This window comes from Sporosarcina sp. BI001-red, from assembly GCF_003384035.1.
GTDB lineage: Bacteria > Bacillota > Bacilli > Bacillales_A > Planococcaceae > Sporosarcina.
Window position 1 is genome coordinate 57,345 of the sequence record NZ_QQAK01000009.1, and the last position, 115,343, is coordinate 172,687.

Annotated in this window: 119 protein-coding genes, 1 pseudogene and 1 other annotated feature (2 of these 121 cut by a window edge); of the genes and pseudogenes, 97 read left to right on the forward strand and 23 right to left on the reverse strand. The window is 42.8% G+C overall.

All coding sequences use genetic code 11. The features are described 5' to 3' along the window. Together DVB69_RS02040 and DVB69_RS02045 are read left to right on the forward strand one after the other, a co-directional pair. On the forward strand, positions 1 to 1,353 hold the 3' portion of the coding sequence (locus DVB69_RS02040; RefSeq protein ID WP_116016070.1) for a vWA domain-containing protein. The gene continues 393 nt to the left of window position 1, outside the view; 1,353 of the gene's 1,746 nt are visible here — the last part of the coding sequence; its start codon lies off the left edge, out of view; it ends in the stop codon at positions 1,351 to 1,353. Next, a complete protein-coding gene (locus tag DVB69_RS02045) occupies positions 1,337 to 3,922 on the forward strand; it encodes a VWA domain-containing protein (RefSeq protein ID WP_233505299.1) in 2,586 nt (861 codons plus the stop codon). Before DVB69_RS02040 ends, DVB69_RS02045 begins: the two co-directional genes overlap by 17 nt. A gap of 53 nt (positions 3,923 to 3,975) precedes the next feature. Here the strand turns inward: DVB69_RS02045 and DVB69_RS02050 are convergent, their stop codons facing one another. From DVB69_RS02050 to DVB69_RS02075, 6 genes are all read right to left on the reverse strand, one after another. Then, positions 3,976 to 5,172, reverse strand: coding sequence for an MFS transporter (locus DVB69_RS02050; RefSeq protein ID WP_370452906.1), 1,197 nt, complete (start codon positions 5,170 to 5,172; stop codon positions 3,976 to 3,978). A gap of 571 nt (positions 5,173 to 5,743) precedes the next feature. After that, positions 5,744 to 6,817, reverse strand: coding sequence for an ABC transporter substrate-binding protein (locus tag DVB69_RS02055; protein WP_116016072.1), 1,074 nt, complete (start codon positions 6,815 to 6,817; stop codon positions 5,744 to 5,746). Next, entirely contained in the window at positions 6,814 to 7,614 is an 801-nt protein-coding gene (locus tag DVB69_RS02060; RefSeq protein ID WP_116016074.1) for an ABC transporter permease, read from the reverse strand. Before DVB69_RS02060 ends, DVB69_RS02055 begins: the two co-directional genes overlap by 4 nt. Beyond that, positions 7,598 to 8,425, reverse strand: coding sequence for an ABC transporter permease (locus tag DVB69_RS02065; protein WP_199562789.1), 828 nt, complete (start codon positions 8,423 to 8,425; stop codon positions 7,598 to 7,600). Before DVB69_RS02065 ends, DVB69_RS02060 begins: the two co-directional genes overlap by 17 nt. After that, entirely contained in the window at positions 8,415 to 9,518 is a 1,104-nt protein-coding gene (locus DVB69_RS02070; RefSeq protein WP_199562790.1) for an ABC transporter ATP-binding protein, read from the reverse strand. The genes DVB69_RS02065 and DVB69_RS02070 overlap by 11 nt, the downstream gene beginning before the upstream one ends. Before the next feature lie 16 nt (positions 9,519 to 9,534). After that, positions 9,535 to 10,077 carry a helix-turn-helix domain-containing protein gene (locus tag DVB69_RS02075; protein ID WP_116016078.1) on the reverse strand — a complete coding sequence of 181 codons (543 nt, stop codon included), beginning with the start codon at positions 10,075 to 10,077 and terminating at the stop codon, positions 9,535 to 9,537. Between the two features lie 238 nt (positions 10,078 to 10,315). Between DVB69_RS02075 and DVB69_RS02080 the strand changes: the two genes are divergently transcribed. From DVB69_RS02080 to DVB69_RS02095, 4 genes are all read left to right on the forward strand, one after another. Then, positions 10,316 to 10,645: a hypothetical protein gene (locus DVB69_RS02080; protein WP_116016080.1), complete on the forward strand. Its 330-nt coding sequence runs from the start codon at positions 10,316 to 10,318 to the stop codon at positions 10,643 to 10,645. A gap of 148 nt (positions 10,646 to 10,793) precedes the next feature. Next, positions 10,794 to 11,336, forward strand: a complete 543-nt coding sequence (locus tag DVB69_RS02085; RefSeq protein ID WP_116016082.1) for a peroxiredoxin — start codon at positions 10,794 to 10,796, stop codon at positions 11,334 to 11,336. Positions 11,337 to 11,416: 80 nt separating this feature from the next. Continuing rightward, the gene (locus tag DVB69_RS02090; protein ID WP_116016084.1) at positions 11,417 to 11,866 is read left to right on the forward strand and encodes a TlpA disulfide reductase family protein; all 450 of its coding nucleotides are present in this window, start codon (positions 11,417 to 11,419) and stop codon (positions 11,864 to 11,866) included. Between the two features lie 112 nt (positions 11,867 to 11,978). Continuing rightward, entirely contained in the window at positions 11,979 to 12,638 is a 660-nt protein-coding gene (locus tag DVB69_RS02095; protein WP_116016086.1) for a potassium channel family protein, read from the forward strand. 45 nt (positions 12,639 to 12,683) lie between these two features. Here DVB69_RS02095 and rnjA read toward each other — a convergent pair whose 3' ends face one another. From rnjA to def (DVB69_RS02110), 3 genes are all read right to left on the reverse strand, one after another. Beyond that, positions 12,684 to 14,351: a ribonuclease J1 gene (rnjA, locus tag DVB69_RS02100; RefSeq protein WP_116016088.1), complete on the reverse strand. Its 1,668-nt coding sequence runs from the start codon at positions 14,349 to 14,351 to the stop codon at positions 12,684 to 12,686. A gap of 3 nt (positions 14,352 to 14,354) precedes the next feature. Further along, positions 14,355 to 14,564, reverse strand: a complete 210-nt coding sequence (locus tag DVB69_RS02105; RefSeq protein ID WP_116016090.1) for a DNA-dependent RNA polymerase subunit epsilon — start codon at positions 14,562 to 14,564, stop codon at positions 14,355 to 14,357. Between the two features lie 246 nt (positions 14,565 to 14,810). Next, positions 14,811 to 15,368 (reverse strand): peptide deformylase, encoded by a 558-nt coding sequence (gene def, locus DVB69_RS02110; RefSeq protein WP_116016092.1) that lies wholly within the window; start codon positions 15,366 to 15,368, stop codon positions 14,811 to 14,813. 105 nt (positions 15,369 to 15,473) lie between these two features. On the opposite strand from def (DVB69_RS02110), the gene DVB69_RS02115 reads away from it, so the two are divergent. The 6 genes from DVB69_RS02115 (at position 15,474) to DVB69_RS02140 (ending at position 21,615) form a co-directional block, all read left to right on the forward strand. After that, positions 15,474 to 16,112, forward strand: a complete 639-nt coding sequence (locus tag DVB69_RS02115) for a YkyA family protein (RefSeq protein WP_116016094.1) — start codon at positions 15,474 to 15,476, stop codon at positions 16,110 to 16,112. Between the two features lie 213 nt (positions 16,113 to 16,325). Then, positions 16,326 to 17,441 carry a pyruvate dehydrogenase (acetyl-transferring) E1 component subunit alpha gene (gene pdhA / locus DVB69_RS02120; RefSeq protein ID WP_116016096.1) on the forward strand — a complete coding sequence of 372 codons (1,116 nt, stop codon included), beginning with the start codon at positions 16,326 to 16,328 and terminating at the stop codon, positions 17,439 to 17,441. Positions 17,442 to 17,444: 3 nt separating this feature from the next. Next, positions 17,445 to 18,422 (forward strand): alpha-ketoacid dehydrogenase subunit beta, encoded by a 978-nt coding sequence (locus DVB69_RS02125; RefSeq protein ID WP_116016098.1) that lies wholly within the window; start codon positions 17,445 to 17,447, stop codon positions 18,420 to 18,422. A 36-nt stretch (positions 18,423 to 18,458) separates the two neighbouring features. Continuing rightward, complete coding sequence (locus DVB69_RS02130; protein ID WP_116016100.1) at positions 18,459 to 19,847, forward strand: dihydrolipoamide acetyltransferase family protein; 1,389 nt, start codon at positions 18,459 to 18,461, stop codon at positions 19,845 to 19,847. Between the two features lie 4 nt (positions 19,848 to 19,851). Continuing rightward, positions 19,852 to 21,264 carry a dihydrolipoyl dehydrogenase gene (gene lpdA, locus DVB69_RS02135; RefSeq protein ID WP_116016102.1) on the forward strand — a complete coding sequence of 471 codons (1,413 nt, stop codon included), beginning with the start codon at positions 19,852 to 19,854 and terminating at the stop codon, positions 21,262 to 21,264. An 81-nt stretch (positions 21,265 to 21,345) separates the two neighbouring features. Continuing rightward, positions 21,346 to 21,615 (forward strand): UPF0223 family protein, encoded by a 270-nt coding sequence (locus DVB69_RS02140; protein ID WP_116016104.1) that lies wholly within the window; start codon positions 21,346 to 21,348, stop codon positions 21,613 to 21,615. A gap of 110 nt (positions 21,616 to 21,725) precedes the next feature. Here the strand turns inward: DVB69_RS02140 and DVB69_RS02145 are convergent, their stop codons facing one another. Then, positions 21,726 to 22,349, reverse strand: a complete 624-nt coding sequence (locus DVB69_RS02145) for a YktB family protein (protein ID WP_116016106.1) — start codon at positions 22,347 to 22,349, stop codon at positions 21,726 to 21,728. 153 nt (positions 22,350 to 22,502) lie between these two features. Between DVB69_RS02145 and DVB69_RS02150 the strand changes: the two genes are divergently transcribed. Together DVB69_RS02150 and DVB69_RS02155 are read left to right on the forward strand one after the other, a co-directional pair. Continuing rightward, complete coding sequence (locus tag DVB69_RS02150; RefSeq protein ID WP_116016108.1) at positions 22,503 to 22,697, forward strand: hypothetical protein; 195 nt, start codon at positions 22,503 to 22,505, stop codon at positions 22,695 to 22,697. A gap of 135 nt (positions 22,698 to 22,832) precedes the next feature. Then, positions 22,833 to 23,627: an inositol monophosphatase family protein gene (locus DVB69_RS02155; RefSeq protein ID WP_116016110.1), complete on the forward strand. Its 795-nt coding sequence runs from the start codon at positions 22,833 to 22,835 to the stop codon at positions 23,625 to 23,627. A 37-nt stretch (positions 23,628 to 23,664) separates the two neighbouring features. Here DVB69_RS02155 and DVB69_RS02160 read toward each other — a convergent pair whose 3' ends face one another. Further along, a complete protein-coding gene (locus DVB69_RS02160) occupies positions 23,665 to 23,850 on the reverse strand; it encodes a YlaF family protein (protein ID WP_116016112.1) in 186 nt (61 codons plus the stop codon). Positions 23,851 to 23,950: 100 nt separating this feature from the next. Here DVB69_RS02160 and typA point away from each other — a divergent pair, with 100 nt between their 5' ends. Both typA and DVB69_RS02170 read left to right on the forward strand, forming a co-directional pair. Beyond that, a complete protein-coding gene (gene typA / locus DVB69_RS02165; RefSeq protein WP_116016114.1) occupies positions 23,951 to 25,783 on the forward strand; it encodes a translational GTPase TypA in 1,833 nt (610 codons plus the stop codon). Between the two features lie 24 nt (positions 25,784 to 25,807). Next, entirely contained in the window at positions 25,808 to 26,140 is a 333-nt protein-coding gene (locus tag DVB69_RS02170) for a YlaH-like family protein (protein ID WP_233505300.1), read from the forward strand. 16 nt (positions 26,141 to 26,156) lie between these two features. Here the strand turns inward: DVB69_RS02170 and DVB69_RS02175 are convergent, their stop codons facing one another. Together DVB69_RS02175 and DVB69_RS02180 are read right to left on the reverse strand one after the other, a co-directional pair. Next, a complete protein-coding gene (locus DVB69_RS02175; RefSeq protein WP_116016116.1) occupies positions 26,157 to 26,360 on the reverse strand; it encodes a YlaI family protein in 204 nt (67 codons plus the stop codon). Between the two features lie 14 nt (positions 26,361 to 26,374). After that, positions 26,375 to 26,872 carry a peptidyl-prolyl cis-trans isomerase gene (locus DVB69_RS02180; RefSeq protein WP_116016118.1) on the reverse strand — a complete coding sequence of 166 codons (498 nt, stop codon included), beginning with the start codon at positions 26,870 to 26,872 and terminating at the stop codon, positions 26,375 to 26,377. Positions 26,873 to 27,050: 178 nt separating this feature from the next. Here DVB69_RS02180 and DVB69_RS02185 point away from each other — a divergent pair, with 178 nt between their 5' ends. From DVB69_RS02185 to pyc, 3 genes are read left to right on the forward strand one after another with little or no spacing between them, the layout of a single operon-like run. Next, entirely contained in the window at positions 27,051 to 27,332 is a 282-nt protein-coding gene (locus DVB69_RS02185; protein ID WP_039044106.1) for an Fpa/YlaN family protein, read from the forward strand. Positions 27,333 to 27,392: 60 nt separating this feature from the next. Beyond that, positions 27,393 to 28,556 (forward strand): FtsW/RodA/SpoVE family cell cycle protein, encoded by a 1,164-nt coding sequence (locus DVB69_RS02190; protein WP_116016120.1) that lies wholly within the window; start codon positions 27,393 to 27,395, stop codon positions 28,554 to 28,556. 23 nt (positions 28,557 to 28,579) lie between these two features. After that, positions 28,580 to 32,017 (forward strand): pyruvate carboxylase, encoded by a 3,438-nt coding sequence (pyc, locus tag DVB69_RS02195; protein ID WP_116017150.1) that lies wholly within the window; start codon positions 28,580 to 28,582, stop codon positions 32,015 to 32,017. A 506-nt stretch (positions 32,018 to 32,523) separates the two neighbouring features. On the opposite strand, the gene DVB69_RS02200 is transcribed toward pyc, so the two are convergent. Further along, positions 32,524 to 33,435 (reverse strand): COX15/CtaA family protein, encoded by a 912-nt coding sequence (locus DVB69_RS02200; protein ID WP_116016122.1) that lies wholly within the window; start codon positions 33,433 to 33,435, stop codon positions 32,524 to 32,526. Between the two features lie 320 nt (positions 33,436 to 33,755). On the opposite strand from DVB69_RS02200, the gene cyoE reads away from it, so the two are divergent. From cyoE to DVB69_RS02235, 7 genes are all read left to right on the forward strand, one after another. Continuing rightward, positions 33,756 to 34,676 carry a heme o synthase gene (gene cyoE / locus DVB69_RS02205; protein ID WP_116016124.1) on the forward strand — a complete coding sequence of 307 codons (921 nt, stop codon included), beginning with the start codon at positions 33,756 to 33,758 and terminating at the stop codon, positions 34,674 to 34,676. A 97-nt stretch (positions 34,677 to 34,773) separates the two neighbouring features. Then, positions 34,774 to 35,844, forward strand: coding sequence for a cytochrome c oxidase subunit II (gene coxB / locus DVB69_RS02210; RefSeq protein ID WP_116016126.1), 1,071 nt, complete (start codon positions 34,774 to 34,776; stop codon positions 35,842 to 35,844). Between the two features lie 35 nt (positions 35,845 to 35,879). Then, the gene (locus DVB69_RS02215; protein WP_116016128.1) at positions 35,880 to 37,760 is read left to right on the forward strand and encodes a cytochrome c oxidase subunit I; all 1,881 of its coding nucleotides are present in this window, start codon (positions 35,880 to 35,882) and stop codon (positions 37,758 to 37,760) included. Next, positions 37,760 to 38,386, forward strand: a complete 627-nt coding sequence (locus DVB69_RS02220) for a cytochrome c oxidase subunit 3 (RefSeq protein ID WP_116016130.1) — start codon at positions 37,760 to 37,762, stop codon at positions 38,384 to 38,386. The genes DVB69_RS02215 and DVB69_RS02220 overlap by 1 nt, the downstream gene beginning before the upstream one ends. 1 nt (position 38,387) lies before the next feature. Then, complete coding sequence (locus tag DVB69_RS02225) at positions 38,388 to 38,735, forward strand: cytochrome C oxidase subunit IV family protein (protein ID WP_116016132.1); 348 nt, start codon at positions 38,388 to 38,390, stop codon at positions 38,733 to 38,735. 139 nt (positions 38,736 to 38,874) lie between these two features. Then, a complete protein-coding gene (ctaG, locus tag DVB69_RS02230) occupies positions 38,875 to 39,789 on the forward strand; it encodes a cytochrome c oxidase assembly factor CtaG (protein ID WP_116016134.1) in 915 nt (304 codons plus the stop codon). Positions 39,790 to 39,824: 35 nt separating this feature from the next. Beyond that, the gene (locus tag DVB69_RS02235) at positions 39,825 to 40,286 is read left to right on the forward strand and encodes a DUF420 domain-containing protein (RefSeq protein ID WP_116017152.1); all 462 of its coding nucleotides are present in this window, start codon (positions 39,825 to 39,827) and stop codon (positions 40,284 to 40,286) included. 61 nt (positions 40,287 to 40,347) lie between these two features. On the opposite strand, the gene ytvI is transcribed toward DVB69_RS02235, so the two are convergent. Then, complete coding sequence (gene ytvI, locus DVB69_RS02240; RefSeq protein ID WP_116016136.1) at positions 40,348 to 41,406, reverse strand: sporulation integral membrane protein YtvI; 1,059 nt, start codon at positions 41,404 to 41,406, stop codon at positions 40,348 to 40,350. A 97-nt stretch (positions 41,407 to 41,503) separates the two neighbouring features. Next, positions 41,504 to 41,869, reverse strand: coding sequence for a YugN family protein (locus DVB69_RS02245; protein WP_116016138.1), 366 nt, complete (start codon positions 41,867 to 41,869; stop codon positions 41,504 to 41,506). A 204-nt stretch (positions 41,870 to 42,073) separates the two neighbouring features. On the opposite strand from DVB69_RS02245, the gene DVB69_RS02250 reads away from it, so the two are divergent. Further along, entirely contained in the window at positions 42,074 to 43,141 is a 1,068-nt protein-coding gene (locus DVB69_RS02250; protein WP_158541009.1) for a CAP domain-containing protein, read from the forward strand. A gap of 5 nt (positions 43,142 to 43,146) precedes the next feature. Here DVB69_RS02250 and DVB69_RS02255 read toward each other — a convergent pair whose 3' ends face one another. Beyond that, entirely contained in the window at positions 43,147 to 43,914 is a 768-nt protein-coding gene (locus tag DVB69_RS02255) for an amino acid kinase family protein (RefSeq protein WP_370452907.1), read from the reverse strand. A gap of 85 nt (positions 43,915 to 43,999) precedes the next feature. Between DVB69_RS02255 and DVB69_RS02260 the strand changes: the two genes are divergently transcribed. Together DVB69_RS02260 and DVB69_RS02265 are read left to right on the forward strand one after the other, a co-directional pair. Next, positions 44,000 to 45,430: a Mur ligase family protein gene (locus tag DVB69_RS02260; protein WP_158541010.1), complete on the forward strand. Its 1,431-nt coding sequence runs from the start codon at positions 44,000 to 44,002 to the stop codon at positions 45,428 to 45,430. Between the two features lie 61 nt (positions 45,431 to 45,491). Next, positions 45,492 to 45,935: a YlbF/YmcA family competence regulator gene (locus tag DVB69_RS02265; RefSeq protein ID WP_116016146.1), complete on the forward strand. Its 444-nt coding sequence runs from the start codon at positions 45,492 to 45,494 to the stop codon at positions 45,933 to 45,935. Between the two features lie 46 nt (positions 45,936 to 45,981). On the opposite strand, the gene DVB69_RS02270 is transcribed toward DVB69_RS02265, so the two are convergent. Next, positions 45,982 to 46,761 (reverse strand): PI-PLC domain-containing protein, encoded by a 780-nt coding sequence (locus DVB69_RS02270; protein ID WP_116016148.1) that lies wholly within the window; start codon positions 46,759 to 46,761, stop codon positions 45,982 to 45,984. A 128-nt stretch (positions 46,762 to 46,889) separates the two neighbouring features. On the opposite strand from DVB69_RS02270, the gene DVB69_RS02275 reads away from it, so the two are divergent. Then, positions 46,890 to 47,162 carry a YlbG family protein gene (locus DVB69_RS02275; protein ID WP_116016150.1) on the forward strand — a complete coding sequence of 91 codons (273 nt, stop codon included), beginning with the start codon at positions 46,890 to 46,892 and terminating at the stop codon, positions 47,160 to 47,162. A gap of 2 nt (positions 47,163 to 47,164) precedes the next feature. Here DVB69_RS02275 and DVB69_RS02280 read toward each other — a convergent pair whose 3' ends face one another. Continuing rightward, positions 47,165 to 47,560, reverse strand: a complete 396-nt coding sequence (locus DVB69_RS02280) for a DUF7147 family protein (protein ID WP_116016152.1) — start codon at positions 47,558 to 47,560, stop codon at positions 47,165 to 47,167. A 100-nt stretch (positions 47,561 to 47,660) separates the two neighbouring features. Between DVB69_RS02280 and rsmD the strand changes: the two genes are divergently transcribed. Further along, entirely contained in the window at positions 47,661 to 48,209 is a 549-nt protein-coding gene (gene rsmD, locus DVB69_RS02285) for a 16S rRNA (guanine(966)-N(2))-methyltransferase RsmD (RefSeq protein ID WP_116016154.1), read from the forward strand. A 9-nt stretch (positions 48,210 to 48,218) separates the two neighbouring features. Continuing rightward, positions 48,219 to 48,698, forward strand: a complete 480-nt coding sequence (gene coaD / locus DVB69_RS02290) for a pantetheine-phosphate adenylyltransferase (RefSeq protein WP_116016156.1) — start codon at positions 48,219 to 48,221, stop codon at positions 48,696 to 48,698. Between the two features lie 113 nt (positions 48,699 to 48,811). On the opposite strand, the gene DVB69_RS02295 is transcribed toward coaD, so the two are convergent. Further along, positions 48,812 to 49,702, reverse strand: coding sequence for a hypothetical protein (locus tag DVB69_RS02295; RefSeq protein ID WP_116016158.1), 891 nt, complete (start codon positions 49,700 to 49,702; stop codon positions 48,812 to 48,814). A 180-nt stretch (positions 49,703 to 49,882) separates the two neighbouring features. Between DVB69_RS02295 and DVB69_RS02300 the strand changes: the two genes are divergently transcribed. Beyond that, on the forward strand, positions 49,883 to 50,911 hold the full coding sequence (locus DVB69_RS02300) for a SepM family pheromone-processing serine protease (protein WP_370452921.1): 1,029 nt from the start codon (positions 49,883 to 49,885) through the stop codon (positions 50,909 to 50,911). Position 50,912: 1 nt separating this feature from the next. Here the strand turns inward: DVB69_RS02300 and DVB69_RS02305 are convergent, their stop codons facing one another. Then, positions 50,913 to 52,127, reverse strand: coding sequence for a nucleotidyltransferase (locus DVB69_RS02305; protein WP_116016162.1), 1,215 nt, complete (start codon positions 52,125 to 52,127; stop codon positions 50,913 to 50,915). A gap of 131 nt (positions 52,128 to 52,258) precedes the next feature. On the opposite strand from DVB69_RS02305, the gene DVB69_RS02310 reads away from it, so the two are divergent. From DVB69_RS02310 to pyrE, 43 genes are all read left to right on the forward strand, one after another. Beyond that, on the forward strand, positions 52,259 to 52,792 hold the full coding sequence (locus DVB69_RS02310) for a YceD family protein (RefSeq protein WP_116016164.1): 534 nt from the start codon (positions 52,259 to 52,261) through the stop codon (positions 52,790 to 52,792). 24 nt (positions 52,793 to 52,816) lie between these two features. Further along, entirely contained in the window at positions 52,817 to 52,990 is a 174-nt protein-coding gene (gene rpmF / locus DVB69_RS02315; protein ID WP_025785164.1) for a 50S ribosomal protein L32, read from the forward strand. Between the two features lie 110 nt (positions 52,991 to 53,100). Continuing rightward, a complete protein-coding gene (locus tag DVB69_RS02320) occupies positions 53,101 to 53,856 on the forward strand; it encodes an enoyl-CoA hydratase/isomerase family protein (RefSeq protein ID WP_116016166.1) in 756 nt (251 codons plus the stop codon). Between the two features lie 134 nt (positions 53,857 to 53,990). Next, on the forward strand, positions 53,991 to 54,206 hold the full coding sequence (locus tag DVB69_RS02325; protein ID WP_025785162.1) for a biotin/lipoyl-binding carrier protein: 216 nt from the start codon (positions 53,991 to 53,993) through the stop codon (positions 54,204 to 54,206). 25 nt (positions 54,207 to 54,231) lie between these two features. Beyond that, a complete protein-coding gene (locus DVB69_RS02330; RefSeq protein WP_116016168.1) occupies positions 54,232 to 55,785 on the forward strand; it encodes an acyl-CoA carboxylase subunit beta in 1,554 nt (517 codons plus the stop codon). A 57-nt stretch (positions 55,786 to 55,842) separates the two neighbouring features. Next, the gene (locus tag DVB69_RS02335) at positions 55,843 to 56,733 is read left to right on the forward strand and encodes a 2-dehydropantoate 2-reductase (RefSeq protein ID WP_116016170.1); all 891 of its coding nucleotides are present in this window, start codon (positions 55,843 to 55,845) and stop codon (positions 56,731 to 56,733) included. Continuing rightward, positions 56,730 to 57,122 (forward strand): DUF3397 family protein, encoded by a 393-nt coding sequence (locus tag DVB69_RS02340; protein WP_116016172.1) that lies wholly within the window; start codon positions 56,730 to 56,732, stop codon positions 57,120 to 57,122. Before DVB69_RS02335 ends, DVB69_RS02340 begins: the two co-directional genes overlap by 4 nt. Positions 57,123 to 57,208: 86 nt before the next feature. Continuing rightward, positions 57,209 to 58,816 carry a bacillithiol biosynthesis cysteine-adding enzyme BshC gene (gene bshC, locus DVB69_RS02345; protein ID WP_116016174.1) on the forward strand — a complete coding sequence of 536 codons (1,608 nt, stop codon included), beginning with the start codon at positions 57,209 to 57,211 and terminating at the stop codon, positions 58,814 to 58,816. Positions 58,817 to 58,998: 182 nt separating this feature from the next. Further along, the gene (gene mraZ, locus DVB69_RS02350; protein WP_116016176.1) at positions 58,999 to 59,430 is read left to right on the forward strand and encodes a division/cell wall cluster transcriptional repressor MraZ; all 432 of its coding nucleotides are present in this window, start codon (positions 58,999 to 59,001) and stop codon (positions 59,428 to 59,430) included. A gap of 49 nt (positions 59,431 to 59,479) precedes the next feature. Continuing rightward, positions 59,480 to 60,412, forward strand: coding sequence for a 16S rRNA (cytosine(1402)-N(4))-methyltransferase RsmH (gene rsmH / locus DVB69_RS02355; protein WP_116016178.1), 933 nt, complete (start codon positions 59,480 to 59,482; stop codon positions 60,410 to 60,412). Between the two features lie 17 nt (positions 60,413 to 60,429). Next, on the forward strand, positions 60,430 to 60,798 hold the full coding sequence (ftsL, locus tag DVB69_RS02360) for a cell division protein FtsL (RefSeq protein ID WP_116016180.1): 369 nt from the start codon (positions 60,430 to 60,432) through the stop codon (positions 60,796 to 60,798). A gap of 38 nt (positions 60,799 to 60,836) precedes the next feature. Then, the gene (locus DVB69_RS02365) at positions 60,837 to 62,999 is read left to right on the forward strand and encodes a penicillin-binding protein (RefSeq protein WP_116016182.1); all 2,163 of its coding nucleotides are present in this window, start codon (positions 60,837 to 60,839) and stop codon (positions 62,997 to 62,999) included. 76 nt (positions 63,000 to 63,075) lie between these two features. Then, positions 63,076 to 64,971 carry a stage V sporulation protein D gene (locus tag DVB69_RS02370; RefSeq protein ID WP_370452922.1) on the forward strand — a complete coding sequence of 632 codons (1,896 nt, stop codon included), beginning with the start codon at positions 63,076 to 63,078 and terminating at the stop codon, positions 64,969 to 64,971. Positions 64,972 to 65,028: 57 nt separating this feature from the next. Beyond that, positions 65,029 to 66,000 carry a phospho-N-acetylmuramoyl-pentapeptide-transferase gene (gene mraY / locus DVB69_RS02375; protein WP_116016186.1) on the forward strand — a complete coding sequence of 324 codons (972 nt, stop codon included), beginning with the start codon at positions 65,029 to 65,031 and terminating at the stop codon, positions 65,998 to 66,000. 1 nt (position 66,001) lies between these two features. Continuing rightward, positions 66,002 to 67,357 carry a UDP-N-acetylmuramoyl-L-alanine--D-glutamate ligase gene (murD, locus tag DVB69_RS02380; RefSeq protein WP_116016188.1) on the forward strand — a complete coding sequence of 452 codons (1,356 nt, stop codon included), beginning with the start codon at positions 66,002 to 66,004 and terminating at the stop codon, positions 67,355 to 67,357. Between the two features lie 78 nt (positions 67,358 to 67,435). Continuing rightward, a complete protein-coding gene (gene ftsW, locus DVB69_RS02385; RefSeq protein WP_233505303.1) occupies positions 67,436 to 68,488 on the forward strand; it encodes a putative lipid II flippase FtsW in 1,053 nt (350 codons plus the stop codon). A 20-nt stretch (positions 68,489 to 68,508) separates the two neighbouring features. Next, entirely contained in the window at positions 68,509 to 69,324 is an 816-nt protein-coding gene (locus tag DVB69_RS02390; protein WP_116016192.1) for a cell division protein FtsQ/DivIB, read from the forward strand. Further along, entirely contained in the window at positions 69,284 to 70,030 is a 747-nt protein-coding gene (locus tag DVB69_RS02395) for a DUF881 domain-containing protein (protein WP_233505304.1), read from the forward strand. The genes DVB69_RS02390 and DVB69_RS02395 overlap by 41 nt, the downstream gene beginning before the upstream one ends. Positions 70,031 to 70,059: 29 nt before the next feature. Then, entirely contained in the window at positions 70,060 to 70,773 is a 714-nt protein-coding gene (locus DVB69_RS02400; RefSeq protein ID WP_116016196.1) for a DUF881 domain-containing protein, read from the forward strand. A 3-nt stretch (positions 70,774 to 70,776) separates the two neighbouring features. Next, on the forward strand, positions 70,777 to 71,148 hold the full coding sequence (locus tag DVB69_RS02405) for a small basic family protein (RefSeq protein WP_116016198.1): 372 nt from the start codon (positions 70,777 to 70,779) through the stop codon (positions 71,146 to 71,148). 91 nt (positions 71,149 to 71,239) lie between these two features. Continuing rightward, positions 71,240 to 72,517, forward strand: a complete 1,278-nt coding sequence (gene ftsA, locus DVB69_RS02410; protein WP_116016200.1) for a cell division protein FtsA — start codon at positions 71,240 to 71,242, stop codon at positions 72,515 to 72,517. Positions 72,518 to 72,561: 44 nt separating this feature from the next. After that, positions 72,562 to 73,740, forward strand: coding sequence for a cell division protein FtsZ (gene ftsZ, locus DVB69_RS02415; protein WP_116016202.1), 1,179 nt, complete (start codon positions 72,562 to 72,564; stop codon positions 73,738 to 73,740). A 151-nt stretch (positions 73,741 to 73,891) separates the two neighbouring features. Beyond that, positions 73,892 to 74,752: a sigma-E processing peptidase SpoIIGA gene (locus DVB69_RS02420; protein ID WP_116016204.1), complete on the forward strand. Its 861-nt coding sequence runs from the start codon at positions 73,892 to 73,894 to the stop codon at positions 74,750 to 74,752. Beyond that, positions 74,742 to 75,452, forward strand: a complete 711-nt coding sequence (sigE, locus tag DVB69_RS02425) for an RNA polymerase sporulation sigma factor SigE (RefSeq protein WP_025785135.1) — start codon at positions 74,742 to 74,744, stop codon at positions 75,450 to 75,452. Before DVB69_RS02420 ends, sigE begins: the two co-directional genes overlap by 11 nt. A 93-nt stretch (positions 75,453 to 75,545) precedes the next feature. Further along, positions 75,546 to 76,331: an RNA polymerase sporulation sigma factor SigG gene (gene sigG, locus DVB69_RS02430; RefSeq protein ID WP_116016206.1), complete on the forward strand. Its 786-nt coding sequence runs from the start codon at positions 75,546 to 75,548 to the stop codon at positions 76,329 to 76,331. A gap of 78 nt (positions 76,332 to 76,409) precedes the next feature. Next, on the forward strand, positions 76,410 to 76,655 hold the full coding sequence (locus tag DVB69_RS02435) for a PRC-barrel domain-containing protein (protein WP_116016208.1): 246 nt from the start codon (positions 76,410 to 76,412) through the stop codon (positions 76,653 to 76,655). 68 nt (positions 76,656 to 76,723) lie between these two features. Continuing rightward, positions 76,724 to 77,416 (forward strand): YggS family pyridoxal phosphate-dependent enzyme, encoded by a 693-nt coding sequence (locus DVB69_RS02440; RefSeq protein WP_116016210.1) that lies wholly within the window; start codon positions 76,724 to 76,726, stop codon positions 77,414 to 77,416. Continuing rightward, positions 77,413 to 77,889 (forward strand): cell division protein SepF, encoded by a 477-nt coding sequence (locus DVB69_RS02445; RefSeq protein WP_116016212.1) that lies wholly within the window; start codon positions 77,413 to 77,415, stop codon positions 77,887 to 77,889. The genes DVB69_RS02440 and DVB69_RS02445 overlap by 4 nt, the downstream gene beginning before the upstream one ends. 19 nt (positions 77,890 to 77,908) lie before the next feature. Further along, entirely contained in the window at positions 77,909 to 78,193 is a 285-nt protein-coding gene (locus DVB69_RS02450; protein ID WP_116016214.1) for a YggT family protein, read from the forward strand. Between the two features lie 74 nt (positions 78,194 to 78,267). Continuing rightward, on the forward strand, positions 78,268 to 79,044 hold the full coding sequence (locus tag DVB69_RS02455; protein WP_116016216.1) for a YlmH family RNA-binding protein: 777 nt from the start codon (positions 78,268 to 78,270) through the stop codon (positions 79,042 to 79,044). A gap of 88 nt (positions 79,045 to 79,132) precedes the next feature. Beyond that, positions 79,133 to 79,639, forward strand: coding sequence for a DivIVA domain-containing protein (locus tag DVB69_RS02460; protein ID WP_116016218.1), 507 nt, complete (start codon positions 79,133 to 79,135; stop codon positions 79,637 to 79,639). A gap of 52 nt (positions 79,640 to 79,691) precedes the next feature. Beyond that, positions 79,692 to 79,906: a binding site (T-box leader), on the forward strand. Positions 79,907 to 79,955: 49 nt separating this feature from the next. Then, the gene (locus DVB69_RS02465) at positions 79,956 to 80,198 is read left to right on the forward strand and encodes a hypothetical protein (RefSeq protein WP_147300751.1); all 243 of its coding nucleotides are present in this window, start codon (positions 79,956 to 79,958) and stop codon (positions 80,196 to 80,198) included. Then, positions 80,188 to 82,944, forward strand: coding sequence for an isoleucine--tRNA ligase (gene ileS, locus DVB69_RS02470; protein ID WP_116016222.1), 2,757 nt, complete (start codon positions 80,188 to 80,190; stop codon positions 82,942 to 82,944). Before DVB69_RS02465 ends, ileS begins: the two co-directional genes overlap by 11 nt. A gap of 133 nt (positions 82,945 to 83,077) precedes the next feature. Further along, positions 83,078 to 83,557, forward strand: coding sequence for a signal peptidase II (gene lspA / locus DVB69_RS02475; protein WP_116016224.1), 480 nt, complete (start codon positions 83,078 to 83,080; stop codon positions 83,555 to 83,557). Continuing rightward, positions 83,557 to 84,471: an RluA family pseudouridine synthase gene (locus tag DVB69_RS02480; RefSeq protein ID WP_116016226.1), complete on the forward strand. Its 915-nt coding sequence runs from the start codon at positions 83,557 to 83,559 to the stop codon at positions 84,469 to 84,471. Before lspA ends, DVB69_RS02480 begins: the two co-directional genes overlap by 1 nt. A 256-nt stretch (positions 84,472 to 84,727) precedes the next feature. After that, a complete protein-coding gene (pyrR, locus tag DVB69_RS02485) occupies positions 84,728 to 85,270 on the forward strand; it encodes a bifunctional pyr operon transcriptional regulator/uracil phosphoribosyltransferase PyrR (RefSeq protein ID WP_116016228.1) in 543 nt (180 codons plus the stop codon). Positions 85,271 to 85,296: 26 nt separating this feature from the next. Continuing rightward, positions 85,297 to 86,610, forward strand: a complete 1,314-nt coding sequence (locus tag DVB69_RS02490) for a solute carrier family 23 protein (protein ID WP_116016230.1) — start codon at positions 85,297 to 85,299, stop codon at positions 86,608 to 86,610. A gap of 149 nt (positions 86,611 to 86,759) precedes the next feature. Continuing rightward, entirely contained in the window at positions 86,760 to 87,671 is a 912-nt protein-coding gene (locus DVB69_RS02495; protein WP_116016232.1) for an aspartate carbamoyltransferase catalytic subunit, read from the forward strand. Continuing rightward, on the forward strand, positions 87,637 to 88,911 hold the full coding sequence (locus DVB69_RS02500) for a dihydroorotase (RefSeq protein WP_116016234.1): 1,275 nt from the start codon (positions 87,637 to 87,639) through the stop codon (positions 88,909 to 88,911). The genes DVB69_RS02495 and DVB69_RS02500 overlap by 35 nt, the downstream gene beginning before the upstream one ends. Positions 88,912 to 88,950: 39 nt before the next feature. Continuing rightward, positions 88,951 to 89,727: a dihydroorotate dehydrogenase electron transfer subunit gene (locus DVB69_RS02505; protein WP_116016236.1), complete on the forward strand. Its 777-nt coding sequence runs from the start codon at positions 88,951 to 88,953 to the stop codon at positions 89,725 to 89,727. Next, positions 89,724 to 90,638 (forward strand): dihydroorotate dehydrogenase, encoded by a 915-nt coding sequence (locus tag DVB69_RS02510; protein WP_116016238.1) that lies wholly within the window; start codon positions 89,724 to 89,726, stop codon positions 90,636 to 90,638. The genes DVB69_RS02505 and DVB69_RS02510 overlap by 4 nt, the downstream gene beginning before the upstream one ends. Continuing rightward, positions 90,635 to 91,348, forward strand: coding sequence for an orotidine-5'-phosphate decarboxylase (gene pyrF, locus DVB69_RS02515; protein WP_116016240.1), 714 nt, complete (start codon positions 90,635 to 90,637; stop codon positions 91,346 to 91,348). Before DVB69_RS02510 ends, pyrF begins: the two co-directional genes overlap by 4 nt. Then, complete coding sequence (gene pyrE / locus DVB69_RS02520) at positions 91,345 to 91,977, forward strand: orotate phosphoribosyltransferase (protein ID WP_116016242.1); 633 nt, start codon at positions 91,345 to 91,347, stop codon at positions 91,975 to 91,977. Before pyrF ends, pyrE begins: the two co-directional genes overlap by 4 nt. A 342-nt stretch (positions 91,978 to 92,319) precedes the next feature. Here the strand turns inward: pyrE and DVB69_RS02525 are convergent, their stop codons facing one another. Further along, complete coding sequence (locus tag DVB69_RS02525; RefSeq protein WP_116016244.1) at positions 92,320 to 94,011, reverse strand: Rqc2 family fibronectin-binding protein; 1,692 nt, start codon at positions 94,009 to 94,011, stop codon at positions 92,320 to 92,322. A 136-nt stretch (positions 94,012 to 94,147) separates the two neighbouring features. Here DVB69_RS02525 and gmk point away from each other — a divergent pair, with 136 nt between their 5' ends. The 13 genes from gmk to spoVM all read left to right on the forward strand — a co-directional run bounded on the left by gmk (position 94,148) and on the right by spoVM (position 106,684). Next, positions 94,148 to 94,765, forward strand: a complete 618-nt coding sequence (gmk, locus tag DVB69_RS02530) for a guanylate kinase (protein ID WP_116016246.1) — start codon at positions 94,148 to 94,150, stop codon at positions 94,763 to 94,765. 4 nt (positions 94,766 to 94,769) lie between these two features. Then, positions 94,770 to 94,994 (forward strand): DNA-directed RNA polymerase subunit omega, encoded by a 225-nt coding sequence (gene rpoZ, locus DVB69_RS02535; protein ID WP_025785112.1) that lies wholly within the window; start codon positions 94,770 to 94,772, stop codon positions 94,992 to 94,994. Between the two features lie 88 nt (positions 94,995 to 95,082). After that, positions 95,083 to 96,291 (forward strand): bifunctional phosphopantothenoylcysteine decarboxylase/phosphopantothenate--cysteine ligase CoaBC, encoded by a 1,209-nt coding sequence (gene coaBC, locus DVB69_RS02540; protein WP_116017154.1) that lies wholly within the window; start codon positions 95,083 to 95,085, stop codon positions 96,289 to 96,291. After that, positions 96,288 to 98,699 (forward strand): primosomal protein N', encoded by a 2,412-nt coding sequence (priA, locus tag DVB69_RS02545; RefSeq protein WP_116016248.1) that lies wholly within the window; start codon positions 96,288 to 96,290, stop codon positions 98,697 to 98,699. Before coaBC ends, priA begins: the two co-directional genes overlap by 4 nt. 26 nt (positions 98,700 to 98,725) lie before the next feature. Continuing rightward, positions 98,726 to 99,247, forward strand: a complete 522-nt coding sequence (gene def, locus DVB69_RS02550; RefSeq protein ID WP_116016250.1) for a peptide deformylase — start codon at positions 98,726 to 98,728, stop codon at positions 99,245 to 99,247. After that, entirely contained in the window at positions 99,240 to 100,181 is a 942-nt protein-coding gene (gene fmt / locus DVB69_RS02555) for a methionyl-tRNA formyltransferase (RefSeq protein ID WP_116016252.1), read from the forward strand. The genes def (DVB69_RS02550) and fmt overlap by 8 nt, the downstream gene beginning before the upstream one ends. Then, positions 100,178 to 101,536 (forward strand): 16S rRNA (cytosine(967)-C(5))-methyltransferase RsmB, encoded by a 1,359-nt coding sequence (rsmB, locus tag DVB69_RS02560; protein WP_116016254.1) that lies wholly within the window; start codon positions 100,178 to 100,180, stop codon positions 101,534 to 101,536. The genes fmt and rsmB overlap by 4 nt, the downstream gene beginning before the upstream one ends. A gap of 28 nt (positions 101,537 to 101,564) precedes the next feature. Next, a complete protein-coding gene (locus tag DVB69_RS02565; RefSeq protein WP_116016256.1) occupies positions 101,565 to 102,323 on the forward strand; it encodes a Stp1/IreP family PP2C-type Ser/Thr phosphatase in 759 nt (252 codons plus the stop codon). Then, positions 102,320 to 104,299, forward strand: coding sequence for a Stk1 family PASTA domain-containing Ser/Thr kinase (pknB, locus tag DVB69_RS02570; RefSeq protein WP_116016258.1), 1,980 nt, complete (start codon positions 102,320 to 102,322; stop codon positions 104,297 to 104,299). Before DVB69_RS02565 ends, pknB begins: the two co-directional genes overlap by 4 nt. Positions 104,300 to 104,312: 13 nt before the next feature. After that, positions 104,313 to 105,194, forward strand: coding sequence for a ribosome small subunit-dependent GTPase A (rsgA, locus tag DVB69_RS02575; RefSeq protein WP_116016260.1), 882 nt, complete (start codon positions 104,313 to 104,315; stop codon positions 105,192 to 105,194). A gap of 5 nt (positions 105,195 to 105,199) precedes the next feature. Beyond that, a complete protein-coding gene (gene rpe, locus DVB69_RS02580) occupies positions 105,200 to 105,868 on the forward strand; it encodes a ribulose-phosphate 3-epimerase (RefSeq protein ID WP_116016262.1) in 669 nt (222 codons plus the stop codon). Next, complete coding sequence (locus DVB69_RS02585) at positions 105,865 to 106,518, forward strand: thiamine diphosphokinase (RefSeq protein ID WP_116016264.1); 654 nt, start codon at positions 105,865 to 105,867, stop codon at positions 106,516 to 106,518. The genes rpe and DVB69_RS02585 overlap by 4 nt, the downstream gene beginning before the upstream one ends. Before the next feature lie 13 nt (positions 106,519 to 106,531). Beyond that, positions 106,532 to 106,684, forward strand: a complete 153-nt coding sequence (gene spoVM / locus DVB69_RS02590; protein WP_116016266.1) for a stage V sporulation protein SpoVM — start codon at positions 106,532 to 106,534, stop codon at positions 106,682 to 106,684. Positions 106,685 to 106,718: 34 nt separating this feature from the next. Here the strand turns inward: spoVM and rpmB are convergent, their stop codons facing one another. Further along, complete coding sequence (gene rpmB / locus DVB69_RS02595; RefSeq protein ID WP_039041889.1) at positions 106,719 to 106,907, reverse strand: 50S ribosomal protein L28; 189 nt, start codon at positions 106,905 to 106,907, stop codon at positions 106,719 to 106,721. A gap of 214 nt (positions 106,908 to 107,121) precedes the next feature. On the opposite strand from rpmB, the gene DVB69_RS02600 reads away from it, so the two are divergent. The 8 genes and pseudogenes from DVB69_RS02600 to fabD form a co-directional block, all read left to right on the forward strand. Continuing rightward, complete coding sequence (locus tag DVB69_RS02600) at positions 107,122 to 107,484, forward strand: Asp23/Gls24 family envelope stress response protein (RefSeq protein ID WP_116016268.1); 363 nt, start codon at positions 107,122 to 107,124, stop codon at positions 107,482 to 107,484. Positions 107,485 to 107,501: 17 nt separating this feature from the next. Beyond that, positions 107,502 to 109,160 (forward strand): DAK2 domain-containing protein, encoded by a 1,659-nt coding sequence (locus tag DVB69_RS02605; protein ID WP_116016270.1) that lies wholly within the window; start codon positions 107,502 to 107,504, stop codon positions 109,158 to 109,160. A gap of 135 nt (positions 109,161 to 109,295) precedes the next feature. Continuing rightward, entirely contained in the window at positions 109,296 to 109,958 is a 663-nt protein-coding gene (gene sdaAB / locus DVB69_RS02610) for an L-serine ammonia-lyase, iron-sulfur-dependent subunit beta (protein ID WP_116016272.1), read from the forward strand. Positions 109,959 to 109,971: 13 nt separating this feature from the next. After that, entirely contained in the window at positions 109,972 to 110,880 is a 909-nt protein-coding gene (gene sdaAA / locus DVB69_RS02615) for an L-serine ammonia-lyase, iron-sulfur-dependent, subunit alpha (protein WP_233505305.1), read from the forward strand. Beyond that, positions 110,861 to 112,909 (forward strand): ATP-dependent DNA helicase RecG, encoded by a 2,049-nt coding sequence (gene recG / locus DVB69_RS02620; protein WP_233505306.1) that lies wholly within the window; start codon positions 110,861 to 110,863, stop codon positions 112,907 to 112,909. The genes sdaAA and recG overlap by 20 nt, the downstream gene beginning before the upstream one ends. A 144-nt stretch (positions 112,910 to 113,053) precedes the next feature. Further along, positions 113,054 to 113,639: pseudogene (fapR, locus tag DVB69_RS02625) on the forward strand (transcription factor FapR); the annotation flags it as partial. Beyond that, entirely contained in the window at positions 113,629 to 114,621 is a 993-nt protein-coding gene (gene plsX / locus DVB69_RS02630) for a phosphate acyltransferase PlsX (RefSeq protein ID WP_116016278.1), read from the forward strand. The pseudogene fapR and the gene plsX, both read left to right, overlap by 11 nt. Next, positions 114,618 to 115,343, forward strand: the 5' portion of a protein-coding gene (gene fabD / locus DVB69_RS02635; protein ID WP_116016280.1) for an ACP S-malonyltransferase. It continues 216 nt past the right edge of the window; 726 of the gene's 942 nt are visible here — the first part of the coding sequence; the start codon lies at positions 114,618 to 114,620; the stop codon falls past the right edge of the window. Before plsX ends, fabD begins: the two co-directional genes overlap by 4 nt.

Below are 115,343 nucleotides of genomic sequence, written 5' to 3' on the forward strand. Positions count from 1 at the left end.
GTGATTACAGGGAAGGAACCCGAATTTGCTATACAAAACAGCGATTCACCTGCTGCTACAAAAGTGATAGAAGGGCTAACCGTTCGGTATGAACAAAGTCATTTGGATACGTCTATTGAGCTTGTGAAGTCGATGTATGGTGAGCAGGGAGCAGAAGTTCACATCTTTACGGATGCATTGGAGCGGACAGCTTTGGCCTATGAAGTCACTAACATGAGTTGGCATGTACATACGAATGGGCAAAAAATAAACAACCATTCCATTGTTCGATTCGGAGCAAATCGACGTGAAGAAGGGGTAACAGCGATTGTGAAATTGCAACATGATACAGAGAAAGCACAGTCAGGAAAAATTCTATTAAAAGAGTCTGCCACTGGGGAAGTACTTGCTGAAGAATCTTTTAATGGTGAACCGGGCAGTGAAGAATTGATTTCTTTTAAAAAGATTGAGACCGAAGCTACTGCGCTTCAAGCTGAACTGATTAGTTCTGACGACTATGGCGCTGATAACACTAGTTATGCGCTGCTTGCGACTGAACGTGCGCAAGTAGTAGTGGATGGTAAACTTCACGAATTATTAAGAAAAGCTGCGCAGGCTATAGAAGAGGTCACGATCGATAGTGGAGAAGACTTCGATGAAGATACTATTTTAAGAATAACGGGCTCTGAAAGTTTTCTAGATAAAGGGAAACGGCCGATTTTCTTAGTCGGACGGGATACGGTCAAGCCGATTGAAGCCAAAGGAGAAGTTACCGTAATAAATGATTCTTTGTTTTCAATTGCAGCTCCAAAGGATATGTATGTAGAAGAAGTGTATCCTCCATTTAAAGACTATGAAGTGCTCGCGAGAATCGGGAAAGATCCTCTTATCCAACGCTCCCCTCGTGGAGATATTATCTTTCTTGCAGACTTGGAAGCGACAGACTGGCCATTGCAACCTACTTTTCCACTATTCGTGTGGAGTGTCGTAAAATCGTTGTCAGACGACGCTGAAACACTTGGAGTATTCACGTCGCTTCAACGGAAGTCTGTCGTAATGACGGAAGCTGCAGATATATATGAGTTATCAGGCTCTTATTTGTACACTACAGAGTCAGCAAATACATTACAGGCTCCAGCAATACCTGGCATTTATAAAGCAACAGATGGAATAACGGATAAATTATTTGCTGTTCATCTCGATTCCTCTGAAAGAAATGTAGGGACAGGAGATTCGTATTCAACCGGAAATCTTGCAGCAACAGGTGTGAAGAAGGAGCAATCAATTCCAATCATCTGGCCATTTCTTCTGCCACTCTTACTAATAGTGCTCATAGAATGGGAGGTGCAGCGACGACGTGGATATCCGTATTGATCATCCTTTTTGGTTACTCGTTTTAGTCCCTATTGTGGTCTACATGATTTTTACATGGCGGACAGTTCAAAGGAAAACCACTAGGAGTGCACTTCTTTTTACACTTCGAAGTGCTTCCATTCTATTTCTGGTTGCAGCACTAGTGTCGCCATTTCTTGTGCTCTACAATGAAGAGGAACAGATTTTGTTCCTTGCCGATCGTTCAGCTTCAACTTCAAGTACATCGGAAGAAATAGATGCATTCATTGAACAAAGTCTACGTTCCAAAAAAGTTGACCAGACGGTAGGACTCTATTCGTTTGCAGGTGATTTTAGGACGGACGCATCCTTAACTAAAGAGCAAGTGCGTATACCTGAGGTTGAATCATTGGGAGAAGTCGGTGATACAGATATCGAAAAGGCCCTTAGCCTAGCGAATGCGATTGGTTCTCAAGAATCTGCAAAGAGAATTGTTTTGCTAACTGACGGATTGCAAACTCGTGGGGATGCGTTAAGCTACTTAGAGAAATCCACGGATAGCCGTGTACAAATTGACGTTGCACAGTTGAACCATCAAACGTTTCCGGATGCCGCTTTGACGAAGTTGGATGTGCCACGAACTGCGTACGCAGGGCAACAGCAGCTCATGACAATTGAAGTGAATGCATCAGATCGTACAACCGGGACCCTACACTTGTATCAAGACGATCGACCGCTTGGTGAAGAGAGCATTGAACTGATTCCAGGTGAAAATCAATTCACTTACCCATTACCAGCAGTGGATGCAGGTTTAGTGAAGTATGAGGCGAAGCTAGTCGTTGAAAATGATCATTTTTTAGAGAATAATCGGATGTTTGCTGCTGTGACTGTACAGGGTCAACCCTCCGTATTAGTTGTCGAAACGGATGATCATCCATCGGTCATCCCTGGTTTGTTGGATCAGAACACATTGAACGTGGTAACACTTCAAGCGAAAGATTTGCCTTCAACACTATCAGGATATTTACCGTATCAAGCAATCATCTTCGATAACGTGCCCGGCACTGTAGTTGGTGAAGAAAAAATGGCTTTGATTGAACAGACGGTGAAAAACTTCGGAACGGGTTTCATGATGACTGGAGGAACCGACAGTTTCGGGCTTGGTGGTTATTTTAAAACGCCGATAGAAACTCTATTACCCGTAGAGATGGAAGTGAAAGGAAAAGAAGAACTTCCTTCCCTTGGACTCGTTATCACTATGGACCGGTCAGGGAGTATGAGCGGCTCGAAACTAGCGCTCGCGCGCGAAGCTGCAGCGCGGTCGGTCGATTTACTGCGGGAAAAAGACACGTTCGGCTTCACTGCGTTTGACGATAGCATCTGGGAAGTTGTGCCTGTGGGTCCTCTTGACGATAAAAAAGACGTGACTGAGAAAATTCTATCAGTCCCTGCTGCTGGAGGGACAAATATTTTCCCTTCGGTGGCAAAAGCTTATGAGGATCTGGCAGATCTGTCTCTCCAACGGAAACACGTCATTCTCTTAACGGATGGACAATCTCCGATGCCTGCCGGATATCTTGAAATTATTGAAGAAGCTAAAAGTAACAATACGACGTTATCCACAGTAGGAATCGGTTCAGATGCCGATCAATCTTTATTAGAAGCGATGGCGGTAGCCGGAGGAGGACGTTATTACGGGGTTTCTGATGAGTCTACGGTTCCTGCGATCTTGTCTCGTGAAACCATAACGATGACGCGGACATATATCGAAGACGATCCATTTTATATGAAACTCGGAAATATCGCAGAGTGGAATGAGTTATTTGCTAAAGGTATCCCACAGATGAATGCCTACATTGCTACGACTGCTAAACAAACAGCTGACGTTGCTGCGATTAGCCCTAAAGAAGATCCAATCCTTGCTGAATGGAAATATGGTCTAGGTCGTACTGTTGCATTCACATCGGATTCATCCGGTAAATGGTCTGGGGAACTGGCTGCGTGGGAAAAGTATCCGGAATTTTGGAATACGGCAATGACAAGAATATTGCCTTCTTACAGTTCTGCCCCTTACGTACTGACACAAAGTGCTGGTGGGAAATTCACCATTACAGATACGAGCGGGGAAGCAGCATTTCTTGAAGTGTCAGCAGTGACAGAGTCAGGCGAGGAAATAGATGTCATGGAAGACCAAACGTCCCCTGGTAAAACGAATATTTCACTCGAAGCCGCACCGGGACTTGTATACATCAGTGTAACAGATGACCAAAATCGCCTGTTCGAAACAGGAGTCACGATTCCTTACGGGGAAGAATATAGACCGAAAGAGCCGAACGAAGACTTGTTAGCAGCGATCGCTAAAGAAACTGGTGGACGTGTATTGAATAATCCTAAGGAAGCATTCCGTTCACTCCCATATCGGGGAGAAGAGCGCAGATCGATTACGACTTGGCTGCTGTTAGGATCTTTACTTCTGTTTTTTGCAGATATCACATTGCGCCGTTTTAGTAGATTTGCACCAGTAGTAAGAAAGAAACTCACTGTTAATGGACTAGAAACAGGGGGGCAGACGAGTGTCACTGAACTCCTCAAACAAAAGCGGAAACGATAGATGTATTATAAAATCCCAAAGCGCAGTGTTTGCGACTTTGGGATTTTTGAAGTTCATGAACGTGTAGTAGATAAAATAACTGAATTTCTCTTTGCCCAAGTAGCAGCTAATAAGAAACAGGAGAGAAGTATAGCGGTGCCGAGAAAGTACGGTGCTGTCATTTTCCAATCGAAAACGAATCCTGCTAGGGCAGGTCCTACCATGTTGCCTAAGCTCATGTAGGCATTCATCATTCCAGCTGCATAGCCTTGTTCGTTACCAGCAAGTTTTGAAACTAACGTATTTACTGCGGGTCTTAATAAGGCGGTAGCGGTTGAGAAAATCGTTGCAACTAGCAAAATCGACCAGAACATATTCACAAATGTAATACTGAGCATGGCAGCCGCTGCAATCACTAAGTTAATGAGGATAACACGCATTTCACCGAAGCGCTTAAACAAACGATTGATGACAAACGTTTGGATGATGACTCCAACGAATCCGCCCACTGTTATAATGACCGCAATCATGAGGGGGGTGTAATTATACTTAATCCCTACATATAGAGAAATGGTCGATTGGAAGTTTGCTAGGCCAAACGAGAAGACAAACATAACCAGTAAGACGACGAAGTAGGAAGTCTTCGTTGAGCGGGCAATTTGTTGAAACAAATTTTCGGTGCGTCGTGGCCCATTTTCAGCCGCAGCGCTCGGTGTAGGATTTGGTAAAATATAAACCGACATGACTGCAGCGAACAATGCAGCGCCTGCAGCAAAGTAGAAGGGGAACTGTAGTCCGAACTTAGATAGAAAACCACCGATTCCAGGTCCTATCATGAATCCGAGAGACATAGAAGCACCAAGTAAACCCATACCGCGACCACGTTCTTCAAATGTTGTAATGTCCGCAACAAAAGCCATCATCGGTGGAATTAAGAATGCGGAGCCGATACCAGAGAAGAATCGAGCTACAAAGAGCATCCAAAGTTCTGTAGAAAGACCAAAGGCAAGTTGGGAAACACCATAGAGAATGAGTCCGAAAATGATGATATTCTTTCGTCCGTGCTTATCTGAAAGAGAACCGGAAACCGGAGAAAATATAAATTGGGCAAACGAGAACACGGCAATAAGCGAGCCGAGTGCAGCACCAGCCACGCCAAAGGTTCCTAAGTAATCAGGCATGATTGGAATGATGAGTCCAATTCCCGACATGGTAATGAACATATTGAACATTAAGATATAAATTGCAAATGATGTAGATTTAGCGCCCACGCATGTTCCTCCTTTTAATCAGTCGTATCCTCGCCTTAGTCTATCACACAGCTCGTCTCCACTGTGTTCGAACACCTCAGACAATTCTAGCAGTATAGACTTCCCAATTTGTTTACTAGGAATGGAGGTTTAACATTCGGGATTGTCCACGGTTGTTGAAAGTGCTCGTAAACCTCAAAAAGTGATCATAACCTCAAGAAAGCGCTCATAAATCTCGAAAAGTGATCATAACCACAAGAAAGCGCTCATAAATCTCGAAAAGTGATCATAACCACAAGAAAGTGATCATAAATCCCGAAAAGTGATCATAACCTCAGGAAAGCGCTCATAAACCTCAAAAAGTGATCATAACCTCAAGAAAGCGCTCATAAACCTCAAAAAGTGATCATAACCTCAAGAAAGCGCTCATAAATCTCAAAAAGTGATCATAAAACCATAAAACTACTTACTCCACCTTACCCAAACGCCCGCGTTACATAACTATCGTCCACTCAATCGCCACCTCGCGACCAATCAATCCCTTCCATAAAAAAACAGAAGCGACAATCCGCTTCTGCTGCAACATATCCAATTATTTCATATTCATCTTGAATTCCAAAAACAACTCATTGTACTTACCGAGCATTTCCAACCCAAGATTTTTGTACACTTCTAAGTGATCGCGAGCCGCTTCATCCGGATAATACCTCTCGTCCGTGACCACCTCGGGATCTAAGAGATCCAACGCTTTTTTATTAGGCGTTGAATAGCCAACGTAATCCGCATTTTGAGCAGCAACTTCGGGACGTAACATGAAGTTGATAAATTCATAAGCCCCATCAATGTTTTTCACCGTCTTTGGAATAACGATGTTATCGAACCATAAGTTTGACCCTTCCTTAGGAACTACATAAGTGATGTCTTCATTCTCAGACATCATATCCGCTGCTTGCCCGGACCAGATGAGTGACACGGCTGCTTCGTTATTCATCATCATTTGTGTCACTTCATCCCCGATGACAGCTTTAATATTCGGGCTCAACCTTTTCAGCTTATCTGTCGCTTCACGAAGTTCGTCAATGTTCGTTGAGTTGAGTGAATAGCCAAGTGAATTCAAACTCATACCCATTACTTCGCGCGCACTATCTACAAGGACAGCTTCTTGTTTGAGTGAAGGATCCCATAAATCATCCCAACTCTCAAAAGTTTGACCATTTAACAAAGTTGGATTATAAGCGATTCCTAGTGTTCCCCAAAAATAGGGGATGGAATACGTATTGTCAGGGTCAAAGGGAAGATCCATAAAGTAGGGATCGATATTTTTGATGTTAGGAATCTTGTCGTAATCAAGCGGAACGAGCAAATCTTTTTCTTGCATCATCTCCACCATATACTCGGAAGGGACCGTAATGTCATAAGAAGTCCCGCCTTGCTCGATTTTCCCCATCATTCCCTCGTTAGAATCGAAGGTTTCATAGATGACATTGATACCTGTTTCTTTTTCAAACTGTTTGATGAGATCAGGGTCAATATATTCGCCCCAGTTGTAAACGGTCAGCGTATTTCCTCCGGCTTGTGCTCCGCTTTTAGCAAGTTGTGCATTAATGATCATCAAAATAGCTGCTGTTGCTGCAATTAGAAATGCTCCCCGAATTAACGATTTCATCGTTTCACCCCCGAAGCAGGTGTTTTAGTTCGATTCGTGATGAAATAATAGCCTAAAATCAGAGCAGCTGTAATCACAAAGATGAGACCAGATAATGCATTGATCGTTAACGTAACTCCCGTTCTTGCCATCGAGTAGATTTCAACAGAAAGTGTGGAGAAGCCATTTCCAGTCACGAAGAACGTCACCGCAAAGTCATCCAAGGAATACGTAAGAGCCAAGAAAAATCCTGCGAAAATCCCAGGTTTAATGAATGGCAAAATGACACGAGACATGATTTCCTTACGAGTTGCTCCAAGGTCGAGTGCAGCATCGATCAGTGTCGGACTCATCTCCTGCAATTTCGGCAGCACCATAATGACGACAATCGGAATACTGAACGCAATATGAGAAAGAAGGACAGAAGCAAATCCTAGTTTAACGCCGACTAGTGTAAATAAAATAAGGAAAGAAGCACCGATAATGACGTCAGGACTTACCATGAGAATACTATTCATGGAAAGCATTGCGTTTCGCATCGCTTTGTTCTTCATATAATGAATCGTGATTGCTCCCATCACACCGATTGCCGTAGAAATTAGCGCAGAGAGTAAGGCGACGACAACTGTATTGAGCACGATGATAATAAGACGCTTATCTTCAAACACTGCAGCGTAATGCTCCCATGTGAAGGACTCGAAATGGGACATCGTGCCACCAGAGTTGAACGAATAGAAAATTAAGTAAAAAATCGGTGCATATAAAACAAGAAAGACAGCTGTCAAAAAGATTTTTGGGAGTTTACCGTTTCTTTCCACTTCCAGCCATCCCCCTTTCGTTCGCAGTCGTTAGAAGCAAAATGACTACCATGAATAGAATTAAGAACACGGCAATCGTTGAGCCCATTCCCCAATTTTGAGTAACGAGGAATTGCTGCTCAATGGCTGTACCGAGCGTAATGACTTTGTTTCCTGCAATGAGTCGAGTGATCATGAACAATGAAAGTGCTGGGATGAATACGACTTGAACGCCTGACTTTACACCGTTTAGTGTAAGTGGCCAGATGACACGTCTGAAAGTCGTCCAAGCATTCGCACCTAGATCCCTAGAGGCGTCAATCAGTGCAGGATTTAATTTATCCAACGCATTGAAAATCGGTAAAATCATGAATGGAATGAAGATATAAACAGATACAAACACGAAACTGAAGTCTGTGAACAAAATCTGCTGTTTGCCGATACCTACTGCTTCAAGTAAAGCATTAACCGGTCCATATAAGCCCATTAATCCGATGAACGCATAGGTCTTCAGCAAGAGATTAATCCATGAAGGGATAATAATCAGCAGCAGCCACAACTGCTTATGCTTCAGTTTAGTTAAAAAATAAGCTGTAGGGTATGAGATTAACAATGAGAAAAACGTAATGAGAAAGGCATACCAAAATGAGCTCACTGTCAGTTTTAAATAGACAGACGTGAAAAAGTTTTTATAATTTTCAAACGTGAAATTACCGCTTAAATCGAAAAATGAATAGTACACGATTAGTCCGATTGGGGCAATGACGAAAAGAAGTATCCAAAGAGAGTAAGGTACCATGGACAAACGTAAGCTAGCGCGATTAGTCTTCATCCGCCACACCATACGCTTCAAGTCGCGCATCATAATCTTCTTCAGATTCGTTAAGACGCATGACATGAATGTTTTCCGGGATAAAGTCTAGACCAATTTGCATACCAACTTCCGCTTTTTTAGTTGAATGGACGAGCCATTCGTTGCCATCTTGGTCGTAAGTTGAAATTTCATAGTGAACGCCTCGGAAAAGGGAGGTGTCTACAGTAACCGTAAGTTTCCCAGCATCTACAGGCGTGATTTCAATATCTTCCGGTCGAAGGACGATGTCCACTTTCTCATTAGGTTGGAGTCCAGCATCGGCACATTCAAATCGTTTCCCGTTGAATTCAACTAGGTAGTCTTCAATCATGACACCAGAGACGATATTCGATTCACCGATGAAGTCAGCGACAAACCGGTTGATAGGCTCATCGTAAATATCGATGGGTGTCCCAGACTGCTGGATTTGTCCGGAGTTCATGACGAAAATTTCGTCTGACATTGCGAGTGCTTCTTCCTGATCGTGAGTAACAAAGATGAAAGTCTTTCCTAGACGTTGCTGTAGCTCACGCAGTTCATACTGCATCGCTGAACGCAATTTCAAGTCCAATGCAGAAAGGGGTTCATCTAACAAGATGACTTCCGGATCATTGATGATTGCGCGTGCAATTGCGACCCGTTGACGTTGTCCACCAGACATTTCTGTAATTTCCCGGTTTTCATAACCAGAAAGGTTGACGAACTTAAGTGCTTCTTTCACACGTCGATCCACTTCGGCTTTTTTCACTTTTTTGATGCGTAATCCGAAGGCAACGTTTTCATAGACATTCAAATGAGGGAACAGGGCATAGTCCTGGAAAACTGTGTTCACTTGTCGCTCGTTCGCGGGTGTTTGATTGACAGATTTCCCATTAAAGTAAATGGTCCCTTCAGAAGGCTCTGAAAACCCTGCAATGAGTCGAAGGATCGTTGTTTTCCCGCAGCCGGAAGGACCGAGAAGTGTGTAGAACTTTCCGCGTTCCATTTCAAATGAAACACCATCTAATACAGTTGTGTCTTCGCCGAAGCGTTTGCTGACATTCTCAAAGCGAATGATTGGTTGTGTGGACAATGAGGGTCCCCCTTTTTTATAAATAAGATTCTGTAGCGACAAGTAAGAGCTCACTGTTCCCATCGTGTGCATTTGATATACGGTGCTGGTCTTCTGCAGAATAGTACACTGCGTCCCCCTCACTTGCTGTATAAATGCGAGTCCCTATCTCTATTTCAACGTTCCCCAGAAGAACATAGATAAACGTTTCGGAAAGAGAAGGGGCAAATTGTTTAAGCTCACCTTTACGCGAGAACGTAATATGTACGGGTTCCATTTCATTTTCATTGGATCTAGGAATAAGCCAGCGTATTTTGTAATGCAACTCATCGTTGATATATGTGGTTTGGTGTTCTGGTGAGTAAACGACGGGATCACTCTTCTTGGTTTCGTCAAAAAAGTCTTTTGGAGTTGTACCGAGAACTTCGAGCAAGGAGAAAAGCGTTTCAATAGAAGGAGAATTCAAATCCCGTTCTAATTGAGAAATGTAGCCTTTCGTCAAATCAGTGCGTTCACCGAGCTCTTCTTGAGTGAGTCCGCTTTGTAATCGCAACCGTTTGATTTTGCTGCCGATCTGCATGTGTCTTCCTACTCTCATCAAAGTTTAGTATAGCTGAACTTCAAGTTTACTTTTAGCATCTTTCATTATACAAAAACAACACAGGAAATCAAGGGTGGATTTACACAAACCTAGCAATCATTCCTTAAACAAAACATAATGTTCTTCATGGCGTAGTACACAGCGGGTGATAACGGGCTTTCGTTGTATTATTGCCTGAGGCATAGTAGAATAATACCAAAGAAATGGGGGACTCCGATTGGGCGAGAAAATGCTGTTTTATTTTGACCCGGAAGACCGGCACTGGAATAATTTGATGAAGACTGCACTGAATAACGACATACAAACGGTAACGGATGGTAGTTCCCGTGTGTTTTTATACAATAACGAAACGATTATTGAATGGGCGGACATGGCGGATCACTGTGTGCGTTGTATGGGCTCACTCGTGTACAATGAAGAGTTCGATTCCGTCTACTGTGCCTCTTGTGACGAATGGCGAGAAGTATCATGTGAAGATCCGTCCTGCGACTATTGCGGAGACAGACCCTCAAAGCCTTCGATGTGTTCGGATAGTGAAGAGTCATAATTAATCTTCTTCTCAATTACATGACTTTTTTCGATAATGATTCTTATCTGTGAGTCATTCTAATTGATATTCTGACAAGCATTTGATAAGCTATAGAAGAATTGAGCGGATGAGAATTCCGCCCACAAGATAATTGGAGGGATTTTGAATGGTAGAACGTATGGTTGGTACACAAGCGCCAAGATTCGAAATGGAAGCTGTAATGATGGACAAGTCATTTGGTAAAGTTAGCCTTGAAGAAAACATGAAAAATGATAAGTGGACAGTATTGTTCTTCTATCCAATGGACTTTACATTTGTCTGCCCGACAGAGATTACTGCAATGTCTGATCGTTACGACGAGTTCGAAGACCTTGACGCAGAAATAATCGGTGTTTCTACAGATACGATTCATACACATAAAGCTTGGATCAACACAGACCGTAAAGACAATGGTCTTGGGGATTTGAAATATCCACTTGCTGCTGACACAAACCACGAAGTAGCTCGTAACTATGGTGTTTTGATTGAAGAAGAAGGAATTGCTTTGCGTGGACTTTTCATCGTCAATCCAGAAGGTGAAATGCAATACCAAACAGTATTCCACAACAACATTGGTCGCGATGTAGACGAAACACTTCGTGTACTTCAAGCACTTCAAACTGGTGGTCTTTGCCCAGCGAACTGGCGTCCCGGTCAAGAAACTCTATAATCTCATACAATAAAAATTGATTGAAGTTCCCCGCTAAGATTTTGCAGCGGGGATTTTTATCCAAGAGGAGGAACTAACACATGAAATTACGTGATCAAATGCCAGAACTCGTTGGCGCAACAGCATGGTTGAACGGTGAAGTTACTAAAACTGAACTCGTTGGTGAAAAACCAACACTCATTCACTTTTGGTCAGTGAGCTGTCATATGTGTAAAGAAGCGATGCCAGACGTGAATGCATTCCGGGATAAGTACAAAAACGAATTGAATGTCGTTGCTGTTCACATGCCACGTTCTGAAGATGATGTAGATTTGGAGAACATTAAAGCAGTTGCAGCTGAACACGACATTACACAACCGATTTATGTAGACAGCGAGCTTAAATTGAATGATGCGTTCGAGAATCAGTACGTTCCAGCGTATTACGTATTCGACAAAGATGGTCAGCTTCGTCATTTCCAAGCTGGCGGAAGTGGCATGAAAATGCTTGAAAAGCGTGTAAACCGTGTACTCGATGAAATGAAAAAGTAAGTTTTAAAACCCGACATCCGTTCAACGGACCGTCGGGTTTTCTCGATATTTGAGAGAGTAGCGCTGCTATGGTAAACTTAACGCATTCTTACGTGAATCGGAGAGATGAGAAATGAAAAAGGAATTTGTCGTCATCGGCTTAGGCCGCTTTGGTGGGAGTATCGTGAACGAACTAATTGAATTAGATGCTTCGGTTATGGCGATTGACAAATCTCAAGAGCGAGTGGATGAATATGCTCAAATTGCGACACAAGCAGTTGCAGCGGATACAACCGATGAATCGTCTTTACGATCGCTTGGAATTCGTAATTTTGAGCATGTTGTCGTAGCAATTGGAGAGAATATTCAAGCCAGTATTTTAACAACGCTGATTTTAAAAGAACTTGGCGTGCAAATGATTACTGTGAAAGCTCAAAATGATTATCATGAAAAAGTATTGCGTAAAATCGGTGCAGACCATGTCATTCATCCGGAGCGTGACATGGGACGACGAATTGCGAATCGAATGGTCTCAAACGACATTCTCGATTACTTGGAACTATCCGATGAGTATTCAATTGTGGAAATCCGTGCAAATGAAAAACTGTCTGGTGCAACTCTGATAGACTTGGATATCCGTGCAAAATATGGTGTCAATATTGTCGCGATTAAACGGGAAGATCATATTTTAGTTTCACCTCAAGCGATAGAAGAGATTCGATTGAACGATGTTCTAATTGTTATTGGTTCAGATGTCGATATCCATCGATTCGAGAAAAAAGTATTGCACTAAAAAACAGCCTGACCCGGTTGGTTCCAATCGGGTCAGGCTGTTTTATTATACTTCTAAGATTACTGGTAGAATCATAGGTCTACGTTTTGTTTTGTCATATAGATAAGAGCTGAGAGAATCAATAATTTCACTTTTTAGGACTCCGATATCAGCTGGTCCAGTTGACAATTTTCGGTGCATTTGACGCGTCAGCATATATTGGGCTTCATTGATCATTGCACCGGATTCCCGCATATAGACGAATCCACGTGAAATTAAATCCGGACCTGAAACAACGCGGTTCCGTTTCTTATCAATCGTAGCAACGACAATAACAAGACCGTCTTCGGAAAGATTTTTACGATCACGAAGCACGACATTACCGATATCGCCAATCCCACTACCGTCAATATAGATGTCGCCTGAAGGAACGCGTCCAGCAGGGCGTGCAGTATCCTCAGTCAGTGCAAGGACATCCCCGTTTGACATAATAAAGACATTATCGGGTTCCACGTCACATGCAATGGCGAGTTCTTCATGCATTTTTAACATTCGATATTCACCGTGGATCGGCATGAAGAATTTTGGCTGAATAAGACGCAACATCAGCTTTTGCTCTTCTTGTGAACCGTGACCAGATGTATGGATATTGTTCAGAGCGCCGTGAATGACTTCAGCACCAGCACGGAACAAGGCATTGATAGTTTTGTTTACACTTAACGTATTGCCTGGGATAGGTGAAGACGAGAAGATTACTGTATCACCGGGTTGAATCTGAACTTGGCGGTGTGTGCCGTTAGCGATTCTAGATAATGCAGCCATCGGTTCACCTTGACTGCCTGTACATAAAATCATCACTTCGTTTGCAGGCAAGCGATTAATGCTTTGAGTATCTACGAAGAGATCTTTTGGCGCATCAATGTAGCCAAGTTCACGGCCGATTGTAATCGCATTATCCATGCTACGTCCAAAGATAGCAACTTTCCGTCCATGAATTTGTGCCGCTTCGATCACTTGTTGCAAACGGTGGATATTTGACGCAAACGTTGCGAAAATAACTCGTCCATCCACTTTTCTGAAGATTTCGTTCAGACTATCTCCAACTTTACGTTCTGACATCGTAAAGTTTGGAACTTCAGCGTTGGTACTATCAGAGAGGAGGCAAAGAACACCTTCGCTTCCGATTTTAGCCATTTTCGCGAGATTAGCAGGTTCTCCAACAGGGGTGAAGTCGAATTTAAAGTCACCTGTGTGCACGATGTTGCCTGAAGGAGTTTTTACAACGACACCATACGCATCAGGGATACTATGCGTCGTGCGGAAGAATGATACAGCTGTTTTTCGGAATTTGAAAACATCATCCTCACCAAACTCGATAAGCTTCGTTGAACGAACGAGACCATGTTCTTCAAGTTTGTTGCGTAACAATCCAAGCGCTAATTTACCACCGTAAACAGGCATATTCACCTGTTTCAATAAGTAGGGAATCCCACCGATGTGGTCTTCGTGACCATGCGTGATGAATAGTCCCTTGATTTTATCGGCATTACGCTTCAAATATGTGTAATCAGGAATGACGTAGTCGATTCCAAGTAAATCATCTTCTGGAAATTTGATACCTGCGTCAATTATGATGATTTCATCTTGAAATTGAACAGCATACGTATTCTTACCGATTTCACCTAGTCCGCCTAAGGCGAAAACGGCAGTTTCATTATTCTTAATAGATTTCATGCATTACACCTGCTCAAGCTCGAAGTGTTCAGAAGCCTGCTCGTATTCGAGATGCTCCCCTTCAAGTTGTTGGATGAGTTCGATGTTGTAATGGCGATTTTGTAACTTTTTACGCACTTCACGTTGAGTTTCTGCTTCTACATACATCGTTTGTGTATTTTCGCGGACAGGTACTTGTACCTTGGTTTCTTGGTAATAAACTTTAAAGATCATATTGTGCTCTCCTTTTTAAAAACGTTCGATTTTTGGACTGATACTTTTAATAGTACCACGTCATTCAGGGAAAATAAAGAAAAGCCCACCTTATAAAGGGTGGGCGTATAAACGTTATGCAATTGACTTTTTCCCGAGGATGCCATTCAGCCGTTTCAACAATTTACGTTTCAGGCGCCTATACATGGCGATATCACTCCTTGTTAAAGAAGTATAACGTATTCTGAACTTTCTGTCAAGTTAAAATTACTCTCTTTCAAAAGGAGAAGCATCTGGAATTTCTTTATATGGATCTTTCGGATCGATGTGATCGTAAAACATAATTCCATTTAAGTGATCAAGTTCATGCTGAAATGCAATGGCAGGTAAACCTTTTAATCGTTTTTTGAATTCGTTTCCTTCTGCATCGAATGCTTTTATCGTAATTCGTGCATATCTTGGTACGAACCCTTCTACTTCGCGATCGACAGATAGGCAGCCCTCGCCAGTTGCTAAATACAATTTCTCAACTGAATGACTAACAATTCTTGGGTTGATCGCAATGAGACTAAGATCTTTATCCTCCTCTTGTTCAATGTGCAAAGCGAACATTCGCTTAGGTTCATTCACCTGAGGCGCAGCTAAGCCAATCCCAGCACGCAAGTCGTATTTTTCAGCAATGGCATCATCTTGGCTGTTTATGACATATTCTAGTAAGTCAGATGCGAGCTGTTTGTCTTCAGTAGTTAGAGGGAACGTAACCTCTTCAGAGCGTTTTCGAAGAGTTGGATGGCCTTCGCGTATAATATCATTCATTAAAATCATGATTGGTATCTCCTTTTCGTTTTAGTGCCTATTCTTAGTATAATGGAAGTATGAAACGGGTGAAAGGATTTAATGCTAACCTAGAAAATTGATAGGAGGGATACAGTGCGGAAGTTAGTTTTGATAATCCCGATGTGTTTACTTCTTTTGGTCGGTGGATGCACAGAAGAAAAAGATGAGATGCAAAGGGAGTTAGGCAGTGTGCTAACTGATATCCATGAGTACGAGAACAAAGTTGGGGAATATGAAAACCAACTGGCGAGTCTAGAGAAAAAAGAACAGATCTTGTTTGATAAAACAGTGGATTTCAGTATTGAAGAACGCGAACTCATTGAAAGCGGAGTTTCCCGGCTTGAAAATTACCTTGAAGAGAGACGACAATTAATAGATGAAGAACAAGAAGTTATCGCTGGAGGAGAGGAAACGGCCAAACGACTTACTTCGCTTCCAGATGTAACTAGTGAGGAAGGAACACAGTCAGTATTAACGTTAAAAACTGCCTTGACCAAGAGATATGAACTTCACAATGAAGTCATTGGTTTATACAAAGATTTAATGGACAGCCAAGGTGTTGTATATGAACTTCTGATTGAGGAAAATGTTAAACGGGTAGAATTAGAAGAGGCGACGGCTACGGTCAACGAACAACGAGCTAAACTGGAAGATGCAATCCAAGTGTTTAACCAATCTACATTGGAAGTGAATAGTGCTTTGAAAGAAACTCAACAAGTAGAATCAGAGTGAAAACCTCTATTAGACTCTATTATAATACAGATTACTGGTTGTACTAATACAGCGGAAGCATGTACGTCCAACTTTATTGGGTACGCATACAAACTATATGCTTCATGGATTGACCGTTCCTTTACCTTTGCGTATACTGAGTGTGAAAGAATTATTGTATCAATAGAATGTCGTGGTTTACCTAATACAGTTAAGAGAAGGAGAGTTGCCGAAATGGCTGCAGAAAAGAACAAGCAGTTCGATCCAACAGGCGTTTTGCATGAGATCGAAGAAAAGTTTGAAATGTTCCAGATTCTGAACGAGGACGGTAAAATTGTAAATAAGGAATCTGACCCTAAATTATCTGACGAAGAATTGACAGATCTGATGGAACGTATGGTGTATACACGTATACTCGACCAGCGTTCAATTGCGTTGAATCGCCAAGGTCGTCTTGGTTTTTATGCGCCTACAGCTGGACAAGAGGCATCACAACTTGCATCTCATTTCGCGTTAGAAAAAGATGATTTCATCCTACCGGGATATCGTGATGTTCCTCAACTAATTTTCCATGGTTTGCCACTACATATGGCGTTCCTTTGGTCACGTGGTCATTTCTTAGGAAGCGAAATTCCTGATGGTCTTAACATATTCCCACCACAAATTATCATTGGTGCACAATATGTACAAGCAGCGGGAGTTGCACTCGGTTTCCAAAAACGCGGAACTAAAAACGTAGTAATGACATACACAGGTGATGGCGGTACATCACAAGGAGATTTCTACGAAGGTCTTAACTTTGCAGGTGCATTCCGTTCACCAGCCATTTTTGTTGTTCAAAACAACCAATTTGCAATTTCAACTCCGCGTGAAGTACAAACAGCTGCAAAGACACTCGCACAAAAAGGGATTGCGGCAGGAATTCCAAGTGTTCTTGTAGATGGAATGGATCCGTTGGCAGTATATGTGGCTACAAAAGATGCACGTGAACGCGCTGTGAAAGGTGACGGGCCTACACTAATTGAAACAATGTGTTACCGCTATGGACCTCATACGATGGCTGGAGACGATCCAACACGTTACCGGACATCTGATATTGATAGCGAATGGGAAAAGCGTGACCCAATCGTTCGTTTCCGTACGTATTTAGAAGGAAAAAAACTATGGAACGAAGAGAAAGAGAACGAAGTGATTGAACGTGCAAAACAAGAAATTAAAGATGCAATCAAACAGGCCGATCAGGCACCCAAACAAAAAGTGACTGATTTCCTTAAAAATATGTATGCAGGCGATATGCCTTATAACGTACAAGAACAGTTTGACATCTACACGGAAAAGGAGTCGAAATAACCGATGGCACAATTGACTATGATCCAGGCAATTACCGATGCAATGCGCACGGAATTGAAAAATGATGAAAACGTGCTCGTGTTCGGTGAGGACGTTGGTAAAAACGGCGGCGTTTTCCGAGCAACTGAAGGTCTTCAAAAGGAATTCGGAGAAGAACGGGTATTTGATACTCCACTAGCTGAGTCAGGTATTGGTGGTCTTGCAATCGGTCTTGCATTGACAGGCTATCGTCCTGTTATGGAACTGCAGTTCTTCGGTTTCCTATTCGAAGTTATGGACTCGGTAAGCGGTCAAGCTGCACGTATGTCTTTCCGCAGTGCAGGTAAATTAAATGCTCCAATTACAATCCGTTCTCCATTTGGCGGGGGAGTGGCTACACCAGAAATGCACGCAGACAGTCTGGAAGGACTTGTTGCTGCGCAGCCTGGATTAAAAGTAGTTATCCCATCAACGCCATATGACGCAAAAGGTCTTCTGATCTCTGCAATCAAAGATGAGAACCCTGTCATCTTCTTAGAGCATATGAAACTGTATCGTTCGTTCCGTCAAGAAGTACCTGAAGAAGAATACACAATTCCTTTAGGTAAAGCAGATGTGAAGCGTGAAGGAACTGATTTGTCCATCATCACATACGGTGCAATGGTACAAGAAAGCTTAAAAGCAGCGGAAACACTTGAAAAAGATGGTCACTCTGTTGAAGTTATCGATTTACGTACAATTCAACCATTAGACGTTGAGACAATAATTGCATCTGTTGAGAAGACAAACCGCGCCATCGTTGTACAAGAAGCTCAGCGTCAAGCAGGAATTGCTGCAAATGTCGTTTCTGAAATTATGGAGCGCGCAGTCTTAAGCCTTGAGGCACCAGTACTACGTGTAACTGCTCCGGATACAATTTATCCGTTTGCACAAGGTGAAAACACGTGGCTTCCAAAAGCGGATGACATTGTTGCAACTGCGAAAAAAGTACTTGAATTTTAAAAGCCAGTCAAATGGACTGAGGAGAGGGTGGATCACGTGGCATATCACTTCCGTTTACCAGATATCGGAGAAGGAATTCATGAAGGTGAAATCGTAAAGTGGTTCGTATCTAAAGGCGATACTATTAACGAAGATGATACACTTCTTGAAGTACAAAACGACAAATCTGTCGTGGAAATCCCTTCACCTGTGTCAGGAACAATAGAAGAAATACTTGTAAGTGAAGGAACTGTAGCAATCGTGGGAGATAAATTGATTCGAATTGATTCTCCAGACCACGAAGATGAGGTAGAAGAGGAAACTCCTGTCGAAGAAAAACAGGAAGCAAAATCTGAAACTCAAGTTCAAGCAACTGCCGAAAAAGGACAGTCTATAGATAAAAAAGAAGCACCAAAAGATGCGGCAGGTACTGCAACAGAAGCAACTCCTGAACCTAAAGGAGAAGCGACGAGTAAGGACGTGGATCCGAACCGCCGAATCATCGCGATGCCTTCAGTGCGTAAGTTTGCTCGCGAAGAAGGCGTGGACATTCGCCAGGTTGCAGGTTCAGGTAAAAATGGTCGTGTCATGAAAGAAGACATTGAGTCATTTAAATCTGGCGGTAGCAAAACGACTCAAAACGAAGCTCAAGAAGAGAACGTTTCAGCTGGAGCTCAAGAAGGACAGCAAGCAGAGACAGCACAAACAGAGCAGCCTCAACCTATTGAAGTTCCTGAAGGCGACTTCCCTGAAACACGCGAAAAACTTTCTAACATACGTAAAGTGATTGCGAAGGCGATGGTGAACTCTAAGCGTACTGCTCCGCACGTCACACTTCTTGACGAGGTGGATGTGACGGAATTGGTTGCACACCGTAAGAAGTTCAAGGAAATCGCTGCAGAACAAGATATTAAGTTGACGTACTTGCCTTATGTAGTGAAGGCACTCGTTTCAACATTACGCAACTTCCCTGAATTGAATACATCACTTGACGATGCTACTGAAGAATTGATCCAGAAGCATTATTACAATATCGGGATTGCAGCGGATACGGATCGCGGACTTCTTGTACCAGTGATTAAACATGCAGATCGCAAATCGATGTTTGCAATTTCAAAAGAAATTTCTGATCTCGGTGGAAAAGCTCGAGATGGTAAACTAGCTGCTTCAGAAATGAAGGGCGCGTCTTGCTCGATTACTAACATCGGTTCTGCAGGCGGTCAGTGGTTTACACCAATTATTAATCATCCGGAAGTAGCGATTCTTGGTATTGGTCGCATTTCAGAAAAACCAGTAGTAAAAAATGGTGAAATCGTTGCGGCACCTATGTTAGCATTGTCATTAGTGTTTGATCATCGAGTAATCGATGGAGCGACGGGGCAACAAGCGTTGAATCACCTTAAACACTTGCTAGGAAATCCAGAACTTTTATTAATGGAGGCGTAAACATATGGTAGTAGGAGACTTTCCAATTGAAACAGATACGCTCGTAGTCGGTTCAGGTCCTGGAGGATATGTAGCAGCAATCCGTGCTGCACAACTCGGACAAAAAGTGACGATTGTAGAGAAGAATACGATCGGTGGTGTTTGTCTGAACGTTGGTTGTATCCCTTCGAAAGCGCTCATTTCTGTCGGACATCGTTTTGTAGGTGCCCAAGACGCTGGGGATATGGGAATTACTGCATCAGACGTAAAACTCGATTTCTCTAAAGCAATGGCATTCAAAGAAAGCGTTGTGAAGAAGCTTACTGGCGGTGTTGAAGGACTCCTTAAAGGGAACAAAGTCGATATCGTCAAAGGTGAAGCGTACTTTGTCGATGCCAACACAGCACGTGTGATGGACGACAAATCTGCACAAACGTATAAATTTAAAAATGTAATTTTAGCAACTGGAGCACGTCCTGTTGAGATTCCGAACTTCAAATTCTCTAAACGAGTGATCAATTCTACAGGTGCTCTTGAGTTAAAAGAGCTTCCTAAGAAATTGGTGGTAATCGGTGGAGGATATATCGGTACTGAGCTTGGTTCTGCTTATGCAAACTTAGGTTCTGAAGTTACGATTATCGAAGGTGGAGACGATATCCTCTCAGGCTTCGAAAAGCAAATGACACAACTTGTTAAAAAAGGATTGAAGAAAAAAGGCGTTGAGGTTGTTGTGAAAGCAACAGCTAAAGGTGCCGAAGCAACAGATTCTGGCGTGAAAGTAACGTATGAAGTGAAAGGCGAAGAAAAAACCGTTGAAGCTGATTACGTGCTTGTAACTGTAGGACGCCGTCCAAATACAGATGAGATGGGACTTGAAGAACTCGGCTTGAAGTTTGAAGAGCGTGGACTTCTAAGTGTAGATAAGCAATGTCGTACAAGCATCTCAAATATTTACGCAATCGGGGATATCGTTCCTGGTTTACAGCTTGCACATAAAGCATCTTACGAAGGTAAGATTGCTGCTGAAGCGATTGCTGGTGAAAAATCAGAAGTCGATTACTTGGCGATTCCTGCAGTATGCTTCACAGATCCAGAACTTGCAACTGTCGGTCTAAACGAGAGTCTTGCAAAAGAGGAAGGCTATGAAGTAGCAGTAGGCAAATTCCCATTCGGTGCGAATGGCCGTGCGCTTGCATTAAATGCTCCTGATGGCTTCGTGAAGCTTATTGCGCGCAAAGAAGACGGATTATTACTTGGGGCTCAAATTGCTGGTGAGAACGCTTCTGATATGATCGCTGAAATGGCAGTCGCTATTGAAAGTGGCATGACATTAGAAGATGTCTCTATGACAATTCACGCGCACCCTACATTGGGAGAAATTTCAATGGAAGCAGCAGAAGTAGCTCTTGGTAAACCGATTCATATTCTTTCTAAATAAGAAATGGGAAATCCTATCTGACGTTCGTCGGATAGGTTTTTCCTTTTTCGTATAAACTAATTAGGACGGGAGGGAAAGTAGATGGAGTATAGTTACCCACTACGTGCAGATTGGTCAACAGAAGAAATTATGACCGTAACTGGTTTTTTTACTTGTATTGAAAAGGCGTTTGAGCAAGGAATCGGCCGCGATGAACTGCTGAATGCGTATAATGCGTTCAAGAAGGTTGTCCCTTCAATGGCTGAAGAGAAAACGTTGTTTAAAGAATTTAAAGACGCCAGTAGTTATGAATGCTATAAAGTAGTGAAGCGTGCGAAAGAAGGAGTAAGTGGAGACGTTATTAAGGGGTAAGCAGAAGCGTGAAATATAGTAGTACTTGTTTCTTCTTTCGGCAATCAAAAAAAGATTCCAGTGAATCGCTCAATAGTCGAGCTACTGGAATCTTTTTTTGTTGACCTTTATTATCCAATCACCCGATCATATACAGGTAAAAGTTTTTCGAACGTTTCTTCCGTGTACGATAAAAACTCTTTTTCAGACATTGCTACGGCTTGTTTACGGTCAAGATGACGGCCAACGAGGAATTCGGCTTTCTTTACGTCTCGAAGACGCTCGAGTAGATCGACTAAACCAACATTACCCGTTTCTCGAATCGCATTCACATCTGGCTTCATGTGATCTCCCGAAACAATATAATCTTCAGGAAGTGATGTCAAAATGGTCAAATCTTTTTGCAAACGCTCTGAGATTCCTTTTTTATCGGGATTTTCGTAAATAATAGCAAGAATGATGAATAAATGTGTACCCCAAAGACCAATCTGAAAGTGAGGAAGCGCTTTATACCCTCTTTTCGCAGGAGCGAATGCAACCCAGCTGTCTGACGGTGGATTCACAGATCGTCTTGCGTGCTTTGCAACGTGAGGATAGAATTCACCTTTTCCATGTGCAGATAACAACGGAGCGAATAGATCACCTAACTTCGTGAACTTAGGCTGGATACGTTCTTGTAATGCGGTCATCCGTGCATCCAATCCATCTACTTCGAAAACAGAAAAATCGTTCTCTGTCCAAAATGTTTTTGTCAATTTTCTGACCCCTCTCTTTTTTCTACGTTTATTGGGAAGAACTTTAGGGAATAATTGAAGACAAGAGGACAAAACATCTAGCTGTCCAACTGATTCCCGCATATCTTATGGTAACAGGAAATTGCACATACTTTCAAAAAAGGGGTGTTTTCGATGAAACAAATCGTTCATGTTATTCGTAAAGCAGATGTTGAAAAAGAATTCCTAAAAGTATTGAATCTAGAGTTGGATTATGAATTAGCGACTCTTCATGACGCATTGAATGAAGAAGACTCTAAGCAGATTGCAAAAAGCAAAAAGAGGTTGACTGAAATTCATAATGAGTTGGAGAAGTTGAATGGCTTTTAACGTAGTCACAATACGAAATTATTAGCAAGGCTGTTGGTCATTGTTCTCTTCAGGGAGACCATGCACTGGAGCCTTTTTTGTTTGGCTCCGTATAGCTATGCTATACTTAGTGGAGATGAACTGGAGGGATTTGAGATGAACTGGGGCGTACTTGACCGTTATGCAAAATCATTGATTAAAGAAGCGGGTCAACACATAAAACATTCTTTTTCTACCGAAATTGTAGTTAGCTCGAAGTCATCAGCTAACGATCTTGTCACGAATATTGACCGTGAAATTGAACAATTTTTCATTAAACGCATTCATAGAGACTTTCCCAATCATCGAATTATGGGGGAGGAAGGTTTTGGGGATGACATTCAGTCGCTGGATGGGGTCATTTGGTTTTTAGACCCAATAGACGGAACAATGAATTTTGTCCATCAAAAACGAAATTTCGCTATTTCTTTAGGGATTTATATTGATGGAATCGGGATGCTTGGTTATGTTTACGATGTCATGGCGGATGATTTATACTCGGCTATGAAGGATGAAGGTGCCTATCTAAATGATATTCGACTTCCGAAATTAATGGACACGACAATCGAAGAAGCAATTGTCGGTGTGAATGCAAGCTGGGTCGCGCCGAATCGATATGTAGATCATGATCCCATAATAGACCTGGTCAACAAATGCAGAGGGACACGCTCCTATGGATCTGCAGCGCTCGAACTGATACATGTAGCAACAGGAAGAGTGGATGTGTACATGTCGATGAGATTGTCACCGTGGGATGTGGCGGGTGGGATGATCATTGCAAACGAAGTAGGGGCGATTTCCTCTACAATGAGCGGACAGCAACCAGGAATGCTTCAGTCAGAGACTTTCATGGTCGCAAATGCGAGTGTCCACACGCAACTTCTTGAAGAATTCATTGTATTAAAAAAGTGAAGTATCATTAGATTACCTAACGATCTTCACTCATCTATTAAAGAAGTCCTTGTTCGCGCAACTTCTTTTTTGTTTTAAATCCATTCCCCATGATCAAAACCAGAGAAACGATAGCTGCAATCGCCAACAAAAAACTTTTTACGCCAACCGCAATTCCGATCATAAACATTGATAGAACGGCTCCTAGAGCGTATAAAACGAACACCCATTTGACATTTTTCAAAAAAATACGCCTCCTGATAAAGTAAATCGTTTTTTCTCGAAGTATCTTGTGCTATAATAACACAGTTAATCAACCGAATAAAGACAGATGGAGTGAAATGATGACAAACACACGAAATGATCTTAGAAATATAGCTATTATCGCCCACGTAGACCATGGTAAAACAACACTAGTCGACCAGTTATTGAAGCAATCAGGTATTTTCCGTTCAAATGAGCAAGTTGAAGAGCGCGCAATGGACTCAAACGAAATTGAGCGCGAACGTGGAATTACGATTCTTGCGAAAAATACTGCGATCGAATATGAAAACACGAAAATCAATATCTTGGACACACCAGGACACGCTGACTTCGGTGGAGAAGTTGAACGTATTCTTAAAATGGTTGACGGTGTAGTTCTAGTTGTTGATGCATTTGAAGGATGTATGCCACAAACACGTTTCGTATTGAAAAAAGCACTTGAAATCAACTTGAAGCCAATCGTTGTCGTAAATAAAATTGACCGCGAATTTGCTCGTCCTGAAGAAGTGGTTGATGAAGTTCTTGAATTATTCATCGAATTGGATGCAAATGACGAGCAACTTGAATTCCCAGTTGTATTCGCTTCAGGATTTAATGGTACCGCTAGTCTTTCACCAGACCCAGCAGACCAAGAAGATACATTGAAAGTATTGTACGAAGCAATTCTTGATAAAATCCCAGCACCAATCGACAATCGTGAAGAGCCACTTCAATTCCAAGTATCTCTTCTTGACTACAGTGACTATGTAGGTCGTATCGGAATTGGACGCGTATTCCGCGGAACTATGAAAGTTGGACAACAAGTTAGTGTTATGAAACGTGACGGTGCTGTTAAGAACTTCCGCGTTACAAAAATGTATGGTTTCTTAGGATTGAAACGTATTGAAATTGAAGAGGCATATGCAGGCGACTTGATCGCGATTTCTGGTATGGATGACATTGATGTAGGTGAAACGGTTTGTCCTACTGACCATCAAGAAGCGTTGCCATTGTTGCACGTAGATGAGCCTACATTGCAAATGAAGTTCCTTGTGAACAACAGTCCATTTGCTGGCCGTGAAGGTAAATGGGTCACTTCAAGAAAAATTGAAGAGCGTCTACAGCAGCAATTGCAAACAGACGTATCGTTACGTGTAGACCCAACAGAAACTCCTGATGCATGGACGGTTTCAGGTCGTGGTGAACTTCACTTATCGATTTTGATCGAAAACATGAGACGTGAAGGATTTGAACTTCAAGTTTCAAAGCCTGAAGTAATTGTTAAAACAATCGATGGTAAGCGATGCGAACCAGTTGAAAATGTTCAAATTGACGTTCCTGAAGAATATACAGGCGCAGTAATCGAATCTATGGGTGAGCGTAAAGGCGAAATGCTAGATATGTCTAACAATGGTAATGGACAAGTTCGTATGACATTCCTTGTACCGGCTCGTGGTTTGATTGGATATTCTACTGACTTCCTAACTTTGACGCGTGGTTATGGAATCATTAACCACTCATTCGATTCTTATAAGCCAATGACATCTGAAAAAGTCGGCGGACGTCGCAATGGTGTTCTTGTTTCTATGGAGAATGGTAAAGTAACTGCTTATAGTGTTATGCAGCTGGAAGACCGTGGAATCATGTTTGTTGAAGCGGGTACTGATATCTATGCAGGCATGGTTGTTGGAGAGAACACGCGTGAAAGTGATATCACAATCAACTTAACACGTATTAAGCACGCAACCAACGTACGTTCTGCAACAAAAGACCAAACAGTTACAACTAAGAAACCTAAGATTATGACGCTTGAAGAAGCTCTCCAATATGCAAGCGACGATGAGTACTGTGAAGTGACACCTGTTTCGATTCGTATTCGTAAGAAGATTCTTGATAAAAACGAACGCGAAAAGTCACAGAAAAAGAGCAAATAAGCAGTTATGAAAGGAATGTGTTGAATGAAGGTAGAGGATTCAGAGCTCGTAGCCACTAGGATGTCCGGCATCGCTAAATTTATATATGAAATGATGCCGAATTTCACTTATGCTGGCTACGTCTTGTTCGCCCTCGTGTTTTTACTGGCAGCATTAGTGTATAAACTAGGGTTTGCTAGAAAAATCAAGCCATTGCAAAATCTTGTGATTTATACGTTTTTGTTTATCGGCTGCCTCGTGCTAACGTTCTTGGCGTTTTTCCTTCCAATTGCGGAAGGGCTAATTGTAGCCGCGCTGATTCTGATTATTTACAGAGTCCGTAGACTAAATGAACATCAAAAAGATCCAGTCGCATAATGCGGCTGGATCTTTTTTAAAATTCGTTTTCAGCTGGATGGGAACTTCTACGGAAAGTGAACTTTCCTGTTTCTATGCGTAATCTCGTCAACTCTCCAATTCGTTCTCTGCAAGGTTCGCACATATATGTATGAATCGGTCGGTTACGCAATTTCTTTGCGAGAGGATCTTCGTCGCTCAGTTTACCGATTTCATCGCACATTACACATTTAACACGCATCGTTGCACCTCTCTTTAGCTAATCCGGATTGCCGAAACATTACGGATAGGATTATTTCGATTTGAGCCGTTCTTTAGCAAGACGTGAATCGGACCGTCTTCTCTTAGTGGCTTGCCTTTCAAGCTGAACTGGAACAGCAAATTTGGTGCATCTGTAATTGGAAAGTCGTGCTCTCCATCCGCAGTTTCGAAAGTAATCGTTGTCGCATCGTCAGCTGGAATTGCATTTTTTAAGAATGGCTCAAAAATGATTCCGAATGTACCGGTCAACATTTTTTGTTTCTCATATTTCTTTTCGGACTTCAGTGTTGGTGGATAGGTCGAACCCTCCATAATTTCCCGTGACCAGTGTTTACCCATGCGCTCTTTATAGTCTTCCATCTCATCAAACTCTTCAATTTCTGTCGTAAAATAAGTTTCCAAGTCGAGTCGTCTGTCGTCAAAAATCCAGACAGTCGGATCTAACGTAATTGTATGCTTTACATTCCCTTTAATCGGTACAATGGTTTCCACAATAAATCCTCCTAGCTCATTCGTTTCTAGTTTACAGTATACCTCCTTTTACTCTTAATCGGAAGCTATCTGACTATATGTCGCAAGAACACTACGGGAAATACTTGCAATTTCGGCTTTCTACAGCTAAAATTACTCTATAGCAGCTTGCTGAAATAAGAGTAATGGGGGCGTCCTCATGGATATAGAAGTACAGGAAACCTATCAGGAAAAAGCCATAATGCAGCTGCAGGCGGATGCAGACAAAATCGCCCAGCTCATTAAAGTGCAGATGGATCATTTGACGATGCCGCAATGTCCTTTATATGAGGAAGTATTGGATACGCAAATGTATGGGCTGTCTCGTGAAATTGACTTTGCTGTAAAGCTGGGTCTTATTGAGAGAGAACGCGGAAAGAACATACTTTCTGTTTTAGAGAAAGAAATGAATATTTTGCATGAACTTAGCATAAAAAAATAAACAAAAGACTCAAACTAACCTAAAGTTTGAGTTTTTTATTTACAGATACGAGGGATTTTCTTGAAAAGTTATGCAAAGCGGCTATTTCGCCATTTTGATTTCCCATTATTTTTTACATATTTAGTCCTTTGTCTTTTTGGACTCGTGATGATTTACAGTTCCAGTATGGTATGGGCGGTGAATCGATATGGCTGGGAGCCTGATAAGTTTTTTAACCAGCAGCTTTTTAGTGTGATTATCGCACTACTGGCATTTTTCTTTACTGCATTTCTTCCATACAAACTATATCGAAAAAAGTATTTTATGGTAGTGACTGTTGCTGTCATGCTAGTGTTGCTGTTTCTCGTTCATTTCATAGGATTTGGTGGAGAAGTAGGTTCTCAAAGTTGGATTAAACTACCGATAGGAAGTTTGCAGCCTTCTGAACTCGCAAAGATTGTGATGATCATATATTTTGCAGGTGTGTTTGCAAACAAGTACAAGGCTGGAACCATCAATAGTATTAATACAGCGATTGTACCACCGGTCATTATATTAGGCTTCGCAGTTGCCTCCGTTATGATGGAAACTGATATCGGGGCGACCTTTATCATTATTGCAACATCTATATGCGTGATGGCCACAAGTGGTATCAACATCAAGACATTTTGGAAGTTGAGCTTGTTTGTAGCTGGCATCCTAGTACTTGTAGGGATCATTTTATTTTTCTCTTGGGATACTGTTATGACTGGAAGTCGTATGGGCCGTTTTACAGCCTATCGCGATCCTTTCCAATACATCCAAGGTTCTGGACTCCAAATTGTAAATGGTTATATTGCCATCGGTGCAGGAGGTCTATTTGGACTTGGACTAGGAAACTCAGTTCAAAAAATGGGTTATTTGCCAGAACCGCATACAGATTTCATTATGTCGATTATCGCTGAAGAACTTGGTATCTTTGGAACGATCCTTGTAATTGGAGGATTAGGATTTTTAGTAGTGCGTGCTTTTTGGATTGCGTTAGCTACTAAAGATCCCCATGCTAGAATGCTTGCTTCAGGTGTTGGTGCCCTCATTGGTATTCAAACGTTCATCAATCTCGGTGGAGTGACAGGGCTCATTCCATTGACGGGTGTCACGCTTCCCTTTATTAGTTATGGCGGAACTTCGATTATTCTGTTATCTTTAGCTTTAGGAGTATTGATGAATATTTCAATGATCACTAGATACGAGAAAAATAAATAGAAGAGGGCGTGCCTAAGGTGGAAATGAAATCCATTAAAAAGATTTTGGTTGCGAACCGTGGGGAAATTGCAATTCGTATTTTCAGAGCGTGTACTGAACTTCAAATTCCAACAGTAGGTATTTATTCTGCAGAAGACCGAGGATCATTTCATCGTTATAAAGCGGATGAATCCTATCTGATTGGTGAAGGAAAGAAACCAATCGATGCGTATCTAGACATCGATGGGATTATTGAAATCGCTAAACGTTCGGGTGCAAATGCCGTGCATCCAGGTTACGGTTTTTTAGCTGAGAACGAAGAGTTTGCTGCACGTCTTGAAAAAGAAGGAATCATTTTTATTGGACCGACTTCTCGCCATCTAGAGATGTTTGGAGATAAAGTGAAAGCTCGATCTCAAGCAATACTAGCAGGAATCCCTGTCATTCCAGGTACAGATGGACCCGTCCAATCCATTGAAGAAGTGGCGGCGTTTGGGACATCTCATGGCTATCCGATCATCATCAAAGCATCACTTGGCGGTGGCGGACGTGGGATGCGTATTGTGGAGCATGCAGATGAAGTCCAAGAAGCGTATAATCGCGCGAAATCTGAAGCCAAGTCGGCATTCGGATCTGATGAAGTGTACGTAGAAAAACTGATTAGAGAACCAAAACATATTGAAGTACAAATCTTAGGGGACACTCATGGGAATATTGTGCACCTGTATGAGCGTGATTGTTCGGTACAACGTCGCCATCAAAAATTGGTGGAAATAGCCCCATCCATTTCTTTGTCTGATGAATTAAGACAGAATATTTGTGATTCAGCGGTTAAACTCATGGCAAATGTAAATTACATAAATGCGGGGACAGTTGAATTTTTAGTCGCAAATGATGAGTTTTACTTTATTGAAGTCAATCCGCGTATTCAAGTAGAACACACAATTTCTGAAATGGTCACGGGTATCGATATCGTCCATACACAAATCTTTATTGCAGATGGAGAGAATCTTCATACTGGACAGGCAGCTGTTCCTTCGCAAGAGGACATACCGTTGTTTGGCTATGCCATCCAAGCGCGAGTAACGACTGAGGACCCGTTGAATGATTTCATGCCTGATACCGGAAAATTATCTGTTTACCGATCAGGTGGTGGATTTGGTGTCCGTCTTGATGCAGGCAATGGTTTCCAAGGAGCCGTAATTACACCGTACTATGATTCGCTGCTTGTAAAAGTTTCAACATGGGGAATGACCTTCCGGGAAGCTGCATCCAAAATGGATCGGAACTTACAAGAATTCCGAATCCGTGGAATCAAGACCAATATCCCGTTCCTAGCAAATGTTGTCCGTCATGAAAGTTTTTTAACTGGCAATTACACGACGAGTTTCATAGACGCAGCTCCAGAATTATTTGAATTCCCAGTCAGAAAAGACCGAGGAACTAAAGCCTTGAATTATTTAGGAACTATAACGGTTAATGGCTTCCCAGGTATTGGGCGACAGTCGAAACCTGTATTTGCGGTTCCGCGCAAGCCGGAAGTTGATTTGTCTATTCCACCGAAGCAAGGGACTAAACAAATTTTGGATGAGCGAGGACCAGAAGGGTTGGCAAAATGGGTTAAAGAACAAGAAGATGTTCTACTGACAGACACGACATTCCGCGATGCCCATCAATCATTACTTGCAACACGTGTCCGGACGTCGGATATGACGAACATAGCTTCGGAATCAGCACGTCTTATGCCGGACCTGTTCTCGTTTGAGATGTGGGGCGGTGCAACGTTTGACGTTTCTTACCGATTCCTAAAAGAAGATCCATGGGAGCGTCTTGCGTTACTTCGAGAGCAGATTCCAAATGTGTTGTTCCAAATGTTATTTAGAGGGGCAAATGCAGTCGGATACAAAAACTATCCGGATAATGTGATTCGGGAGTTTGTTAAAGAGTCCGCAACTGCCGGTATAGACGTATTCCGTATTTTCGATAGCTTGAACTGGATCAAAGGGATGGAAGTGGCTATTGATGCTGTACGCCAAGAAGGTAAAGTAGCGGAAGCCGCTCTTTGTTACACAGGGGACGTATTGGATCCAATGCGCACTAAGTATACGATTGCGTACTATAAGGAAATGGCGAAGGAGCTTGAAAACGCTGGAGCTCATATCTTGTCCTTGAAAGATATGGCAGGCTTACTTAAGCCGGAAGCGGCATATCAACTAATTTCAGAATTGAAGGAAACAGTTGATATTCCAATTCACTTACATTCTCACGATACGAGTGGTAACGGAATCGCTATGTATACGCGTGCTATAGAAGCAGGTGTTGATATTGTCGATACTGCACTTGGTGCGATGTCTGGACTGACATCACAGCCTTCCGCTAACTCGCTTTACTATGCGTTGCAATATGGAGGTCGTGGCGTACGTACAGATGTTAAAGCACTAGAAGAGTTATCATTTTACTGGGAGGATGTGCGTGAGTATTATGCTCACTTTGAAAGTGGTATGATCAGCCCGCATTCAGAAGTGTACGTCCACGAAATGCCGGGTGGCCAATACTCCAATTTGCAACAACAAGCCAAGGGGGTAGGGCTTGGTAATCGATGGAAAGAAGTTAAAGAAATGTTCTCTCGCGTCAATATGTTGTTTGGGGATATTGTGAAAGTAACACCTTCTTCCAAGGTTGTTGGAGATATGGCATTGTTCATGGTCCAAAACGAATTGGATGAAGACGCAGTCCTTGCAAGAGGGAACTCCATTGACTTCCCAGAGTCTGTCATTGAATTTTTTGAAGGGTACATCGGTCAACCTTATGGTGGATTCCCTGAAGAGTTACAGAAAGTCGTGTTAAAAGGCCGTAAGCCACTAACTGTGCGGCCAGGGGAATTATTAGAACCGGTAAACTTCGAACAAGTCATTGAAAAGCTAAATGGTGATTTGGAAAAGCCAGCTACCATACACGATGCATTGGCATACTCGTTGTATCCGAAAGTATTTGAGGAATATACGGCGATGTATAAAGACTTTGGTAATCTATCTGTCATCCAGACGCCTGAATTCCTATATGGTATGAGATTAGGTGAAGAAATTGAGGTCGAAATTGAGGTAGGGAAGACGCTTATTATTAAGCTTGTTTCTATAGGTGAACCTCAGGCCGATGGAACACGTGTTGTGTACTTTGAATTGAATGGTCAACCACGTGAAGTGATCATTCAAGATGTAAGTGTAGAAACAGATTCTGTGAAGAAGCAAAAAGCAGATCCTACCAATGATGCACATATCGCTGCAACGATGCCTGGGACTGTTCTACAGCTTGCAGTTGAAAAAGGGGACCGCGTCCGCCGCGGTCAACACTTGTTGATCACCGAAGCGATGAAGATGGAGACAACGATTCAAACACCATACGACGGTGTTGTGAAGGAAATTCATGTAACCCCTGGAGAAGCAATCTCCACTGGCGATTTGTTGATTGAACTTGAACATTAATTGGGGAAGTATGTATAAACCGTGAGAAATGATCATAACCCTTGTGAAACGCTCATAAACTGGAAAAAGTGATCATAACCTCTGTGAAACGCTCATAAACTGTGGAAAGTGATCATAACCCTTGTGAAACGCTCATAAACTGGGAAAAGTGATCATAACCTCTGTGAAACGCTCATAAACTGTGGAAAGTGATCATAACCCTTGTGGAACGCTCATAAACTGTGGAAAGTGATCATAACCTCTGTGAAACGCTCATAAACTGTGGAAAATGATCATAACCCTTGTGAAATGCTCATAAACTGGAAAAAGTGATCATAACCTCTGTGAAACGCTCATAAACTGTGGAAAGTGATCATAACCCTTGTGAAATGCTCATAAACTGTGAAAAGTGATCATAACCCTTGTGAAATACTCATAAACTAGGCAAAGTGATCATAAACTCCATAAAATGCTCAATACACATAAAAAGAACAGCCACTCGGAATCCGAGCGGCTGTTCTTTTTCATTATTTTTGAATACGTACTCTGGATAGTAACAAAATCATGTACGTAAGTAATCCGAATAGCAATGTTACGAATAATGAATGTAACAATGTAATTGTAAGATTTAACCGAGTGAAGACAGAAAGCATGCCAGTTGTTGCTTGAGCAAGAACCAACAACATTGCTATGGACCAGCTCCATACCAATACTTTTTGGTCACGATAGTTACGTAACACATGGATAGCAATATAAACTAGCCATATGACGATCAATGCAGCAGCAGTTCGGTGTCCCATTTGAACCCATTCGTTTAGATTAGAGGGGAGCTCGAATTGATCATTTCTGCACAATGGCCAATCTGCGCAAGCGAGACTGGATTCTGTATGACGAACCAAAGCACCTGTATAAATAACGATGTAGGAGTAAACGGTCACGCCAATCGTATGGAACTTCAGTTTGGAGCCAACTTGGATTTTATCGGCATCGAACTTTTTATCCACTTCAAATACGAGTAGGGTTAGAAGCAAGACAGCTGCAAAAGAAATTAATGAAATCCCGAAATGCAGAGCGAGGATAAAATCACCTTGTCCCCATTTGACTTGTGCTGCACCAACAAGTGCTTGCAAAACAAGGAAAAATACGGAAATAACCGAGAGAAACTTAGTTTCACGAACATGTCCAATCGCTTTCCATGACCATACAGATAAAATTACTATTAGAATTCCGACAGCACCAGTAACGAGACGATGAGAAAACTCAATCAGTACTTCGGGAGTAATCTCGTCAGGAATTAGTTGTCCATTACAGCCTGGCCAATGTCGTCCACAGCCCATACCACTGTCTGTTTTCGTAACGAGCGCACCGCCAAGCATGATGAGCAGCATCCCGATTGTCGCAGCTACCGCAAACCATTTTAAGTAGTTAAATCGTTTCAAACAAAGACACCTTCTTCTATAAAATGTCGACCGATTAAAAGGTCTCTTATTTTAATGATAGAGAATCGCACCTTAAAACACAATGCCGGAAACGAAGAACACACGTTTAGGTTCCGATTTTCACAAAAAGTTCATAAAAAAGACCATATAACTTCACAAATGGATAGGTGGAATGATTTACTATAGATAGTGCACTGTATAAATCCTCGACATATTGTGCAATTCTATACAAATTGCGATTTTGTATAGAAATTGTGAAGGATTTTCGATATAGTTAAGTACAGCGGTCATTTTTAAAAGGCTTTGAAAGGGGGAGTCAAATGTCGAACAGTCGTACGACTGCTGCAGAGACGGTACCGAAAACTGTAATTGCACCAACATTTATGAAGGACTTTTTAGCACTTATTAAAATTGGTATTGTGAATTCTAACCTGATTACTGCATTCACGGGTCTCTTCTTGGCGTTCCAGTTTGCAAATATAAACTTTGTACATGAACTGGATCTCATGATTGCTACGCTTTTCGGAACTGCCCTGATCATAGCTGGTTCAGCAGCGCTTAATAACTTGATCGATCGTGATATCGATCCCATTATGACACGTACTAGAACTAGGCCAACAGTAACAGGGCGTTTTAAGGCACCGGCTGTGCTCGCAATGGCGTTGGGTTTTATAGCTATTGGGGAAGTTTTGCTGTTTTCAGCGAATGCTACTACTGGCCTTCTCGGTCTTGCAGGAGTATTCAGTTACGTCGTCCTTTACTCCATGTGGTCGAAACGACGTCACGTATCCAATACAATTGTTGGAAGCTTGTCTGGTGCGATTCCGCCACTAATCGGTTACGCAGCAGTGGAGCCGTCTCTCGGATTAGGAGCGTGGGCACTGTTTCTGATTATGTTTGTCTGGCAACCGCCCCATTTTTACGCGCTTGCTATGAAAAAGACAGATGAATATGGAGCGGCTGGAATTCCGATGTTACCGGTCGTAAAAGGATTTGCCCGCACTAAGAAATCGATGCTTGCATGGGTTGTGCTACTATTTCCTTTACCATTCATGTTAAGCGAACTAGGAACTGCGTTTTTAGTTCTAGCCACATTGTTGAATATAGGGTGGTTATTACTTGCACTAAAAGGATTCAACGTGAAAGATGATTTGAAGTGGGCAATGTCCATGTTCATCTACTCGCTGAATTATATGACAATTCTTTTTGTCTCGATGATTATCTTTTCGATTTTCATCTAAATGTATGGAATTCTTTCTTTGACAGGAATTCATTATAGAGAGGTCTACACTCCTCGATGGAAGAAAACACTATTAGAAAGAGAGGGATTATGAAGCGATGATGAAAGGACTCAAAAAATGGCGTCTCTTTTCCTTGTTAGCAGTTCTTACTGTATTTCTAGCAGGATGTGGCCAACAGGAATTATCCACGCTTCTACCAGCTGGTCAGGTAGGTAAAGATCAGTTTAAGCTACTGATTCTTTCTTCAGTTATCATGCTGTTCGTCATTCTTGTTGTAGTTGCAATTTATGTAATAGCACTGATTCGTTTCAGACGTTCGAAACTAGGCGAGGATTTCATGCCTGAACAAGTTGAAGGAAGTCAGAAATTGGAGCTTGTTTGGACAATCATTCCAATTATCCTCATTATCATTCTTGCTGTTCCTACTGTGTATTACACGTACAAACTTGGGGACGTAAAGGCAATGGAGGAAGTTAACGACGATGGGGAAGCGAAACACCTTGTTGTAGACGTTACCGCTAATCTTTACTGGTGGGAATTCGAATACCCGGATCTTGGGATTGTTACAGCTCAAGAGCTTGTGGTGCCAACAAAAGAAAAAGTATTCTTCAATCTGAAAGCGGCAGATGTTAAGCACTCCTTCTGGATTCCTGCAATCGGTGGTAAACTGGATACAAACGTAGAGAACTTAAACAAATTCTATTTAACATTTGATCAAGAATCAAAAGGTCTTAAAGATGGCGTATTCTATGGTAAATGTGCTGAGCTATGCGGACCGTCTCACTCACTCATGGATTTTAAAGTAAAAACATTGCCACGTGATGAGTTCAACGCATGGGCGAAAAACATGAAAGCTACTGAAAACGCTAAGGTAGTTGCAAATGCAAATGCTAATGGCGAAAAAGTATTCCAGGCTAGTTGTGCTTCTTGTCATGCTGTTTCTGGTGCTGGTGAAGGTGGAGCAATTGCACCAAACCTTGCTGCATTTGGAGACAGAAATCGCGTAGCCGGTTTCTTGAAACATGATGAAAAACACTTAAAAGAATGGATTAAAGATCCACAAAAAGTTAAACCGGGCAACAAGATGCCTTCTTTTGAAAATCAACTATCCGATCAGGAATTGGATGACTTAGCTGAGTATTTACTTGGTTTGTCTGTTGAGCAGTAATACGTAACGCGATATTGAAGAGGAGGTAAAATAACGTGAGTTCTGTTGCTCAAAAAAGAGGATTCGGCGCAGCCCTTTGGGATTGGATGACAACCGTCGACCATAAAAAAATCGGAATTCTTTACCTCATAGGCGGCGGTTTCTTCTTCGTCGTCGGTGGTATTGAAGCGATGATTATTCGTCTCCAGCTGTTAAAGCCGAACAATGACCTTGTTAGTGCAGGTCTTTTCAATGATTTAATCACGATGCATGGTACGACGATGATTTTCTTGGCAGCCATGCCGATACTATTTGGTTTTATGAACTATATTATGCCACTCCAAATCGGAGCGCGTGACGTTGCGTTCCCATTCATTAACTCATTAGGTTTCTGGATGTTCTTCTTTGGAGGAGTGTTCCTGAATGTTTCATGGCTTGTTGGACAAGTTCCTGATGCTGGTTGGACTTCTTACGCATCTCTATCACTTGCTTCTACAGGACACGGAATTGACTTCTATGCGATTGGACTTCAAATCGCAGGTGGTGGTTCGTTGATGGCTGGGATTAACTTCCTTGTTACCATTATTAACATGCGTGCCCCAGGTATGACGTATATGAGGATGCCATTGTTCACTTGGACGACATTTGTCGCTTCTGCAATGATCCTTTTCGCTTTCCCACCACTTACTGTCGGTTTGTTCTTTTTAACATTCGACCGTATGTTTGGCGGTAATTTCTTTAATCATACGATGGGTGGAAATACAATTATCTGGGAGCATATTTTCTGGATCTTCGGCCACCCTGAGGTATATATCTTGATCTTGCCGGCCTTCGGTATTTTCTCTGAAATCTTCTCGATTTTCTCTCGTAAACGCCTCTTCGGTTATCCGGCGATGGTATTTGCCACAGTATTGATTGGTTTCTTAGGATTCATGGTTTGGGCTCACCATATGTTTACAGTAGGTCTTGGGCCAACTGCAAACGCAATCTTCGCAGTTGCAACGATGGCGATTGCTGTCCCAACTGGTGTTAAAATCTTTAACTGGTTGCTTACAATTTGGGGCGGAAGCATTGTCCTTACAACTCCCATGTTGTATGCACTTGGATTCATCCCGTCATTCGTAATGGGTGGTGTTACAGGGGTTATGCAAGGTGCTGCACCTCTTGACTATCAGTTACACGATAGTTATTTCATTGTTGCTCACTTCCACTACGTAATCGTTGGTGGGGTTGTACTTGCTATCTTAGCTGGAGTACACCTTTACTGGCCTAAAATGTTCGGAACAATGCTTAGTGAAACACTTGGTAAAATCACGTTTGTATTCTTCTTTGTAGGATTCCACTGTACATTCCTTATCCAGCACTGGCTTGGATTCTGGGGAATGCCACGTCGTGTTTGGACATATATGGACGGACAAGGCTGGAATACAGCGAACATGATCAGTTCTATCGGTGCGCTTCTTATGGCTATCGGGGTTATCGTATTGGTAGTAAATATCATTATGACAACTGTTAAAAACGTACGTGTTGGAAATGATCCATGGGGCGATGGTCGTACGCTTGAATGGGCAATTCCATCACCGCCACCGTTCTATAACTTTACTCAAACTCCACTTGTACGTGGACTTGATACAGTTTGGATTGAAAAGCAGGAAGGCAACAAAACGGGCCTTACATTTGCTGAACCTGTTCAGGACATTCACATGCCAAATGGTTCGATCATTCCATTCTTCATGACATTCGGTTTGTTCATCGCAGGATTCGGTGCAATGTTCCACCAGGAAACTTCTTGGGGACTTCCATTGCTCATCTTCGGTCTAGCATGGACATTCGTATCAATGGCAGTTCGATCGTTGCAAGATGATCTTGGTTTCCATGTTACAAAACAAGAACTTCAGCGTGATATTGATAATGCAAATAAAGGGGGTCAAAACTGATGGATTTGAATAAAAAATTCACTCCGGAAACTTGGCCGGAACACCCTGAGCGTGCAACGCTTGAAGCGAAAAATAAATTTGTTGGTTTCTGGCTCTTCCTTGGTGGAGAGACAATTCTTTTCGCAACGTTATTTGCAACATATATGGCCCTAAAGAATAAAGGGCCAAGCGGCTTTGGGTATTCTACCCAAGAGCTGTATGAGCTACCACTAGTATTTGTAATGACGTTGTTGCTTTTGACATCTTCACTTACGAGTGTATATGCGATGTACCACATGAAAAACTTTAACTTTAAGAAAATGCAACTTTGGTTAGCCATTACTGCATTCCTCGGACTATGCTTCCTGGGACTTGAGGTTTATGAGTTTTCTCATTACGTAAAAGAAGGCTTTACCTTTGGAAACAGTGCGTTTAGTTCATCGTTCTTTACACTTGTAGGAACACACGGTTTCCACGTTGCAATTGGATTGGTTTGGGTAACACTTTTACTCATCCGAAATTCAAAACGTGGTCTGAACCTGTATAATGGAACTAAGTTCTACACGTTCTCACTGTACTGGCACTTCATTGATGTCGTTTGGGTATTCATCTTTACGGTAGTTTACTTGATGGGAGTGATCGGATAACATGTCAGAAGTTGAAATGTATAAGAGAACCCCTCTTGAGCAGGATCTATTCATCCGTCGTTCAAAGGAAACTATGCGTGGTCAAGTTATGATGTTCTCGCTCATGATATTCATGACACTTGTCTCGTTTACATTCGTTGTGGCTCATCTGCAAGGAGTAGAAGGATTTACAAAGTATTTAGTGATCCCTCTTCTTTTCCTCTTTGCTGCTGTTCAAGTAGCTTTGCAGCTTTTCTATTTCATGCACATGAAAGAAAAGGGACACGGTGTCCCTCAGATGTTCATGTTCACAGGTGCTGTATTTGCTTTCCTGATTCCACTTACCTTCGTTACGATCGTCTGGTGGTAAGCACTGCAAAACCTCTGTCCTTGGCCAATTGGCAAGGGCAGAGGTTTTCTTATTTCAGATGGATGTCAAAGAACGTTCATTGTTTTACATTAGAGAACAGCCTATAATAGGAACAGATCTTAAAAAGGAGCTGGGGCACTTGTCGTTAAGTATATTTGGCTTCCGCGCTTTATGGAGTCCGTACTTTTTGTTATTTCTCGTTCTTGTGACGGTCCTTTACTTTTTACTGACTAAAAAGTGGAGAACTCGATTTGAAGGAACTGAGGCTGTCACATCAAGACAGATTACTTCTTTCATTTCCGCAATTGTACTATTGTACATTGTTAAAGGATCACCGGTGGATTTAATGGGGCACATTCTGTTTTCTGTTCACATGTCTCAAATGGCCCTTTTACTTTTGGTAATCGCACCGTTATTCATTGTTGGTGTTCCGAACTTTTTGTGGAAGAAAGTTTTTAGTTACTCTAAACTTGCTTCTGTGATTAGGTTTTTCACAAAGCCTGTCATTAGCTTGATTGTCTTTACGATTCTGTTTTCTTTGAATCACTATCCACTCGTTCTGGATACAATAAAACTTAGCTTAATTCTGCATACTGCATTTACACTGACGTTATTTTTATCAGCATTGTTCTTGTGGTGGCCGATATTCAACACATTGCCGGGTGAGCCTCAATTACATGGCTTGAAAAAGATTGGATATGTGATGTTAAGTGCAATTTTGTTAACACCTGCGTGTTCGTTGATCATCTTTGCAGATGTCCCTTTGTACGAGTCGTATAGTAGTGGGGAAGCATGGTTGAAAGCGATGGCACTCTGTGTGCCTGCGGGGACACTCTCCGGCTTGACGATCTCAGGACCTGAATTATTTACAAGTATGCCAACGCTTTATGATCAACAGCTTGGCGGAATTATTATGAAAGTCATTCAAGAATTATTGTATGTGTTTATCATAGGTAAAATCTTTATTACATGGTATCGTGATGAACAAGAAAATGCTGATGAAATTACACGTCAAGATTTGATCAATCGGAAGAAATTATCGGTTCATGGCTGATTGTTACATCTGAATAGAAATGGAGAACTCGTATGATGAACTTGCCTATTCTGCCGACATTGAGCACGTTGCTTATAATTATCTCTGGCGTATTAGTCGTGATTGGATGGATGCTGATCCGCAAAAAGCGGAAGCAAGCACACAAAAATGTGATGATTGCCGCATCTATCTCAGCCCTTCTGTTTTTAGTGATATACTTATCCCGTACAATTATCATTGGGAACACCTCTTTCGGTGGCCCTGACAATATTAAAATTTATTATACCGTGTTCTTGATATTTCATATTTGTTTGGCAACGGTTGGAGCCTTCCTGGGCGTCCTATCGCTCATCACGGGTTTCAAGGACAACTTACCAAAGCACCGCCGTCTTGGGCCTGTAACAAGCACTGTGTGGATTTTTGCTGCACTAACAGGGGTAGTCGTCTATTTGCTCCTCTATGTGTTCTACACAGGTGGGGAGACGACATCCATGATTAAAGCAATCTTGGGATTTTAACCAAAAACACGCATGCCCCAATAATTGGGACATGCGTGTTTTTTTTGGTTTTGACTTCTAGCTAGATTTTAAAGTTCATCTTGATGATTCCAGCCTCGATTGCTGTAGTAAAGAGGATTACGACCATCGGGCCGATGAAGAATCCAAGGACCCCGAACAGCTTCAATCCAATGAACATTCCAATCAGTGTAGGAAGAGGGGATAAGCCGATTTGAGAACCCATCACTTTCGGTTCCACAGTTCTTCTAATAATGAGTAGTACTGCAGCTAAAATGGCGAGCTTTGTTCCCATCGCGACATCACCACTTACATACTCATAAAGTGACCATGGTGCAAGAATGATAATTGACCCCAAAATAGGAATAACATCGATAATCCAGATGATAATCGCCATAACTACCGCATACTTCGGAACAATTAACAACAATCCCACGAATGCAACAGCTAAAACGATGAAGCTCACGAGCAATTGTGCTTTCATGAATCCAATGACTGTTGCATGCAGTTTGGTAGTCATGTATCGTACCTTTTCAGCTGTTCGGTCTGTTAGTAAGTTGAGCGTACCTTGTTTTAATTGAGGAAGCTCAAGCATAAACAAGAACAAGGCAATTAAGAAGACGATGAAACTCACGAGGAAATTTGGGATTTCAGAAGCGAGTGCAATAATCTTTTCATAGCTCAACAATTCAAGAAGGGAAGTTTTGAAGGAAGTGAGCGCCGCTGTCAGTTGTTCTTGTGTGGCTTTGACGATGTCTGAAGGCATTCCGGAAGTATATTTAAATACTTTCTCCTGCATATCAATCCATACACCGGATAACGAGTTTAAATAGTCAGGTGCATCTTTAGTGAATTGAATGATCCTGCCGATTAATGACGTTACTGAATAGTAGATTCCTATCGCAACGAGTAAAACGACAAAAATGAATACGGATATTACGGATAGTTTTCGTTTCCACTTGAACTTACGCTCTACTAATTTGACAAGTGGATCAATAATAAGCGCTGTCAGTAGAGCTAAAATTAGCGGTATAGAAACCGGGAGTATAAAGAATAGAGCAGCAACTGCAATAAGTACAGTCACTAAAATAAGCAAAGATCGTTTTGTTAACCATTTTGACACCCGGCATTCCTCCAAATCGTGTATTATTTCTATTATAGCCAAAACAAATGAAAATGGATATGAAAAACCGGAGAATAGAATATTCTCCGGCTGATGATCATTTTTTTAAGTTCAAAGTTTGTAAATCTTTCACTAAGCCAGCTAATGTCTTTTTGCAGTCATTCACGACGAATGATGGATAGAATTCGTCATCACCGTATTCAACACCGTGTGGATAATAATGTTTTCCGAGTTGAGGTGTAATGAATTCAATAACCGCCTCATTCTTTCCAACATCACCGTTAGGAGTGAGACCATAGACACGAAGATAGTATATGCCTTCGCTTACTGTATACTTTTTGTCGAATGTAACACGTTCGTAGTCCCATTGTCCCGCAAGAATTAAATCATATCTTTTAGCAATTTCTTCAAGATCAATTAGGCTAACAGCCAGCTCTTCAATACCTGTGTTTACAAAATCCATTGATTAGCTTCCTCCTTATAAAACAGTTATTCGATTGCTACGCGTCTATAATCATAGAACAAAAAGAAGTCGGTTGCAATGGCAACATTGTGTCTGGAAGAGTATTTAAGATAACTGATGAGAAAAGGATGACTTATTCATCTGATGTTGATTACAATGGGGTATAGAGTTATATGGATGGCAGTTGTAAGAGGGGGTGGGCAGTTGAAACGAATATGGAAAGTGCTTGTATTATTAGTGGTTGCACTTCTTACAGTTTACTTTTGGGATGATGGATTCAAAGAGAACGAGCCATTGGAATCACCTGTTCAGCCTGGGACTGCTATTAGCGGAGGGGAACCTTTCGAACAGCAAGGTATGAGTAATGCGAAACGGCCAGATAAAGGGATTTCTACTGTGGTAGGCCGCTCTTCAGATGATTTGATTAAGCTGTATGGTGAACCAGATCGCAAGGATCTCTCAGTATTCGGTTTCGAATGGTGGATCTATAATGCGAATCCGATGTTAATGGTAGGAGTTGCAGAAGGTAAGGTGAATCAGATATATAGTGCGGATCGCAAGGCGGATGTCTATCCATATGAAAATGGGCAAAGTAGTGAGGATATTTATCGAAGCACGATCATTGAGTCTGAATTGGAAGTGGTCGTAGGGGAGAATCAGTATACGTTTGTACTCAATGGAGATGACGTTAAAAACAAAATGCTAATTCAATCAGAAGGTCTTTTCACTCAATTATATATAGATGAAAAAGGTCAACAATTGGAAGGTGTCCGTTTCATCGATCCCATGACACTTGTCATGCAGCAGCCGTATGACCTTTTCTACAAAGGGGACCTGGTGGAAGTGAAGAAGCCTTCATCTGTAGATCAGATGGCTGTAGATCGCGCGTTGGAGCGTCAAATTCTTGACATCACCAATATTTATCGGACGAATCATGAGGTAGGTAAGTTGAAACGGGACTACCAACTTCAACTTGTTGCACGTGAACATAGTAAGGAAATGGCGTTACAAAATTATTTTTCCCAAGATTCACCGACATCCGGAACACTTGCCAATCGATTGGACGTGGCCGGAATTAACGTAAAAAAAGCAGGAGAAAATATAGCGTTGAATTATACGGATGCCATTGAAGCGGTTCATGGTTGGTTGAATTCTCCTGCGCACCAAGAAGTTTTGTTGGATAAAAACTTTACACATATCGGTACTGGCGTGTATGGAAATTATTATACGCAAAATTTAGTACAAGAAGTTGAAAAACCAGATAGACCATAAAGAAATTAAGAAGAGTGTGGGGTAATCCACGTCCCTTCTTCCGCTACAGCAATTCCTCTAACACAAAGAGGGATTGCTGTTTCTTTTGCATGAAGAGCTGCGCGTTTTTGAATGATTGGTCGAGCACAGTCTAATAGTGGCAAAAATTCATCGATGGTCAACGAATCGAATTTTTTAGCATTAGAATAGATATGGGGATCTGCTGACATTACGCCAGGGACATCCTTGAAAAACTCCACATGAGAGGCGTTCAGACTGCTACCAAGAGCGATAGCTGTCAGATCACTCCCTCCCCTACCTAGTGTCATGTAATCCCCTCCTACACTCATCCCTTGAAATCCAGGTATGATTAAGCACTTGTAATCTTGCAAACTCTTTTCGATATAGCTTGTCTCGATTGACTCGATGGTTGCGTTACCAAAAGGGCCAAGGGTCTTAATGCCAGAATTTACACTATGCATGACCCTATTAGAAATCCCTGCTTCCTCCAATTCTGCACTAAGGACAGCGGATGCAATCAGTTCTCCGCAAGCTGCCGCTAGGTCCCAAGAAGCCGTAGAGGATTTAAATGACGGTGTTATAGACAGTAGTCTATCTGTAGAATATGGACTTTCCTGACGTCCAATTGCAGAAACGACAACGATAACCTTATCGTATGAAATTAGACCCTCTTGAATTCGTTCAATACATAAACGACGCATCGTGCGATCTTTCATCGCAGCGCCTCCAAATTTTTGGATAATCATCTCGTCTCCCAACTTTCTTCGTGACATTTACCGGATGCTTTTCATACTCTGTGGTAGGTTCACTCTTACTATATTCCCTGGAAAGAAAAACGTTCGGGAAGGAGAAATTGATTTGCATCTGATCGAATTACTAAAAGATTGGCCATGCACGATCCAAGGGAACTGGCGAGACGTTACAATTGACTCAGTTACCGAGCATCCAAACCGTCTTAAGAAGAATTGTTTATTTATTGCTAGAAAAGGCGCTCATCATGATGGAATGGAGTCAATTGAGGAGGCACTGGATAGAGGAGCCGCTGCGATTGTCATTGACCGTTCAGTACCGGAATGTAATCTGTCTAAATGGAGTCAACGAGGAGTTGCCATTGTGACTGTCCCCGACTGCAAACGGTTCTTATCTTATAGTAGTGCACAATTATCAGGAGATCCTTCGGAAGAATTAACGATAATTGCAGTGACTGGTACGAATGGTAAAACCACTGTAACGCATTTTATAAGCCAGTTACTCTCGCAATTTGGCATCAAGACGGCTGTGCTCGGAACGACAGGTTGTTATATAGATGGAGAAAAGTTCGATGAAGAAATGCCACCGCTTACAACGCCAACTGCAGAGTATTTACATCCTTTATTGCGCAAATGCAAAGACCGGGGAGTTACGCACGTTGCGTTAGAGGCTTCTTCACTTGGATTGGAAATGGGGAGGCTCGCTCATTGTCACGTATCAATCGGGGTCTTCTTGAATATAGGAGTCGATCATTTTGAAGAGCATGGTGGACGTGAACATTATATTGCAGCGAAAAAAAGGCTATGTTCGTTGTCTGAGCAACTCGTAGTGAATTGTGAAGATGTGGAATGTATGCACATTGTCAAGGATATAGAGCTACCCATTCATTTGTTTGGAAGAAATATTGCAGGAGGATGTATGCCTTCGGAAGAATTAATTGGATCGTTGCCTCCAGGGGAGCATAATCGCTTAAACGCAATGGCCGCTGCAACTGTTGTGAAGTTATTAGGTTTTCCAGAGAGGGAAATTTTCACTGCATTTCGTCTGTTAACCTTACCAGAAGGTCGGATGCAGCTTGTGGAACATGAGGGAAGGCGAGTTTACATCGATTATGCCCACACCCCAGATGCGTTGTCTGCTGCTTTACAAGCAGTAACTAGTTTGAACCCAAGAAAGCTTATTTGTGTATTTGGTTGTGGAGGAGATCGAGACAAAGAGAAGCGACCAGTTATGGGTAAGATTGCTGAGAATTATTGTGACACTGTAGTCCTTACATCTGATAATCCTCGAAGTGAACATCCATTGGCTATCGTCCAACACATTTTAAAAGGAACGGCGGACCCTACGTCAATCTGCGTAGTCATGGATCGAAAGCGTGCCATTCATCAAGCAATCGCCGCGAGTCAGCCAAATGATATCGTTCTAATAGCGGGTAAAGGTCACGAAACGTCACAGATCATTGGAAGTGAGGAAATTAGAATGTCTGATCTCGCTGAAGCGATGACGGCACTTCATCAGCTGGAAACCTTTCAGGAATGAACAAGTGATGCGTTTACTCCATCTATTTGGTATAATGATGGGGAATGGAGGGAAATCACATATGATGATGACCGACGAATGGCTTGCCATCATCGAACAAACAGACGAATTGGCAGAGATGATTTTAACATCCGACGTATTAGTTGGGTACCGCTCCGCTCATCATGCAGTATACAGTGATCCGGATTTAGTGAAGAAAATTCGAGGCTTTTCTGAGATGAAAGACCGCTATGAAGAGGTGCAGCGGTTTGGAAGATACCATCCGGATTATAATATAGTAATGAAGTCTATACGACTCGACAAAAGAGCGTTAGATATGAATGAGAAAGTGGCAACGCTGCGACTTGCAGAGAATGATGTCCAATACATGTTGGATGAAATTAGTGCAGGGATTGCCCATTCTGTATCTGAATCCGTAAAATTACCGACAGACAATACATTTGTAACGGATTCTTCTTGCGGAGGTAGTTGCGGAACTGGCGGCGGTTGCTCATGTTCAGCATAACCTGAATAGAATACAAAAAAGCGGATGGCTCTTCAGCCATCCGCTTTTAGTTTTCAAGTAAAGTATCTAATTGTGCCATTGTTAACTTTGGAGAATCTGTGATGAAACCCGAAATACCTGCTTGCGCCAGCTTGACGACGTCATCTGTTTCGTAGTTTTCTACATAGACACTGATGTTCAGTTTATTTAGAAACTGGATGAAACCCTCACTTGCTGGTTGAAATGGACCGATCTTACCAGCTAAAACGAAAAGATCCGTCCGGGGATGGTAGAGATGTCCAAAACGGCTAGTAAATGCAGCATACGCTTGCTTCAGTTCGATCACCCCTGCTCCTACAGCAGCCATATGTTGTGTATACAAGTTGAAACGATCTACTTGTTCATCATAGTGACTGATGACAGCAACTTGTTCTTGGGCTTCACATTCTTCGAGCAGTTTCCATAACTTTGAAGGCATCAAACTACCTTCATAGGTATCTGGTGAATCTGCTATCCGAATGATGAAGAGTAAATGTGGATAAAGGGCAAGCATATCTTTAAGTAAGCAATAGGAGGATTCTGGATGTTCATAGTTTACGAGAATGATTTCTTCATTGGCTGTCAATTTAACATCCATTGCGAAACCGTGAACTCCAAGGGAAGCAGCTTCAGCAGCTTGTTGTTCACTATTGGTGGTGTCGGTTAATTGTTGAATAACAATAGGTCCTTCAAAGTGAAGCGCTTTTTTTGTGAGTCTCGCGTTTGGGCGGATGATTGCTTTTGAAGCAGCCCAGGCTGCTGCGCCTACTGCACCTACCGAAAGGGCAACTTTTGTTTTTCTTCCCATGTCTAATTCCTCCTTGTTTTGAAACTGTTAAGCTCATTATAAGACAAATTGGATGAACTGTCAGTAAAGTCTGGTTGCGGCTTTTTTCAAACCTATGGTATTGTTAGGGGAAGAAAAGAGGGATACTATTGGTTGATCGTCAAGGAGTTATCATTTATCTCCATCATTTGAAACAGGCGAAATCGTTCCGTAAATACGGTCACGTTCACTATATATCACGACGCATGAAGTATGTTGTCCTCTATTGCAGTCAAGATGACGTCGAGGAAGTCATTCGTAAAGTCGAGAAGCTCTCGTCAGTAAAGAAAGCAATTCCTTCTTACCGACCTTTTGTGAGCACGGAATACGAAAATGTACGTCCTGACAAAGCGAAGGAATACGATTACAAAACAGGTTTATAAGATTAGTCCAGTTGCGGCAACAAGTTATTGAGGCGTAAAACCCCAGTTACGTATTGGTAAAACAATTTTGTTTCTGGAAACTCTGAAGAATGTTTAAGTTCGACTGGGACAGGCTTGCTGCCGACAGATGTGGCGGCTTCTTCAAATACGAGTTGTCGTTTAGAAGCGCTACCTTCTTTTGATGGGATTCCTTCGCGACATATATAGATCGGGTAAAATCCACCTTCACCTGCAGGCGAGAAAGAAGCGGCTATAGAAATGGAAGGTTTGCCCTCTTTCGTTGTTGCTTTAAACAAGAAGGTCCTCTCAAGTCTGTTCGCGTTTGTTGTAATTAGTTCGCATAATTCATAAATATCCGAGTACCCTTCACCGAGTTCAATGAATCGTTGTTGTCGCATTTGTGATGCACACACCTTTCAAAAAGTATCAATCCCATCATAGCATGCTGTGGGATTCTTTGCAGATCGGTTGTAGGGGAAATAATAAGGGAGTTACAAAATGAGAGTGATCGCTGGAACGAGAAGGGGAATCCCTTTAAAATCGATTACAGGAACGGATACACGGCCTACTTCTGACAAAGTAAAAGAAGCGCTGTTTAGTAAAATCGGACCTTTTTTCAACGGTGGTATTGCTGTTGAGTTATTTGGAGGAAGTGGCTCACTGACTTTGGAAGCGCTCTCGCGCGGATCTGATAGCGCCTGGATTTTTGAGAAGAATTCTAAAGCATGCGCGGTCATTAAGGAGAATGCAGAGAAATGCAAGTTTACCGAAGAACTTCACATAGTTCGAGGAGATGCGAGATCGGCAGCAGTTAAACTTGCTAAAGAAGGCATTCAAGCAGATTTATTATTTTTGGATCCACCTTACGCGAAAGAAGAACTGTACAATCTTGCAATGCAGTTTGTTGAACTGGAATTGTTGACAGATCATGCGATTATCGTTTGTGAGCATGAAAAGCATCTCACTCTACCAACTTCATATGGTGTATTTGAAACAGTAGGGACTACTGTGTATGGAGGAAGTGCACTCACTATTTACAAGAAATGAGGGTCTATCATGTCTAAAGTGGCAGTGGTACCAGGAAGTTTTGATCCATTGACGAATGGTCATCTTGATATTATTAAGCGGGCTGTAAAGATTTTCGATGAAGTCCACGTAGTGGTCATGAATAATTCAACTAAAAATCCTCTTTTTACAGTTGAAGAACGCGAACAGCTGATTGCTCAAGCGACTGCGGAGTATCCGTCTGTGAAAATCGATTCATCTTCAGGATTGCTCATTGACTATGCGAAAAGCATTAATGCTGCAGCCATTGTAAGAGGATTGCGTGCTGTATCTGATTTTGAATATGAAATGCAAATTACATCGATGAACCGCTTTTTGGATGAAGACATAGAGACGTTCTTTGTCATGACGAAGAACCAATACTCTTTCCTAAGTTCCAGTATCGTGAAAGAAGTGGCGAAGTATGGCGGAGATGTCTCAGCACTTGTTCCAGAGACGGTCAATCGGGCATTGAAGAAAGTGTATACATAACAGAAAAACAATGGGGGGTCTCTAAACTCCCATTGTTTTTTGTTTTGTGCGTATTTAGAGCCTTTGGATAACTTCGTTAAACTTATCTCCACATGCACTACACGATTTAACAGTCATAAAAGTATATAAAGAAACACAGGGACTGTTAATACGCTCCAGATGCGACCAATCACATAAGGTTTAAGAGACAGATCGGCTGAACGGGCGATGACGAATACTTGCATGTGAATACTTAAGCCATTGATGGAGAGAATGGCAGCGATTAAATACGGAAAGATTGGGGAACCATAAAAATGCTGCGTGGCGGACTGAACACCCGATGTCATTTCGAACAACGAAAGGACAATTGTTTTCACAATCCCCATTTCAACGGTGGCAGCGGCTTGAATGACACTTGTTAGTACATTTCCAAGAGATGAAAAAAACACGACAGTCGTGGCGACTAAAATGATAATGGATGAACTTTCCTTGAATGCATCTAGTAAAGGCGCGGAACTAGGTGCCGGTATCGGTGCATTGTCAGGCATCTCATGTTGAGAACGTCTTGATGCCATTAACAATAGAATGAATAGGAAAAAGATAATATTAGCGGCGTGAATTGCAATGAGCAATTTCCACCCGGACATCGAATTTCCGAACAGTTCTAGCCCTACATACCCAACGATGAACATTGGACCTGGCGCATGACAAGCTGCTAGGAGAAGACTGCTTTCGTAAGTGGAAAGTTGTCCGTTCCGTTTCATCTCACTTACCGTCACCGCTCCAACAGGAAACCCTCCGAATGATCCGAGTGTGTACGCCTTTAAATAGCGCAACCAAGTAGGAGAAGAATTTTTGGAAACGGGTAATTTTAAGAGCCATTGGGTTAGAATGATGTACGGCAGTAAATAGGGAAGCAATGCCTGCACAAACAATTTCACGCCTGTCTCTGCTCCATCATGAGCAATCCCAGGCTGTAAAATGAACAACGCAATGAGCGCCCAAATCATAATGACGTTGATCATGCTTCTCGTGCAAGTATAGATGGCTTTGTAATCACGCTTGCGGCTCCTTTCTCTATTGTGTGAGAAGCTCAAACAAAAAACATTGTGCCGCTCATTTTTCAGATGATACACTTAACCATATGTTATCTAAGTACAGGCTATTAATGGAGGTGCAGGAAAATTACTTTTAAAAGAATTGGGATAACTGCTCTACTTACGATTTTGATTGCATTCGTCATGCTCTACCCACTTGAAAGCTATGTAACCCAACCTGGTGGAGCCTATGAATTGTCACCACTTGTCAACGTAGAGGACGGTGATGAAGATGATTTAGGAACGTTCAGTCTCATGACAATTTCAGTTGGGAAAGCAACGCCTGCAACCTATTTATGGTCTAAGGTTTCAGACAAGATGAAATTACTTCCTGCAAACAAAATAAGACGTCATGGCGAGAGCGATCAGGAGTACAATGTGCGACAGTTACGTTTGATGAGTGACTCGCAATTCAATGCGATTACAGTTGCTTTTGAAAAATCTGGAAAACAAGTGGACATCGATTTTACAGGCATTTACATTCAACACGTCGTTGAAGACAGTGCCTCAGACGGGAAACTACAAGCAGGAGATCGAGTTGTTGGAGTAGATGGAAATCCACTGATCGAGCCTGACCAGTTTGCAACGTATATCGCTGATCAGCGAAAAGGGGATACCATTCAAGTTGAAGCAGAGCGGGATAAGAAAAAATTCAAAACAGATATTACATTAAAAGAAATTCCTGAAGCGAAAGGAAAAGTAGGGCTCGGGATTCAGTTTTTAGAAGATCGATCCTTGAAGACGATTCCGAAAGTCAATTTCAATACATCTGAAATCGGCGGACCTTCAGCGGGATTGATGTTTACATTAGAAATTATGAACCAGCTTAACCCTGAAGATATTTCGAAAGGGTATACCGTGGCAGGAACGGGTGAAATGATGCCGGGCGGTACAGTCGGTCGCATCGGTGGTATCGATTTTAAGGTCATGGCTGCTGATCGTGATGGAATGGAAATTTTCTTTGCACCGGACGATGAATTACCTGAGGAAGTGAAAGCCGCGAATCCTGGTATTACGAGCAACTACGAAGAAGCCGCAGAAACCGCAAAAAAAATAGGCACGAAAATGAAAATCGTACCCGTTAAAACGGTGGATGATGCACTGGCTTATTTAGATAAGTTAGAACCGAAAAAGTGAGTTAGCTGTTGCGGATTGGTGGAGTCCGATAGTCGAGTCCGAGTGCAGGCTGAATTGGATCAATGCCGAAAGCATATAAATCCGAAACAGAAGACGAAAAATTAGCAGATGCACTATCAAAATTAGCAAGACGACTCACAACAGGCAGTTTCATATCTTCCTTCATTTCTTTCAAATACGCTTGGCCAACGTGTGTCATTCCAAGAAGCCGTAAGTGGTCTGGAGTTTGCATAGAGGCCCGATTGCTGTAGGTGAATCCAGTGTAGATATGAGTAAGCATGCGTTGGATACGAGTCCAAGTATAACGCTTTGACTTGACCCTCTCCATGAACTGTTGGAACGTCTCTGCTTGTTTGGCTGCTTTATACAGTAGATTTTCAATTCCTTCTGTCACATCTGCAATGGTTGCAAGGTGTTCGGGACCTTCGCGAAGAATTTGGAATCGAAGAAGTGGATAAAATCTATCCCAGCTACCAAAGGAACTACGCCGCGAAAGCCAATCGTTCAGGGATCTATAAACAGTATCGGGTACAAACTGTTGAATATTCTCGGTGTTCACGTGTTCAAAAAATTCTTTACGGATGCCTGTTGCACTTGCAATTTGAGTATCAAGAGCAACATCATCGTGGTAGCCCGCACCAAGGCGAGGCAGTGTTGCAGGTTCCATAATAGAGCCGAGTTCCTTTGCCGCTTCCATGTAGTGAAAACCGAGAATGTTGTTTGGTAACGACAAATCTACAGTCTCCTGTTCGTTTATGGAGGTGCGAATGAGCGTGGAGTATGCTTGGTTCAACGCTTTAGGATAGCTCATTCCTTGTTGAACAGATTCACGGATGAGGTCATCATACTGGGTTTGAACTGAAGCAATCATGTTTAGTGTCGTAGTAAATGGGGTGATTGTCCCGTTCTCACTCCCAAAACAATAACTGGAACAGCGAGCTGCATCTAAAAGTTGGATGGCACCGGAAGCGAACGAAGGCGCATTTGAGGTGGCACGTTCATAAGGCAATTCGAAAACAAGGTCTACTCCGTTTTCAATCGCCATTTGAGTACGTGTCCATTTGTCGATCAGTGCAGGTTCACCCCGTTGTAGAAAGTTGCCACTCATGACAGCAATGACTAGATCAGACCCGGTTTGAGATTTAGCGGAAGTTGCGTGGTGCAAGTGTCCATTGTGGAAAGGATTATATTCTACGACAATGCCGACAGCTTTCATGGAAGATCACTCCTGTTTGATTTATTCTATTCGTTTAGTATAATGAACTAAGCGTTCAAGTGACAAGAAAATATCTTGACATCTTTTTTTATCCGCTATATAATCAAAAGTGTTGTCTTGAGGTGATAGGCATGAAATGGTCAATTCATCAATTGCGTAAGTTCAGGCAGGGAGCAATGCCGCTTGACGAAGTGGTTGATCTTGGATCTGTAAGGGAAAGAAACCCGGAAATCCGGGCGGTTTCGCCTGTTCAGTTAACCGGAAGTTGTACAGTTGGTTCGAAAAAAATATCGTTCCACTTCCATTTGGAAGGCTCAATGACATTACCCTGTGCACGCACATGGGAAGATGTTCATTTTCCGTTCTCTATTGAGTCGGACGAGCAATACAGTTGGGATGAGGAAGTGTTAGCACAAGACGATGAAATCCACCCGATTAAGGGAGATATAGTTGATCCAATGCCGATTTTTGAAGAACTACTTCTTTTAGAAGTACCGTTGCAGGTTTACTGTGATGATGCGGATACCGTGAAGGAAGCCTCCGGAACGGGTTGGTCGTACGCGACTGACGAAGAGTATAATCTCCAATTGACAGAAGAACAGGATAAGAAAGCGGATCCTAGACTTGCAGGCTTAGCAAGATTTTTTGAATCCGATAACGACTAGTCGAAATAAAGGAGGTGCCCTCTAATGGCAGTACCAAAGAGAAGAACATCTAAAACCAAAAAGAATATGCGCCGTACACATTACAAGTTACAAGTACCTGGTATGACAACTTGTGAAAACTGTGGTGAAATGAAATTGGCACACCGCATCTGTAAGTCATGCGGTCAATACAAAGGGAAAGTCGTTGTAGGCGAATAAGCAAGATTCTGCCGCAACTCCCTGATAGCAATTGCTATCTAAAGACTACCGTGAGACCATGGGTCACGGTAGTCTTTTTTTGTACATAAAAATATCTAGGAGGCTAGGTCATGTCATTTAACATTACATCCGATCAGGGAATGCTTACGTTTACAATTACTCGTCCTGAAGTCCGGAATGCAGTGAATCATGAAGTAATGGAAGGTCTTGAGCGATTCATTAACATGATTGAGCAAGATTGTTCGGTAAAGTGGGGAATCATTACGTCTGAAGGTGGGAAAGCATTTTGTTCTGGAGGAGACCTGGGAGAGTTCCATGCATTAGAAACATCTGCACAAGCGCTTCCGATGCTTTCTCGAATGACAGAGCTGCTATATCGACTGGCGACATTGCCTGTGCCGACCTTAGCGTTAATGGATGGAGCTGCGGTTGGTGGCGGTTGTGAAATTGCGGCAGCGTGTGATTACAGGTTGATGAAATCGGGAGCTAAAGCAGGGTTCATCCAGGGCTCGCTTGCAATTACAACGGGCTGGGGGGGCGCGTCGTTGCTATATGAAAAAGAGTCTGGACATAGTAAAATACTTCAGCTCTTGACGGAGGCTCGTGTCCATACAGCTGAAGATCTGGCTGAATGGGGATGGATCACAAATACATATACAAGTGATAAACAAGTTGCACTGGAACGATTCACTGCTAAATTCGACCTCATTGAGCCTTCAGTACTGCAAGCTTATAAAACGATTGCCATCCGGAAGTGGGAGCAATCAGACTTGAAGAGCCGGATGATTGACGAGTGCAAGCGGTGTTCAATCCTTTGGGAATCTGAAGCGCATCATGCGGCTGTCCATCAATTTCGCAACCGATAATAAGATGATTTATAAATTGAATATTCAAAAGATAAACGAATAGTTGAAAACGGTTTCAATGTTCAGATAAACTAGAGAATAGATATATGAAAATCATCTATCTGCAACAAGCAAAAGTTGAGGAGGAAAACAATATGGCTCAAGTACTTTCTACAATGACAGGGACGGTTTTCACAATTGAAGTTGAAGTAGGACAAGAAGTGAAAAAAGGGGATGTCGTTGTGATCCTTGAATCGATGAAGATGGAAATTCCTGTTGAAGCTGAAATGGATGGGAAAGTGGCATCGATAGCTGTTAAAGAAGAGGATTTTGTTGACGAAGGAGACCTCATTCTGACGTTTGAAGGATAAGCGAATTAGTTAAGGGGGAGTTCACATGACAAACCACACAGAAGAACAAAAGGGGTATAATCAGAAACTTGAACAACAGCTTGAAAATATCTTTGCTGGCGGACAACCTAAATATCATGAAAAAGCTACACAACAAGGAAAGTTATTTGTACGCAAGCGTCTTGAGTTACTGTTTGACGATGGTGAGTATACAGAAGATGGACGATTCGCGAATTGTGAAGCTGGCGACTTGCCAGCAGATGGTGTCGTCACCGCAATGGGGAAAGTCGGTGGCCAAACAGTTTGTGTCATGGCGAATGATTCGACAATAAAAGCTGGATCATGGGGTTCTCGTACAGTAGAGAAGATTATTAGAATTCAAGAAACTGCTGAAATGCATCGCGTTCCTCTGTTGTATTTAGTGGATTCCGCAGGAGCTCGCATTACGGATCAGTTGGATATGTTCCCTAATCGCAGAGGGGCAGGGAGGATATTCCATAACCAAGTTAGATTATCTGGGTTTATCCCGCAAATTTGCGTTCTGTTCGGTCCATCTGCTGCTGGGGGGGCGTACATACCTGCATTTTGTGATCTCGTCATCATGGTCAAGGGGAACGCCTCAATGTATTTAGGTTCTCCTAGAATGGCTGAGAAGGTCATAGGGCAAAAAGTGTCGTTAGAGGAAATGGGCGGCGCTGAAATGCATTGTTCCATCAGTGGATGTGGGGATGTACTTGCTGAGAACGAAGAAGAAGCGATCGCTGAAGCGAAACGATACCTTGCGTTCTTCCCTGCGAACTTTACTGAGCCTGTACCTGTAGCAGAAGCCATAGAAGCAAAAGTGGGCCGCACATTAGAAGAAATCATTCCTGAAAACCAGAATGCACCGTTCAATATGTATGAAGCACTCGATGTACTGATTGACGAAGGTAGTTTCTTTGAAGTGAAGAAGAAATTTGCATCTGAATTGATTACAGGACTCGCGCGTATTAATGGAAAGTCTGTAGGAATTATCGCAAACCAGCCGAAAGCAAAAGGCGGAGTGCTTTTCGTGGACTCCGCAGACAAAGGCGCAAAATTCATTAACTTATGTGACGCATTTTCAATTCCTTTGCTATTTCTAGCAGATGTCCCTGGCTTCATGATTGGGACGAAAGTAGAAAAAGAGGGGATTATTCGTCACGGAGCGAAGCTGATTATGGCGATGAGTTCGGCAACTGTGCCGAAGATTTCAGTTGTTGTCCGAAAAGCATATGGGGCTGGACTGTACGCAATGGCGGGCCCTGCGTTTGAACCGGATGTATGTATCGCGTTGCCAACTGCTCAAATTGCTGTGATGGGACCTGAAGCGGCTGTCAATGCCGTCTATTCAAACAAAATTGAAGCGATTGAAGATCTGAAAGAGCGTCGAGCGTATGTACAGCAAAAACAGCAGGAATACAAAGAAGAAATTGATATTTATCGATTAGCGTCAGAAATGATTATCGATGAAATCGTGAAACCTTCTCAATTACGGACGGTCCTTGCTACACGTTTTGAATTGTATAGTACGAAGAGTATTTCACAACCACCTAAGAAACACCCGGTTTATCCAGTTTAATAGAAAAGAGTATCGTCCGCCTTCGGGCGGATTTTTCTCGTGAAAAGGGGAGAGAGAATGGAAGTTGTTATTGCGGGAGCGGGTGCGATGGGGCTTTTAATTGGTTCCTACTTGGCTGAATCAGGAATTTCAGTGTCGTTTTTGACAAGACGGGAAGGACAAGCCATTGCACTACGCGATCACGGTGTGACAAGAGTACAGAATGATCTTGAAAGCACTTTTCGTGTCCATGCATTTTCAGATTTGTTACTTGCACCGAAGAATGCCCTATGGATTCTTGCTGTAAAGTCCAAAGATCTTAGCGATTTAGTGAAGCAATTGGAAAAGTCGAAATCCCTCGGTCATTTGATGTTCATCCAAAATGGCCTTCGCCATTACGACTTGGGACGTTCGACTTCGATACCATCCGTTTCAGTTGCATCTCTGACCCATGGCGCAGGGAAGATTGACGACCGAACTGTCAGCCACAACGGCGTCGGTATGATGAGTATAGCTGAACTAAAAGGGAGTCAAAGGTATTCTTCTCAGCTATCCAAAGCAAATTCACCTTCTTTTCCTATACTTTATCAACAGGATGCACTTCAGATGTTGCTGAAAAAGGCGCTCATCAACTGCTGTATCAATCCATTGACAACGATTTTGGAGTTGAAAAATGGTGATCTGCTCACTAATGGACCGGCACACCAGCTTATGGAAGTGATCTACGATGAACTAGCAACTGGATATCCAGAAGTATTGAAAACCCTGCCTTTTTCAGAAGTGGAAGTAGTGTGTAGAAAGACCGCGGATAACCGTTCCTCAATGCTTACCGATCGATATAATGGCGTACCCATGGAAATCGACACGATTATTAGTGCAATTGTAGAAGGGTATGAAGAAACAATGCCTACGCTTAAAGCTTTTGAAACATTACTGAAAGCTATTGACGAAAGGGAAGATGACGCATGAAAGAGATGTTGCAGATTTTGTTGTCTCTTATCGTCATCGTTCCATACTTGTTGACTGTTGTTTTGTCTCTAATGCTAAAAGTGAGTGGGCGATCTTCTGTAAGATCATTTCGAATTGCAGCGGATGTAACAGTGCCTTTTTTGTTTGTCTCTGTTAGCGTTCTACTCAGAATGATTTTAGAAGTACATGCGGGGATTTTTCTAATAGCAGGTGTTCTTGTAAGTGGTATTGGTTTTGCGGTAGCAGAAAGAATTCGTAGTAAAGAGTTCAGGATCCAGTATATGTTCCGCAATTTGTGGAGAATGCTGTTTTTAATATGGTCCTTGTTTTATATCGTTTTGCTCTTGTTAGGTGTTGTCAAAACAGTTGCTGAGTTTTTAAAGGGTTAGCTGATCGGCAAGCGTATGTTTTTAAACAATGACAGTGGAGTGATATACTCAATCCATAAATAGATGGTGAAAAAGGGGCTTGAACGATGGAAATTGCATCACAAAACGTACATAAAAGCGCCGTTATGGAAGCTTATGAACAAAACGAGCAGTTCAGCAAAACATTCTATGACTATACACTTAGCGCGGACAGTTATACACAGCGATTGGCTGAATTGAACAGTCGCCTGTTTCAACGACAGGAGCTTGCGTGTACAATCCGTTCCTATATGGAGCCTTTCGGAATTTCGGATGCTGCTTCTTCGCATTTAGAAGAACTCTCAAATAATGGTGTTGTTATCGTTGGGGGACAGCAAGCTGGACTTTTAACTGGACCGCTTTATTCCGTTCATAAAGCAATTACGGTTATTTTACTTGCGAAGCAACAACGGGAAAAGTTGGGGGTTCCAGTCATTCCTGTTTTTTGGGTGGCGGGTGAAGATCATGATTTAGAAGAGATCAATCACATCTTTACCGAACAAGATGGTCGTCCGTTGAAACAGCAATACCCGGAACGATTCGTTTTAAAAACAATGGCATCGGATACCGAGTATGATGCTGAGCAAATGGCTAACTACATTCGTGTAGTGTTCCGAGACTATGAAGAGACCGCGTATACGAAGAAATTATTAGCGGAAGTACTTCATTCGGCAGAACAAGAACATACATTTACTAGGTTCTTTGTGCGCTTGATGAATGACCTATTCCAGAAACACGGACTGTTGTTCATAGATTCTGCAGACAAGTCGTTGCGGAAACTTGAATCCAACTATTTCAAAAAACTCATTGCAGAGTCTGGAACGATTGCTGGTTTGATTACACGTAAAGAACGGCTATTTGAAGAACAGGGATTTGGAACACCTATTCAAGCTGCAGAAGACGCAGCTCATTTATTTTATGTACATGACACTGGACGAGTCCTATTGAGTAGGAAAGGCAATTTCTTTGTCAATGAAGCTGCTGGACTTCAATTTTCAACTGCAGAATTGCTCGAAATCGCTGAACAGACGCCATGGCTACTTAGTAATAACGTGGCAACGAGACCATTAATGCAAGACATGGTATTCCCGGTTCTCGCATTTGTCGGGGGACCTGGTGAGATTGCATACTGGTCGTTGTTAAAAGATGCTTTTAATCATTTTGAAATGAAAATGCCGATACTTGTACCCCGTATTTCCATAACAATAGTTACAGCAGAAACACAGCATGCATTGGAAAAATCAGAGTTGACCGTTGATCAAGTGATGACTGGTGAAGTGATAAACAGACGGGCGCAATTTTTAGACGAACAGAGAGACGTTAAACTGGAACAGTTACTGCAAGAAACTGAGAACGTGATCCAGGAACAATACAACAAAATTGAGCAGAACATTTCTGATAAGGACTTGAAAAGTCTAGCTGAAAAAAATCGTGCGTATCATTTACGACAGCTTACCTATCTAAAGGATAAAGCGGAAGATGCCTTGTTAAGAAAATACGCCGCAGCAATCCGAGATTATAGTCTAGCAGAGGGAGATTTGTATCCCGAAAGAAACTTGCAAGAACGTACGTATACACCATATCCCTATTTAAATGTATATGGGCCTACATTAATCGATGATTTGTTAAATGCTTCAATCCCGATGAATGGTCAACATGTTGTTATTTACTTATAAGTGATTTATTTGAGCACCTCTTACGCACATGAACTGTGCGTATAGAGGTGCTTTTCTTTGTAATAAATGTAACAATCTCAATAAATGAAGTACTATTGATACATTTTCATTGCAATTTGGGAAATTGGTGGAGGAAAGTGGGGGGATGTGGTACATTAAATTTATATAGTGGGGTGAAGGGTATGTTCATGGGCGAATATCAGCATACTATCGATACAAAAGGCCGTTTGATTATCCCTTCGAAATTTAGGGAAGATCTTGCGGATGGTTTTGTGTTGACTCGCGGCCTGGACAACTGTCTCTTTGGTTATCCGATGGATGAATGGAAAAAACTCGAAGAAAAGTTGAAAGCGCTGCCCGTGACTAAGAAAGATGCCCGAGCATTCACACGTTTTTTCTTTTCTGGTGCAACTGAAGTTGAACTGGACAAGCAAGGCCGTGTTAATATTCCATCTTCACTACTTGGCTATGCCAAAATCTCAAAAGATTGTATGGTTATCGGTGTTTCGGGAAGGTTTGAAATATGGTCTGAAGAAAATTGGCAGACATATTACGAGGAGTCCGAGGAATCCTTTAACGATATCGCAGAAAATATCATGGACTTTGATTTTTGATTGTTAGTTTGTATTGTAGACGTTAATTTTTAGAAAGCAGGCGGTAACAGTGTTCGATCATACAACCGTATTACTACATGAAGCTGTAGAAGGCCTTTCCATAAAGCCTGAAGGAATCTATGTCGACTGTACACTCGGTGGAGCAGGGCATAGTAAGGAGATTGCTAAGCAACTATCAGGTGAAGGTAGACTTATTTGCTTTGATCAAGACATGACTGCAATTGAAGCGGCAAAACACACCTTATCCGAGTATTTGGATAGAGTGACATTCATTCATGCTAATTTCAGTCAGCTAAAAGAGGAACTCCATAGAATTGATATAGAATATGTAGATGGAATTTTGTACGATCTTGGTGTTTCATCACCGCAATTAGATACTCCTGAACGTGGATTTAGTTATAACCATGATGCGCCATTGGACATGAGAATGGATACAACGGCCTCACTGACTGCATTTGAAGTGGTGAATGAATGGAGTTATCAAGATTTACTTCGTATTTTCTTTCGTTACGGAGAGGAAAAGTTCTCGAAAAGTATTGCCCGTAAAATTGAGGCAGCACGCTCAGAAAAACCGATTCAGTCGACTGCGGAACTTGCAGAGCTTATTAAGACAGGGATTCCAGCCGCTGCCAGAAGAACCGGCGGCCACCCGGCGAAGCGAGTATTTCAAGCTATTCGAATTGCGGTCAATGATGAATTAGGCGCAGCAGAAACGTCGCTGACAGATGCTATTGAACTGCTAAATCCAAACGGACGCATCAGTGTCATCACATTCCACTCGTTGGAAGATCGATTGTGCAAGACGATTTTCAAGGAAGCTTCCTCACTTCCAGAACTTCCACCCAATTTGCCTGTGATACCAGAAGGACTTGACGTCAAATTGAAACTGATTACCCGTAAACCTATCTTGCCAAGTGAAGAAGAAATAGAAGTCAACAAACGAGCAAGATCTGCAAAGCTTCGAATAGCCGAAAGAAAATGAAAAGGGGATGAGGATGAATGGCTCTAGAGCAACGCAAAATCCAACCGAATTACATACCGGAACAGGAAACTCAAGCGAGTCCTGCATCGATACCTGCTCCGAAAACCCGGAAGTTCTTTTCACCGGGTGAAAAATTTCTAGCTGTTGTGTTCATTGCGGCTGTTGTGATGTTTTCGACAATGGTGCTTCATACACAAGCGCAAATCAATGATACAAACAAAGATATGTACTATCTTTCAAACAAAATCGAGGAAACATCAAAACAGAATATCGAGTTGTCCAATCAAGTAAGCGAGAAATCGACGTATGAACGTATTTGGGAGAAAGCAAAGGAACTTGGCTTGAATCTGAATGAAAGTAACGTAAAGGTCGTGCCTGGACGATGAAGAAAAAGAAATTTCGATTTCAAGGTGGGGCCTTTCTAATGCTGTTGTTATTTGGAGGGCTCTTTTTCCTTTTGTTCGGAAGAATGCTCCAGATTCAAATTACGGGACAAATTGACGGGCGTCCTCTTGCGGCGATGGCAGATCAGAAGTATTTAAAAGAAAGTGTTTTAAAAGCGAACCGCGGGCAGATTGTTGACCGAGCGGGAGATGTGATCGCTACGGACACGTTGAGCTATCGGTTAATTGCCGTTCTCAGTAAAGATGCGAGTAAAGGTTCTAAAAAACCGCAGCATGTTACAGATTATGAACATACGGCGGAAGTGCTAAGTAAGTATATTGATATGGACAAGGAAGAGATCCTGAAACTCTTCAAAAATGCTAAAGAGGGTACGTACCAGATTGAATTCGGGAAGGCGGGGCGCTCCATTTCGAATGAGACTGCCGATGCTATCAAGAAAGAAGAATTACCAGGTATCCGTTTCTTCGAAGACAAAAAACGGCTTTATCCGAATGGGAATTTTGCTTCGTATTTAATAGGCTTTGCGATGCCTGAAGAAGATGAAGACCAAACGGTGAAAACTATCGGGAAAATGGGTCTCGAAAAAACATACAATAAGCAACTGACGGGAACTGACGGAAAAGCGGATTTCAAGACGGACCGATGGGGGATCCAATTGCGCGATTCTAAAAAGAACATCGAAGCACCCAAAGACGGTCAGACGATCCAGTTAACGCTAGATAAAACGATTGAAAACTTTACAGAAGATGCGCTCAATCGTGCTGAAGAAAAATACCACCCTGAAAAAATGCTGGCAATTGTAGTGAATCCAAAAACAGGTGAGATTCTTTCAATGAGTCAACGCCCATCATTCCATCCCGGAACACGCGAAGGATTGACAGGGAATTGGCTGAATGAGGCTGTTGAGGAAACATTTGAACCAGGATCGACCATGAAAATGTTTACACTTGCAGCAGCTATCCAAGAAAACAAATGGGATCCGAATGCCTATTACAAATCGGGGCAATATGAAATTTATGATCAAACTATTCGTGATGTAAATAAAGTCGGGTGGGGGATGATTACATTCCTTGAAGGTTTCCAACGTTCATCAAACGTCTCAATGGCATACTTGCTTGAGAGATTGGGAGATCAGACACTCATTGAATACTTTGATGAATTCGGGTTCGGTAAGAAAGTGGGAATCGATTTGCCGAATGAGGCATCGGGTATTCTGCTAGCGAACTATCCAAGTGAACGACTCACGACTTCGTATGGACAAGGATCGACTGTAACGCCGATTCAGATGGTACAGGCAGCAACAGCCATTGCGAATAACGGAAAGATGATGACGCCGTATGTGATTGATCAAATCGTCGATCCGAATACAGATAAAATCGTTGAGAAACATGAACCTACTGAGAAAAAGAGTCCAATTAGTGAACAAACTGCAAAGCAAGTACGTGAAGTACTGGCATCGGTTATTACTGCAGAACATGGAACTGGTAAAAAATTCGCTTTAGATGGATATGTTGCAGGTGGGAAAACCGGTACTGCACAAATTCCGAAAACTTCGGGTGGGGGGTATATTGCAGGTGATGGAAATTACCTTTACTCATTCCTTGGAATGGCCCCTATCGATGATCCACAATTATTAACATATGTACTTGTTCAGAAACCGAAACTAAAAGCAGGTCAATATGGTTCAGACCCGACTTCTGAAATCTTCACATCCATAATGGAAAGTAGCTTAAAGTATTTAAATATCGCGCCTGACGCTGAACAACCAGATGAGTCTTTGAAACTGAAAGATTATACTGGGGAATCTTCAGAAGAAGTGACAGCTAGTCTAACAGAGGCAGGCTTGAAACCGATAATCGTTGGGAAACCAGGCGAGATAGTCCAGCAATCTCCTGCAGTCAATACGAAGATCACAAAAGGTTCGCTAGTGCTTCTTAAAACTTCTGGAGAGACGATTCTACCTGATTTTACAGGGTGGTCCAAAAAACAAGTTCTAGTGTTCAAGAACTTCTCGGGTCTTGATATCCGCTTGAATGGGGAAGGGTTCGTTGTGAAGCAAAGTCTATCGACAGGAGCAACCGTATCCAAAAGTGATCCAATTGTGGTTACGTTGGAAGAGCCCGAGCAACTGAACCAAACGAAGCCAGAATTAGAAGAAGAACCTGAAATTATTGGTGGTTGATGAATAGCTGAGCATACACTCTCATAAATTAGCAATAAAACGAGAGGTGTGAAGCTCTTTGAAAGAAATCACCGGAATGCGGTCTAAGAAAAGACTGCGGGCCGTGTTCATTATTTTTTTACTTTTACTCGGAGCTACTGTGGGAAAGTTATTCCATGCACAGATCATTAAACATGAATGGCTAAAAGAGCGCGCACAAGCAAACTGGGATCGAGAGATTCCTTTTGGTGGTGTAAGAGGGGAGATTGTGGATAGGAACGGCAAGTTGATTGTAGGAAACCAACTTGCCCCTACACTTTACTTCATGCCGCCACAGAACCCGGATCCTGAAGAAGCAGCAGCAAAACTTGCACCGATATTACAAGTCGATCAGGCGAAGTTAGCTGAGAAAATGAGTAAAAAAGCTTACATGGTTAAATTGGCACCAGAGGGGAAAAACATTGACAAAGCTCAAGCGGATGAAATTTCAGCGTTGAAAATCCCGGGTTTGTACACGGGGGTGGATTTCATGCGAAGTTACCCAAATGGAGAATTACTCTCTCGTCTTTTAGGGTTTACGGGGTATGATGGTAAAGGTCTTGCCGGAATTGAATATGCATATAACGAGTTTTTGGATGGAACGGGCGACAAAATTCGAATGTACACTGATGCAAGAGGCGTTCCACTTCCCCATGTGGATGATGACTTCAAAGACGGTAAAGAGGGCTCATCCGTAGTATTGACAATCGATGCTGAAATGCAAAAAATTGTTGAACGGGAACTTTCACAAGCAATGGAAAAGTATGATGCTAACCAAGCACTTGCGATTGTGATGAACCCAAAAACAGGAGAGTTACTCTCTTTAGCATCTACACCGACATTCGATCCTTCGAACTATCAGGATGTGAAACCCGATATTTATAATCGAAACTTACCGGTTTGGATGACTTTCGAGCCTGGCTCCACGTTTAAGATTATGACACTAGCAGCAGGACTGGAAGAAAAAGTTATTGACTTGGACCATGAAACCTTTAATGATCCAGGGTATACTATGGTAGGTGGGGCCCGCTTGCGTTGCTGGAAGCGAGAAGGTCATGGCCATCAATCTTTTCTGGAAGTCGTTGAGAACTCTTGTAACCCAGGTTTCATTGAAATCGGACGACGTCTAGGAGAAGAAAAACTATCTTCATATATTCGTGATTTCGGTTTTGGTGAATCTACAGAATCGGGTATTGCTGGTGAAGCAAAAGGGATTTTGTTTGCGAAAGATGCATTTGGTCCTGTGGAGCAAGCGACGACCGCATTCGGTCAAGGGATTGCAGTGACTCCGATTCAACAAGTGCAGGCTGTAGCCGCAGCCGTTAACGGTGGAATGCTGTACAAACCATATATCGTTAAAGAGATAATTGGCCCGGATGGGAATGCAACCCAATCGTACGTGCCTGAGATGAAGCGCCGTGTTGTAAGTGAAGAAACGTCTGCTGAAGTTCGAAGAGCACTTGAATCTGTAGTTGCAAATGGTTCAGGCCGCAATGCATTTGTCGATGAAATACGAGTTGGCGGGAAGACGGGAACAGCACAAAAGGTTCAAGATGGAACGTACAAAGAAGGGGACTATATTGTCTCGTTCATAGGTATTGCACCTTCCAATGACCCTGAATTAGTCGTCTATGTTGCAATTGATAATCCTAAAAACTCAGTTCAGTTTGGAGGCGTCATCGCAGCGCCAATTGTTGGAAGAATTATTGAAGAAATAGCTCCTTTAGCAGGAATTCAACCACAAAAAGATCAGGTGGAAAAAGAATATCGTTGGGGTGATCCATTAACACAGCGTGTTCCTGACCTAAAAGGACTCACAAAAGACGAAGTTGCAAAGCAACAGTACACGCTCAGAATTGAGTGGCACGGAAATGGCAAGAAAGTTAGTAAACAATTACCTGTTCCAGGAACAGTAGTGAATGAAGAAGATGTGATTCACTTATATACAGAGTAATTGTACGAATACTACTGAACCAACAACTTGTTTGGGAACACAGAAGGAGAACTAAACATGACGCTCGCCACAACAATCACGGCAATTGCCGTAACATTTGGCCTTACAGCTCTACTGGGCTATGCGATTATCCCACTTCTGAGACGGATGAAATTCGGCCAAAGCATTCGAGAAGAGGGGCCACAAGCCCACATGAAAAAAGCAGGGACACCAACAATGGGCGGACTGATTTTCCTAGTCGCGATTCTTATTGCAACGCCTATTTTGTCTTACATAAATGGCGTGCTCACTACCCAGACAATCGTTCTATTGCTCGTCTTGGTCGGTTTCGGGGTTATTGGGTTCATTGATGACTTTATCATCGTGGTGATGAAACGAAATTTAGGTTTGACTTCTTTACAAAAACTAATCGGGCAAATTATTATCGCGATCTTTGCGTTTTTCTTACTGAAATTAGGACCATTTGATACAGTGATTTCGATTCCGTTTACCGGATTTGAAATCGATATGGGAATCTTTTATGTCGTATTCCTAATATTTTGGCTCGTTGGATTCTCGAATGCTGTGAATCTCACGGATGGATTGGATGGCCTCGTGTCAGGTACATCATCAATTGCATTCTCAGCATTCGGTATTCTTGCAGTATCCTATAATCAGCAAGATATCGCGATGTTTTCATTTGTCGTATCGGGAGCTATGCTCGGTTTCCTATTGTTCAACATGAAACCTGCACGGGTATTTATGGGGGATACAGGTTCACTAGCACTTGGTGGTGCGTTGGCAATGATTTCAATGCTCATGAAGCAAGAGTTCTTGCTGCTCATAATCGGAATTGTTTACGTCATTGAGACATTATCAGTGATCATTCAAGTGATTAGTTTTAAAACGACAGGCAAACGGGTATTCAAGATGAGTCCGATCCATCATCATTTTGAACTTTCTGGATGGTCGGAATGGAAAGTGGTACTTGTCTTTTGGGGAATTGCTTTCCTCGCTGCAATCGTACCTGTACTTATGGAGGTGATGTAAAATGCACAACGCAGCTCAGTTTTTGGGAAAAAAAGCACTTGTCCTAGGATTAGCGAAAAGTGGTCATGCCGCTGCCTCGTTACTATCAGCATGTGGGGCATCTGTAACCTTAAATGATTATGCACCTGAGGACGGAAATCCACTAGCTGAACAATTACGGACGCAAGGGGTCCGGGTTATCTGTGGTGGTCATCCCGACGATATATTAGAAGACGGCTTCGATTTTATCGTCAAAAATCCTGGAATCCCTTATTCCAACACTGTAATTTTACAGGCAGAGCAACTAGGAATTCCGATTTGGACGGAAATCGAACTTGCATACCTAATTAGTGAGGCACCAATTATTGGAATTACAGGTTCGAACGGAAAAACTACAACTACTACATTGCTATACCATATGTTGAATATTGGTGATCGACATCCATTAATTGCTGGTAATATCGGTACGGTTGCAAGTACGGTCGCAACAAAAGCGACAGCAGATGATGTCATTGTTTTGGAAGCATCTTCATTTCAATTGATGGGTGTTGATGAATTCCGTCCACATATCGCAATTTGGACGAATTTGTACGAAGCACATTTGGACTATCATGGAAGTGCTGATGCGTATGCTGAAGCAAAGGCTAAAATTACGAAAAACCAAAAGCAGACGGATTTCCTAATCTATAACGCAGATCAACCTGTCATTAAGCGTTTCATAGAGAATACTAAAGCGACTCTCGTTCCTTTTACAACTAAAGGTAGATCTGCTGAAGGGATTTCAGCAGACAGTGAATCGATATACTGGTTAGGTGAACCAATTATTCCAAGAAAGAAAATCACATTGCCTGGAGCTCATAATTTAGAAAATATCCTGTCTGCAACAGCGGCTGCGTTGTTATATGGCTGTGAACGGAGCGCGATTGAAAGTGTACTCAGTTCGTTTACAGGTGTAAGGCACCGTATGCAATTTGTAACAGAATATGACGGACGCAAATTTTATAATGATTCGAAGGCTACGAATACGCTCGCAACCAAAAGCGCGTTGTCTTCATTTGAAACACCGACGATTTTAATCGCTGGCGGATTGGATCGTGGACATTCGTTTGAGGAATTACGTCCACATATGAACCATGTAAAAGCGCTAATCGGGATTGGTGAAACGGGTGATCGACTCGTCCAGTTTGCCGAATCATGTGGTGTGGGAATTGTTAAAGAGACAGGTACCCTTTATGCTGCGATACAAGAAGCTTACGCCGTGTCCGACAAGGGAGACACAGTTCTGCTATCTCCAGCCTGCGCGAGCTGGGATCAGTACCCTAACTTTGAAGCAAGAGGCGATGAATTTATCGAAGCTGTTCAAAAACTAAAAGCGTGAACGGTTAGTATTCGTTAGTTCTGTAAATCTAACAGCGAAAGGATGCATCCACTGCTTTCAAAGTATAGAATGCTCTTTATGTTTTCTGCCGTAGCTCTCACGATTATCGGTGTGCTCTTTGTTCACTCAGCTGCAGCATATTGGGGAGAAATCAGATATGCAGACGCCGCTCCATTTGCAGTTAAACAACTTGTTTACATAGGGATTTCCATTACGGTCGCCTACTTGATGATGAGAACCCCGTTCCTATCGACCGAGAGATTTTGGACGTTATTCTATGTAGCGGCTATCGTGTTATTAACGTTAGTGCTGATTCCGGGAATTGGCGCAGTTAGAAACGGTTCTCAAAGTTGGATAGCCTTTGGTCCAATCAGTTTGCAACCTGCGGAGTTTGTGAAAGTGGCTTTAATCGGGAAGCTTGCGATGAGTATGAAGAAGAAATCGGGGCAGAAAGTTTGGGATTGGCGCCATTTTGCATTGATCTTATTACCATTTGCCTTAATTATGATGCAACCTGACCTTGGCTCAGCCGTCATAATGATCGTTTCCGCTTTTGTCGTGTTGTTCGTTGCAGGCTATCCTCTAACTTTCTTTTCTTTGTTAGGTGTAACTGGGGTGGGAGCATTTGCTGCGCTAATAGCAGCTGCACCGTATCGGTTAGATCGGATAAAATCGTACATTGACCCATGGAGTGATCCTCTCGGTAAAGGGTTTCAAGGCATCCAATCTCTCTTTGCAATAGCGCCAGGAGGACTACTTGGACATGGTTTCGGAAATAGTAGACAAAAGTATTTGTACTTACCGGAGCCCCAAAATGATTTCATCTTCTCGATTATTGCAGAAGAGACTGGATTTATAGGTGCAACGGCGGTTTTGTTATTATTTGTCTGTTTACTCGTTGGCGCATTCGGGATTGCGATTAGGACTGCGGGATGGAAAGAATGTCTTGTTGTATCTGGAATGGCATCCATTATCATCTTCCAGACATTTTTGAACGTTGGTGTGGTTTCCGGTCTGCTGCCGGTAACAGGTGTCACATTGCCATTCATCAGTTATGGAGGGTCTTCCATGTTGACGACGTGGCTGGCAGTCGGTGCGATTTTACATTTTTCTAGACAAAAGATAGATTGAGTGAAAAGGAGGGGGAGGAAATGGAGAAGGTCATCGATATTGAAGAACGGATTCCGTCTATGCGCAAAAAGCGTCGTAAAAGAACCAATCGAAAGTTTGTGTTCATTTTACTCGTATTTGTTATCATCCTCCTCGTCCTCCTTTACTTTCAATCGCAGGCAAGTAAAATCGATGTAGTTAAATTGAATGGCGCTGTGCTCCATGATAAGGACTTCTATTTAAAACAAGCTGGAATCGAGAATGGTGACTCTATTTGGGGGTTTAGCGTAGAGGGTGCAACAGAACGACTTCGCTCCGTAGAAGGAGTACAGGAGGCCACTGTATCGCGCAAATGGTTTAGGGATGTAGACATTACCATCGAGGAATGGCGTCCAATTGCATGGATCGATCAAAAAGGGCAATACGACCTCATTCTTGAAGATGGTGAAATTTTTGCGCCGGATTCGGATCCTTCAGTAGACATTCCGATTGTAAATGGATTTGAAGACGAAGATGAAAGAAAACTACTTGCTTCACAATTGGTGGAACTGGATGATTCGGTTTATCAACTCGTTTCGGAAATTAGGGAACCGGATGAGGCTGACACAGACAGGGTGATTTTGTATATGAATGATGGATACGAAGTTCATGCTTCACTTGGAACACTTGCAGATAAGCTCTCTTATTATGCTGAAATTGTAAATCAGCTAAATGGTTCTGAAAAAGGCGTGATCGACGTGGAAGTAGGAACGTATTTCACACCATATAGTAAATTATATGGAACTGACAAAGATCAAGTAGATGAAGAAAATGCGGATGAAGAAAAAGGTGATGACAGTGAGTCTGAAAACGAGTAATCGAAAAAAAAGGAATAACCGTATTTCTTATGCCCTCGTGTTTTTAGTGCTTGGTTTCATGTTATCCTTTTCCTATCGTACGCTCGGACCAGGGTCTGAAACGCAGAAAATGCGCTCTGAAATCGATTCGAAAGAAGAAGGTTTTCGAGAGGAACTAATCGAGCAAAAAGAACGGAATAAGCAGCTGAACGATGAAATTTCTTCAAAACAAAAGAAGATTGCAAAAGTTGAACAATCATTAAGTGATTCGGAGGAAAATCATGATTTGCTTGTCAAAGAAGCAAGAAGTCTTCGGTTACTGCTTGGAGTTGTTCCGTCAAGCGGACAAGGGCTTCGTGTAGAACTGGCTGACGGAGATTACGATCCTGCCAATCAAAATCCGAACGAATACATTGTTCATGAAAGCCAAGTTCTTTTAGTGGTTAACGAACTTAAAATTGCAGGTGCGCAAGCGTTATCCATTAATGGTCAACGTTTGAATGCGAATTCCAGTATAAAGTGTACGGGCCCAGTCATCGCAATAGATGGACAAACCTATCCTGCTCCTTTCGTAGTAGAAGCGATTGGGGATTCCAATGCTCTTAACGCGTCTCTCGTGTTAAAAGGTGGCGTAATGGACAGTTTGTTATCAGATAATATTGAAATAAAAATTGAAAAGCAGAAAGAAATCCTAATGCCCGCACTACGGGATGATATACAAGGATAATGCAATCCGACGAGAGAGGATGAGTGTGTATGAAGCGTAAATGGATGTTCACTTTCATCCTGCTCATTGTCGGTTTTATGGTTGCCGTCCAGTATAATACTGTTCAGCAGCCGGAAGAGCGAGATACGCGGGACTCGTGGGCGATCAGGAACGAGTTAGCAAAGGAACGAAAACTCCATTCGGAACTATTGACTGAAGTTCGTGCGTTGGACCAAACACTTGGGAAGTACAATGCATCTGAAGGCGCAAGTGCAGGAAAGGCATTAGCCGATACAGTTCACGGTTTATACCAACAAGCTGGAATGATCGACAAAACGGGGCCGGGCATTGTCATAGATGTCGTCCCATCGGAAGAAAGTGTTGCATTCGGTACACCACTTCACGAAGTGAGTCCTGAATTGCTAACGCGCTTTGTCAATGACGTGAACCGTTTTAAAGGGATTGACATGGAGATAGATGGAAAACGTGTGACTGCGTTAAGTGCCATCCGGGATATAAACGGTGAGACTACAGTGAATGGACTGCCAGTGTCGCTACCTCCCTTCCAAATAAAAATCCTATCTGGGGATATGGAGAGTAGTGAAAAGTTATATAACTTTTTACAATCCTCATCGATTCTCGATGATTTTTACTTAGATGATTTTGTATTAGAGATTGGACAACCTCAATCTGAAGTAACGATAAATGGTCGTATCGATAAATTTGAGAATCGATTTCTCAAAGAACTGCCAAAGGGGGGCTGACAAATGTGGTTGCCAATATTGGGACTAATACTTGGGGTATCGCTTGGATTTCTCTCAGATATCCATATCCCACAAGAATACGGTAATTATTTGTCAATTGCTGTATTGGCAGCACTCGATACATTACTAGGAGGAATCCGAGCTCACTTACAACGGGTATATGATGATCAAGTGTTCATCACAGGATTTTTCTTCAATATTTTACTAGCTGCAGGACTTGCATTTCTTGGCGTACACTTAGGTGTGGATCTTTATTTAGCCGCCATCTTCGCATTTGGAGTCCGGTTATTCCAGAATCTAGCCGTTATCCGACGGGTATTACTCACTAAATGGTCAGAGTATCGTAAAGTTTCTACGACAAATACTTCAAAATGAGAGGATTTCGAGAGGGGATGTCGAAAATATTTAGACAATGCAGTAAGAATACAATAGAATGGAAGAAGAGTCGCAATGGGAGGTGCCAAAGATGAGTCAGTCAAATATGTATGTATCACTCGACATCGGGTCCTCCACTATCAAAGTCCTAATCGGCGAGGTGGATGGCGGATCCCTACATGTGATCGGGGTCGGCAATGTTCAATCTGCCGGTATCCGTAAAGGATCCATTGTGGACATTGACGCAACAGTTCAATCTATCCGGAAAGCTGTTGAACAAGCAGAACGGATGACGGGATTACAAGTTACAGAGGTTGTACTTGGAATTCCATCTAATGGTGTTACGCTTCAAGATGTAAAAGGAGTTGTTGCTGTTAACTCTGTGAACCGCGAAATTACAGACGATGATCTGGATCGTGTCATGGAGTCTGCACAAGTTATGTCTGTTGCACCTGAACGAGAAATTGTTAATATCATTCCGAAGCAATTCATCGTGGATGATTATGATGAGATAAAAGATCCGAGAGGGATGATCGGAGTTCGTCTAGAAATGGACGGCACGATGATTACCACGTCAAAAACACTTGTACACAATATCCTTCGTTGTGTAGAACGAGCAGGACTATCCATTCGTGAAATTTACTTGCAACCGCTCGCTTCCGGAACGTTTGCATTAACAGAAGACGAAATGAATCATGGTACGGCGTTCATAGACATTGGTGGCGGTTCAACGACTGTTTCTGTGTTTTGGGAAAATCGATTCGCCGCAACGAAAGTACTTCCAGTAGGTGGAGATCATATTACAAAGGATCTCTCAATCATTTTGAAGACACCAACTGAACAAGCAAGAAAAATCAAGCACCAATATGGTCATGCATTTTACGATGACGCATCTGACGACGAGTTATTTGAAGTTCCAGTAATTGGTGCAGATACAAAAGATCAGTATAGCCAAAAATACATATCGGAGATTATCGGCGTGAGGCTCGAGGAGCTGTTTGAGCTTGTCCTTGAAGAGCTATATCACTTGGGGATCCGAGATCTTCCGGGTGGTGTTGTGCTAACAGGTGGCACGACTAAAATGGATGGCATTTTGCAACTGGCACGTCATGTGCTCAATACTCGCGTCCGGATCCATACGCCAGAATATATCGGTGTTCGTGAACCGATGTACTCAACAGCGGTCGGACTCATTCGTTATGCGAGTATGGAGGATGCATTCTTTGGGGAAGGTCACTCCGAACCAATGGGACAAGCATTTGACGAAACAGCTGCTGCACCTGCTAAGAGAAAGAGTCAAGAACCGAAACAAGAAAAAGATTCCTTACTTGGCAAAACAAAACGCTTTTTTGATAGTTTTTTTGAATAAATTTGAGTTCCAAATGAGACGTTGAATGATTAGGAGGAGAAGAGATGCTAGAGTTTGATACGAATATTGAAGCGCTCGCAGTTATCAAAGTAATCGGTGTTGGTGGCGGCGGAAATAACGCAGTAAATAGAATGATTGAGCATGGAGTGCAAGGTGTAGAGTTCATTGCGGTGAACACGGATGCACAAGCTCTTAACTTATCCCTAGCTGAAGTGAAACTTCAAATTGGTGGGAAATTGACACGTGGTTTAGGAGCTGGAGCTAACCCGGAAGTCGGTAAGAAGGCTGCAGAAGAAAGTCGAGAACAGTTGGAAGAGGCGCTTCGAGGCGCTGATATGGTCTTTGTTACTGCAGGTATGGGTGGTGGTACAGGTACTGGAGCGGCACCTGTCATCGCTCAAATCGCCAAAGACATTGGAGCTTTAACAGTTGGTGTTGTGACTCGTCCATTCACATTTGAAGGGCGTAAACGTTCTACACAAGCAATCGGCGGTATTACTGCAATGAAAGAATCTGTCGATACACTTATTGTCATTCCAAATGATAAGTTGCTTGAAATTGTAGACAAAAACACGCCGATGCTTGAAGCATTCCGCGAAGCGGATAATGTTCTACGTCAAGGTGTTCAAGGTATTTCAGATTTGATCGCTGTACCGGGTCTTATTAACTTGGACTTCGCCGATGTGAAAACGATTATGTCCAACAAAGGATCAGCACTTATGGGAATCGGGATGTCCACTGGTGAAAACCGTGCATCTGAAGCCGCTAAAAAAGCAATCTCCAGCCCATTGCTTGAAACATCAATCGATGGTGCAAAAGGTGTATTGATGAACATTACAGGTGGATCCAACCTAAGTCTATTTGAAGTTCAAGAAGCTGCTGATATTGTTGCTTCAGCTTCAGATGAAGATGTGAACATGATCTTCGGTTCAGTTATCAATGATGATTTGAAAGACGAAATCATCGTGACGGTCATTGCGACTGGGTTCACAGATGAACAAATCACTCAAGTGCGTGGAAGCCGCACATCAGGGTATGGTGGAATTCGTCAGCGTGAGACACAGGCGCCTCAAAGTAATCCGACACCGAACAATCAAATTCGTCACGAAGAACCGCAACACCAGCAGCCGGCTCACCAAGAAACTGCTCGCAGCCAACAACAGACTCAACAAGACGATGGTTTAGATATCCCAACGTTCTTGCGGAATCGTCGTCGCAAATAATTGATAGGTACCAGCCTTCGGCAATTGAGCCGGAGGTTTTTTTGTGTTCTTCTTTCGGAAAACCTGTCGAACTTTTCTTTCTTGTCCATACCGTAAAGTGACAAAACTCGTGATGGAATAATGGTAATCTTGCAAACAAGGAGGACAGCCTATGTATGGGGAAGTCATGATCATCATCAATATGGTTTTCAATTATACAGTTCTGTCATTTGCCAATGCGACCGGAGATACCAAAATTAGTAAGAAACGATTGGCATTGGCAGCTTTTGCAGGTGCGATTCCAGCGGTTGTTTTCCCTGGCTCTTTTGTAGCCTCGTTAACTGCGTTTGCAATCATGACAGTCTGTGCATTCGGTTTTTCTGCACGTCTATGGAAAGCATCCGTAGGGCTCGTGCTCATTGGGGCGTTCTTAGCCGGTGGATTGTTATCCGCACTTCCATTCAGTCAATTAGGTCAAAGCTTTCAGTATCGTTTAATCATCTATGTGGCGCTTGCATATTGTTGTCTCCAATTAGTAAAAGTAAAATGGTTGGATGTTCGTAAAATTAGCAGGTTTTCAGAGTTTGCGTGCGACTCGGAATTGCATCTATTCCATTCTTCAATACAGCTACGCGTTTTTATCGACACAGGCAATAGCTGTACCGAGCCGTTGTCCAATGATGCTGTCCATTTTGTATCGCTTCGAGCTGTTAAGCAGAATATTCCAGATGACTTACTCAATAGCTTTCAGCGGATTGGGAACGAACAAGGCGCAATTCCGGACTTGTCACAATTTCCTGAACGGTTTAGTAAGCAATTGCGTCTCATTCGGATTCAAACGGTTGAGGGTGCGAATTGGGCTGTTGGCATTCGTTTTAACGACTGGGAATTGGAAGGGAATCGATCACTTGAAAAAGGCTATATCGTTTTGACAGCTGATGATGCCCGCTATCCACAGGGTGCATCCGCAATCTTACATGTATCTGCCTTGGAAACGAGAGAAGAAGAAAGGGGAATGCTTCATGCTACATGAATTGAAAAAATGGCTCTCGGTACTTGCTGGAATCTTTAAAAAGAAAAATGGAACGTACTATATTGGTGGACATGAATCGTTACCCAAACCCCTTACGAGAGAAGAAGAAGCGGAAACAATTGCTGCTTATATGGCGGGGGACCAACAAGCAAGGGATCGGTTAATTGAGAAGAATTTACGTCTTGTTGTCTATATCGCAAGACGATTTGACAATACTAATACGCACATCGAAGACTTAATCAGTATCGGGGCAATTGGTTTGATCAAAGCAATTGAAACGTTCAAGAGTGATAAAAATATAAAATTGGCAACTTACGCATCGCGTTGTATTGAAAACGAAATCTTGATGCACTTACGTAAAACGAATCGAACGCGGTCTGAGATTTCTTTTGACGAACCCCTCAATTCTGATGCGGATGGAAACGAGCTGTTGCTATCTGATATTTTAGGAACGGATGAAGATATTATTACAGATGATGTCGAAAAGAAAATCGAGCGTCAACATATGATTGATGCTGTAACAACACTCAGTGATCGAGAACGTCACATTATGGAATGCAGATTCGGACTGACTGGTAAAATTGAAATGACGCAGAAGGAAGTTGCTGATTTACTTGGTATTTCCCAATCATATATTTCTCGTTTGGAGAAGAAAATCATCTCAGAACTTAGAGAGCAATTAAATCATCCAATTGCGTAATGGGTGAAATTGGTGTTTCTGAAAACCGCATAGAACTCCACTCAGAGGATAAGCTATCTCGTACAGTCATCTACAGAATACGGAGGAATTCAGATGGTACGTACAAGAGTGGAAATTTGCGGTATAGATACATCTACTTTGCCGCTTCTGTCGAGTGAAGTCATGAAGAAAACATTCATCCGCCTACAAAGTGGAGATGAATTAGCTAGAGACGAACTCGTAACTGCGAATTTGCGCCTCGTCCTTAGCCTTGTGCAACGATTTGCCTATCGAGGAGAACAAGCAGATGATTTGTTTCAGGTCGGTTGTGTGGGGCTGCTGAAATCGATTGACAACTTCGATTTAAAGCATAATGTCCGATTTTCAACGTATGCAGTTCCTATGATTGTCGGCGAAATCAAGCGACATTTGAGAGATCATCATTCCGTTCGAGTGTCACGATCCCTCCGCGATATTGCGTATAAAGCAATTCGTGCAAAAGAAGAATTCATCAATCAAAATCAAAAAGAACCAAAGATTTCGGACTTAGCTAAAATGACGGACATCCCGGAAGAGGATATCTTATTTGCACTTGATGCGATACAAGATCCTATGTCTCTTCACGAACCGATGAATGGTGATGGCGGGGACCCTGTGTATATGATGGATCAACTACATGATAAAACTGTATCAGAAGAACGCTGGTCAACTTATGTATCTATGAAGGAAACGATGACAGGACTTGATACTCGACAACAGCTGATTTTGTCGAAACGGTTTTATCTTGGTCAAACACAGACTGAAATTGCTCGGGAGCTCGGTATTTCTCAGGCTCAAATTTCCCGGTTGGAGAAGCAAGCAATTGCTCAAATTAGAGAAGGAATGGAACAAAGTAAATAATCTAGGACGCAATGCGATTTCAGCATTGCGTTTTTTTTGTACGCCTATCTGCATAGAATATGAAAAAGGGGGATTTCTATGCGCTTTTCAGAATTTCAAAAAAAAGAAGTGATTGATATGCAACGCGGGAAATTTCTTGGGTTCATTCAAGATGCGGCGATCGATATTACAAGTGGGAAAATTGATACGTTGCATATTGGAGATACGGAACGATCATTGTTTATGGAAATGCGCATTAAAGACCAAAAGCAGTTTGGTTACGATGAAGTTGTAACGATTGGAAAAGATATCGTACTTATTCAAAAGAAAGAGCCTAAAAAGTGACTTATCGTTGATAACTAGGTGTCTGATTGGTACAATAGAACAAAGTATCGAGAAAAGTAGTGATTAAGATGACACCATTACAGCAGCGGATAAATACAATCGAAGAGTCTATCTCCCAGGCATGTGAACGTGTCGGCAGAGATCGTGATGAAGTTACGGTTATTGCAGTTACAAAGCAAGTGTCTGAAGTTCGTACACAAAATGTATTGGACCAAGGGATCATTCACTTAGGAGAGAACCGACCTGAAGGACTTCTTGCGAAACAACATGCAATTCCTCAAGGAGCTGTTTGGCATTTCATCGGAAATGTGCAAAGTCGTAAAGTAAAAGAAATTATAGAACGCATTGATTATCTCCACTCTTTGGATCGTTTGAGCATAGCAAAGGAAATTCAGAAACGGGCAGTTGAACCGATTGACTGTTTCGTACAAGTTAACGTTTCCGGAGAAGATTCGAAATCAGGATTGTCGCCTACCCAAACGCAAAGTTTTATCGAGTCATTAAGCGGATATGATAAAATACGAGTGATTGGTCTTATGACAATGGCTCCACTCACTGAAGATCAAGATGAAATCCGAAAAGTCTTTAGAGACTTGCGGGAATTGCGAGATGGGCTTGCAGCTAAACACATGCAACACGCACCGTTAACCAAATTGTCCATGGGGATGTCGAATGATTACAGTATTGCAATCGAAGAGGGCGCAACCCATGTGCGAATTGGGACTGCACTCGTCGGTTCGGAGAGCGAGGGAGACGAATGAGTATTAAAGGCAAATTCGAAAAATGGTTTTACCTTGACGAAGAAGAGGCAGCAGCGCAAGAAGCAACGGCAAAGCAGCAAACAGCTCCAACACTGCCGGAGCGGAAGCCTAGTAAACAATCTTCCATGAAAAATGCTCCTCTGCCGAAACAGAATCGTAAGGAACCTCAGACTGGCGGGAACATTGTGAGCTTACAAAGCGTCCAAAAATCATCAAAAGTTATTTTAGTTGAGCCCCGTGTCTATGCTGAAGCTCAAGATATTTCAGAACATCTGACAAATAAGCGAGCGGTTATTGTCAATTTGCAGCGTATCGATCGCGAACAAGGAATCCGAATCGTAGATTTCCTTAGTGGTTCTGTGTATGCGCTGAATGGAGATATACAAAGAATTGGCACAGACATCTTCCTCTGCGTTCCGGAAAACGTAGAAGTGAATGGCTCGATCTCCGACTATTTGAATGAAAGAAACTAAATGAGGTGTACCAACTGTAATGGATTTACTACTGTATCAAATCTATCGAGTAATAGCTTCAGCCCTTTCGATTTACTCCGTGCTCCTCGTCATCTATATTTTAATGTCGTGGGTACCTGCTTCAAGAGAAACCAAACTCGGTAAAATACTTGGGAAGATTACAGAACCATACTTAGGGTTTTTCCGAAACTTCATTCCACCACTAGGAATGATCGACATATCTCCGATTGTAGCGTTATTTGCTTTGCAACTTATTGGTCGAGGCTTAGCGCCCGTGTTTATTTGGCTTTCACGTATGTTTTGAATAAGTAACTAAACTATCTCATAGTTGAACCAATCCTCACGCTGTGGGGATTTTTCTATAAGGAGACGAGTACAATGGATGGCATCTTACAACACTTTAGAAAAGAAGAGCAGCCCTTTATAGAAATGGCCATGGACTGGGCAAGAGAGGTAGAGGACTTATATTCCCCTAAATTGACCGATTATCTGGATCCGCGTCAGCGTTTTATTGTGGAATCCGTCGTTAAAGGAAGTGGCTTACTCGTAGCGGAGGATGGTGGATTTGAAAGTGCTGAGCGGAAGAGAATGCTCATTTATCCGGATTACTACGAACCGACTCGCGATGACTTCCAAAATGTTATCTTCGATGTACGTTACGCTACCAAGTTTCTGACATTAGAGCATCCTACCGTTCTCGGTGCGTTAATGGGACTTGGTTTGGACCGGGCAAAATTCGGCGACATCCGATTAAAAGACGGGGATGTTCAGTTGGCGAGTGTGATGGAGTTAAGTACGTATTTGACTACCAATTTCACCTCAGCTGGTAAAGCAAAGATCCATCTAACGGAATTGCCGGATCGTGAAGAATGGATTACGCTTGAGGAGGTTTGGGTTGAAGAAACTCAAATCATCAGTTCACTTAGACTAGATACAGTCATTGCAGCATTGTTAAATGTTGCTCGGCAGAAGTCCGCAGCAAACATTCATGGAGGCAAAGTAAAAGTGAATTGGCGTGAAGTGGATCAACCATCGTTTGAGTTAAATGAGTCTGATATTCTTTCCATTAGAGGTCATGGGCGGTTTAAAATAATCGCGATTGAAGGTAGGACAAAGAAGGATAAAATTCGTTTGGTTACTGGGAAGTTGGAATGATTTTTATGGACAGACTTTAGAAAAAGTCTGTTTTCTGTTATAGTCAACGATATAACGTATAACGAACATCAAAAGGGGAGAGACTTGCATGGCGCTTACACCAATTGATATACATAATAAAACGTTCGGTAGCAGATGGCGTGGATATGATGAGGATGAGGTAAACGAATTCCTCGAGCAACTCATGAAAGACTATGAAAACATGCTTGAAGAGAACAAGGAACTAACACGAAAATTGAAAGAAAAAGAAGAGCAAGTGGCTCACTTTAATGCAATCGAAGAGACGTTACAAAAATCAATCATGATCGCTCAAGAGGCGGCAGAAGATGTACGCAGAAATTCTACCCAAGAATCCAAGCTCATCATTAAAGAAGCTGAAAAGAACGCGGACCGTATTGTGAATGAGGCGCTGTCTCGTTCACGTGAAATTTCAATTGAGATCGAAGATTTGAAAAAACAGTCCAAAGTATTCCGTAATCGCTTCCGCATGCTGATAGAAGCACAGTTGGATTTAGTGAAGATGGACGATTGGGATACGCTTCTGGACTATGAACAGAATACAAAACAACTGGAAGCAGCAGCTGATCGCGAATAATCGTCACTTGACTTTAGGAGCAGTTCAATTCTATAATATGGTTCATATTGAATGACAGGCGCTGAAAGAGACAGTACTTTCCAAGTAGGCTGTGAATTAGCGAGTTGGGGATAGTGGGAGCCCGACTGCAGGTTGGAAAGGAAGATCACTCTGGAGCCGGATTACAGCAGTAATCCCGGAGCACACCCCGTTACGGTGTTCGAGAGGTAGTCGGTTTTATTTGGCTGCAACTAGGGTGGTATCGCGAGCACAGTCCTCGTCCCTTTTACAGGGACGGGGATTTTTTGATGTTTTATTTTTATTCAAAGAAATCACGTTGTCGACACTGTGGAGTGGAGTGAAAGACGGCGACTCCGGAGGGACTAGCGAAAGCGAAGCGTTAGGAGCAAGTGGTCGGGATGCCTTAATTTCTGCAAATAGCGCAGAAATACGGCAAAGCGAACGCTTCGTGGTTCGCTTGGCTGAAATCGAACCCCTCGGAAAGCGTCCGTCTGTAACGAAACGAAACATCGTCATTAATGAGCTATTATTTCAAAGGAGGAATTGGAATGGATTATAAAGACACATTACTTATGCCGAAGACTGACTTTCCGATGAGAGGCGGTTTACCGACGAAAGAGCCGCAAATGCAAGAACAGTGGGAAAAAGACAGCATGTATGCGAAAGTACAGGAGCGGACAAAAGGGAAACCAACGTTCATCCTACATGACGGCCCTCCATATGCAAACGGCGACCTCCACATGGGCCACGCCCTTAACAAAGTATTGAAAGACATCATCGTTCGTCATAAATCCATGACAGGCTTCCATGCACCATATGTTCCGGGTTGGGACACACACGGCTTACCGATTGAACAAGCGCTTGTGAACAAAGGCGTGAAACGTAAAGAACACAGTATTGCGGAGTTCCGTGAAATGTGTAAAGATTATGCACTCACACAAATCGATAACCAGCGTACACAGTTTAAACGTCTAGGTGTGCGAGGCGATTGGGATAACCCATACATCACACTAAAACCTGAATTTGAATCCCGTCAAATTAAAGTATTTGGGGATATGGCGAAAAAAGGATATATCTATAAAGGCTTAAAACCAGTCTATTGGTCTCCATCATCAGAAACAGCATTGGCAGAAGCGGAAATTGAATACCAAGACAAAAAATCACCTTCCATCTATGTCAGCTTCCCAGTTCGTGATGGTAAGGGTGTGCTAGATGCAGATGTTAATATCCTTATCTGGACAACAACTCCTTGGACGATTCCAGCAAACTTAGGAATTTCCGTACATCCTGACTTTGTTTATACAGTTGTAGAAGCAAACGGTAAAAAATTCTTAGTCGCAAAAGACTTAGCGGAGAGTCTTGCAACTGAACTTGGCTGGGAAAACTACACGACAGCTGGGGAATTCAAAGGTCGCGAACTTGAGCGCATCACAGCGAGCCACCCGATTTATGACCGTGAATCACTTGTAATGCTTGGTGAACACGTAACAGCTGACGCTGGTACTGGTTGTGTCCACACAGCTCCAGGACACGGTGAAGATGACTTCTATGTATCTAAACAATATGGTTTAGGCGTCTTATCTCCCATTAACGACAGAGGTGTGATGACTGAAGAAGCTCCACTGTTTGAAGGGTTATTTTATGAAGATGCAAACAAAGCCGTTACAGAGAAGTTGAAAGAAGTAGGAGCACTTGAAAAGCTTTCGTTCTTCACGCACTCGTATCCGCATGACTGGCGTACGAAAAAGCCGGTTATTTACCGTGCCACTGCACAGTGGTTTGCATCAATCGAATCATTCCGCGAAGAACTTCTTGAAGCTATCCGTAAGACGAACTTCACACCATCTTGGGGTGAAACACGACTTTATAATATGATCCGTGACCGCGGGGACTGGTGTATTTCACGTCAACGTGTATGGGGAGTTCCGATTCCAGTGTTTTATGCTGAAAATGGCGAACCGATTATCACTGATGAAACAATCGACCACATTTCAGTATTATTCCGTGAACACGGTTCAAATATCTGGTTTGAGTGGGACACGAAAGATTTACTGCCGAAAGATTTCTCTCACGAAGGTAGCCCAGATGGTACATTTACAAAAGAAACGGATATTATGGACGTGTGGTTTGACTCCGGTTCAACTCATCAAGGTGTTCTTGAAGAGCGCGATGATCTCTCTTACCCAGCAGACCTTTATCTCGAAGGATCTGACCAATACCGTGGGTGGTTCAACTCATCCTTGACGACAAGTGTAGCGATTAACGGGATCGCGCCATATAAAGGTTTGCTGAGCCATGGATTTGCATTAGATGGAGAAGGGCGCAAGATGAGTAAATCAATTGGTAACGTTATCCTTCCTTCTAAAGTGACGAACCAGTATGGAGCAGATATTTTACGTCTTTGGGTATCTTCAGTAGATTACACTGCTGACGTCCGAGTATCTGATTCAAACTTTAAGCAAGTTTCTGAAGTGTATCGTAAAATCCGTAACACAGTTCGTTTCCTACACGGAAATACGTCTGATTTCACACCAGATGCAGATACGGTTGCGTTTGAAGACTTACGTCCAGTAGACCAGTATGTGTATGTGAAGCTTCAGGACTTGATTCGTGATGTGAGAACGGCTTATGAGCATTACGAATTTGCGAATGTCTATCATGCCATCAATTCTTTCTGTACAGGTACATTAAGCTCGTTCTATCTTGATATCGCCAAAGATGTTGTTTACATCGAAGCTGCTGATCATCCACACCGACGTGCGATGCAAACAGTGATGTATGATGCACTTCTAGCGTTATTGAAGCTAGTTGCTCCAATCTTGCCACATACAGCAGACGAAATGTGGGCTTACTTGGAACACGAAACAGCGGAAAGTATCCAGCTTACAGACATGCCACAAGCTAAAGACCTTGAAGCGTCTGAGCTTCGCGCACAATTTGACCAGCTAATGCTTGTACGTGACGATGTGTTGAAAGCTTTAGAAGAAGCGCGTAATAACAAAGTTATTGGTAAATCTCTAGAAGCACACGTAACTGTAGCTGTACGTGAAGATCTTGCTCCACTATTTGCAACGGAAGAAATTGACTTTGCTCAATTCTTCATCGTTTCGAAATTCAGTGCTGTGCCAGCTTCGGAGATTGCGGAAAAAGCAGTTTCACTTACAACGGGTCAAGTATCTGTTGAAAAAGCAACTGGTGAAAAATGTGAACGTTGCTGGACAATTTCAGAGACAGTCGGCTCAAACGCGGATTATCCTGAGTTGTGTGAGCGTTGCGCAGACGTTGTTTCACATCATTATGCTTAATAACTAAACAGGCGCTGCAATCCGTCTATACGGGTCTTGCAGCGCCTTTTTTCATTGACACCTGTTAGACTTGCGCGTGATGGGTTAGGGTATGATAAACTAAACAAGATACTGCAGGACGGAGGGAATTGGGTTGTTCATTTATTATGGTATTGCAGCACTTGTTATTTTGGTCGATCAGCTGACAAAATGGTTGGTCGCTACTAATATGGAAATCGGAGAACGAATTCCTTTAATCGAACCGTATCTAGGCTTGCTGTCACACCGGAATCGCGGTGCGGCATGGGGCATGTTGGAAGGTCAAATGTGGTTATTTGCAATTGTAACGATTGTCGTTGTAGGCGGAATTGTTTACTACTTTCAAAAAGAAGGAAAGAACCAACCGATATTTGCATGGAGTTTAATGTTATTGCTTGGAGGCGCTGTAGGTAACTTTATAGACCGTATAGTAAGAGGCGAAGTGGTCGACTTTGTTCACGTCCTAATCCCGGTCATCAACTACGATTTCCCGATATTTAACGTAGCAGATGCATCCTTGACAATTGGTGTTATACTCGTGATCCTTCATTTGATTTTAGAAGAAAAAAAGAACAAGAAAGATAAGGTGGCATAATGGAACAGTTTCAATACGTAATTGAAGAACAGACAGCAGGTGAGCGGATTGACAAAGCGCTTGCATCTGCAAATGCAGACTGGTCCCGATCTCTTATTCAGCAATGGGTAAAAGACGGAATTGTCTTAGTGAATGGTGTTACCGTTAAAGCGAATTATAAGGTGAAAGTTGGAGAAACACTTACAGTCGATGAACCAGAACCTGAAGAACTTAATATGCCAGCTGAAGATTTAAATCTTGAAATTGTCTATGAAGACAGTGATGTGCTGGTTGTCAACAAACGCAGTGGGATGGTGGTTCATCCAGCCCCTGGACATACGACTGGTACGCTTGTGAATGGGCTTATGTTTCATTGTACCGATTTGTCAGGGATCAATGGCATCATGAGACCAGGGATTGTACACCGTATTGATAAAGATACGTCAGGATTACTTATGGTCGCTAAAAATGATAAGGCACACACGTCTCTCGTAAATCAGCTTGTGGAGAAATCCGTAACGCGTGTCTATACTGCACTCGTTCACGGCCATATTCCACATGATAACGGCACGATTGATGCACCTATTGGAAGAAACCAAAAAGATCGCCAAAGCATGTCCGTTGAAAACACAGGCAAGCATGCGGTTACGCACTTCAAAGTGTTGGAGCGATTTGGGGACTTTACACTCGTTGAGTGTCGATTGGAAACAGGAAGAACTCATCAAATTCGAGTTCATATGAAATATATTGGTCATCCGCTTGCGGGAGATCCTAAATATGGCCCGAAAAAAACAATCGATTTTGATGGACAAGTTCTTCACGCTGGAACACTAGGATTCGTTCATCCAGTGACTGAAGAATATATGGAGTTCAAAGCACCACTGCCCGAAGACTTCGAAAAGTTGCTGAGTGAAATGCAATCTCAAAAAGGTTGACGTAAAGAAATTCAACCTGTATGCTTGTTATAGAGACTTCATAGCGAACCTTTAACGCCAATCCAGAGAGGTTGGGAAGGATGCACGTTATTCAGAGTCACGCTTGCGAGCGCTGACGACTGAATTCTATTTACGCACGTAAACCTTCCTGTCCGAAAGACGACCGGAAGGTTTTTTGTGTGTAAAAACCAACGTTAAGGGACAGCAGAATCTAGGAAATGTCGTAATTATTCTTTATTTAAGGGAGTCGATTGAAATGGCAGAAAAAGCGAATATCTTGGATGAAAGTGCTATCAACCGCGCACTCACCCGAATTGCACATGAAATCATTGAACGCAACAAAGGGATCGATCACTGTATCCTTGTAGGCATCAAAACTAGAGGTGCGTATCTTGCAAATCGACTTGCTGAAAAAATTGAACAAATTGAAGGCAAGCCAATTCGTATCGGTGAACTGGATATCTCCCTTTACCGGGACGACCTTGGATTGAAATACGAAAACAAAGAACCACTCGTCAAACAAGTAGACATTAACTACAGTCTATCCGATGAAAAAGTAGTCCTAATCGATGACGTTCTTTACACGGGCCGCACAGTCCGTGCAGCAATGGATGCGGTCATGGACTTAGGGCGTCCGTCTTCCATACAACTAGGTGTCCTCGTAGATCGCGGACATCGTGAACTGCCGATACGACCAGATTTCGTTGGGAAGAACATCCCGACTTCGAGTGATGAAAAAGTTGTCGTGAATTTAGTTGAATCAGATGGGGAAGATAACGTTACGATCCACTCAAGATAATTGAACCTGCTTGGAGGCCATGAGAAATGTCAGAAAAAGTATTGGATATTCATGAAAAACCAGCAAGTGGAAAATGGATTGCCTTAAGTCTCCAGCACATGTTTGCCATGTTCGGTGCAACAATTCTAGTTCCGCAACTCGTTGGGCTTAGCCCGGCAATTGCTTTACTTACAAGTGGTATCGCTACACTCGTCTTTGTAGTCATCACTCAAGGTAAAGTTCCAGCTTACCTTGGCTCATCCTTCGCTTTCATTGTCCCGATAACGGTCGCTACTAAAACTGGCGGAATCGGAAGTGCAATGATCGGAAGTATGTTCGTTGCTCTAGTCTACGCGATTGTGTCACTCGTCATTTGGAAGACCGGACATAATTGGATCATGAATATTTTACCGCCAGTTGTAGTGGGACCGGTTATCATGGTCATCGGTCTTGCAGTTGCGCCAACTGCAGTTGGTATGGCGAGCCGTATAGATATTGACGGTGTGTCAACTTACAGTCTCCTTCATTTCTCAGCAGCCATCGTCACACTAGCGGCAGCAATCATTTGTCTCATGTTTTTCCGAGGTGTCATCAGCTTGATGCCGGTTTTGATTGGAATTATCGTAGGCTATCTTTACTCAGCAGCAATTGGAATTTTGAACTTCCAGCCAGTACTTGAGGCGAAGTGGTTTGCAGTTCCAGAATTCCTGATACCTGGAATCGATTACGATTTTGTTGTAACACCAACCTTGTTGTTCGTCATGGTTCCAATTGCGATTGTAACGATTTCAGAGCATATCGGTCACCAACTCGTGCTTGGTAAAGTTGTAGAACGAGATTTCATCCGCGATCCAGGTTTAAATCGTTCACTCTTAGGTGATGGAATTGGAACACTGATCAGTGGATTGCTGGGAGGACCCCCAAAAACGACTTACGGTGAAAACATCGGAGTTATGGCAATTACACGAGTATATAGTGTCTATGTCATCGTTGGGGCTGCAGTGTTCGCGATTCTATTCTCCTTCATAGGTAAAGTCATGGCACTGATTTCAACCATACCGACAGCTGTGCTTGGTGGAATTTCCATCCTGCTATTCGGGATTATCGCTTCATCGGGATTGCGCATGCTGGTGGATCACCAAGTAGACTTTGATAAGCAACGGAATCTAGTCATCACATCTGTCATACTCGTCATTGGAATCGGTGGTGCGTCCATCAACTTTAGCGACACTTTCCACATTGAAGGAATGGCGTTAGCTGCAATCGTTGGTGTGGTACTAAACTTAGTGCTCCCAGGACGGGAAAAGAATAAGTTGGATGATGTTCAAGAAGAACCACTATTGGTAGATAAAGAAAATTAAATACGTTAGACCTTTTAACATTGTTCAGAGAGACAAGGAAAGGTTTATGTGACAGGGACTGAACTAAGGCCCTGCATACATAAATGGCCTTCCTATATGCTGGGAAGGCTTTTTTTAAACCTTCCCCTATCTAAGAGGAGGACGAAGAAATGGATAACTTACTTACGATGAAACAATTTAGCGAAGAGAATATTATGGAAATCTTGAATTATGCGGAGTACTTGAAGCGTCATGGGATTCGGGAATTGCCCGGGAAATATTTAGTAAGTAACTTGTTTTTTGAGCCAAGTACACGCACAAAGCTAAGCTTCGAAATCGCTGAACGGAAATTAGGGTTAGAAATTATCCAATTTGATCCAGGTCATTCGAGCACGACTAAAGGGGAAACGCTTTTCGATACAGTTAAAACATTGGAATCACTAGGTGTGAACGCAGTTGTCATCCGTCATCCTGAAAAAGAATATTACAAACAACTTGAGGGCATTAAGATTCCAGTATTCAATGGTGGGGATGGTACAGGACAACACCCAAGTCAATCTTTGCTGGATCTGTTTACAATAAAAGAAGAGTTCGGCTACTTCCTAGGACTTAACGTAGTCATCGCTGGAGATTTGTCACACAGTCGAGTGGCTGCATCGAACGCAGAAGCGTTACAAAAACTAGGTGCAAATGTGCAGTTTGTCTGTCCAAATGAATGGTCTGGGGATTATGAGACTGTTCCAGGGTGGGAAAATGTAATTGAACAAGCAGACGTTGTTATGCTACTTCGAGTACAACATGAACGGCATGATGAAAAGATGAGTTTCACGAAAGAAGCATATCACGAGCAATATGGATTGACTACAGAACGTGCAGCAATGATGAAGGAAAGCGCGATTATCATGCATCCAGCACCAATCAACTGGGGGGTCGAAATTGCAGAGTCCCTGACAACTCATCCAAAGCTTAGAGTTTATGAAGCTGTAGAAAATGGTGTTTATATCCGTGCCGCTGCTATGGAAATGATCTTACGAGGAGGAAATGTACATGCACAAGCTGCTCCGAAATATTTGGCTATATGATGAAAGTTCACAAAACTTAAAGGATGTACGAATTCAAGGTGGAAAAGTTGTGGAAATCGGACACAACTTAGATGTAAAAGGTGCTGAAGTGATTGAAGGCAACGGTTCATGCCTAGCTCCAGGATTTGTCGATGTCCACGTTCACTTACGCGAGCCAGGTGGCGAGCATAAAGAAACGATTGAAAGTGGTACGAAAGCTGCTGCAAAGGGCGGTTACACAACAATCTGTGCGATGCCCAATACCCGACCTGTTCCAGATACCATCAAAAATATTGAATATGTCAATGAATTGATAGAAAAAAATGCAGTCATTCGGGTTTTGCCTTATGCATCGATAACGATCCGGGAAGCTGGAAAAGAGCGTACGAATTTAGCCGAGCTAAAAGAACATGGCGCGTTTGCGTTTACGGATGACGGAGTTGGAATCCAAGAAGCAGGAATGATGCTTGAGACGATGCAAGACGCTGCGAAATTGAATATGGCGGTCGTTGCTCACTGTGAAGATAACACGCTCATTTATGGTGGTGCCATGCACGAAGGAATCCGGAATAAGGAACTAGGACTTCCAGGAATTCCGTCCGTTGCAGAATCCGTTCATATTGCCCGCGATATTTTACTTGCTGAAGCAGCAGGTGCACACTATCACGTTTGTCACGTCAGTACGAAAGAGTCCGTTCGCGTCATCAGAGATGCAAAACGTGCAGGTGTTCATGTAACAGCCGAAGTGACACCCCATCATTTATTGCTCAATGAACATGATATTCCTGAAGATGATGCAGTTTGGAAGATGAACCCACCATTAAGAGGAAACGAAGATTTGGCAGCGCTACGCGAAGGGTTGCTTGACGGGACACTAGATTTCATCGCAACGGATCATGCACCTCATAGTGCTGAAGAAAAGGCTGCAGGATTCAAAACTGCACCGTTTGGAATTACAGGATTTGAAACAGCATTCCCATTACTCTATACGCATTTTGTGAAAAATGGAGACTGGACATTAAAGCAACTGATAGACTGGTTTACGAAGAAACCATGCGATGTATTTAACCTTCCATACGGTTCGATTGAAGAAGGGGCTATCGCTGACCTTGTATTGTTAGATTTGAAGACTGAGCAAGTAATTGACCCAACTACGTTTTTATCAAAAGGAAAAAACACGCCGTTTACAGGAGTAACATGTACGGGTTGGCCGGTACTGACACTGTACGGTGGTGAAACGGTCTTTTTAGAGCAAAAGTGATGACCGGGATGATCCAGTGAAATAGAGGAGGGTTCTTGTATGATTGTGCAGAACAGAATGGCAATATGCTCAACACGCCAAATCGCAGATAATATTATCGAAATGGTGCTTACAGGGAATCTTGTGAATGAAATTGTTTCACCAGGGCAATTCGTTCATATCCGAGTGACAGATACATTTGAACCGTTGCTTAGAAGACCGATTTCAATTGCATCATTTGATAAGGAAAAAGAACAAATGACACTCATTTTCCGCGCTGAAGGCAGGGGAACCCAGTTACTTGCTGCAAAACAAATTGGTGCTGAAGTGGATGCGCTTGGACCGCTTGGAAATGGCTTTTCTGCTGCTAATTCAGTAGCGGGTGAAACAGCTCTTTTGATCGGAGGCGGAATTGGAGTTCCTCCTTTATATCAGCTATCGAAAGAACTGACAGCCAAAGGAGTGCACTGTGTACATATTCTTGGATTTCAATCGGCTACTGCTGTATTTTATGAAGAAGAGTTTACAGCGCTTGGGGAGACAAGAATCGTTACAGCAGATGGCAGTGCTGGGGAACGAGGATTTGTAACAGATTCGCTAGCCCGAAATCCTGTCGATTTCAAAACGTATTATACATGTGGTCCAACTCCAATGCTTCACGCAGTGCAGCAAGCGTTTCATGATAAACAAGGATTCTTATCATTTGAACAGCGCATGGGATGCGGAATCGGAGCGTGTTTTGCATGTGTCTGTGAAACACAAAATGGACAAGACCTGCCTTACGTGAAAGTTTGCTCGGATGGTCCTGTATTTCCGGCGGGGGTGGTTGCACTATGAATCGATTAGCTGTTGAATTACCAGGTTTATCGCTAAAAAATCCAATCATGCCTGCTTCAGGGTGTTTTGGATTTGGAAAAGAGTATGGCAATTTGTATGATTTGTCTCAACTTGGGGCAATTATGATTAAAGCGACAACACTTGAAACGCGATTCGGCAATCCAACTCCGCGTGTCGCAGAGACGGCTGCAGGTATGTTGAATGCAATAGGACTGCAAAATCCAGGATTAGAACGGGTGCTGGCAGAAGAGTTAACGCGTCTTGCTAATCATGACGTTCCGATTATCGCGAACGTGGCAGGTTCTGAAACGGAAGATTATGTACAAGTTGCTGAGGCAATTTCAAAAGCACCGAATGTCAAAGCGTTAGAATTGAACATTTCTTGTCCGAACGTCAAGTGTGGCGGTATTGCTTTTGGTACGGACCCTAAACTTGCTGCAGAGCTGACATCAGCTGTGAAGCAAGTATCAAGTGTTCCGGTTTATGTGAAACTATCCCCAAATGTATCGGATATTACAGTGATTGCGAAAGCTGTGGAAGCAGCTGGAGCAGACGGAATTACGATGATCAATACACTCGTTGGCATGCGCCTTGACCGGAAAACAGGGAAGCCGGTCATCGCCAATGGAACTGGTGGGCTTTCAGGCCCAGCAGTCAAACCAGTTGCAATCCGGATGGTGTATGAAGTGAGTAAAGCGGTCAATATTCCAATCATCGGAATGGGCGGAGTGACGGATGCAGGTGATGTGATCGACTTTTTATCAGCAGGAGCAAGTGCGGTAGCGGTCGGCACAGCGAATTTTGTCAATCCCTTCGTATGTCCTGAGATCATTCATGCTCTGCCAGCCTTATTAGATGAACTAGGGCTAGAAAACATTACAGATTTAATCGGAAGGAGTCATGCGGTATGAACACATCCCCAATCATTGCATTGGATTTCGAACATCAAGAAGCCGCATTAGCCTTTTTAAAACCTTTTGACAGCGGTACGTTTGTCAAAGTAGGGATGCAACTTTTTTACAAAGAAGGACCAGCAATTGTTTATCGTCTAAAAGAACAGGGATTTGACGTGTTCCTGGATTTGAAATTACATGATATCCCGAATACCGTGAAGTCTGCGATGACGTCACTCGCCTCAGTCGGAGCTGATTTAGTGAATGTACACGCAGCAGGTGGCTCTTTCATGATGGATGCGGCACTTGAAGGCTTGGATATTGGTACTGCAGCGGGGGGAACTCGGCCATCCATTATTGCGGTCACACAGTTGACTTCAACAACGGAAGAACAGATGCAGCGAGAGCAGCTTATTCAGACTTCATTGAACGATTCAGTCTTGCATTATGCAAAACTTGCCCAAACTTCAAAGTTGGACGGCGTGGTATGTTCCGTTTTAGAAGCTGGTTCTATAGCAGAAGTATGTGGTAAAGAGTTTTTGAAAGTGACGCCAGGCATCCGATTAACAAATGACGCAGCACATGATCAAAAACGAATTGCGACACCTGCAGAAGCTAAAAAGATGGGATCGACACATATTGTAGTGGGTCGTTCGATTACAGGGGCTGCAGATCCGTTAGCAGCTTATCATGAAATTGCAAGACAGTGGAAAGGATTGAGTAAATGATGACTAAACAAGAAATCGCAAAAATTTTATTGCACGTAGGTGCTGTAACTCTTAGTCCAGATGAGCCCTTCACATGGGCATCAGGTATTCAATCGCCCATCTATTGTGACAACCGCCTCATCATGTCGGATCCAGGCGGCAGAAGAAGGATTGCTGAAGGAATGGCGGCGTCCATCAAATCAAATTATCCAAATACAACGGTTATCGCGGGTACTGCTACAGCGGGAATTCCACACGCAGCATGGATTGCAGATATTTTAGGATTACCGATGGTATATGTTCGTTCGAAAGCAAAAGGACATGGACGCAGCAAGCAGATCGAAGGGAAAGTGAAGCCGGAAGACCGGGCTGTCATCGTAGAAGATTTAATTTCTACTGGCGGAAGCAGCTTGACTGCTGCGGATGCATTAACAGAAGCTGGTGTTCAAGTAGAAGGCGTTGTCTCCATCTTTACATACGGATTGGAAAGTGCAGACTTAGCTTTTGAAAAGGCGGGTTTATCCTACACAAGCCTGACAGATTTCAATGCCCTCGCTGAAGTCGCAACTCGTTCCGGAGCAATCCGAGAAGAATCCGTTGCCCCTCTCCTTGACTGGCACCAAAAATTAAAATCAGGCACATTGAAATAACTGACGGAAGCTGGCGTTTTACGCTAAGCTTCTTTTTTTGCGTAATTTCTTAATCGACAGCATTCGATATGTGTCGTTCGGTTGGAATACAGTAATTTTTATGGAGTTTTATGGGGACGCGGGAGGGGTTTTGTCGTTTATGATCACTTTTTGGAGTTTATGAGCGAGATATGCGGTTTATGATCACTTTTCCAAGTTTATGATCACAATTTGTGTTTTATGAGCGTTTTCGATGAGTTATGATCATATTTTTAAGTTTATGAGCGAATTCAACAAATTATGAGCACGCAGCGAAACTACATAAGAAAAACCAGCAAGGCAGGGAAGCCATGCTGGTTTTTCTTATGCTTTCAATTGTCGTACGATATCTTCATCTGGCGTTACGAAAATCGTCTTTTGTTCAAAGTAGATGACAAACCCAGGTTTTGAACCATTAGGCTTTTTCACGTGACGAACTTCTGTGAAATCAACTGGAACAGAAGCAGATCCACGCGCTTTACTGAAGTAGGCAGCGAGAGTAGCTGCTTCTTGAATCGTCTCTTCATTTGGCTCTTCGTCATGAATCACAACGTGTGATCCAGGAATGTCTTTTGTATGTAACCAAATGTGATTCCGTGCAGCAAGCTTTGATGTTAACCAATCATTTTGGCGATTATTTTTTCCTACTGAGATTTTAACACCGGCTGTTGACTGATAGGATTCGGGCATGGGCTTTTTCGGCTTCACTTTTTTCTTGCTTTTTCGAGCTTTCATGAGACCAAGTTCTGCAAGTTCGTCCCGAATTTCATCGATATCATCAGTTGAGGCTTGCATGACTTGCTGTTTCACCATTTCAAAATACTCGATGTCTTCGTGTGCTTTTTTCAATTGACTTGCCAGTTGTATTAATGCATTCTTGGCTTTTGTATACTTGGAGAAATAGCGCTGGGCATTGTCAATCACGGATTTCCGTGGGTCCAGCTGAATGGTGACAGTTGTGCCTTGTTCATAATAGTTATCCACAACTGCTTCTTTCTGCCCTTTTTCTATCGCATAACTGTTCGCGGTGAGAAGTTCCCCATATAGCTGGAACGTATCAAGACGTCCTGCATCATTGCGTTCCTTTTCTAGCTTTTGGACTTTCAACTTCAATTTCGCAATTTCGTTATCTAGCCAGCGCTCCAGATCGGCGGCTTGCGCTTTCACTCGTTCCCTGACTGCACGAGCAAAGTAGACTTTGTCTAGCAATTCCCCAAGGGTCGGATAAACAATTTCGGTTTCTTGTGTGAAAGTGAGTTCCGCTGCAGAAAATAATAGCTTTCCGTCTTTTTCTACAGTATTTGGATGGAAATGTCCCTCTGAAAATATCTGGACAAATGATTGATAGATCTGGAATTCAGATTGATCAGCTGAATTGGTTAATCGATACAACAGTTCCTCCGCATGCACCGGTGAAAGTCCTGATAGCACTTGAACAATGGCTTTAGGAGTATCAAAGGTTGGCAGTAATTGTTCAAATTCTTCTTGAGTGAGTGTAAATGGATTCCGCTTATCTTGCGGTGGAGCCGGAATGTACGGTTGGCCAGGCATGATTGTCCGGTAGCTGTTAACGCTTGGTGGCAAGTGCTTCATACTATCGATAATCATATCCCGTTCCGGATCAATCAGTAAAAAGTTACTGTGGCGACCCATGATTTCAAATATGATTGCGCGTTCCATATCATCGCCAATTTCGTTTTTTGAACGGATCGTAAACTTCAAGATTCGGTCGGTTCCCATTTGTTCCACTGCTGTGATGGTTCCACCTTCCAAGTGTTTACGTAGTGTCATGCAAAACATTGGAGGTTCCTTGGGGTTTTGTATCGTTTCTTCTGTAAATTGTACACGTGCATAGGAAGGGTGCACCGAAAAAAGTAATTTTCGGTTTTGACCGCCTGCGCGGATAATGAATATGGTTTCTTGTGCGTTTGGTTGGTGAATCTTTGAGATTCTTCCATTTTGAATACTTTGAAGTTCGCGTTTCATTGCGGTTGTGAACAAGCCGTCAAATGCCATATGAATTCCTCTTTCTTTTCGTTTCCTCCATTTTAGCACTACGCGCCAAACATATGGTATAATACGAATACAAACTTCGGATCGAACTGGATTAGGGCTGATTTGAATGGAGAGACTACATTAGATGAGGGATTGCATGTTTAAACAACGAGGACTTTTGATTGTTCTTTCCGGCCCATCGGGAGTCGGAAAAGGAACTGTTCGGAAAGAGCTCTTTGCCTCTCCGGACACCAATTATGAATATTCGATTTCGATGACGACGCGTCAGCCAAGAGAAGGCGAAGTGGATGGAGTCGATTATTTTTTCCGCCCACGGGAAGTGTTTGAGGCACTGATTGAGGAAGGAAAACTTCTTGAGCATGCGGAGTATGTCGGGAATTATTATGGGACACCGCTTGATTATGTCAACGAAACACTCGATTCTGGAAGAGATGTCTTCTTAGAAATCGAAGTAGTCGGGGCTGCACAAGTGAGGGAGAAAATGCCGGACGGGCTATTCATTTTCTTAGCGCCTCCAAGTCTTTCGCATTTAGAGCAACGGCTTGTAGGGCGAGGGACAGAAGTTCTGGAAGTCATCGCATCACGCGTAGCAAAAGCGCGTGACGAGTTAGAGATGATGGACTTGTATGATTATGTCGTAGAAAATGATGAAGTGACGAAAGCCTGTGATCGCGTCAATGCAATTGTTACAGCTGAGCACTGCAGAAGAGAACGTGTTGAAGAACGCTATTTAGCCATGTTGGAAGGGGAATAAGACAATGTTATATCCATCTGTAGATTCACTAAAAGAGAAGATCGACTCAAAGTACACACTCGTTTCACTTGCTGCAAAGAGAGCGCGGGAGATGCAAGAAAAGAAAGATGAGCAACTCGTTTCCTACACATCTCATAAAAATGTCGGGAAAGCACTTGAAGAAGTAGCAGCGGGCATGCTTCACAAACGCAAGACGGACGCTTCCGTTGTCTATGAGGATGAAATTTAAACGTAATTGAGTTGAATACACATATGGAGGCTCCCTTAGAAAATGTACTTTCTTTGGGAGTTTGTCATTTTCGGGGAGGATGAAGATGTTGTTAGCCAATAAAAAAGTTTTGCTCTGTGTGACGGGTGGCATAGCTGTCTACAAAGCGGTAGCGCTGGTTAGTAAATTGAGTCAATCAGGTGCACATGTGAAAGTAGTGATGACCCGCTCTGCGATGGAGTTTGTTCAGCCTCTATCGTTTCAAGTGATGTCTCGGAACGATGTCTATTTTGATACGTTTGATGAAAAAGATTCTTCTGTCATTGCTCATATAGACCTTGCGAATTGGGCAGATCTCATCCTTGTGGCACCGACGTCAGCGAATTTCATCGGAAAACTTGCAAATGGCATTGCAGATGATATGGCCTCTACCTTGTTACTTGCAGCGACAGCTCCTGTATGGATTGCCCCTGCGATGAATGTCCATATGTACGAGCACCCGGCGGTTCTTCGGAATATCGATCGTCTGTATCGCGACGGCGTAAGATTCATTGAACCTTCCGAGGGCTTTTTAGCATGTGGATATGTTGGCAAAGGACGTCTGGAAGAGCCTGAACGAATTGTTGAATTAGTCGATTCGTTTTTCAACGAAACACCACCACTCCCGTTAACTGGAAAAAAGGTAGTTGTAACGGCTGGCCCAACATTAGAACGGATTGATCCGGTCCGTTATATTTCGAATTTCTCAAGCGGTAAAATGGGGTACGCGATGGCCAAAGCTGCGTTTGAACTAGGTGCCGAAACGATCCTTATTTCTGGCCCTGTATCGCTGGAACCACCAGAGGGTGTTAAGCTCATTCGTGTGGAGAGTGCAGCTGAGATGCTGGAAGCAGTGTTGGATCATTATACAGATGCAGATTACATCGTGAAATCTGCTGCGGTTGCTGATTATCGTCCAAAAACAGTATACGACCAAAAGATGAAGAAAAAAGATGGTGCTGCTTCTTTAGAGCTGGAACGGACAACTGATATTTTGAAAACGTTAGGTGAAATGAAAACAACGCAACGGCTAATTGGATTTGCGGCAGAAACGACAGATGCCGTTACATATGGTAAAGGTAAGTTGGAAGCGAAAAATCTTGATTGGATTATCATCAATGATGTTACTGATCCTGCAGGAGGTTTTGGTAGCGATGCCAACGTCGTAACTTTAATTTCAAGGTCTGGTGTTGAGCTTCAGTTTCCGGCTATGGAGAAAAAGGAGCTTGCAAAGAAACTATTCACAACAATTGTCCATGAAGGACAAGATTCCCTATGATCGCTGAAGTGATCGTGGACGTTGCAGCATATCCGATAGATCGTCCATTTGACTATAAAATTCCTGAGCTGTTTGCTGGATTCGTTGAACCTGGGATGCGTGTGAAAGTACCATTTGGTCCACGGAAAGTAGTCGGTTATGTGATTGCTTTGAAAGAAGAAAGCGACTTGGACATCAGTAAGATAAAACCGTTGGAAGAACTCATCGATTTTGAACCGATCCTTTCAGCGGAATTATTGGAGCTATCGGAATGGCTTGCTACGGATACGCTCGCCTATCGCATAGAAGCTCTTCAAGTCATGCTTCCCGCTGCAATGCGTGCAAAGTATGAGAAGTTCATCCAAGTGGAGGATCTCCAGGCGATTACAGACGAACCGTTCTTGAAGATGCTTCAAAAAAGGGATCGTATCCCTTTGAAAAATGCTGACACCCCTGAACTTTTGAAACAATTGAAGGTCTACACAAAATCAGGTGCAGTGCGTGTCGATACTCTAGTTAAGCAACAGACTACAGTTAAAAAAGTCCGTATGATTCATATAGAAAGTGCAGGAACTCTTCAACAACTAATTGGCGCACTTAGTAAGCAAGCGGTCAAACAGCGTGAACTAATGGAGTGGATGATTGCGTACGCCGGACAAACAATCGAAGCAGTAAAATTGATGGCGGATGCACATGTATCTGCACCAGTGCTGAAATCAGTGATTGAAAAAGGGGCTGCCCAAGAAAAAAGGTTGGAAGTGTATCGCGAACCAGAAACTTTGGAATTACGGGATACTGCCATTCCAAAACAGCTCACTTCTTATCAGGAAAATGCAGTAGATGAAGTACTTCATGCTTTTCGGTCAGGTTCAGACACGACGTTCCTGTTGCATGGAATTACAGGGAGCGGCAAAACTGAGGTCTACTTGCGAACTATCCAAGAAGTGCTATCAGCTGGCAAGGAAGCAATCGTGCTAGTTCCGGAAATTTCCTTGACACCTCAAATGACCTCGAGATTCAAAGAGCGATTTGGCGATCAAGTTGCAGTCATGCATAGTGCACTGTCTGCAGGTGAGAAATATGATGAGTGGCGTAAAATTCATCGAAAAGAAGTGAAGGTGGTCGTTGGTGCGCGTTCTGCTATTTTCGCGCCATTTGAAAAACTAGGAATTATTATTCTGGATGAAGAACATGAGTCAACGTATAAGCAGGAAGATTCGCCACGGTATCATGCACGGGATGTCGCGATTTGGCGGGCACAATTCAATCACTGTCCCGTTATTCTTGGGAGTGCAACGCCTGCACTTGAATCCTATGCACGTGCGTCAAAAGATGTTTACCGGCTACTGGAATTGCCAACGCGTGCAAAAGATCAGGAGCTACCAAATGTCAACATCGTCGATATGCGTGCTGAATTGAAAGATGGTAACCGATCGATGTTTTCTGTTCCGTTGGCGGAAGCAGTTCGGGATCGATTATTCAAGGGCGAACAGACTGTGTTGTTTTTAAACAAACGTGGATTCTCTTCGTTTGTTTTATGTAGAGATTGTGGGACGACAATTCAATGTCCCAACTGTGATATTTCACTGACGTATCATAGGGCAACTGAGAATTTAAAATGTCATTACTGCGGACATGAAGAGCGGGTACCTCACGTCTGTCCGGAATGCGAAAGTGAACACATCCGATTTTTTGGCACGGGTACACAAAAAGCGGAAGAAGAGATTACAAAGCTTTTCCCAGAAGCGCGAGTACTTCGTATGGATGTCGATACGACTCGCCAAAAAGGTTCTCATGCCCGACTGCTTCAAAAATTCAGCGAAGGACAAGCTGATATTTTACTTGGAACACAAATGATTGCCAAAGGGCTCGACTTTCCAAATATTACATTGGTCGGTGTTTTAGCGGCAGATACAACACTCCATTTGGCGGATTTCAGAGCTGCAGAAAAAACGTTCCAATTGCTGACACAAGTAAGTGGAAGAGCGGGGCGTCATGAATTGGAAGGGGAAGTATTCGTCCAAACGTACACACCTGAACATTACGCCATTGAACTAGCAAAAGCTCAAGTATACGAGCCCTTTTATCATATGGAGATGAGTAACAGGAAACAATTTGGCTATCCGCCATTTTACTACATCGTCAACATTCAATTCAGTCATGAGGACTTAATGAAAGTTGTTGGATATGCTGAAAAAGCCGCTCGATTTTTGGCAGAAGGATTAAGTCCTGAAAGCGTCATTATCGGTCCAACTGCTTCGGCAATAAGTCGCGTCAATAATAGATATCGCTATCAATGTTTGATAAAATACAAAAAAGAACCGAAACTCACAGAGACACTACAAGCACTCATCCGCTTTTACCGAACGGATTGGATAAAAGACGGATTACTGCTTTCTGTCGATAAATCACCTGTCGTTATTTACTGAATAGAGTTTAGAAAAGAGGAATTTGTTTGACTGTACTAGAAATTGTTAAATATCCAGCTGAAATATTAGAAACGAAAACAAAAGAAGTGACGAAATTCGATCGCGCCTTACACAGGTTGTTGGACGATATGATGGAAACGATGATTGCTGCAGATGGCGTAGGAATTGCAGCGCCTCAAGTCGGCCACTCAATTCGCGCTGCGATTGTAGATATCGGCGAAGGGGATCCACCTATTGAACTGATCAATCCAGTCATTACTGCGATTGGTGGAGAAGATGTGGACTTGGAAGGGTGTCTCAGCTTCCCAGATTTATACGGTGAAGTAAAGCGTCCCTTCTTTGTTCGTGTAGAAGCTCAAGAACGAGATGGATCCCTCTATGAGATTGAAGCTGAAAGCTTTGAAGCACGTGCCATTATGCATGAAATCGATCACTTAGATGGCATTTTGTTCAATACGAAAATTAGTAGGATTGTCGATGCATCTGAATTTGAAGAATTGGACGAAGACCTTGTTCAACTTGAAAAGGATGGTGAAGGGATTGAATAAGCTGTTATTTATGGGAACTCCTGATTTTTCAGCCCCTATTTTACGTATGCTTCAGGAAGAAGGCTATCATATTGTCGGAGTTGTGACTCAGCCTGACAGACCTGTTGGACGAAAACGTGTCTTGACACCACCCCCTGTGAAAGCGGAAGCATTGCGTCTAGGGCTACCAGTCATTCAACCTGAAAAATTAAGAGGTTCCACTGAGTTGGAAGAGATTAAAGCGCTTGCGCCCGACTTAATCGTTACAGCTGCATTTGGTCAGATTTTGCCAAAAGAATTGCTGGATGTTCCGAGATTAGGGTGCATTAATGTCCATGCGTCATTGCTTCCTGCTTATCGTGGAGGAGCTCCAATTCATCAGTCTGTTATGGACGGATGCACGGAAACAGGTGTAACGATTATGTACATGGCGGAAAAACTTGACGCAGGTGACATCATCTCACAAGCGACTGAACCGATTTTACCGACTGATGATACAGGCAGTATGTTTGATAAGCTATCACTTACTGGTGAAAAGTTGTTAAAAGAAACATTGCCTTCTATTCTAGAAGGAACGAATGCACGCATTCCACAAGATGAGTCTCTTGTCACATTTGCAAAAAACATCTCACGTGAGCAAGAGCGGATTGACTGGACACGTAAAGGAACGGATATTCATAACCAAGTAAGAGGACTAACACCTTGGCCAACGGCTTATACAACATTTGAAGGTGAAAACGTGAAAGTCTGGAAGACGGAAGTAATCTCGAATAATTGTGAAGGCAAGCCAGGTGAAATCATCGAGTTAACAAAGGAACACATTCTCGTGAAAACAGGTGATGACACAGCTATCGCAATTACGGAATTACAGCCTTCCGGGAAAAAACGCATGACTGCAACCGTCTTTTTGAACGGATCAGGTAGCCAGTGGAAAAAAGGAGATTTCTTCCTATGACAGCAAAGAAGAAAATAATGATGCAAGGGAACGTCCGCGACGCGGCACTTTCCATTTTACTTGAAGTGAGTCGTAACCAAGCGTACAGCAATCTATTATTAACTCGGACGATGAAATCCTATGCCATTAAAGAACAGGACAAACCATTGTTAACGAATTTAACATATGGGACATTACAGTATCGATTGACATTAGACTATTATCTAGCTCCATTCGTTAAAGGAAAGCTGGATGATTGGGTTCGTGAACTACTACGTATGTCGCTATATCAGATCGTCTATTTAACAAAAATCCCTCCGCATGCTGCTGTAAATGAAGCTGTGGAAATTGCAAAAGTACGGGGACATAAAGGAACAACCGGATTTGTAAACGGAGTACTTCGTTCTGTATTGCGCCAAGGAGTCCGTTCACTTGATGAAGTAACAGATGGAATTACACGTCTGTCGATAGAGACAAGTCATCCTGAATGGCTAATTCGTCGATGGATTGACCAGTACGGGTTGGAAGTCACTTCAGAAATGGCACTTGCTAATAATGTGCCACCAACGAATACTGCACGTGTCAATATCGCACAGACAACAGTTGAAAAAGCATTGCATCAGTTGAAGAGTGAAGGTGCAAAAGTCGAGATAGGGAAAGTGGTACCTGAAGCGATCTATTGCCATTCAGGAAATGTCGCGAAAACCTATACGTATACCAAAGGATGGCTCACTGTTCAAGATGAAAGCTCGATGCTTCCTGTCTATGCGCTGGATGTGCATCCAGGAATGAAAGTACTCGATATGTGTGCAGCACCAGGTGGGAAAACAACACAAATTGCAGAACATTTAGCAGATAATGGAGAAGTTCATGCACACGATCTACATGAACATAAACTACAACTCATCGAAGAGAATGCAGAACGTTTAGGACTGAAATCCATTTGGACATCTAGTGGGGATAGTCGTGAACTAGGATATACGTATAAACCGAACACATTCGATCGGATTTTAGTAGACGCACCTTGTAGTGGTCTTGGAGTTATTCGCAGAAAACCGGAAATCAAGTACAACAAGACAGAAGCGGATCTCGAATCACTTACGAAAATCCAATCGGAATTACTTGAAACAGCATGGACACTCGTCAAGCCGGGTGGCAAAATTGTCTATAGTACATGTACGGTCGATAAAACCGAAAATGATGGAGTTGTTCTTCAATTTTTAGAACGTCATCCTGAAGCTGTAAAATTAGTTCCTGAATTCTTCGAAGAAGCAGGTCTCTCGACACCAAACGGGATGCTGCAAGTATTGCCGCAACACTTTGGCAGTGATGGATTCTTTGCAGCTACGTTGCAAAAACCAGTGAGTAACGACTAAAAAGACGTACAGGGATGGGGGAACCGCAATGCATTTCAGTGTACGAACCGATATAGGTAGAAAACGCACGTTCAACGAAGACCAGGCTGCTGTATTTGTACTCGATAATGGCTATACACTCGCTGTCATTGCTGACGGCATGGGGGGGCATCGGAGTGGCGATGTCGCGAGTACCATGGCAGTACGCTTAATGGGAGAACATTTCAATGAGCTGAACCAAACGACTCCAGAAACCGTAGAAACATGGAGTGCATGGCTCGATTCTATTGTTCGTAAAGTAAACCAGCTAATTTTTGAAAAAGCCCAATCTTCCCCTGAACATGAAGGGATGGGTACAACGCTTGAAGCTGCAGTCATAGCAGAAGGAAATTGTTACATTGCACATGTAGGGGACAGTCGGATTTATACAATTAGTTCCGAAGCAATTACTCAGCTGACTAAGGATCATTCCTACGTAAATGCACTTCTATCCAGTGGACAAATAACAGAAGAAGAAGCTGAAGTACATCCTCAGCGAAATTGGATTATGCGAGCTGTCGGTTCGGAACGAGATATCGAGCCTGAATTTTATCATGTACCTTTTACAAAAGGAGACTATTTGTTATTGTGCACAGATGGTCTAAGTAACAAGGTGGAACCTGAAACGATGAGGGAACTCATTGTGGCTGAAAACACACTTGAAGAAAAAGTTATTCAGCTCATCAATCTGGCCAACGAAAGAGGGGGGGAGGACAACATTACTGCGGTATTGCTTGCCTCCACTGACCTTGGAGCGAGTGCTGTATGATTGGCAATCGAATTGGAGACCGCTATGATATCATCGGCACAATCGGTGAAGGCGGGATGTCTAAAGTATACGTAGCGCATGATGTAATTTTGGATCGGGATGTCGCCATAAAAGTTTTAAATTATGATTTTGCGAACGAAGAAGAATTGAAACGCAGATTTCAGCGTGAAGCGTTATCTGCTACTAGTTTGACCCATGCGAACATCGTCAATATTTTTGATGTGGGAGAAGAAGATGAGCTTCATTACCTAGTCATGGAGTATGTGAAGGGTCTGACATTAAAGCGCTTTATTTTGGAAAACGGTCCACTTGAACCCGAAAAAGCAATTCCTATTATGCTACAACTCGTGGCAGGCATATCCAATGCTCATCACAATGGGATTATTCATCGTGATGTGAAGCCGCAAAATATTCTTATGGATGAAGACAGGAACGTGAAGATCACAGACTTTGGAATTGCAATGGCGCTTACAGCAACCTCTCATACGAAAACGAATTCGGTGCTTGGAACCGTCCATTATCTTTCGCCTGAACAGGCGAGAGGTGGAATGGCAACGAAAAAATCTGATATCTATTCGTTGGGAATCGTTTTTTACGAATTACTAACAGGGAAGTTGCCATTCTCAGCAGAATCAGCAGTGGCGATTGCTCTCAAGCATCTCCAAGAGGAAACCCCTTCTGTAAGAGCTGATTTCCCTTCAATCCCACAAAGTGTTGAAAATATTATTTTAAAAGCAACCGCAAAAGACGCTAGACATCGATATGTATCAGCGGATGCGATGTATGATGATCTGCTAACATCACTCGATCCTGCGCGGGCTAACGAACCTAAATTCGTAATTCCGTTTGATGAAGATGAAACACGTGCACTACCCATCATTAAAGACGCGCCAAGCTTACTGGATTCTGAACAAACTATGAAAATGGAGCCGGTACGATTAGAACCGGAGCCCGTGAAATCAGTCCCGGTCCCTCAAGAGAAAAAACGTAAAAAGTGGCCAATTGTTGCAAGCATAGCTATTTTAATCGCTGCTGCAATCGCTGTACTGTATCTCACAGGTATGTTCGATCAGCAAGTGACTGTCCCTGACGTACTAGGTAAAGATGAAGCGGATGCGATCGCACTCCTAGAAGAAAAAGGATTTGTTATTGACGACAAACTCGAGCAACCTTCTGAGGAGTATGAAAAAGGGGAGGTTTTCCGGACAATCCCTGAGGCGAACAAAGAACGCGATAAAGGCAGTGCCGTCAAGTTATACATCAGTACGGGTAAAGAGACGATGACTTTCAGTGATTACACTAATAGAGACTATGACTCTACTAAAGAACGTCTGGACCGTTATAAATTCAAGTCGATTATGCCAGAAGAAGTCTTTGATGATCAACCTAAAGGAACCATCTTGAGACAAGACCCTGATCCTGATTCAGAAGTAGTTCCAGGTGAAACGGATGTTGTCTTCACAGTAAGTAAAGGCCAAGAAACGAGAATGTTGGAAAGCCTAATTGGCTATACAGATGATCAGTTGAATAAGTATGCTCGCTCTTCAGGCTTCAATATTACAGTTTCCAAAAAGAGTAATTCTGATACGATTCCTACAGGGCAGGTTATGAAGCAGGAACCCACTGCTGGTCAATCGTTGCCTATCGGTTCGGAAGTCAAAGTAACGGTTTCAAAGGGGCCAGCTCAAAAGCCTGTTAAAACCTATGTGAAGCGTGTGAAAATTCCTTATGAAGTGATAGAAGACGATGGTTCCTCAGAGGATGGGGATGAAGAAAAATCACCACAAACTGTTCGAATTTACATTCAAGACCGCGAGAATTCGATGACCGATCCTATCAAGGAATTTGAAATAACAGAGGACACTGAAGAACAAATCACAGTAGAATTGGAAGAAGGTCAACGAGGCGGTTATAAAATACTTCGTGGCACTACAATTATCGAAGAAAAGACGTTTGACTATAAAGATATTCAATAAGGATGGGGATAGGATGCCAGAAGGTCAAATTCGAAAAGCAATTAGTGGGTTTTACTATGTGAAATTCGATGGTGGGACAGTGCGCTGTAGAGGAAGAGGCGTATTTAGAAAGCGGAAGATCACTCCGCTTGTCGGAGACTGGGTAACGTACGTGCAAGAAGGGGAAGAAGATGCGACGATTACTGAAGTTCATCCACGCAAAAATGAATTGGTACGTCCGCCTGTCTCCAACATTGACTTGGCGCTACTCGCTGTCTCAATTGTAGAGCCAACGTTCAGTTCTAACTTGCTGGATCGGTTTCTTGTCCTTGTCGAGTCCCATTATATTAAGCCAGTGATCTGTTTCACTAAAAAAGACAAAGCAAACGAAAAAGAGGTTGAAGCAGCAGAAAAAGCTGCTGATTACTATCGTTCGATAGGTTATTCAGTTCTTTTGACGTCAATTGATGAACCTGGACTGGTTGAAAAACTTCGCCCATATATAGAGGGGAACACAACGGTCCTTGCAGGTCAATCCGGTGTTGGAAAATCAACACTTTTGAATACGCTACTTCCAGGACTTCTTCTTGAAACAGGTGTAATATCTGAAGCGCTTGGCCGTGGTAAGCATACGACCCGACACGTTGAACTGCATGAAGTAGCGGATGGCTTAGTTGCCGACACACCGGGTTTTAGTTCTCTCGAATTCGATACATTAGAGAAACAGGATTTAGGAAGTTGTTTCCCAGAATTCCTAGAAGCATCGGAACAGTGTAAATTCAGAGGGTGCCTGCATTTGAAAGAGCCTTCGTGTGAAGTGAAAAGGCTAGTTGAGTCAGGAGAAATTCTGAAAAGTCGTTACACGCACTACTTACAGTTCTTGCAGGAGATAACTGACAGAAAGCCGAGGTATTGATAAAGATGATAAAAATAGCACCCTCTATCCTATCAGCAGATTTTGCAAAGCTTGGTGAAGAAATCAAAGAAGTGGAGCAGGGAGGCGCGGATTGGATTCACGTAGATGTGATGGACGGTCATTTTGTTCCAAATATTACAATTGGACCATTGATTGTCGAAGCGATCCGTCCAGTTACAACCTTGCCATTAGATGTGCACTTGATGATCGAAGAACCGGATCGGTACATTGAACAATTTGCGAAAGCAGGAGCGGATTACATTACGGTTCATGTAGAGGCATGCCGTCATCTACACAGAACGATTCAGCTAATCCGCTCTCATGGAGTGAAACCAGGCGTTGTGTTAAACCCACATACTCCTGTCGAAACTATTCTTCACGTACTTGAAGATATCGACCTTGTTCTATTCATGACTGTGAATCCTGGATTTGGCGGACAGAAATTCATCACTTCTGTCGTACCTAAAGTGAAACAGCTCTCAGACATTATTAAAGAGCGTAACCTGTCCATCGAGATAGAAATTGATGGAGGCATAACACCCGAAACGATTGGAACTTGTGTAGAAGCAGGTGCCACTGTATTTGTTGCGGGATCAGCAGTTTATAATCAAAAAGATCGTTCTGCAGCTATCCGAAGCATCCGTACTGCCGGCGAAAAGGCGCAAGTCAAGTGAAGACGATTATAATATGTGCAGGGGGGCCAGAGGAAGAAGTTATCCCTCTGGCTCTCTTTTTAGAGGAAAACACGCAGTTTATAGGTGCTGATCGGGGGACGCTGCAACTACTTGATGCAGGAATCGCTCCATTGGCGGCGGTTGGAGACTTCGATTCGGTCAGCAAAGAGGAAATGAAGAGAATTGAAGCAACAGGCTGTTGCATCGAAAAACGACCTCCTGAAAAAGATGAAACCGATACTGAGCTGGCATTGAACCTTGCTTATTCGCAGAATCCCGATAAGATTATTTTGACAGGAGTAACGGGTGGACGTCTAGATCACATGTATTCCGCAGTTCAACTCCTAGTTCGCAATGCTAGGCTGAAGCCATCCATACAATTGATACTTGCGAACCGACAAAATGAGCTGACACTTCTTCAACAAGGGACTCATATCTTCAAAAGGAATGAGCAGTTCCCTTACCTCTCATTCTTTAGCATGACAGGGGTAGTAAGGGGGCTGACGTTGACGGGTGTTAAGTATGAAGTCTACTTTGAAGATATACATCTGGGAGATACTCGCTTCACTAGCAACGAGATTGTTGAACCATCTTGTACTATCTCCATGCAAGAGGGCATATGTTTAATGGTAAGGAGCTCAGATTCCTGAAAGGAGTGGGGAGTTGCGGATTTATACTTTTACATTGCCTAAGTTTGTAAGTGGAATTGTACGAAAGTGCATGGTCGTGTTTTCTAAGGAGGATACAGCGAAAGCGAAATCGTCCACTACAGCATCAAAGAAGCGAAAAAAGCGACATGAAAAAACGCCGGGCTGAAATTCAGCCTGGCGTTTTTATTGGTTGCGGTCTATTATACGCGTTGAACTTTACCTGATTTAAGTGCGCGGGCAGATACCCAAACACGCTTCGGCTTGCCGTTTACGAGAATACGGACTTTTTGAAGGTTCGCACCCCAAACACGCTTGCTAGAGTTCATTGCGTGGGAACGATTATTCCCTGCACGTGCTTTGCGACCAGTAATTACACATTCCTTAGCCATTTTATAACCTCCTCGCGAATGATGATTAAGCGTTTCACTTATAATTCGCATACTAGATTAATTTATCATATCCGTCTATCCCATGCAAGCTTTTTTCTCTGTTCTCTCAAGCAATTTTCCTTTACACGTTTAAGAAAACGCTTGCTTTCTTTTCTTATAGGCGTGTATATAGTACAATGTGAACAGTGAAACTGGATTCAGGAGGGATAACGGCATGTCAATTCAAATGGAAAACGATTATGGAAAAATTGATATAACGAATGAGACAATCGCCCGGATCGTCGGTGAAGCTACAATAGAATGCTACGGAGTTGTAGGAATGGCCTCTCGGCATCAAATTCGGGACGGACTGACAGAAATTCTGAGAATAGAGAACTTCGGTAGAGGTGTTGTCGTACGAAACGCAGGCGCTGACACACAAATTGATCTATATATTATTGTCGGTTACGGGACAAAGATCACTGAAGTTGCCTACCAAGTGCAATCCAAAGTACAGTATACACTTAAAAAAACACTCGGGATGACAATCGGTTCCGTCAATATTTATGTACAGGGCGTTCGTGTGACGAACCCGTGAAGGAGGAACACAGTTCTATGAAGTCGATGGATGGACTACAGTTTGCTGAAATGGTGAAGATGGGCGCGTACCATCTTAAACAAAATGCTGATTATGTGGATTCCCTGAATGTCTTCCCAGTACCAGATGGAGATACGGGAACAAATATGAACTTATCAATGACTTCAGGTGCAAAAGAGACGGAAGCAAACGTTTCTGCTCACCTTGGCAAGACCTCACAAGCATTGTCCAAAGGATTATTGATGGGCGCTCGTGGAAATTCAGGTGTGATTTTGTCGCAATTGTTCCGTGGTTTTGGAAAATCCGTTGAAGAAAAAGAAGTTCTGACTGCAAGTGAGTTTGCGGAAGGACTACGATATGGCGTGGAAACGGCATATAAAGCGGTCATGAAGCCTGTCGAAGGTACGATTTTGACTGTTGCAAAAGATGCAGCAGCTGTCGCAGTGGAAACTGCAGCTACAGAAACGGATCTTATTCAGTTGATGGAAGCTATTTTAACGGAAGCAAAAGCTTCACTCAAAAGGACACCAGATCTATTGCCAGTCCTGAAAGAGGTAGGCGTTGTAGATAGTGGCGGACAAGGTCTAGTTTATGTGTACGAAGGATTTTTAGCTTGTTTAAAAGGTGAAGAATTGCCTGAACGTACAGTTGTCCAGTCAATGGATGAGCTCGTAAGTGCAGAACACCACCGAAAGGTACAAGGGTTCATGGATACTGCGGATATAGAGTTTGGATATTGTACGGAGTTCATGGTGAGATTTGAAGACGACAAAACGAAAAATCATCCTTTCGATGAAAATGACTTCAGACTTCAATTGAATGAAATGGGTGACTCATTATTAGTCATCTCTGATGAGGAGATAGCGAAAGTACATATCCATACAGAAAACCCGGGGAATGCATTATCTTGCGGTCAACAGTATGGTTCCCTCATCAATATTAAGATCGAGAACATGCGTCAACAACACATGGACATCGTGGGGGATCAATCAGCGCGTAAAAATTCAACTGCAAAGAAAACGCCTTATGCAATCGTAACAGTTGCGATGGGTGAAGGAATTGCGGAATTGCTCAGAAGTATCGGGGCCTCCTACGTAATTGAAGGCGGACAAACGATGAACCCATCCACTGAAGATATCGTTAAGGCGATTCAAGAAGTAGGGGCGGAACGCGTTCTGATCTTGCCGAACAATAAGAATATCGTGTTAGCTGCTGAACAAGCAGCTGAAGTGGTTGGAATTGAAGCAGCAGTCGTTCCAACGAAGTCTGTGCCTGAAGGACTCGCAGCCATTTTAGCATTCAACCCGGAGGCAGACGTAACTACGAATGCAAAGTCCATGAACGCAGCAGCTTCTGTTGTGAAAACTGGACAGGTGACAACGGCAGTGCGGGATACATCGATTGATGGTGTTGCGATCCATACAGATGATTACATGGCCATCTCCAATGGAAAGATTACGGTAGCTACACCTTCATTGGAGACAACAATGAAGTCATTGATTGACGATATGATCACAGAAGATGATGAAATCGTGACAGTAATTTACGGTACTGACGTTTCTGAACAAGATGCAAAACAGATGGTAGCTTATATTGAAGGTCAGTTCGAACATATCGAGATTGAATTGTATAACGGGAAACAGCCGTTATACCCTTATATCTTGTCAGTGGAATAACAACAGACAAAAAGCGTTGCGACTCCTAGTCGTTGGCGCTTTTTGTCTGTCTTTCTGACAGCTATGAATTTTGTTTTCTAGCGACTATTCGTGTAGAATGAATACTAGGAATATGGGTAAAAGGGGGAGTTTTTGTTGAAATTCAGATCCGTTTTTGAAATTATCGGGCCAGTCATGATCGGACCCTCATCATCACATACAGCAGGTGCTGCACGTATCGGTCTTGTAGCAAGAGATTTGTTTGGACGTCAACCGGAATGGGCGAGAATTCACTTATATGGATCATTTGCAGAGACCTATAAAGGTCATGGAACAGATGTTGCAATTATCGGTGGATTGCTTGGTTACGACACGTTTGATGAACGCATTCGTACTGCATTCGAAGACGCAGAAGAACTCGGCATGTCTTTTGAATTCATTGCCGAAGAAGAAGAGATGGATCATCCGAATACTGCAAAACTGGTCATTGGAGATAAAGAAGGCGTCATGGAACTCATTGGAATTTCAATTGGTGGAGGCACTATGGAAGTTGTAGAACTGAACGGTTTTCCACTTCGATTATCGGGACATTTTCCAGCATTGCTTGTGGTTCACGATGACCGTGCGGGTGTAATAGCTAATGTTTCGAACGCAATCGCTGCGCAAGATATGAACATTGCCCATATGGAAGTCGGACGTAAGGAAAAAGGGGAAATGGCGCTCATGGTCATCGAGGTCGATCAAGTCGTCAACGATGAGCTTATTGAAGAATTACGTGCACTTCCGAATGTTACACAAGTATCGACATTGGCGAACTAAGGAGGCAACTATAATGGATATTTTATTTTCAAACGTAAAGGAACTTGTCGCAGTTGCTGAAAAAGAGCAACAACCTATTTCGGAGATTATGATTCGTCAAGAAATGTTGTTGACGCGTAGATCACGTGAAGAAATATTTGCACAAATGGAAAACAACTTAGCAGTCATGGAAAATTCTGTGGAAGAGGGATTGAAAGGCGTCCATTCTCCATCCGGTTTAACGGGTGGCGATGCAGTTCTTATTCAAAACTACATGAAAACAGGTAAATCTTTGTCTGGAGAACTATTGCTAGATGCAGTCAGTAAAGCGGTCGCTACGAATGAGGTGAATGCAGCAATGGGACTGATTTGCGCTACTCCTACAGCTGGAGCTGCAGGGATTGTGCCAGGTACGTTGTTTGCTGTTAAAAACAAACTTAATCCGACGCGCGAACAGATGGTCAATTATTTGTTTACGACAGGAGCTTTCGGATTTATCGTAGCGAATAATGCATCTATTTCCGGTGCTGCAGGAGGGTGTCAAGCTGAGACGGGTTCTGCTGCATCGATGGCGGCGGCCGCGATTGTTGAAATGGCTGGAGGAACGCCACAGCAAAGTGCAGAAGGCTTTTCGATAGTGATGAAAAATATGCTCGGTCTCGTCTGCGATCCGGTCGCAGGGCTCGTCGAGGTGCCGTGCGTGAAGCGTAATGCAATGGGAGCAGCTAAAGCACTCGTTGGTGCGGACATGGCACTTGCTGGTGTCGTAAGCGTTATTCCGACCGATGAAGTCATTGAAGCAATGCACAAAATCGGTCAATCGATGCCATCTGCTTTGCGTGAAACCGCAAAAGGTGGACTTGCAGCTACCCCGACAGGTAAAGCGTTGGAAGCGAAAATCTTCGGTAAGGATAAAGAATCACGTGACACGGTCACTAAGTGAGCCCGTTACCGAACTAAAAGGGATTGGCAAGTCAGCTGGCGAGCAGCTTGAAAAATTAGGTGTCGAAACAATTGAAGAGTTAGTTATGATGTTTCCATACAGGCATGAGGATTTTAGACTGAAAGACTTGTCTGAAACTCCACACGCGGAACGTGTAACGATAGAAGGACGGGTGGAGAGTGTTCCATCCGTCCTGTTTACCGGGAAAAAGCGTTCCCGAATGCAAGTTCAGTTGTTAGTCGGCAACCATCTTATTAAAGCGGTATTTTTCAATCAACATTATTTAAAAGATCGACTAAATCCAGGACAAATCGTGACCATCACAGGAAAATGGGACCGAGGAAGACAGCTCATCAATGTGAACAATTTTAAAGACGGTCCGAAAATCGGACAGTCTGATTTTGAACCAGTTTATAGTCTGAAAGGTGTTGTCAAGCAACCGACGTTCCGGCGGTGGATGAGAACAGCGCTAGACGAGGTGACGCGAGAAATTCCTGAAACGTTGCCTATGCAGTTGCTTAACTCGTATAAACTTCCAGGAATAGCGGAAACGCTTGAGATGGTTCACTTTCCGAACAGTCCAGAAGACGTGAAGCAGGCACGACGTCGTGTTGTGTATGAAGAATTGCTACACTTTCAGTTGAAGATGGCTGCACTCAAGAAAGTGCGTAAAGCCGCAGGGAAAGGCACGACCATTGGGTATGACTTGGAAAAATTGAAGCAATTCATTGCTAGTCTTCCGTTCGAGTTGACAGGCGCTCAAAAACGGGTGGTCAATGAGTTGTGTGTAGAACTGAAAAGTCCATTACGTATGAATCGTTTGCTTCAAGGAGATGTAGGGTCAGGAAAGACGGTTGTAGCAGCTATTGCGCTATATGCAGCCATCACGGCAGGTTTCCAAGGGGCTCTCATGGCTCCTACAGAAATTCTTGCGGAACAACATGCCGAGACACTGGCTAGCTGGCTTGAACCTGTTGGTGTAGCGGTTGCGTTCTTGTCTGGATCCACGAAGGGGAAAGCGCGACGTGAGATCATCGCGCGGCTTGAGACTGGAGAAATCGATTTGCTGATTGGAACGCATGCGCTCATTCAGCCAGATGTGAATTTTGGAAAGCTTGGTCTGGTTATCACGGATGAGCAACACCGATTTGGCGTCGAACAGCGTCGAGTGCTTCGTGACAAAGGGGAGAGTCCTGATGTGCTCTTTATGACGGCAACACCCATTCCAAGAACACTGGCAATTACGGTGTTCGGTGAAATGGATGTTTCTTTGTTGGACGAAATGCCGGCGGGACGAAAAGAGATCGAAACCCATTGGTTAAAAGAAGATTCACTCGCTCCAGTTCTCCGTCGAATGGAAAAAGAACTGCAAGCGGGTAGGCAAGCGTATGTCATTTGTCCGCTAATTGAGGAATCCGATACATTGGATGTCCAGAATGCCGTGGACGTCTTCGGACAGCTATCGACGTATTTTGCGGGTCGGTTTACAGTGGGGCTCATGCATGGAAGGCTTCACTCTGATGAAAAAGATGAGGTCATGCGTGATTTCAGTGAAGGCAAAATTGATTGTTTAGTGTCAACGACTGTTGTAGAAGTAGGGGTCAACGTACCAAATGCAACGTTTATGCTGATTTATGACGCGACGCGCTTTGGCCTTGCACAACTCCATCAATTAAGGGGACGTGTCGGTCGTGGGGCAGATCAGTCATATTGTGTGTTGTTAGCAGACCCGAAGACAGAAGAAGGTAAAGAGCGCATGATGACGATGGCAGAAACGAATGATGGATTTTTATTGGCTGAAAAAGATCTGGAGCTCCGTGGATCGGGCGACTTTTTCGGGAAGAAGCAAAGTGGATTGCCGGAATTTAAAATGGCCGATTTAATCCATGATTATCGCGCGTTGGAAACAGCTCGACAAGATGCAGAACAGTTGCTTGAAATGGATTCATTCTGGACAGATCCCGATTATAAGAGTCTCCGGACAACTGTGGAAGAATCAGGCGTATTACAAAATGAGCGTATTGATTAACAGCTGAATACGGCACCTATTTTTTTGAAAGTAGTCAGACGATGCGAATTTTGGAATGCAAAGAGAATGTCCCCTCTTGCATTCTTTTTTTTATCTTTATATACTGTTACTATTACCAAGTGCTAAACGTGAGGAGTGACTATGGTGCGAGTATCTAAAAAAGATCGTCAGCATCAGCTGGCACAGCTGTTGGAATTGACCCCTTTTTTAACGGATGAGGAAATCGCACAGCACTTCAGCGTGAGCGTGCAGACCATTCGGTTGGATCGTCTTGAATGCGGAATTCCTGAACTGAGGGAACGCATGAGGACTGCGGCGAACGAAACAATTGCGGATAAAGTAAAAGCGCTGCAACAAGAAGAAGTGATTGGTGAAATCATCGATATTGAGTTGGATAGCAAAGCAATATCAATTCTCGATATTACGCCACTTCACGTGTTCCGAAAAAGTGGTATCGCCCGAGGACACCATTTGTTTGGACAAGCGAATTCATTAGCTGTTGCTGTTCTTGATGATGAGCTCGCACTTACTGCAAAGTCTGTGCTACACTTTGTCAAGCCGGTTAAAGCAGGAGATCGTGTCATAGCTAGAGCCGTTGTCCGAGGAAAAAGGGACAATCGGACTCTTGTTGAAGTGACTTCCACAGTTGGAGATGAAAAGGTCTTCAGTGGGGAGTTTCAAATGTATCGATCCACGCGAACGAGTCAGGGGGAAGTCGAATGAAAATCGCAGTAGATGCGATGGGTGGCGACCATGCACCCAAGGAAATCATCGCAGGCGTAATGCACAGTCTTCAACAATTTAATGACATACATATACAGCTGTTTGGCGACGAAACAAAAATGGAGCCTTTTTTAACAGCGCACGAACGATTAACGGTGCATCATTGCAGTGAAATCATCGAACCTGAAGATGAGCCTGTACGAGCAGTGCGAAGAAAAAAAGATGCTTCTATGGTTCGCATGGCACAGGCGGTGAACGACGGTGAAGCAGACGCTTGTGTGTCAGCAGGAAATACAGGAGCCTTGATGGCCGCTGGGCTGTTTATCATTGGTCGAATTGAAGGGATTGAACGACCTGCCCTTGCACCAACCCTTCCAACGATTGGCGGAGAAGGATTCGTTTTGCTAGACGTCGGTGCGAATGCGGATGCAAAACCGAGTCAACTCGTTCAATATGCAATTATGGGAAGTATTTACGCAGAAAAAGTTCGGGGGATTCAAAACCCACGTGTGGGCTTGTTGAATATCGGAACAGAACCAGGCAAAGGGAATGACTTAACTAAAGCTGCCTATGATGAGTTGATGAAAGCTCCCTTAAACTTTATCGGGAATATTGAGGCTCGCGATTTGTTAACAGGCACAACTGACGTAGCTGTGACTGATGGATTTACCGGCAACATGGTATTAAAAACGATTGAAGGAACTGCTTCAGGTTTGTTTTCCATGATAAAAGATGTGTTTGCATCTTCTGTTAAAACAAAAATCTCTGCAGCCCTCGTAAAAGATGATTTGCGTGGTCTGAAAAAACAAATGGATTATACAGAGTATGGGGGGGCAGGGTTATTCGGATTGAAATCCCCAGTAATTAAGGCACACGGTTCGTCTAATGCAAATGCAGTGAAAAATGCGATTCGTCAAGCACGTATTATGGCGGAACATCACGTGAGCGAAACAATTCGTGAAACCATTAAAGAGGAGGAGACACGATGACAAAGGTAGCATTTCTATTCCCGGGACAAGGTTCTCAAAAAGTGGGGATGGGTGTTGAATTGGCGGCACAAGAAGAAAGTCAGCAATTTTTTGAATCAGCAGATCACGAATTAGGATTCGAATTAAGCAAATTGATGACAGAAGGACCTCAAGAGGAACTGACAGTCACTTATAATGCCCAACCTGCATTGCTAACTGTAGGTGCGATGATTGCAGACCGTCTGAAGCAAGCAGGAATTCAGGCTTCTTTTACAGCTGGTCATAGTTTGGGAGAGTATACAGCCCTATACGCATCTGAAGTTCTTTCGTTTGAAGATGCAGTGAAAACTGTTCACAAACGTGGATTATTCATGAATGAAGCGATGCCTGCTGGTGAAGGCGCAATGGCTGCAATCCTTGGTCTTGATTTGGAAACACTAACAGAAGTAACGAGACAGGTTACCTCTGAAGGGAATCTTGTTCAGCCTGCAAATCTTAACTGCCCGGGTCAAGTGGTTATTTCGGGAACAAAAGCAGGTGTGGATGAGGCGTGTGTCCGCTTGAAAGAAGCGGGAGCTAAACGTGCCCTCATGCTTGATGTGAGTGGACCTTTCCATTCAGAACTTATGCGTCCAGCGGCAGGAAAACTCGGTGATGTGCTAGAAAGTATAAAGATGAACGAAGCAAAGGTTCCGGTCATTGCTAATGTGACGGCTCAACCCGTGACAGAAAGCACTGAAGTG

Coding starts and splice junctions, on each gene's coding strand:
- sigG (WP_116016206.1), top strand. CDS start 75,546: ATGGTACGTACAAGAGTGGAAATTTGCGGTATAGATACATCTACTTTG.
- rpmB (WP_039041889.1), bottom strand. CDS start 106,907: ATGGCTAAGGAATGTGTAATTACTGGTCGCAAAGCACGTGCAGGGAAT.
- DVB69_RS02105 (WP_116016090.1), bottom strand. CDS start 14,564: ATGATCTTTAAAGTTTATTACCAAGAAACCAAGGTACAAGTACCTGTC.
- pdhA (WP_116016096.1), top strand. CDS start 16,326: ATGGCTGCAGAAAAGAACAAGCAGTTCGATCCAACAGGCGTTTTGCAT.
- DVB69_RS02605 (WP_116016270.1), top strand. CDS start 107,502: ATGAAGTCGATGGATGGACTACAGTTTGCTGAAATGGTGAAGATGGGC.
- murD (WP_116016188.1), top strand. CDS start 66,002: ATGCACAACGCAGCTCAGTTTTTGGGAAAAAAAGCACTTGTCCTAGGA.
- DVB69_RS02420 (WP_116016204.1), top strand. CDS start 73,892: ATGTATGGGGAAGTCATGATCATCATCAATATGGTTTTCAATTATACA.
- DVB69_RS02600 (WP_116016268.1), top strand. CDS start 107,122: ATGTCAATTCAAATGGAAAACGATTATGGAAAAATTGATATAACGAAT.
- typA (WP_116016114.1), top strand. CDS start 23,951: ATGACAAACACACGAAATGATCTTAGAAATATAGCTATTATCGCCCAC.
- DVB69_RS02500 (WP_116016234.1), top strand. CDS start 87,637: ATGCACAAGCTGCTCCGAAATATTTGGCTATATGATGAAAGTTCACAA.
- priA (WP_116016248.1), top strand. CDS start 96,288: ATGATCGCTGAAGTGATCGTGGACGTTGCAGCATATCCGATAGATCGT.
- coaD (WP_116016156.1), top strand. CDS start 48,219: ATGTCTAAAGTGGCAGTGGTACCAGGAAGTTTTGATCCATTGACGAAT.
- DVB69_RS02265 (WP_116016146.1), top strand. CDS start 45,492: ATGATGATGACCGACGAATGGCTTGCCATCATCGAACAAACAGACGAA.
- plsX (WP_116016278.1), top strand. CDS start 113,629: ATGAAAATCGCAGTAGATGCGATGGGTGGCGACCATGCACCCAAGGAA.
- DVB69_RS02565 (WP_116016256.1), top strand. CDS start 101,565: ATGCATTTCAGTGTACGAACCGATATAGGTAGAAAACGCACGTTCAAC.
- sdaAA (WP_233505305.1), top strand. CDS start 109,972: ATGGATATTTTATTTTCAAACGTAAAGGAACTTGTCGCAGTTGCTGAA.
- DVB69_RS02155 (WP_116016110.1), top strand. CDS start 22,833: ATGAACTGGGGCGTACTTGACCGTTATGCAAAATCATTGATTAAAGAA.
- DVB69_RS02235 (WP_116017152.1), top strand. CDS start 39,825: ATGAACTTGCCTATTCTGCCGACATTGAGCACGTTGCTTATAATTATC.
- DVB69_RS02310 (WP_116016164.1), top strand. CDS start 52,259: ATGAAATGGTCAATTCATCAATTGCGTAAGTTCAGGCAGGGAGCAATG.
- lpdA (WP_116016102.1), top strand. CDS start 19,852: ATGGTAGTAGGAGACTTTCCAATTGAAACAGATACGCTCGTAGTCGGT.
- pknB (WP_116016258.1), top strand. CDS start 102,320: ATGATTGGCAATCGAATTGGAGACCGCTATGATATCATCGGCACAATC.
- DVB69_RS02055 (WP_116016072.1), bottom strand. CDS start 6,817: ATGAAATCGTTAATTCGGGGAGCATTTCTAATTGCAGCAACAGCAGCT.
- DVB69_RS02505 (WP_116016236.1), top strand. CDS start 88,951: ATGATTGTGCAGAACAGAATGGCAATATGCTCAACACGCCAAATCGCA.
- def (WP_116016092.1), bottom strand. CDS start 15,368: ATGATTTTAATGAATGATATTATACGCGAAGGCCATCCAACTCTTCGA.
- coxB (WP_116016126.1), top strand. CDS start 34,774: ATGATGAAAGGACTCAAAAAATGGCGTCTCTTTTCCTTGTTAGCAGTT.
- gmk (WP_116016246.1), top strand. CDS start 94,148: ATGTTTAAACAACGAGGACTTTTGATTGTTCTTTCCGGCCCATCGGGA.
- DVB69_RS02150 (WP_116016108.1), top strand. CDS start 22,503: ATGAAACAAATCGTTCATGTTATTCGTAAAGCAGATGTTGAAAAAGAA.
- DVB69_RS02170 (WP_233505300.1), top strand. CDS start 25,808: ATGAAGGTAGAGGATTCAGAGCTCGTAGCCACTAGGATGTCCGGCATC.
- ftsA (WP_116016200.1), top strand. CDS start 71,240: ATGAGTCAGTCAAATATGTATGTATCACTCGACATCGGGTCCTCCACT.
- bshC (WP_116016174.1), top strand. CDS start 57,209: ATGGAAATTGCATCACAAAACGTACATAAAAGCGCCGTTATGGAAGCT.
- rpmF (WP_025785164.1), top strand. CDS start 52,817: ATGGCAGTACCAAAGAGAAGAACATCTAAAACCAAAAAGAATATGCGC.
- DVB69_RS02320 (WP_116016166.1), top strand. CDS start 53,101: ATGTCATTTAACATTACATCCGATCAGGGAATGCTTACGTTTACAATT.
- rsmB (WP_116016254.1), top strand. CDS start 100,178: ATGACAGCAAAGAAGAAAATAATGATGCAAGGGAACGTCCGCGACGCG.
- pyrR (WP_116016228.1), top strand. CDS start 84,728: ATGGCAGAAAAAGCGAATATCTTGGATGAAAGTGCTATCAACCGCGCA.
- DVB69_RS02085 (WP_116016082.1), top strand. CDS start 10,794: ATGGTAGAACGTATGGTTGGTACACAAGCGCCAAGATTCGAAATGGAA.
- DVB69_RS02445 (WP_116016212.1), top strand. CDS start 77,413: ATGAGTATTAAAGGCAAATTCGAAAAATGGTTTTACCTTGACGAAGAA.
- DVB69_RS02325 (WP_025785162.1), top strand. CDS start 53,991: ATGGCTCAAGTACTTTCTACAATGACAGGGACGGTTTTCACAATTGAA.
- rnjA (WP_116016088.1), bottom strand. CDS start 14,351: ATGAAATCTATTAAGAATAATGAAACTGCCGTTTTCGCCTTAGGCGGA.
- pyc (WP_116017150.1), top strand. CDS start 28,580: ATGAAATCCATTAAAAAGATTTTGGTTGCGAACCGTGGGGAAATTGCA.
- DVB69_RS02255 (WP_370452907.1), bottom strand. CDS start 43,914: ATGTCACGAAGAAAGTTGGGAGACGAGATGATTATCCAAAAATTTGGA.
- sigE (WP_025785135.1), top strand. CDS start 74,742: ATGCTACATGAATTGAAAAAATGGCTCTCGGTACTTGCTGGAATCTTT.
- rsgA (WP_116016260.1), top strand. CDS start 104,313: ATGCCAGAAGGTCAAATTCGAAAAGCAATTAGTGGGTTTTACTATGTG.
- DVB69_RS02295 (WP_116016158.1), bottom strand. CDS start 49,702: ATGATCAACGTCATTATGATTTGGGCGCTCATTGCGTTGTTCATTTTA.
- ftsZ (WP_116016202.1), top strand. CDS start 72,562: ATGCTAGAGTTTGATACGAATATTGAAGCGCTCGCAGTTATCAAAGTA.
- DVB69_RS02490 (WP_116016230.1), top strand. CDS start 85,297: ATGTCAGAAAAAGTATTGGATATTCATGAAAAACCAGCAAGTGGAAAA.
- DVB69_RS02365 (WP_116016182.1), top strand. CDS start 60,837: ATGCTGTTGTTATTTGGAGGGCTCTTTTTCCTTTTGTTCGGAAGAATG.
- DVB69_RS02175 (WP_116016116.1), bottom strand. CDS start 26,360: ATGCGTGTTAAATGTGTAATGTGCGATGAAATCGGTAAACTGAGCGAC.
- DVB69_RS02305 (WP_116016162.1), bottom strand. CDS start 52,127: ATGAAAGCTGTCGGCATTGTCGTAGAATATAATCCTTTCCACAATGGA.
- DVB69_RS02400 (WP_116016196.1), top strand. CDS start 70,060: ATGAAGCGTAAATGGATGTTCACTTTCATCCTGCTCATTGTCGGTTTT.
- DVB69_RS02455 (WP_116016216.1), top strand. CDS start 78,268: ATGGATGGCATCTTACAACACTTTAGAAAAGAAGAGCAGCCCTTTATA.
- DVB69_RS02450 (WP_116016214.1), top strand. CDS start 77,909: ATGGATTTACTACTGTATCAAATCTATCGAGTAATAGCTTCAGCCCTT.
- pyrE (WP_116016242.1), top strand. CDS start 91,345: ATGATGACTAAACAAGAAATCGCAAAAATTTTATTGCACGTAGGTGCT.
- DVB69_RS02525 (WP_116016244.1), bottom strand. CDS start 94,011: ATGGCATTTGACGGCTTGTTCACAACCGCAATGAAACGCGAACTTCAA.
- DVB69_RS02125 (WP_116016098.1), top strand. CDS start 17,445: ATGGCACAATTGACTATGATCCAGGCAATTACCGATGCAATGCGCACG.
- DVB69_RS02435 (WP_116016208.1), top strand. CDS start 76,410: ATGCGCTTTTCAGAATTTCAAAAAAAAGAAGTGATTGATATGCAACGC.
- ileS (WP_116016222.1), top strand. CDS start 80,188: ATGGATTATAAAGACACATTACTTATGCCGAAGACTGACTTTCCGATG.
- mraY (WP_116016186.1), top strand. CDS start 65,029: ATGACGCTCGCCACAACAATCACGGCAATTGCCGTAACATTTGGCCTT.
- DVB69_RS02140 (WP_116016104.1), top strand. CDS start 21,346: ATGGAGTATAGTTACCCACTACGTGCAGATTGGTCAACAGAAGAAATT.
- cyoE (WP_116016124.1), top strand. CDS start 33,756: ATGTCGAACAGTCGTACGACTGCTGCAGAGACGGTACCGAAAACTGTA.
- DVB69_RS02370 (WP_370452922.1), top strand. CDS start 63,076: ATGCGGTCTAAGAAAAGACTGCGGGCCGTGTTCATTATTTTTTTACTT.
- mraZ (WP_116016176.1), top strand. CDS start 58,999: ATGTTCATGGGCGAATATCAGCATACTATCGATACAAAAGGCCGTTTG.
- DVB69_RS02440 (WP_116016210.1), top strand. CDS start 76,724: ATGACACCATTACAGCAGCGGATAAATACAATCGAAGAGTCTATCTCC.
- DVB69_RS02335 (WP_116016170.1), top strand. CDS start 55,843: ATGGAAGTTGTTATTGCGGGAGCGGGTGCGATGGGGCTTTTAATTGGT.
- DVB69_RS02270 (WP_116016148.1), bottom strand. CDS start 46,761: ATGGGAAGAAAAACAAAAGTTGCCCTTTCGGTAGGTGCAGTAGGCGCA.
- ftsL (WP_116016180.1), top strand. CDS start 60,430: ATGGCTCTAGAGCAACGCAAAATCCAACCGAATTACATACCGGAACAG.
- DVB69_RS02480 (WP_116016226.1), top strand. CDS start 83,557: ATGGAACAGTTTCAATACGTAATTGAAGAACAGACAGCAGGTGAGCGG.
- DVB69_RS02390 (WP_116016192.1), top strand. CDS start 68,509: ATGGAGAAGGTCATCGATATTGAAGAACGGATTCCGTCTATGCGCAAA.
- rpoZ (WP_025785112.1), top strand. CDS start 94,770: ATGTTATATCCATCTGTAGATTCACTAAAAGAGAAGATCGACTCAAAG.
- DVB69_RS02095 (WP_116016086.1), top strand. CDS start 11,979: ATGAAAAAGGAATTTGTCGTCATCGGCTTAGGCCGCTTTGGTGGGAGT.
- ftsW (WP_233505303.1), top strand. CDS start 67,436: ATGTTTTCTGCCGTAGCTCTCACGATTATCGGTGTGCTCTTTGTTCAC.
- DVB69_RS02090 (WP_116016084.1), top strand. CDS start 11,417: ATGAAATTACGTGATCAAATGCCAGAACTCGTTGGCGCAACAGCATGG.
- DVB69_RS02220 (WP_116016130.1), top strand. CDS start 37,760: ATGGATTTGAATAAAAAATTCACTCCGGAAACTTGGCCGGAACACCCT.
- DVB69_RS02065 (WP_199562789.1), bottom strand. CDS start 8,425: ATGAAGACTAATCGCGCTAGCTTACGTTTGTCCATGGTACCTTACTCT.
- DVB69_RS02185 (WP_039044106.1), top strand. CDS start 27,051: ATGGATATAGAAGTACAGGAAACCTATCAGGAAAAAGCCATAATGCAG.
- rsmD (WP_116016154.1), top strand. CDS start 47,661: ATGAGAGTGATCGCTGGAACGAGAAGGGGAATCCCTTTAAAATCGATT.
- DVB69_RS02245 (WP_116016138.1), bottom strand. CDS start 41,869: ATGGATTTTGTAAACACAGGTATTGAAGAGCTGGCTGTTAGCCTAATT.
- DVB69_RS02495 (WP_116016232.1), top strand. CDS start 86,760: ATGGATAACTTACTTACGATGAAACAATTTAGCGAAGAGAATATTATG.
- DVB69_RS02460 (WP_116016218.1), top strand. CDS start 79,133: ATGGCGCTTACACCAATTGATATACATAATAAAACGTTCGGTAGCAGA.
- pyrF (WP_116016240.1), top strand. CDS start 90,635: ATGAACACATCCCCAATCATTGCATTGGATTTCGAACATCAAGAAGCC.
- DVB69_RS02330 (WP_116016168.1), top strand. CDS start 54,232: ATGACAAACCACACAGAAGAACAAAAGGGGTATAATCAGAAACTTGAA.
- DVB69_RS02340 (WP_116016172.1), top strand. CDS start 56,730: ATGAAAGAGATGTTGCAGATTTTGTTGTCTCTTATCGTCATCGTTCCA.
- DVB69_RS02510 (WP_116016238.1), top strand. CDS start 89,724: ATGAATCGATTAGCTGTTGAATTACCAGGTTTATCGCTAAAAAATCCA.
- DVB69_RS02075 (WP_116016078.1), bottom strand. CDS start 10,077: ATGCAGATCGGCAGCAAAATCAAACGGTTGCGATTACAAAGCGGACTC.
- DVB69_RS02225 (WP_116016132.1), top strand. CDS start 38,388: ATGTCAGAAGTTGAAATGTATAAGAGAACCCCTCTTGAGCAGGATCTA.
- DVB69_RS02280 (WP_116016152.1), bottom strand. CDS start 47,560: ATGCGACAACAACGATTCATTGAACTCGGTGAAGGGTACTCGGATATT.
- DVB69_RS02395 (WP_233505304.1), top strand. CDS start 69,284: ATGAAGAAAAAGGTGATGACAGTGAGTCTGAAAACGAGTAATCGAAAA.
- rpe (WP_116016262.1), top strand. CDS start 105,200: ATGATAAAAATAGCACCCTCTATCCTATCAGCAGATTTTGCAAAGCTT.
- DVB69_RS02405 (WP_116016198.1), top strand. CDS start 70,777: ATGTGGTTGCCAATATTGGGACTAATACTTGGGGTATCGCTTGGATTT.